Source organism: Halorussus rarus (assembly GCF_003369835.1).
GTDB classification, from domain to species: Archaea; Halobacteriota; Halobacteria; order Halobacteriales; family Haladaptataceae; genus Halorussus; species Halorussus rarus.
Genome location: NZ_QPMJ01000004.1, coordinates 281082 through 393514, shown reverse-complemented (window position 1 = coordinate 393514; position 112433 = coordinate 281082). Strand labels below are relative to the sequence as shown.

Below are 112433 nucleotides of genomic sequence, written 5' to 3'. Positions count from 1 at the left end.
CGGTCCGGCGCGACGTGGCCCGGCGGCCGAATCGGTCGCTCACTCCGACCCGCCCGCCCACCGCACCACCCGGAAGCGGTCGTAACCGCCGTAGGCGAGTTCGAGGGCGCCCATCCACCAGTTCCACTTCTCCGGGAGCGTGAGGTCGTCAGGCGCGTCCCGGAGGTTCTCGACGACGACCGAGACCGTCAGCTCCTGGTCCACGTCGGTCGCGAACTGTCCGCAGTCGGCCAGGTCGCGGGCCTGCCGCGCCACCACTCGTCGCGTTCCGGCGTCGCCGCCGAACTCCTCGTCCAGTCGTCGCTCGAATCGCTGCCCGATTTTCATTTCCATTGTCGTCTCCGCCACTGGTAGGGTAGCGTGGTCCCCTACGGTCGCTCAGTTGTAAAGTCCGATGGCCTTGATCTGCTCCTGGTACCGGTTGCGAATCGTCACTTCGGTGACCTGGGCGACGTCGGCGACCTCGCGCTGGGTCTTCTTCTCGTTGCAGAGCAGCGACGCCGCGTAGATCGCCGCGGCCGCGTAGCCCGTCGGGGACTTGCCCGAGAGCAGCCCCTTCTCGGCGGTCACGTCGATGATCTCGTTGGCCTTGCTCTCGACCTCCTCGGTCAGGTCGAGCTCCGAGCAGAACCGCGGGACGTACTTCTTCGGGTCGACCGGCTCCATCCCGAGCCCGAGCTCCTGGGAGATGTACCGATACGTCCTGCCGATCTCCTTGCGGTCGACCCGGGCCACCTCCGAGACCTCCTCCAGCGACCGCGGGATGCCCTCCTTCCGGCAGGCCGCGTAGAGCGCGCTGGTGGCGACGCCCTCGATGGACCGGCCCCGGATGAGGTCCTCCTTGAGCGCCCGTCGGTAGATGACCGACGCGACTTCCTGTACTGATCTGGGGACGCCGAGCGCCGACGCCATCCGGTTGAGCTCGCTGAGCGCGAACTGGAGGTTGCGCTCGCCCGCGTCCTTGGTCCGGATGCGCTCCTGCCACTTGCGCAGGCGGTGCATCTGGCTACGCTTCTCCGAGGAGAGCGACCGACCGTAGGCGTCCTTGTTCTTCCAGTCGATGGTGGTCGTCAACCCCTTGTCGTGCATCGTGTTGGTCGTGGGCGCCCCGACCCGGCTCTTGGACTGGCGCTCCTGGTGGTTGAACGCCCGCCACTCGGGCCCGCGGTCGACGTTGTTCTCCTCGACGACCAGGCCGCAGTCCTCGCACACCAGTTCGCTTCCGCCAGCGTCGGCGACTAACGACCCGCCCTCGCACTCGGGGCAGGTCTGAGAGTTCTCGGACTCCTCGTCTTGTACCGTCTCTTGCTCCCGCTCTCGCTGGCGGATCGGACCCGTCATGAGTCTGTAGGTAGGGCGGTACGGTAAATAAACCCTCCGCGGAGATTCGCCGTCGGTTCCGACCGGCGTTCGCCTTCGGAACGCAGGTCGACCGGGCGATTCGGCAACCGTTTCGGTCACGCCTCGCCGATTCGTCGAGCCGGCTACGCGCCGCCGTCTGCCCCGTCCCCGGTCGCGGCCCGGTACTGCTCCCGCGAGACGGTGTAGCGGTGGAGGTCCACCACCCCGTCGTCGGTCGCCGCGAAGTTGCGGAGCACACTGTCGTGCTGCCCGCCGAAGCGTGAGATGTACTTCTCGATGGCCCGCCGGGACTGCTCGTTGCCCGTCTGGTGGGTGACGGCCACCACTTCGAGGTCGAGGCGGTCGAACGCCACCTCCATCAGGGCCGCGGCGCGCTCCCCGGAGTACCCCCGGCCCCAGAACGCCTTCCGGAGCCAGATTCCCAGTTCTGCCGAGCGCCGCTCCCAGTCGAAGTCGAGGTTGGTCGTGCCCGCGAGTTCGCCCGCCTCCCCGGCGGACTCCTGGGTGTCTTCCTTGGACTCCTCACTACCTTCCCGCGGAACGACAGCGTAGGTGGCCTGCTCGCGGTCGTCCCACTGGCGCTCGATGTCGACGAGGTAGTCGCGGGTGTCTCTCGGCGTCTCGTGGGGCTCCCACATGGCGTACTCGCTGACCGCGTCCATGTTCGGCGCCCCCTCGCGCATGTGGCGGTAGAGCTCCGCCGTCGGGACATTCTCCCGGCAGAGCCGAACGAGTCGCAGTCGCCCGGTCTCGATCTCGTCGGGAAACACGCGTCGCACTCGGCGCCGGACGGGGTTGTGTGCTTCGGCCCGCCCCGGACCCGCGCGTCGCTGCGCGCGACCCGTCGAACGCACCGCAGAAGCGTCGAATCCAGTTTGGGGGTAGTGATGACGGGATACCAGCCCGGGATGACAGACACTGACTATCAGTCAGGCCTGCGTTAGTATCCCGTAGCTCCTAGGTTATTATTCTACGGATTCGCACGATACTGGCCAGCCCTGTTCGCCGGTGGTCGGCGCTGTCGCCGAGCGGGCTACTACTTTCAGTTTCACCGCGGTTGGCTCACCGCTTTAGTGGTGGCTCCCCAACGAAGTACTATGGCCAGTTCGGTCGCGTCCGCCGGGAGGACCGAGCGCTTCGACGAACTCTGCGAGGCGATCGCCCGCGAGCGCGGCGGCGCCGACGTCTACCTCCAGGCCGCCAACGTCCTGCGCCGGGAGAACGGCGCCTACTCGCTGGTCGGCCTGGAGGCCGGCGGCGAGCGCGCGGTCTACCACTACGAGGGCGTGTTCGCCTCCGCCATCCCGTTCGACGCGGAGTGCGTCCGCCAGCGCGAGGCCGAGACCCTCGCCCGCAACGAGCACGTCCGCGAGGCCCTCGCCGACGTCGAGTACGCGTGGGTCGCACCGGCGTACCGAGATCTAATCGACTGACCCTCGACCGACCGCCGGGGACGCCGAGACGTCTCGACCGACCGGTAGAACGGCGACGACCTGTCAGCCGTCCGGACGCCGGCGTACCCTACTCTTTTGGTCCCCCACTGTCAACCTCCGCGCATGACCGAGGAGACCATCCTCTGCCCCGACTGCGGGTGGACCGGCGTGAAATCCGACATGGACGAGACCGCGGGCGTCCACTCCTGTCCGATCTGCGACACCGACATCGAGTTCGTGGACTGACCCGTGACCCCGACCCCGACTGACTCGCGGTGCTGCCCGGCGCGACGGGCCGCGCAGCTCGCGGCTGGACCGACGCGATTTCGAACGACGGTATCGAGTTTCGACACCGAGGCGGCCCGCCCGAACCACCAACGACTAAGACCCCTCCCGCCAATCCGGCCTCCAATGAAACTCCAGAACTCGTTCATCGCCGCCGCCGGCGTGGGCGAGAAGACCGAGCGGGACCTCTGGCGACGGGGGGTCACCCACTGGGACGACTTCGAGGCCGACCTGCTCGGCCCGAAGACGGGGGCCAACGTCCGGGCGTTCATCGACGACGCCCGCGACCGACTCGACGCCGGCGACGCCGACTTCTTCGCCGACAGCCTCCCGAGCGGGAGCCTCTGGCGGGCGTACGGCAACTTCGCTGACGACGCCTGCTTCTTCGACATCGAGACCACCGGCCTCGACAGCGCGCGCCACGACGTGACCACGGTTAGCGTCCACCGCGGCGGCGACACCCGGACCTACGTGCAGGGCGAGGACCTCACGGCCGACGCGCTCGCCGAGGAGTTCGCCGAATCGAGCATACTGGTCTCGTTCAACGGCAAGCGGTTCGACCAGCCGTTCCTCGAGGACAGCTTCGACCTCGACGTCGAGACGCCCCACCTCGACCTGATGTACACCTGCAAGCAGATCGGGCTCTCGGGCGGTCTGAAGCGGGTCGAGCGAGCGGTGGGCATCGACCGCGACGACGAGGACGTCGACGGCCGCGAGGCGGTCCGGCTCTGGCGCCGCTACGACCGACAGGAGGACGACGCGGCGCTCGACCGGCTCGTCCGGTACAACCGCGAGGACGCCGAGAACCTGCGGTCGCTGCTCGACCACGTCCACGGACGCCTCCGCGCCGACGTGTTCGAGTCGCACCTGCCCTGACGCGGCGAATCGGCTTCTGTCGCCGGATCCTGTCCGACCCCCGCTCGCTACGTACTGCTCCTGGCAGGGTGGCGCAGGAGCGCGACCGCGGACGCCGCCAGGCCGACGACCGCGCCCCGCCACGCGCCGACCCCGAACTCCGCGGCGGCGTACGTCGCAAGGCAGGGCAGGAGGAGGTGGATTCCGAGCAGTTCGAAGTCGACGGGGACGCCGAGCACCTCGACGGCCCCTTCGGCGGACGTCGGTTCACGCCGGCCGTCGATAGCACCGCACGGTAGTCCCTTCGGTTTCGCCCCCGGCCCGTCCCCAGTCTGCAATCGACTGGTGGGAAATCGACTCGCCGGGGGCTCAACCCGGTCGTTATCGCTCGGTGATACGTCAGACGAGGTGTTGGTGCACTGTGGATTGACCGCGAGCGCAGTTCCGCCGACCGTGTGTCGCTGTCGCAATAAAGACTAAATACGTATTCGTTGCCAAATTGGTAGTGGCTCGAAAACGTCGTCTCCGTGCGGTCTTCGCGATTCTGCTCGCAGTCACGGCGCTCACGGTCGGGTCGGGCTACGCCATCAATTCGGCGGACGGGACGGTCGAGGACAACCTCGGCCCCGACGGTCCGGTCGACCCGAGCGCGCGGGTCGCCCCGCCCGCCGACGGCATCACCGTGGTCGCGACCGACTCGAACTCGTGGCTCGGGAGTCGCGGGGAGGGCCCGCGAGCGCGGGCCGAACTCGTCGCGTTCGCGCCGAACGGCTCCATCCTCTACTACAACGATTCGCACACTCGGTACTGGGACGTCGACCCGGTGGCCGGCACCAGGGCGACCGTCGAGTACGGTTACTCCGACCACCTCTCCGCGTCGGAGTGCCCCGACGAGTGGAACGTCTCGTCGTACGCCGTCGACCGCGAGACGTGGGACGAGTACATGGACGCCCAGGAGGACCTCTCGGTCTGCACCCGGAACGGCTACCAGCGCGTGAACCTCACGACCGGCGAGGTCACGCCCGTCTGGTCGCAGGTCACCCCCGGCAAGCCCGAGACCCGGTTCCACGACGTCGACCGTATCAACGACACCCACCTGCTGGTCGGCGACATCTACCTCGACCGGGTGTTCGTCGTGAACGCCGAGACCGGCGAGATCGGGTGGCGCTGGAACGCCTCCGACGCGTTCGACCCCGCCGAGACCGGCGGCCCCTACCCGGAGGACTGGACCCACATCAACGACGTGGAACTGCTCGACGACGGCCGGGTCATGGCGAGCCTGCGGAACCACGACCGGGTGGTGTTCCTCGACCGGGGCGGCGGCCTCATCGAGGACTGGACCCTCGGCGAGGAGGACAACTACTCCGTGCTGTACGAGCAGCACAACCCCGATTACATCAACGAGTCGATGGGCGGGCCGGCGGTCGTGGTCGGCGACTCGGAGAATAACCGGGTGGTCGAGTACCAGCGGCAGAACGGCACCTGGGTCGAGTCGTGGACGTACCGCGACGCCCGGATGCAGTGGCCCCGGGACGGCGACCGGCTGCCGAACGGCCACACCCTCGTCACCGACTCGAACGGCAACCGCGTCTTCGAGGTGAACGAGCGAGGCGAGGTCGTCTGGAGCGTCGACGTCTCGTTCCCCTACGAGTCCGAGCGGCTGAGCACCGGCGACGAGAGCACCGGTGGGCCGAGCGCCGCGAGCGCCGACCTCCCGGCCCGGACGCCGCCGCTCGACGAGCGGGTCTGGATCTTCCTGAAGAACCTGATCCCGGGCAAGTACCTCAACGGGCTGATGTACATCACCCCGACCTGGATGGGGTTCCCCGAACTGTTCGCTGCGGTCCTCTTCGGGGTCGTCGCCCTCCTGTGGCTGCTCACCGAGTCGGTCTGGCTGGTCGCGCCCCGCCTCCGGTCCGCGGTCGCGGAGTCGGACGTCGACGGTCGGGTCGAGGACGACTGACCCGCGTCGGCGCGGCTCGAACCACGCTCTCCGACCAAATCACCCCCGATTCGTCTCGGCCGACCGGACGGCCCGCTGACGGTTGAATCCCGTCTCCGAACGGGACGTAACGCCGACGAGGCGTCCGTACCGCTCCCCGGGTCTCCGGCGCGCTACGAGTACGCCGACCGGAGGTGGTCGAGCGCCTCGTCGACGATCTCGCCGTCGTAGGTCCAGAAGCCGGCGAACTCGCCGGGGTCGCGCTCCTCGGCGACGAGCGCGCAGTCCCGGCCGTCCGGAGCGTCGAACGACACGATCCACGAGCTCCGGATCTCGGCCGTGTCTTCGGCGTGGATAGTCAGCCACTCGGTTTCGGGCGGCCGCCAGTCGGGGACGCCGTAGGCGTGGATGTCGACGCCGCGTTCGGCGATGCGGGCGTAGAGGTCCCACTGCTCGCGGAACAGCGACAGGTCCTGAAATCCGGCGTGGAGCTCGCCCCCGCCGGTCCGCCAGGCTCGCTCCTCTATCTCCCGGGAGGCCAGAATCATCCGGCGCTTTTCGTAGGTGCTGAACGTGGTGTCGCTGACGTGCTTGAGCACGTCCGGGACCTGGGTCTCCTCGAAACTGGTCGCGTCGACGAGGCCGGTCTCGAAGGTGACCGTGCGGCGGAGTCGTTCGAGGTCGGCGGCCGCCAGGAACTGCCCGCCCTCCTGCAACACGACGAACGCCTCCGGGCCCTCGGAGACGGAGGCCTCGTTCACGTCGACGTTCTGGACCTCGAAGTGGCGCTCCAGGTCCGAGACCGCCTTCGAGTCCGGCGGGTCGTAGACCGTCAGCGTTCGGTCGGTCCCCGTCACGTCCTCGATGATGGACGAGAGTGTCATTCGGTGGTCTACATAATAAATTGCACTGAGAGTATTAAAAGTTATACGTCGCCGGACGAAGAGAGGCCGCCGTCAAGCGACAGCTATTACAGCGCACTGTCCTAACCCCCGAATATGACCACAGGAGTTGTCCTGCTCAACTTCGGCGAGCCGGCCGAACCGACGCGGGAGAACGTCGTGGCCTACCTCGAGCGCATCTTCCTGAACAACGCCTCGCTCGAGGAGGCCGACACCGAGGAGGAGGCCCGCGAGCGAGCCCGGCAGCTGGCCGAGCGCCGCGTCCCGGGGCTCATGGAGGAGTACGAGGAGATCGGGGGCTCCCCGCTGAACCCGCAGGCCGAGGCACAGGCCGACGCGCTGGCCGCCGAACTCGGCGACCGGGGCTACGACGTCGAGACGTACGTCGGCATGCAGTTCACCGAGCCCTTCGTCGGCGACGCGGTCGAGGCCGCCCGCGCCGACGGCGTCGACGAGCTGGTCGGCCTGCCGGTCTACCCGCTCTGCGGCGCCTCGACGACCGTCGCGGCGCTCGACGAGCTGAAGGAGGCCGCGGCCGAGCGCGACTGGGACGTCTCCATCGCCGAGATCACGGGGTGGCACCGCCACCCGCAGTACAACGCGCTCCGCGCGGACAACGTTCGCCGGTTCGCGGCGGCCCACGACGTCGACCTGACCGACGAGGCCACCGAGCTCGTCTACTCGGCCCACGGAACCCCGCAGCACTACCTCGACGAGGGCAGCCGGTACGACCTGTACGTCGAGGAGTTCTGCGAGGTCCTGGGCCGGAAGCTCGGCATCGATTCGTACTCGCTCGGCTACCAGAACCACGAGAACCGCGACATCCCGTGGACCGAGCCCGACGTCGAGGAGGTAATCGAGGAACTCGGCGACGACGACTCCGTCGAGCGGGTCGTGGTCGAGCCGGTCAGCTTCATGCACGAGCAGAGCGAGACCCTCTCGGAGCTCGACGACGAACTCCGGGAGGAGGCCGAGGACGAGGGCCTGGAGTTCTACCGCGTCCCGGTGCCCCACGACGACGACCGGTTCAAGGGCGTGCTCGCGGACCTCGCCGAGCCGTTCGTCGGCGACTTCGACCCCGGCTACTACCAGTACCGGCAGTGTCAGTGCTCGGACTCGCCGAACGCGATGTGCCTGAACGCGCCGGTCGAGCGGACATGAGCGGCCGAGCGGACGAACTGCAGGCGGACGAAGACCTCGGCCGGGTCGGCATCGTCGGCGGCGGCATCACGGGGCTCTCGCTGGCCCACTACCTCGCCGAGCGGGGCGTCGAGTTCACCCTGTTCGAGGCCGCGCCCGAGCCGGGCGGCGTCGTCCGGAGCGACCGCGTCGACGGCCACGTGGTCGAGCGCGGTCCCCAGCGCGTCCGGCGCACCGAGCGCGTCGACGGCCTGATTTCGGACCTCGATCTGGAGGACGAGGTCCGGACCGCCGACCCCGACCTCCCCATCTGCGTCTACGCCGGCGGCGACCTCCACCCCGCACCGTTCTCGGTCGAGGAGTTCGGCGAGACCGACCTGCTGTCGGCCGAGGCCAAGCGCGCGGTCCTGGGCGAACCCTTCACCGACCCCGCCGACCCCGAGGAGACCGCCGCGGACATGTTCACCCGGAAGTTCGGCGCCGAGACCTACCGGAAGCTGCTCGGCCCCCTGTTCGGCGGCATCTACGGCTCGGACCCCGCGGCGATGCCGGTCGGCCACGCCCTGTCGGGGCTGGTCGCGCTCGAACGCCGGGACGGCAGCCTGCTGAAGACCGCCATCAAGCGGACCGCAGGCGGCCGCGACCAGCCGCCTGCCATCTCGTTCGACGACGGCCTCGGGCGACTCCCGGAGGCGCTCGCGGAGGCCCACGTCGATTCGATCCGGCTCGGCGCGCCCGTGACGGCGGTGCGGCGCGTCGGGGACGGTGCTTCTCCCCCCTACACACTCGAAACGCCCGACGGGACGGCCGCCTTCGACCGCGTGGTTCTGACGACGCCCGCGGACCTCACCGCCGATCTCGTGGCCGACGTCGCGCCCGATTCGGCCGCGGCGCTCCGCGAGCTCAACTACAATCCGCTCGCGATGGTCTACCTGCGGGCCGACGTCGAAGCCGAGGGGGAGGTCGACCCCGCCGCGCTGGGCTACCAGGTCGGATTCGACGAGGACCTCCGCACGCTGGGCGTCTCGTGGAACGACAGCATGTTCGAACGCGGCGTCTACACCGCGTTCCTCGGCGGGATGCACGACCCCGACGTGCTCGACGAGAGCGAGGAGAAGATGGGCGAGATCGCCGCCGCGGAGTTCGAGGAGGTGACGGGCGCGCCGGCCGAGGTCGCGGACGTGAACGTGCTCCGACGGGGCTTTCCGGCCTACGACGACTCGTGGGACGCGGTCGAGCGCGTCGACCTGCCCGACGGCGTCCGGCTAGCGACCAACTACACCGCCCGGATGGGCGTCCCGAGCCGGCTCCGGGAGGCCGAGTCGGTGGCCGAGGAACTGGCGGGGGAGCTCTCGTAACCGGGCGAAACGACGCTTTTTGCGACTCTCCGGGCGAAATTCTCTCCTACCACTCCCACTCCTTCGCCGTCTCGACGAACGCCGTCGCGTTCTCCACGGGCGTCTCGCGGTCGATGCCGTGGCCCAGGTTCAGGATGTGACCCTCGGGGCCGGCCTTCTCGATGACCTCCGCGGTCCGCTCGCGCACGAACTCCTCGTCGCCGAGCAGGTATGAGGGGTCGAGGTTGCCCTGGACCGGCGTGTCGCCCAGCTGCTCGCGGGCCTCGGCCATGTCCACCGTCCAGTCGAGGCTCACCACGTCGGCGCCCGCGTCGGCCAGCAGGTCGAGCTTCCCGCCGGGGTTCCGGACGAAGACGACCGTGGGCACGTCGACCGCGTCCAGAATGCGCTGGTGGAGCGGCTGGAGGAACTCCCGGTAGTCGTCTGGCGTCAGCAGGCCGGCGTAGGTGTCGAACAGCTGGATCAGGTCGGCGCCGGCATCGACCTGGTACTCGACGTAGTCGACCACGACGTCGGCGAAGCGGTCGAGCAGCGCCCGGAACGCCTCGGGGTACTCCACGCGGAACCGCCGGACGGGCTTCTGCTTCTTGCCCGCAGGTCGGCCCGCGACCGCGTAGGCCGCGAGGGTGAACGGACCGCCGGTGAACCCGATGATGCTGGTCCGGTCGCCGACGCTCTCCTGGAGGCGTTCGAGCAACGCGCCGACGTAGTCGAGTTCCTCGCGCACGTCGGCGTGGCTCTCGGGAACTTCGTCGGGTCGGGTCACGGGGTTCTCGACGACCGGGCCGACCCCGCTCTCGATGCGGTAGTCGAGCCCGAGCGGCTCGAGCACCGTCAGGATGTCCGAGAACATCACCAGGCCGTCGGGCTCGAAGATGTCCCACGGCAGGAGGGTGATGCGCTCGGCCACCTCGGGGTTCGAGATGGCCTCGCGGAACGTGTAGTCCTCGCGGATCTCGCGGTACTCGGGGATGTACCGGCCGGCCTGCCGCATCAGCCAGACCGGCGGTCGCTCGGTTCGCTCGCCCCGCGCCGCTCGCACCAGCAGGTCGCTCATTACTCCGGGCTTGGGACGCTGCGGGCTAATGGTTTCGGAATCGCGACTGGGAACGGGACGAATCGCTGGATATGAAAGTAGGAGGTGACCAGCACCAGTCAGCGGGGCCGCCGTGAAGAACCTCTCGAAAGCCCCCGCCCGGTCGCGGTCGCTGACCGACATATCCTCGGCTCACCTTCGGTTCGCCTCGGATAGGGGTCGCTCAGACGACCAAGCGGTGCGCCGGGAGACGAACCGCGTCTCCCGCGGTCACGCTCGCTTCGCTCGCGTGACCGCGACCGGGCGGACCCTTTCATCCACTCGACGGTGGTTTTGTCGGCCGGGCGTCGCTCGGTGATCTGTCCGAACTGGCGCACGCTGGCGGACCATGAGGGTCCGCCACGCCGCGCGAGGGACGACTGAGTGAGCGACGCGAACGAGGGAGGAGGCTGGGGAGGCGTGAGGCTGTTGCGGTTGCGGTACTGTGCGGTCGCTGTAACATGGGTGTCGGCAGTAGCTAGCTTCTCTCTGCCGTTGACGTTCTTCTCGGGCTCGACTTACTTGTTCGTCGAGCACCGGCCGACAAGATAGACGTCCAGAACGGCCGAGACGTTCAAACTGCTCACCGCCGTTTTCACCCATGCGACCACAAGCGACCTCTCCACCATGCGCGTCCTCATCGTCCCCGAACTCTACCGGCCCGACGACCCGAGCGCGAACGGCACCCTCGGCGACGCCGCGACGTGGGTCGACGGGTGGCTCGATCGCGACCCGCACCTCCACGTCTACTGGCTGGTCCCGCCGCAGGTCCCCGACGAGCCGATTCTGGCCGACCGCGAGCAGGTCACCGCGATTCGTGCCGAGCCCTTCGGTCCGCACGGCGACGACTCCGAGCTGTCGGAAACGGATGCAGACGAACCCAGCGCCGACATCTTCACCGAGGGCGGCTACAGCTGGGCCGAACTCGCCGCGCTGAAGCGCGAGATCTACGACCGGGGCGCGTACCTCGACTGCGTGGTCGACCAGCGCCGGACCGGCCGGTTCGACCTCCACAAGTGGCTCTGCGAGCGGACCGACCGGTGGGCCGCCGACGTCGAGCCGTTCGACCTAATCGCCAACGTCCACGACCTCCAGGTGCCGTTCAAGTACCGCTACTGCTCGTACCGCGGGCCGTTCCAGAGCAGGATGGCGATGGCGGCGGCGGTCTTCGCCGACGGCATCTGGTTCAAGGCCGGCGTCGACGCCGACCGCCTCCGCGAGCGCGCGACCGACGTCCTCCGGCCCGAGGTGGTCGAGGCGGCCCTCGACGAGGCGGCCGAGACCGGCAGCCCCATCGACTTCTCGGGGTTCGAGGAGTCGTACGCCGACGAGCCCCGGTACCTCCACCTCGCGGGGTCGCTCTGGGAGAAGAAGCGCGCCGACAGGCTGCTCGCGGTCGGCGAACGCCTGCACGAGGAGTACGACATTCAGACTCTGTTGACCAGCATGGAGCACGTCCCCGACGAGTACGCCGACCTGTCGTGGGTCGAGGCCCACTCCGAGGCCGACCGCGAGACCTACGAGGCCGCGCTCCGGCGGGGCGACCTCGCGGTCTGCGCCAGCGAGTACGAGACCATGGCCCGGACCCCGTTCGAGCAGGCGGCCAGCGGGCAGGTGCTCGTCCTGCGCGACGAGCCGTGGATCTACGACTGCGTCCCCGAGGACTACCGACTCGCGGGCGACCCCGACGACCTCGGGAACCTCGCCGCCGAGGCGGTCGAGCACTGGGACGCGGCGGTCGGCGAGAACCGCCGGCTCGTCGACCGCGTCGAGCGCGTGCGGGACCCCGACCGGTCGGCACGGCGGACCCACGACGACCTCCGGGCACGCGTCGCGGCGAAGCGCGAAGCGTACGAACTGGATCCGACGGACGGGCCGGTCCGCGACGCGCTCGCGGACGCCGCGGACTCGGAGAATGCGCTGTCATCGCAGACGCGCTCCCGGGCGGCCAGCGCCTCGACAGCCGTCGCGGGCGAGACGGACGCGGATTCAGAAGTCGATACGGACACTTTCCCGCGGGCGGTCGATCTCGACGACCTCCGGGCGCGAACCGCCGATTACACCGACGACGGTCGACCCGTCACCGCCGACGCCGACTACGCGCTCGCGGACCTCGTCTACGCGCTCCGGTCGCTGGGATACCGGGACGCGGGGAATCCGGGAACGCCGGTGTTCCTGGAGAAAGACCGGTGATCACGACGAGGCCGACGCCGACTCGTCGCCGTCCTCCTCGCCGCTCTGGCCGAGGTCGCGCTCGCCGAGCGAGGGCGCTGCGTCCACGTCCGGCGTCAATTCGTCGCCGTGGATGAGGTCGGTCACGACGATGCGGACCGCCTGGATGACCAGCACGAAGAACAGCGGGAGCAGGAAGAACCCGTACCAGCCGAACAGCATCGGGCCCAGCAGGTACGCGAACATCATGATGCCCATGTGGATGTCGTTGCCCGAGATGTACGGCTGGAGGAACGTCTGGGGCAGGATGTCGAGCAGGAGGAACGAGACCACCAGCAGGCCGATGGGGTAAATCATCGTCACGCCGCCCTGCTGGGAGGCGATCCACGCGAGGTACCCGACGACGGGGACGTAGACGATCTTCCCGACGACGAGCGGGACGAGGCTCGCGACCCCGGTCAGCAGCGCGAGCAGGATGGGGAACGGGATGGTCAGCGCCGCCGGCGCGAGGAAGTTGAACCCGTAGTAGACGACCGCCGCGAGGATGGCCATCGTCAGCACGAACAGGACGTTCCCGTAGAAGACCGTCTCCAGTTCGTCGTCGACGGCGTGGGCGTAGGCGTGGCCAGTCGTCCCCTTGGCGGCCATCTCGTCGCGGAACCACGCCGCGATGCGGTCGTCGTCCCGGAGCAGGAAGAACGCGAGGCCGAACGACAGCGAGACGAGGACGAGTGCGCCCACGACCGCGCCGAGCGCGGCCATGGCGGCGCTCGCCACCTGTCGAAGCCGGCCGGTGTCGACCGACTGGAGCTGACCCGGGTTGTTCACCAGCATGTTCACGAGGTTCTGCTGGTTCGAGGTGAGGCTCTCGGCGTTGAAGAACGACGCTATCAGGCTGCTCCCGGGGAGCCCCGACAGCGACGCCACGTCGCGTAATCCCACGAGAACGACGTAGCCGATGATGAGCAGAATCGGCGTCACGATGCCCAGCAGCGTCAGCGCCGCCGCCGCGCCGTCGCTGTCGATGTACTCGTCGATCCGGTCGTAGATGGGTCGGGAGGCGTAGTAGAGGAACACGCCCAGCACGAACATCCCGACGAACGACCAGCCGATGTAGACCACACCCACCGCTAACGCGACGACGTAGAGCCACCATGCGATGCGATTCCGGTCGTAGTCGAGGAACTCGTTCCAGTTCACGGGTGACTACCCCCGAAGTGTCTCGGGTCGGTCAAATCGCGGTCGCCCCCGCGGCGACAGGGAGCGCGATGCCGGTGACGAACCGGGCGTCGTCGCTCGACAACCACATGAACGCCGCGCTCACGTCCTCCGGCTCGATTATCTCGCCGAGCACGTTGTCGGGGCCGGACTGTTCGGCGATTTCGGCCATCTCCTCGCCGATGGACTCGACGATGCCGCCGGTCATCGGGGTGTCGACCGCCGAGGGACAGACCGCGTTGACCGTCACGTCGTGCTGTGCCAGCTCCATCGCCAGGGTCTTCGTGAGCCCCAGCACGCCGTGTTTCGCGGCGGTGTAGTGACCCAGCCCCGGCGAGGCGACCATCCCGGCGGTCGAGGAGGTGTTGACGATGCGCCCGCCCTCGCCGCGGTCGACCATGTGTCCGCCGACGTGCTTGGCGCAGAGCCACATCCCCTTGAGGTTCACGTCGAGTGCGTGGTCCCAGGTCTCCTCGTCGAGGTCCATCAGCCCGGAGACCGGCGCGACCCCTGCGTTGTTCGCGAGGAAGTCGATGCGGCCGAACTCCGAGACGGCCTCCTCGACCCCGGCCTCGACCTCGGCCTCCTCGGAGACGTCCATCTGGACGCCGAGGGCCCGCTGGCCCCGCTCCTCGACCTCCCGGACGGTCTCGTCGAGTTCGGTCTCGTCGCCGAGCTCGTAGGTCGACTCGTCGGTCGTCTCGGCGATGTCGGCACACACCACGTCGGCGCCGTTCTCGGCGTACCGTAGCGCGTGCGAGCGGCCCTGCCCCCGGGCCGCCCCGGTCACGAACGCCACGCGTCCGTCGAAGTCGTACTCCGCCATAGTTCCCGGAGGAAGAACGGTAGCGAGGGGTAAAACGCTGTTCGCCGTCTGGAATGACCGCCGCGGTCGGCTCGCCTATTCGCTCGCGCACTCAGAACTGGACGCGAGACCCTACAGGGAGCGCGCAGACTTCGCGGCGCATGGTTCGTGAGCGACGGTCGTCGACGGAACGATCCGCTCGTCGGCAATCTCTACCGGGCCGATACGACGATTCGGAAACCGGCTCGGACACCCGTACGTATCAGGGTCTCTCGGCGCCAATTATCCCATCTGATACTCGCGCCCAAAGGTATAACTGAGGTAGTTAGGAAGACTCGTCGTAATGAGTACACGTTCGCCCCGCGAGTGGATCACGGGGAAGTACAGCCACCGCATCGGCGCGGCGCTGTTCGTCACCCTCGCGGTGACGATGGCGTTCGGCGTCCTGTTCGCGCTGGACGCGACCCGGACGGGCGGGAGTCCCGCCAGCGCGGTCGCCGCCACGCTGTTCGTCCTGGCGCTCCACGTCGGCCTGCTGGGAATCGTCCTCGGCGGGAGCGTCGGTGTCGAACTCCGGAATCTGACCGACGCCGCCCAGGCCATCGAGGAGGGCGACCTCGACGTCTCGCCCGAGAGCGACCGTGCCGACGAGTTCGGGACGCTGGCGTCGTCGTTCGACGCGATGCGCCGGTCGCTCGGCGCGGCGTTCGAGGAGTCCGAGGAGGCCCGCGAGGAGGCCGAGCAGGCCCGACAGCGCGCCGAACAGGCCCAGCGGGAGGCCGAGCGCCGGAACGACCGGCTCCGCGAGAGCGCGGACGAGATCGCCGACGCGATGTCGGCGGCGGCCGACGGCGACCTCTCTCACGAACTCGAGACCGACGCCGACATCGAGGCCATCGACCGCATCGGCGTCGCGTACGACCAGATGGCGGTCGGCCTGTCGGGCACCATCGAGGAGATCCGCGACTTCGCGGCCGACGTCGAGCGGGCGAGCGACGCGGTGGCCGAGGACGCCGCCGAGGTCGAGCGGTCCCACGAGGAGCTCGCCGACGACATCCGGGCGCTGGCCGACGACGTCACCGACCAGACCGACCAGCTCGCGAGCGCGGTCGAGGAGGCAAACGACCTCTCGGCGACCATCGAGGAGGTCGCCTCCACGACCGACCAGGTCGCCGGGCAGGCCACCGACGCGGCAGATGTCGGCCGGCAGGGAACCGAGCGCGCGACCGACGCGGTCGAGGCGATGGACGAGATCGCCGAGGCGGTCGCGGGGCTGGGCGAACTGGTCGACGACCTCGACGACCGGATGGACGACGTCGGGGCGACGACCGACCTGATCGACGACATCGCCGAGCAGACAAACATGCTCGCGCTCAACGCCAACATCGAGGCGGCCCACGCCGACGCGGAGGGTGACGGGTTCGCGGTGGTCGCCGACGAGGTCAAACAGCTCGCGACCGAGACCCAGGAGGCCATCGACGAGATCGAGGCCATCATCGAGGGCGCTCGGGCCGACGTCACCGAGGTCACCAGGGAGATGCAGGCCACCGAGTCCCAGCTCGACGTGAGCGTCGACATCGTGAACGCCACCGGCGAGACGCTCCAGGAGCTGACCACCACGGTCACCGACGTCGACGACGCGATGGCCGAGATCAATCGGGCGACCGACGACGGCGCGGCCGCGACCGAGGAGGTGGCGGCCGCGGTCGAGACCGTGCGGGAGTCGGCCATCGAGGTCGCCGACCGCTCGCACGAACTCGCGTCGACCGCCGACGAGACGGTCGAGACCATGCGGGACGTGCGGGAGCGCGCCGACGCGCTCGCCGACCGGACCGAGGACCTGCGCTCGATGCTGGCGGCGTTCGAGACCCGGAGCGTCGACCGCGACGTCGCCGGCGGGGTCGACCCCGACGCCGGGGATCCGGCGACCGGGACCGGTCGCTTCGACTTCGACGCGGTGGCGGGTGGTGACGATGATTAGCGCGTCGGTCCTCCACGGGGCTGCAGCGGGCGCCTACGGGGTCACCCTCGTCGTCCTGCTGGCGTGGCTCCGGCGGGTGCCGGAGCGTGCCCGGCGGTACTGCCACGTCATGATCGGCGTGGTCGGCGTCGGGCTCGCGACGGGGCTGCTCGCGGCCGGCGGCGTCGGCGCAGTCACGGTGAACGGCCGGGAGCTGCTCCTCCCGACGTTCGCCAACGACGTCGTCGCCTACTCGCTGCTGTGGGCGGTCACCGCGATGCTCGCGGACGTCCCGCGCCGCACGCTCGCGTTCGTCACCGGCCTGCCGGCCCTGCAGGTCGTGGCGTTCCAGTTCGGCGCCTCGGCCGGCGGACTGCTCGGCCTCGTCTCCATCGCGATCGTCATCGGGGGCCACTTCGTGCTCGCGTACCTGTTCCTGGGCTCCATCTGGCGGAGCGCCCAGGAGCTGCCCGACGAGCGCCGGCTGCTCCACTGGAAGTCGCGCAACCTCCTCCTCTTTCTCATCGGGATGCTCATCGCGTTCGCGTTCATCTCGCTGGCGGGCTGGTTCACCGAGTTCGGGACGACCGTCATCCAGCAGTACATCTCGGTGCTCATCCGGGTCGGGTTCGCCGGCTTCCTGTTCGCGAACGTCGATGCGCTCGACGCCGACGGGCGGGACGACGCGCCGACCACCGACAGTGCGCCGGCCGACTACGCGAGTCCGGCGCCGGACGCCGCGGACGACTGACGAAGAAATTCTTTCCTGCAGCGCTCGCCGAGTCGCGACTCACACTCCTCGCCTGCGCCGCCGCTAAACCCCTGCGACCCGTACGTCCGCCATGGTCAACGCCTTCTGGCTGGACCGCGACCTCGAGCAGACGGCGCGGTGGCTGGTCGACGCCCACGTCCTCTCGTCGGTGTTCGAGAACGCGATGGTGCTGACGACCGCGGTCCAGTTGAACGGCTACGCCGCGGACGACCCCGAGGCCCGCGAGGCGCTCTACTACACCCACGCCGACCACCCGCTGACCCGGTGGGCCGCCGCCGCGCTCGACAACTGGGAGTACCTCCGGGCGTACGCCGAGGCGGCCCACGAGGAGTGGCGCTACCGGTGGGACCACTCCCCGGAGAAGACCCACGGGAGCTGGGCCACCGTCGAGTCGCTGGACAGCGGGGCCGTCGCGGCCCTCGACTGGCCGGGCGAGCCGAGCGATCCGCCGCAGGTCACCGGCGAGTGGACCGCCGACGACTACGTGGAGGCCTACCGGCTCTACTACGCCAACGAGAAGCGCGACCTGTTCGAGTGGGCGAAGGACCGGACGGCGCCGCCGTGGCTCGACGACTACCGGCGCGAGTCCGCGTAGCGCCGGGCGACCTGAACGCGGTAGGCGGACCGAGCGGTGCCGGGAACCGTACTAGCCTCGCGTTTACGTAAACGCAAACGTATTCGGCTGTCACGAACGCCGATCTCGTTCCCCGGACGGCCAGAATCGCGGCGTCAGTCGATCTCCGCGATGTCGTCAGTCGTCAGCGGACGCGCCGTCGGCTGGACGGTCGTCGCCTGTCGAACCGGCGTCTCCGCCGCCGAGGCTCCCTTCGCCGAGCGTCCTGTATCCCGCTGCCACGGCGTAGATGCCGACGACGCCGAGGCCCGCACCGGCCAGCGCGCTCGCGACGACGGTCGTTAGAGGCGAGTGGCCGTAGCCGGTCGATGCGTCGAGCGCGGCGACCGCCATCGCGGCGACGAACCACGCGCCGGCGGGGACCGCGACGCGGGCGTTCTCGTAGAGGACGACGCGGACGTCGTCGGTCGCGAACCGGGGGACGTCGGGCGCGAGCGCGACGCCGCGGACGACGACGTAGAGGCCGGCCATCACGACCCCGGCGGTCCGGACCGGCCCGCCGACGTTCTGGATCTGGACGACGTGCGCGAGCAGGTTCCAGAACGCGAGTATCCCGGCGACTGGGACGGCTTCGGCAGCCAATCGCTTCGGAGGGAGGGTCATGGCCGAGTCGTCTCGGGCCGGCCACTTAAACGATGGTCTACGTCGGCCGAGAGCCCTTTGTCCGTCAGCGGCGTCGTTCCCCCATGCACCTCCTCGTCGCCGCCCACGACTTCTACCCTGACCCGGGCTCCGGCGGGACCGGTCGCTACGTCCACGAGACGACCCGGCGGCTCGCCGACCGGGGTCACGGCGTGTCGGTCCTCACGCGCCGCCGGGGCGACGTCCCCGCCCGCGAGACCGTGGCGGGCGTCCGGGTCGCACGCTGCGACCTCTCCGTCGCTGAGCAGTCGGCACCCGAAATCGCGGCCCAGGTTCCCGGCGCCGTCCGGCGCGTCCGCGACCACCTCGACTCGCTGCCCGACCCCGACCTCGTGAGCTTCCAGGGCACCGTCACCGACCCCATCGTCGACCTGCTCGTCGATGACGCGGTCCCGCGGAGCGCAACGTTCCACAGCCCGTGGGCCACCGAGTACCGAATCCGAGCGGGCCACGAGGACCGGCTCTCGGCCGCGCGTCGCCGGCTCAACGCCGAACTCCGCGAGCGAATCGAGCGGTCGGTGCTCGCCGACTGCGAGCAGGTGCTCGCGCTCAGTGAATTTATGGCCGGGAAGCTCCGGGCGGTCCACGGGCCGGTCGCAGCGCCCGAGATCGTTCCCGGCGGCGTCGACACCGAACGGTACCGCCTGGACGCCGGGACTTACGAGCCGATGGTCCCCGCCGGCGGTCGGGACGGGGCGGAGCGTGACGCGGAAGATGCGGACCGCGCGGCCGCAGTGACCCCCGACGGCGGCGCCGACGCCGAGACCGCCTTCCTGACGGTCCGGCGGCTCTCGCCGCGGATGGGCCACGGGATGCTCCTGCGGGCGTTCGCCCGGGTCGCTCGAACCCGTCCGGACGTCCACCTCTACGTCGCGGGGGACGGCCCGCTCCGGGGCGACTTGGAGGCGCGGGCGGCCGACCTCGGCCTGGCCGATCGAGTGACGTTCCTGGGGTACGTCCCCGACGAGGACCTGCCCCGCGCCTACGCGACCGCGGACTGCTTCGTGCTGCCGACCCGGCGACTGGAAGGGTTCGGCCTCGCCACGCTGGAGGCGCTGTCGTCGGGGACGCCTGTCGTCGCCACCCCGGTCGGCGGCACGACCGAGATACTGTCGGGACTCGACGACGACGACCCCCGGGTTCCGACCGACCTGGTCGTCGAGTCGGTCGGCGCGTCGGCGCTGGCCGACCGGATGGCCGCGTGGGCCGACCTCGACCCGGCCGAGCGGGCGGCCGCCGGGCGGGCCTGTCGAGCGCACGCGACCGAAAACTACCGATGGGAGCGGACCGCCGACGCGCTGGAAGCGCGATACGCGGAACTCGTCTGATCGCCCGGGAACCGCAGAACCAGAACCGCTAGTCCCCGCTCGCGGGGCGTTCGGTCCGCGCGTCGGTCGCGGCGCCGGGGACGCCGGCGGTCGGCCGGTCGAGCGCGTCGTCGACGATCCGCCGGATCTGGCGCTGGAACCGCTCGCGGCCGAACCGGCTGCGGATCGCGGTCGGTCCCATCGGCCGGCGGAGCTCGAGCTGGCGGTCGGGGTCGGCCGCGACCGCGGCGACCTTGTCTATCGCGTCCTCGACGCTCTCGTAGAGCAGCTCCTCGCGGTCGTTGACGATGGCGTGCTGGCCGCCGTCGTCGGGGACGAACGGGATGGCGCCGCCGGCCGCGAGCTCTGCCACCGCCATCCCGAAGTGCTCGTAGCGCTTGCCGTGGATGCCGTACCTGTGGTTGCAGATGCACTCGACCAGCTCCTCGCGGGGGAGCTCGCCCTCCAGGTCGACGTACTCCCGGCCGGCCGCCATCGCCTCGACCTCCTCGCGGTACTCCTCGTCGACCGTCGGGCCGACGACGTGGAGGTGGAGGTTCTGACCGCGCTCGCGGACGCCGGCCGTGATCTCTATCAGTTCCTTGATGCGTTTGCTGCGCTCGATGCGGCCCACCGTCACGATGCCGTCCTCGCGCTCGCTCCAGGGCCGGTCCTCGAACTCCCGGGTGTCGACCGGCGGGTGGACCACCTCGGGCCGGGTGTCGTACGCGTCCTCGACCACGTCGGCGGTCCAGTCGGAGTTGGCCAGCAGGGCGTTCTGCTGGATGTCGTCCCGGTCGACCCCCGCGACCCTGGTCGCGAGTCGCTCGTAGAGGGAGTCCTCTTCGACGGTGGGGTGGAAGATGTGCTCGCGCCGGTCGCAGCTCACGGTCCAGTCGAACGGGAAGTGGACGTACTGGACCGAGTCGGACTCCAGCCCGAGCTCGTTGATGGTGCTGACCAGCAGGTCGAACCCGTCGCTCCGGCGCCGGGCGTACCGTCCGAGCAGCGCATTCTGGAGCACGTAGTACTTGAGGCCGAACCGCTCGTTCATCCAGGGCGCGAGGTAGCCGGCCCGCTCGACGGTCAGGTCCCCGACGTCGACCTCCGTGTCGAAGTAGTCGTTGAGCTCGCGGAGGTCCGGATCGGTCAGCGTCAGGACCGTCACGTCGTGGTCGCCCTGGAGGGCCTCGAGGACGTTCATGGCGACCGCTTCGCCGCCCCCTTTCGACATCAGATCCATATGGATAACTGCAATTTCCCCCATCGTATCGCTCCCCTGTTAAAACCAGACGTCGGCCGAAGTTAGGCATTCTGGGCGGAGAGCGACACGTCACCGGCGGGGTAGAAGCGACTGTAAGCCGAAAACGTATTTTCGGAAAGTGACGCGACGACGAAGGCGGATTCTCCGTCGAGGTTACAGAGACGCTCCCACGATTCTACAGTCAATCGATAGATTTACATTGAAGAACTCCACCGCCGAGGGTATGGCACTGCGACTGGGCGCGATCGGGCTAGGTGGCCTCGGCAGCATCGAACTCGGACTCTACGACGAGATGGACGACGTCGAGATCGTCGCGGGCGCGGACGTCTCGGCGGGCGCCCGCGGGGCGTTCGCCGAGACGTACGACGCGCCGACCTACGAGGACCACGCGGCGATGCTGGCCGACCGGGACCTCGACGCGGTCAACATCGTCACGCCCCACACCCTCCACTACGAGCAGGCGATGGACTGCTTCGACGCCGGCGCGGACGTCTTCCTCGAGAAGCCGATGGTCACGGGCGTCGAGAACGCCGCGAATCTCGTCGACGCTGCCGACGAGCAGGGCCGGGTCCTGCAGGTGGGCTACCAGCGCCACTTCGACCCGCTGTTCCGTGAACTCAAGCGCGTGGTCGCCTCGGGGCGGATCGGCGACGTCCACGCCGCCAACGCCTACCTCGGCCAGGACTGGATCGAGCTCCAGCGCGGGTCGTGGCGGACCGACCCCGCGCTCTCGGGCGGCGGCCAGCTCTACGACTCGGGGAGCCACCTGCTCGACGCGCTGCTCTGGACGCTCGACGCGAAGCCCCGGCAAGTCGCAGCGCTCGTCGACGACCGCGGCGAGGACGTCGACGTCAACTCGGCGCTGGCGCTCTCGCTCACCCGGGAATCTCGGGACGGAACCGTCACCGCCAGCGTCGGCGTGGTCGGCGACGGCACGAACGGCGAACCCGACGAGGAACTGGTGGTCTGGGGGACCGAGGGGCACGTCCGGTACGCCGAAGACCGGCTCACGGTCTGCGAGGGCGGCGCGACCTACGATGGCGAGGTGACGGGCGACCGCGACTTCGAGACGCTCACGCGCCGGAAGCTCGCGGACTTCGTGCGGGCGGTCACCGAGGGGACCGAGCCCTCGGTGTCCGGAGCGTTCGGGCTCCGGGTGACCGCGCTCACCGAGGCGGCCTACGAGGCGGCCGAGACCGGCCGGACCGTCGACGTGACCGAGCGACTGGAGTGCGCGCGTGGCGGGGCGGTCCCGGCCGACGACTGAGCGGGCTGCCGAGCGGCTCCGTACCGTTTTCTGGTCCCGTTACTCGCCGATTCCGGTTCTCCGAACGTCCCCGCGACGTGACGAAAAGTGTTTCTATCGTGGACACACAATTGCGTTGATAATGCGAGAGCTCGACGAAACAGACCTCGAAATCCTGCAGTTGCTCGTCGCGGACGCCCGCCGCCCGTACAACGAGATCGCCGACGCGGTGGACCTCTCGCCGCCGACGGTTTCGGACCGCATCGACCGCCTGAAGGAACTCGGCGTCGTCCGGCGGTTCACCGCTGACCTCGACCGGTCGTTGCTCTCGGAGGGCGTCGCGGTGCTCGTCGACCTCCGCGTCGAACCCGGCCGGGTCTCGGAGGTCCGGAGCGGCGTCGAGGACATCGACGGGGTCGAGCACGTGTTCGTGACCGCGGGCGGGAACGTGGTGTTCCACGCCCGCCTGCGCGACGGCGCGGTCGAACCGCTGCTCGCCGACGCGCTCGACACCGACGCGATAAGCGAGTACGACGTCCGACTGCTCACCGACTCCGCCTGGCACCCCGAGCCCCGCGGCGTCGAGTTCGCGCTCGAGTGCGACGAGTGCGGCAACTCGGTCACCAACGAGGGCGAGTCCGCCCGCATCGACGGCGACCTCTACCAGTTCTGCTGCTCGTCGTGCCGAACCCGGTTCGAGGAGCAGTACGAGGAGCTCAAGGAAGCGGCCTGAGCCGGCCATCGCTGTGCCCGCCGCGCGGCGTCCGTGCAGTAGCCGTTCGACGTCGTCCGCAATCGAGCGCCCTCCGGCGTCGTCGTGCGCTCCGTATCTTATCCCACGTATCGAGTACGAAGGAAAACGTATCGGGAACACGAACATTTATGATGGCGCTTTCAGAACCCCCGTGTAAGACGCGCGCAAGACGACTCGTTTCGGCCGGTAACGGACCCGCGCCGGCGAGTCACCGCGGCGCGAGGTGCTATCGACGTGGAGGCACAACCGACTCACTCGACGAGGAATGGTCGCGGGCGCCGCGACCGGTCAGTTCGCGTCGGAGGTGACCGCCGGTGAGCGACGGCGACCGCGACTTCGGCCCGGCCGAGTACCTCTGCTACCGCCTGCTCGTGGAGCTGGAGGCGTCCCGGAGCTACCCGGTCTCGGGGTCGCGGTTCCACAAGCTCAGCTGCATCACCGACCGCCACCTCGCGTCGGAACGTGACCGCGACGTCCGGTTCCCGCGCCACTGGTACGTTTACGGCGAGGTGGTCGACGAGCGGTCGCTCGACGGCGACTTCTACATCGCGCCCTCGGCGAACCACTGGGCGGGCCGGCGCTACCTCCCGGTCGAGGACGTCCACGAATGGGAGTTCGACGTGGCCCCCGACGCGAAGGACGACATCGACGCGGCGGTCGACTGGACCGTCGACACCTTCGAGCGCACGAACGCCGAGGCGGTCGGGAAGTACCAGTACCGCCACCACGTCCCAAACGAGTTCATCCGGACGTACAGCGACCTCCGGACCCGACTGAAGTCGGTCGACCTGAACGAGCAGTACACCCTCGGTGACTTCCGGGTGACCGACCGCTCGACCAGGGGGTTCGTGGTCGACTCGCTGGACGCGATGGTCGACACCTACCCCCGGAACGACTACCCCGAGGCATACGAACTCTTCGTAGAGTGGTACGACACCGTCGAGCTGCTGCTCGAACCCGAGGACCCCGACTACGAGGCGGTCGAGGAGTTCCTCGACTCGTTCATCGCGATGCTCGCGCGGGTCGAGCTCCGGTTCCACCACCGTCGCCACATCCCCGACGCTCGCATCCGGGTCTGGGAAGACGAGCGGCTCGAGGCCAAGGAGACGTTCGCTCGGACGCTGGCCGAGAAGCGCGCCGACCTCCTCGACGAGCGCGGACCGGCGAGAACCGTCGACCCGGCCCGGCGCGGCGACGGGACGGCCTCGGCGCCGGTGTCGTTCTCCCGCCGGCTCGACTCGTTCGACTAGCGTCGAGACGGGTCCGGGTTCATTACAGTTCACAGACCCCGGAACGACGGTCCCCGAGCGGTCATCTGGAGGAAACCCGACCCGTAATAAGTGCTGTTACATATCCTGCCGCACGTTTATCCCCTCAGTATCAGAATCTCGATAGTAGTGAGGTCCGACTGATGCCGTCCGCCCAGACGACGTTCGCCGCGGCGGTCGCCTGCGCCAGCGTCTTCACCGCCGGCGCCGGCCTACTGTTCTGGCGACGGAACGAATCCGACGTGATGCGCACCCTCGCGGGGATACTCGGCGCCCACGCGGTGGTGGGTGGGTTCGTCCTCGGCCAGCTGTACGCGCCGACCCGGGCGCTCTCGCAGGCCGCGTTCCACGCTCACCAGGTGGTCGGCAACGGAATCCTGCTGCTCTGGTTCGTCTTCACGGTGCTGTACGTGGGCCGGTCGGAGTGGGTCGGCGGGCGGTTCCTCGGCGTCCTGGGAACCTACTACGTCGTCGAGGCCGCAGTGATCGCCACGAATCCGGTCCACGGGCTGGTCTGGCCGAGCTTCCGGCTCTTGACCGACCCCTTCCCCTACCTGACGGGCGTGACCGGAGTCGGATGGTTCGTCACGCTCCCGGGAGTGTTCCTGTATCTGGCCGGTCTCGGCCTCCTCGTCCAGCACCGCTTCTCGCGGTCCCGTCTCGGCCGCCGACGGACGGGACTGCTCGCGGCGGCCATGACCGTCCAGTTCCTGCTCCCGTTCGCGATCGCCTTCCAGCCGGTGGGCCCCGCCAACGGCGTCCTGGTGGTGGGGTCGGTCCTGGTTGGCCTGCTCGCGGGCTGGTCGGTGTTCTACGAGGAGACGTTCGACGTCACGCCGGTCGCCCGGATGACCGTCTTCGACCAGCTCGACGAGGGCGTCCTCGTCGTGGACCGCGAGCGCCGCGTCCTCGACTACAACCGCCGGGCCGAGCGGCTGTTCCCGGCGGTGGCCGACGGCGCGGGCGACCCGCTCGACGACGCGGCGCCCGAACTCGTGGGCGACGGCGGCGAGTTCGTCGACCGCGCGTTCTGCTACCGCGACGGGGAGCGCCGCGAGTTCACGGTCGACGACTCGACGCTCGCGACCCGCGGCTCGGTCCGGGGACACGTGCTCGTCGTCCAGGACGTCACCGAGCGAGAGCGCTACCTGCTCGAGCTCGAACAGCACGCCGACCAGCTCGAACGCTTCGCGAGCACGCTGTCCCACGACCTCCGCAATCCGCTGAACGTCGCCAAGGGGAACGTCGAGCTCGCGCTGGAGACCGGCGAACGCGACCGCCTGGAGGCGGCCGACGAGGCCCTCGACCGCATCGACCGCATCATCGAGGACCTGCTGACGCTCGCGCGCGAGGGCCGGACCATCGAGGAGCGCGAGGTGGTCCCGCTGGCCGCCCTCGCCGAGGACGCGTGGCGGACCACCGACACCGGCGACGCCGCGCTGGAACTCGACATCGACCCCGAGGTGGCCGTCTACGCCGACGAGACCCGACTCCGGAACGTCTTCGAGAACCTGTTTCGAAATTCCGTCGAGCACGGCGCCTCGACAGCGGACGGAGGCTCCGACGACGCCCCCGCGACGGTCCGGGTCGGCGCGCTCGGAGACGGCTTCTTCGTCGAGGACGACGGGCCGGGCGTCCCGCCCGAGGACCGCGAGCGGGTCTTCGAGTACGAGTACACCACCACCGCTACGGGAACCGGCCTCGGCCTCGCCATCGTCGAGACGATAGCCAACGCCCACGGCTGGCGCGTGTCGGCCGAGGCGGGGTCGGACGGGGGCGCCCGGTTCGCGTTCTCGGACGTCGACCTCGTCGACCCCGACCGGAGCGACGACGCCGGCGGGACGCCGGACGACCGCTCGGGCGACGCGGCGGACGAAGACGTACCGGTCTCCGCGTCCTGACGTCGGGGTTCCGGAGCTGCAAATATCTGATTTGTTACCAAAACTCGCTTCCGGGAACCGTTTTGTGGTACGCTCACAACTCTCGGGGTATGGCGACGAACGACTCTAACGACGCTGCCGACGACGCCTCGTTCGTGCGCGTGGCCGACGCCGACGACCTCCGCGAGGAGGGCCGCACGGTGGCGCGGGCCGACGGCCGGGCGCTCGCGCTGTTCCACCACGAGGGGGAGTTCCGCGCGGTGGACAACCGGTGTCCGCACATGGGGTTCCCGCTGGCGGATGGCACCGTCGACGACGGCATCCTGACCTGCCACTGGCACCACGCCCGGTTCGAGCTCTCGTGCGGCGACACCTTCGACCCGTGGGCCGACGACGTCCGGGCGTTCCCGGTCGAGGTCCGGGACGGCGAGGTGTACGTCGACCCGCACCCCAACCCCGACCTGCCGCCGGTCGAGCACTGGACGGACCGACTCCGGACCGGCCTGGAGGAGAGCCTGCGGCTCGTGCTCGCGAAGTCGGTCGTCGGGCTGGCCGACGAGGACGTCCCGTACACCGACCCGCTCCGTGAGGGGCTGACCTTCGGCGCGCAGTACCGCGAGGACGGCTGGAGCTCCGGGCTGACCGTCCTCTCGGCGATGGCGAACCTCCACGACGGGCTCCGGCCCGAGGACCGCAAGCGGGCGCTGTACACCGGGCTCTCGCGGGTCGCCGAGGACTGCCAGGGCGAACCGCCCGCGTTCGACCAGCCGTCGTTCTCGGCCCGGGACCTCTCGCGGGACCGGCTCGAGGACTGGTTCCGCGAGACCGTCGAGGTCCGGGACCGCGACGGCGCCGAGCGGTGCCTCCGGACCGCCGTCGCCGTTCTCGACTCCGAGGAGGTCGCGGACATCCTCTACCTGGCGGCGACCGACCACCTCTACATGGACGCGGGCCACACGTTCGACTTCATCAACAAGGCCTGCGAGGCGCTCGACCGCGTCGGCTGGGACCACGCCGACGAGGTGCTGCCGAGCGTGATTCCCCGGCTGACCCAGGCCGCGCGCTCCGAGGAGCAGTCGTCGTGGCGCCAGCCCGTCGACGTGGCCGAGTTGGTCTTCGACGCGTACGACGAACTCCCGGCGCTCGCCGAGGCGGGCGCCGACCGGGCCTGGGACGGTCCCGACGGCTTCGTCGACACGCTCCTCTCGGACGACCCCGAGGAGATCGTCACCGCGATGAAGGCCGCGGTCCAGAACGGCGCGACCCCCGCGGAGCTCGCGGGCTCGGTAGCCCGGGCCGCCGGCGTCCGGGTCGCGCAGTTCGGCACCTCGAACGAGTTCAACGACTGGGACACGGTCCACCACACCTACTCGTACGCCAACGCGGTCCACCGGGCCGCGCTCCGGACCGACTCGCTCGCGGGCTACCGCGGCGCGTTCGCCGGCGCGATGAGCGTCTACCTCGACCGGTTCCTCAACACCCCGCCGGCGCCGATCCCGGACGGGACCGAGGTCGACGCGCCCGACGACCTCCGCGCGGCGCTGCTCGACGTCTTCGACGAGGAGGGCGAGGTCGACAGGGCCGGGCAACTCGTGGCGGCGTACCTCTGGGAGGGAGGGGACCCCGCCGAGCTCAAGCGCGTCCTCGGCGAGGGCCTGCTCCGTGAGGACGCCGACTTCCACACGCTCCAGAACGTCGAGGCCGCCTTCCGCCAGTTCGACCTGACCGACGACCCGGCCGACGCCCGCGTCCACCTGGTCGCGACCGCGCGCTACCTCTCGGCCCACGTCCCGACCCGGCGGTCGGCCGAGCAGACCTACACCATCGCCGAGCGCCTCCACCGGGGCGAGCGGGTCCATGAGTCGTGACCCGGCCTCCGCGCTCCCAATCGCCGCCGGCGTCTCCTGGTTCGTCCGAGCGCAGTATTCGCGTGAAACGGTCCGAAACGGTCGACCAGGGGGCGTGCAACTGGCTATTCGGTCGTTACCCGGGTCCCAGCGGACTTACGCCCCGTCTACGCGCGTGAACGGTGTGAACCCGACCGAAAACGGTCGAAATCCGGCCAAACTGTCGCGTGGGTTTACCCTCGCGGCGAGACTACCTACGGGCGAGGAAGTAGAGACATGGGGCTTATCACCACCGTCAAGGAGACCGTTCTCGGTACGGGCGCCGAGGGGACCGACGACCCCGGCAGTCGGACCGCCGACACCGGGCGCGGCGGCCAGTCGGCGCGCGCGTCGGAGGCGGACTTCGTCGTCACCACCGGCCTGACGCGCGCGGAGGCGCTGCTCAAACTCGTCGAGGAGCGCGGCGGCCGGATGAAGCAGGCCGACCTGGTCAGGCGCACCGGGTGGTCGAAGTCGACGGTCAGCCGCCACCTCGGCAAGCTGGAGGAGGACGGCGAGGTCGACCGGATCCCCGTGGGTCGGTGCAAGGTCGTCCTGTTGCCCGGCGAATCGCCGTTCGGCGACCGATCGGACCCGGAGGGGGCGCGCTGAGAGCGGTCGCGTCTCGGCGGTACCTGCTCGTCGTTTTGGAACCGGGCGCTCCCAGGCGAACTCAGAAACAAAAATTGAGGTGTGAATTTTCTTGCCCTGAAAAGAATCTGGTGCCTATCGGGCTTCATTTGTAAGGGGAAACTCGCATCAATGTGGCTCCCCTACGTTACCACAAGGAGGCCACCATGGCGCGAACTGCACACCTCGACATCCGAGGCATGAGCTGCGCCAACTGCTCGGGGACGGTCGAAGACGCCCTGGGCGAGTTGGACGGCGTGGAGTCGGCGAACGTCAACTTCGCCACAGACGAGGGCACCGTCGAGTACGACCCGGAAGTCGTCTCGCTCGGCGAGATCTACGGCGCCGTCGAGGACGCGGGCTACGAGCCGGTGGCCCAGCAGGTCACGATCGGCATCTCCGGGATGTCCTGTGCGAACTGCTCGGAGGCCAACGAGACCGCCCTCGAGGACACTCCCGGCGTGGTCGACGCCGAGGTCAACTACGCCACCGACGAGGGGACGGTCCGGTACAACCCCGACGACGCCGACCTAGAGGACCTCTACGACGCCATCGAGTCGGCGGGCTACGAGCCGATTCGCGAGGACGACGCGGGCGAGGACGGCGAGACCGCGGGCGACCGGCGTGAGGACGCCCGCAAGGCCGAGATCCGCCGCCAGCGCAACCTCACCGTCTTCGGCGCGCTGCTGTCGGCGCCGCTGGTCTTCTTCCTGCTCGAGCACTTCCTCTTCGACGGGCTGCTCGCCGACGAACTGCTCGGGATTCCGCTCGGCTGGCTCATGTTCGGACTGGCGACGCCGGTCCAGTACTTCCTCGGCAAGGAGTTCTACGAGAACTCCTACACCGCGGTCGTGCGCAACCGGACCGCGAACATGGACGTGCTCATCGCGCTGGGGTCGTCGACCGCCTACCTCTACAGCGTCGCGGTGCTGTTCGACCTCATCGCGGGCAGCCTCTACTTCGACACCGCCGCGCTCATCCTGGTGTTCATCACGCTGGGTAACTACCTCGAAGCCCGCTCGAAGGGTCAGGCCAGCGAGGCGCTCCGGAGGCTCCTGGAGATGGAGGCCGACACCGCCACCGTGGTCCGCGACGACGAAGAAATCGAGATCCCCATCGAGGACGTCGAGGTCGGCGACCTGATGGTCGTCCGGCCCGGCGAGAAGATACCCACCGACGGCGTGGTCCGCGAGGGCGACAGCGCGGTCGACGAGTCGATGGTGACCGGCGAGTCGGTCCCGGTCGAGAAGTCGCCGGGCGACGAGGTCGTCGGCGCCACGGTCAACGAGAACGGCGTGCTCCGGGTCGAGGCCACCAAGGTCGGCTCGGAGACCGCGCTCCAGCAGATCGTCCAGCTGGTCAAGGAGGCCCAGAGCCGCCAGCCCGAGATCCAGCAGGTGGCCGACCGCATCTCGGCGTACTTCGTGCCCGCGGTCATCACCAACGCGCTGTTCTGGGGCGTCGCGTGGTTCCTCTTCCCCGAGGCGCTGGCGGGCTTCGTCCAGTCGCTCCCGCTCTGGGGGCTGGTGGCCGGCGGCCCGACGGTCGTCGGCGGCGGCGTCTCGGTGTTCGAGTTCGCGGTGGTCGTGTTCGCCTCTGCGGTGCTCATCGCCTGCCCCTGCGCGCTCGGCCTCGCCACCCCGGCCGCGACGATGGTCGGCACCTCCATCGGCGCGCAGAACGGCGTGCTGTTCAAGGGCGGCGACGTGCTCGAACGCGTCAAGGACGTCGACACGGTCGTCTTCGACAAGACCGGCACCCTGACCGAGGGCGAGATGCGGCTGACCGACGTGGTCGCGCTCGGCCCCCGAGCGGACGGAGGGGGCGACGCCGAACCGGCCGCGGACGGCGGCGCAGTCGAGGCCCCTGTGCCCGACCTCGACGAGGACGTCGTGCTCGAAGCCGCGGCGAGCGCCGAGAAGGGCAGCGAGCATCCCCTCGCCGAGGCCATCGTCGCGGGCGCCGAAGAGCGCGGCCTGGACGTCGAGAGCCCCGAGAGATTCGAGAACGTGCCCGGCCAGGGAATCGAGGCCACGACCTCCCACGGCGAGGTGCTGGTCGGCAACCGTCGGCTGCTGACCGACCGCGGCATCGACGTCTCGCCCGCCGAGGAGACGATGGAGCGGCTCGAACGCGAGGGCAAGACCGCGATGCTCGTCGCTATCGACCGCGAGGCGCAACGCGCCTCGGAACGAACGAGCGGTGACGAACCGCGGGGCTACGAACTCGCCGGCGTCGTCGCCGACGCCGACACCGTCAAGGAGAGCGCCGAGCGCGCGGTCGCCGACCTCCGCGAGTCGGGCCGGGATGTCATGATGATCACCGGCGACAACGAGCGCACGGCCCGCGCGGTCGCCGAGCAGGTCGGCATCGATCCCGACAACGTCCGGGCCGAAGTGCTGCCCGAGGACAAGGCCGACGCGGTCGAGGCCATCCAGGACGAGGGCCGTAACGCGATGATGGTCGGCGACGGCGTCAACGACGCGCCCGCGCTCGCGGCTGCATTCGTCGGCGCGGCCATCGGGTCGGGCACCGACGTCGCAATCGAGGCCGCCGACGTGACGCTGATGCGCGACGACCCCGCGGACGTGATGAAGGCCATCCGCGTCTCGGAGGGGACCCTGGCGAAGATCAAGCAGAACCTGTTCTGGGCGCTTGGCTACAACACCGCGATGATTCCGCTGGCCAGCCTCGGCCTGCTCCAGCCCGTCCTGGCCGCGGGCGCGATGGCGTTCTCCAGCGTGAGCGTCCTGACCAACAGCCTCCTCTTCCGCCGGTACACGCCCGACCACGACTACGAACTGCTCGGATTCCTGCGGTGAGCGCTCTCTCTTTCGGTTTGCTGTTCTGCCGTCTCATCGAGCGAAGCGGGGTGAGCATCGACACCGTGCGATGGCGTCCCAAAGTCGCAAAATACTGATACCGCGCGCCCCCGGAGGTCGAACCATGACCGAACACGGTCGGGGGAACCAGCGACTCTGGAACGAGTGGAGCGACGACTTCCAGGCCCTGTGGAACGCGAACACGGCGGACGGGGAGCTCCCGCCGGCCCCGTCCCCGTTCGCGCCGGACGCTCCGGGCGGCCGCCCCGCCGACGTGCTCCCCTCCGTCGAGGGCAAGGACTACGTCGAGTTGGGGTGCGGTGGAGGCCAGGGGAGCGTCGGCACGGCCGGACTGGGGGCCGAGACCGTCGTCGGGGTCGATTTCTCCGGCGAGCAGTTGCGCCACGCCAGGCGGTTACGGGACTTCTACGGCGCCGACGCCCAGTTCGTCGAGGGCGACGTGACGGAACTCCCGTTCCCCGACGACCGGTTCGACCTCGCGTCCTCCGAGGCGGTGTTCCAGATGGTCGAACGGCTCGACAGGGCGCTCCGCGAGGCCCGCCGCGTCCTCCGGGACGGCGGCGTCTTCGTGCTCAGCGTACCGCATCCGCTCTCCGAGAATCTCGACGACGACACGGGGACCGTCGAGGGCGACTATTTCGACCCCGGTCCGCGGGAGATCACGATCGACGACGGGTACGAATCGACGCTGACCGTCTTCGACCGGACGGTCGCCGACCTCCACAACGCCCTCGTCGACGTCGGGTTCGAGGTGCGCCGGCTCGTCGAGCACAGGCGCCACGAAGTCCGGGAGAACGACCCGTCGGAGAGCGACCTCCCAGAACCCCTGTGGCGGGTCCCCCAGAGCGTTCGATTCTGGTCGGTCGCGAAGTGACCGGAGTCGAACGGCACCGTCGGACGACCGGTCATCGACTGCGGCCTCAGACCGGAACACGGCGCGCGGCGGTCACCGATCAAACCAATTGTATGACGGCGGCGGTTGCATCTCGTCACCGCATCGCTCGCCTGACCGCCGTCGCCGTCAGCAGGACGTACAGTATCACCGGTAGCAGGGCCGTTTCGTGCGTACGTCCTATCGACTGACTGTTCTCATCGGTCGATACAGATCTAACTCCTCGGTCGCGACGTGCCGGGACGAAAACCTTGACGACCGTCGGGACCGAACGACGAGGTATGCCCCTTCTCCCCCTTCACGCCGGCCACGCCGGCGGCCTGGACCCGGTGGCTGTCCTGGTCGGCGCCGCGCTCGGCGTCGCCGTCTGGCAGGGAATCCGACTGCTCGCGACGCGCGACGACCGGGCGCGATGAGCGAGGTCCGGTGAACGGACCGCGGTGAGCGGGCCGCCCGCGAGACGGACCGACCGAACTCAGAACAGTCCCGTGACGAACCCCAGGCCCATGAGTATCAGCACGGCCGCCGAGAACGCCGGCAGGTAGTCGGTGTACCGCTCGACCCGCTCCTCGTAGCGCTGGTAGCCCGCGATGAGCAGGAGCGTGAGGGTCACGATGCCCACGACGACCGTCAGCGCGTAGGTTGTCATCAGCGAGAGGCAGTAGTTCGACCCGGCGCACATCGCGATGATCTCGAACTCCTCCTCGTGGGCGAACCCCAGGACGAACGCGAAGCCGGCGATGCCCCACAGTCCCCGCTCGGCCGCCTCTTCGGCCGACCCGTGGCCGTGCCCGCCGACGAAGGGGATAGCGAGTTTGAGTTTGCCGAGGAGGCCGCGGTCCTCGTCGTGATGGTCGTGCGGGTGCTCGCGACCGTGTTCACGTTCGTGGTCTTCGTGCGAGTGATTGTGGCCGTCGTGCGAATGGTCGTCGTGCGAGTGGTCGTGGCCGTGGTGGGCGTGCCCGTGCCCGTGGTCGTCGTGCGAGTGGTCGTGCGTGTGTCCCTCTCCGTCACCGTGTCCGTGCCCGTCGTCCCCGACGTGGGAGTGGCTGTGACCGTGGAAGTACTCCCGGATACCGAGCAGGATGAGGACTACGCCGGCGACGATGCCGACCGGCCCGCCGATCTGGACGCCGAGGAGTTCGATGGGGTCGTTGATCTGGGTGAACTCGAAGTAGCGCTTCGCGAGGAAGAAGACGACCACCATCGCGATGCTGCTGACCAGGTGGCCGATTCCGAGCAGTAGGCTGGCGGCGAAGCCGTAGAGCCACTTGTTCGACTGGTCGAGCGCGTAACTGGCTGCGACCGGCCAGCCGTGCCCGGGTTCGATGCCGTGGGCCGCGCCCAGCGCGACCGCCCCGACGAACAGTCCGACCGCGTCTCCCGGTATCATCCTCGCCGACGATAGGGAAAGGGAACCTAAACGGATTGTTATTACCGAATCGGGGCGGGCGTAATACCGGCGCGGGCGGCGACGCTCGGTCGGCGGTGGTCTCGACATCGGTTCCCCGATGGTCGGCACCCGGCTTCCCATCGGGCGACGCGACAACAAGTTTCATTTACGGGACCGAAGAACCGTCACTGGATGAGCGCCGACGACCTCGACGAAGTCGACCGAGGGATTCTCTATCTCCTGCAGCAGGACGCGCGGAACCTCACGCCGGTCGACATGGCCGACCACCTGCCCGTCTCGGAGGGAACGGTCCGCAATCGCATCGAGAAGATGGAGGATCGGGGCGTCATCCTGGGGTACGTGCCGAACATCGACTACGAGGCGGCGGGGTTCCCGCTCGAAGTCGTGTTCACCTGCACGGTCGCGGCCGACCGGCTCGCGGACGTCTCCGACGAACTGCTCGGGATTCACGGCGTCGTCAACGTCCGGGAACTGCTGGCCGGCCAGGGGAACCTCGAAGTCACCGGCATCGCCGCCGACCTCGCCGACGTGATGACCATCGCGGCCGAACTCACCGAGATGGACGTGACCGTCGAGAGCCAGCGGCTGACGCTCGACGAACACGTCCGGCCGTTCAACCACCTGGGCCAGGACGTCGCCGAGGACTGAGCCCGGCGCTGCCGGTTCCGACAGACTATTTACGTAATGTACAGTATTCTCCCTAAATATTGTGTCAGAGCCGAACGAAAACCCTAGATTTTTTGCCGGAGCACACCTCCTCCGCAACGAGAAATGACTGGCAAACTCGGCCACTCCTACAGTCTCGACGACGGCGAGACGATGCTGGAGGGCGTCACCAAGACCGTCGCTGCGGTGGTCGGCGAGGGCGTGCGGGACCTCCCGGCCCTCTACGACGTTGTGGATCCAGACTGCCTGGAGCGGCTCGTTGAGTCGGCGAGCGGCGACATCCGGGTCTCGTTCACCTACGCCGGCTGCGACGTCGTCGCGGACGGTCGAGGGTTGGTCGCCGCGGCACGGGTCGACGACGGGTCGGGCCGGTCGTTCGGCGAGTGCTCCCAGTGCGGTTCGGCGTTCGAACTCGACAGCGACTACCCGGTCGCGGTCCGACAGGCCGACGGCGACGTGACGTTCTTCGCCTTCTGCGACGCCGGGTGTCAGTCCGCGTGGGAGACCCGCCGACCGCCGACCGCCGACGACTAGCGCTCGCCCGTTCTACTCGTCGAACTTCGTCGCCCCAGTCTCCGTCGGAGGCCAGCTACTCGTCTCCGTTCTCCGACGATTCACCTACACCGCGTCGTCTTTCCTTCGGGCCGCCGCTGGTCGCGGCGCTACCCTTCGTGTCCCGCAGAAACGAAGAACCGTTCGGGCCGGACGATAGGCCCGGCGGCGGTACCGTCCTCCGAGGGCACCGGGATTCCCCGGCGCCGGTCGACGACGTTACTGGACGAGGGTGTCGTCCTCGAGGTAGTGGTCGATGACGTGGACGTGCTCTTCGAGGTGCTCCAGGTGCTCGCGGAGCATCTCGGCGGTGGCGTAGTCGCCGAGGTTCTCGGCGAGCTCGATGTGCTCGCGGTAGCTCTCGATGATGTCGCCGTACATCTCGACGTCGTTCTCGAAGGAGGTCCGGATGTCGTAGACGTCCTCGTCCTCGGGTTCGACCGTGGCGGCCTCCGAGAGGGTGGTCATGTTCGCGTGCGGGACCCCGCCGATGGCCTGGACGCGCTCGGCGAGCTCGTCGGCGGCCTCCTCGACCTCCTCGTAGGCCTCCTGGAGGAAGACGTGGATGTCGTTGTGCTCGGCGCCGGCGACGTTCCAGTGGTGCTTGTGCAGCTGGTGGTAGAGTACGTACGCGTCGGCGAGGTCGGTGTTCAGCGCGTCGATTATCTGCTCGGCCTTCTCCCGGTCGAGCCGCACCGGGTTCTCTTCGACGGTGCCTGCCTCCTGACGAACGGTCTTCTGGGTGCTCATTGCATCCGTAGATTCGACCGCCACCCACTTGAGCTTTTCCGTACGAGAATATATTTTGCCTTAACCAAAAATATAGTCCGCGACGGCGAAGTTTCCGTTTTCGGTTTCTGTCAATCGCTCGTAGTGTCCGTGTCCGCGGTTGCTGCTTGCTACCGGTTAGCATGTGCGGGCACCAGGCACGAATCGAGGAAGAATACGCAAGCAGTAACTATCGCTCACTCCGAACGTTCGTCGGTCGGCCCCCTTGGCCCGACGACAGCAGAAGGACGCCGGGGCCTCTTACTCCAGAACGTCGACGGTCACGTCGGTCGCTATCCAGCCGTCGGTGTTGCCCTCTTCGGTCAGTACGCGTCGTCCGGGTCGCGTCTCGAGCAGCGAGAGCGCGGGGGACTCCGCTTCGCGGTCCTCGTCGAGGGTTTCGTCGCGATTCGCCTCGGAACGTGCGGCCATACGCGAGCTTTAGGCAAACCTAAATCTTAAAGGTTCTGGTGTGGCGTCGCGGCGTCGGGGGACGGCACTCCCCGACCGCCGGGCCGGCGGTCGGAACCCGAAATACCCAACCGCACGGGGGAGCAAGCCGCGGACATGCGAACGAGTCTCAACGTTCCCAACGACGTGCTGGCGGCGTTCGACGAGACGTGGCAGGCCCAGGGCCTCGACTCGCGCTCCCGGGCGGTCCGGGAGGCGATGCGCGAGTACGTCGAGTCCCACGCCGAACTGGAGTCCACCGAGGGACCGGTGACCGCGGTGCTGGCCTACGACTACGAGCACGACGACGTGGTCCACGACCTCCACGCGGTCCAGCACGAGTTCGGCGAGGTCATCACCGCGACCAGCCACGTCCACCGCGGCGAGTGGTGCCTGGAGACCGCGTTCTGTCGGGGTCCGGCCGCGGAGGTCCGCGAACTGGTGTACCGCCTCCGGGACTTCGACTCGGTCGCGCGCGTGACGGTGATGACGCTGGGCGCAGACCGGGAGTGAAGCCGTCCTCCGAGGAGAAACTATCTCTCCGGGGAACGGTCCTCGAGAGGACACGAGAGCCAGCTCCGGAATCACTCCCGCTCGAACAGCACCGCGAAGCACAGCACCGCGACCAGCAGGAGCGCGACAGCGAGCCTGGCCCGCCAGGCCGCGGGCGACGGCGAGACCAGCCCCATGAGGACCGCGACCAGTCCGGCCAGGACGACGCCGGCGGCGCCGACCAGCAGCGTTCCGACCGCGTGGGCGGCCTCGCCCGCGCGGGTCTCGGCCTCCGAGCCGACCTGCGCTCCGAGGCCCACGGCGTTGGTCCCGAGGTCGTGGACGACGAGCGCACCGGCGACGCCGCCGAAGACCGCGAACGCCGACCCGCCGGCGTCGGCGACCGCGAGCGAGGCGACGACCAGCGCGGCCGCGGCCACGGTGAATCCGCCGGCCGAGTCGCGGGCGACCCACGGCGCGACCAGCACCGCGACCAGTCGGCGGGCGGCCGCGACCACGAACAGCACGGCCGCCACCGACCCGGCGACCGTCGCGGTCAGCCCGACCGACGCCACCGTCTCGGCCCAGTCGGCGCCGACGGAGCCGGCGAGTCCGCCGGCCGGGTCTGGGAGCGCGACCGCGAGCAGGCCGACCGCGACGAACGTCCCGACTCCGCCGGCGGCGTAGGCGACCGCCCGCGGCGGGTCGGTGCCGGCCCACCCGACGAACAGCACCTGGAGCCCCCGGGCGACCAGCACGGCCGCGAGCCCGACCAGCAGGACGGCCAGCGGGACGTGGAGGACGCCGGTCGCCAGCACCAGGCCGACCGCCCGGCCGAACACCGACATCGTCTCGAGGAACCCCGCGAACCAGGCCGGCCCCCACGAGGAGAGCGCGAGCAGGACCTGGAGCCCGAGCGCGGCCCAGTAGGCCCTGGGCACGTCCTCGAAGCGGACGTCGAACCGGTCGAGCGTCGCGGCCCGGACGTCTCGGTGCTCGGGCAGCCACCGGTCGAGCACCGGCACCGTCCAGTGGAGCAGTTCGACGACCGCCAGCAGCTCCAGCTGGAGCACGACCAGCATCGCGAGCAGGCTGGACGTGGCGACGTCGACGGCGCCGGCGGTGCCGACCCGGAGCACGGTCCCGAGCGCGCCCGAGTAAGTCAGTACCGCGACGACCGCCCCGATGGAGAGCACCGTGGCCGACCGCCAGAGGGCCTGTCCCGCCGGGCGCTCGACCCGCTCGTCGAACGCGACGGTCGCGTTGACGGCCGCCGCCGCGACCGCCGAGCCGACCAGCAGGGCGAGCCCGCCGCCGTCGAGCACCGCGACGCCCGCGAGTCCTGACACGCCGGCGACGATGCCGACGCTGCCGACGGCGCGGCGCGCGTTCGTCTCCGACTGGACGGCCCGGACGCCGAGCGCGACGACCACCGCGCCCGCCAGCCCGCCGAGCACCGGCCGCATGGTCCCGTTCGCGGCCCCGAGCGCGACGCCGGCGAGCACCGCGACCAGCACGGCGACCGTCCCGCCGAACGGGGTGGCCCGGCGCTCGGGGACCCGCCCGTTCTCGTCGTCGGACCGGGGCCACTCGCGCAGACTCATCCCGACCACCTCGCGGTGGCCTTCGAGACGGCGGTGCGGATCGGCTCGTCGGGCGACCAGTCGACGACCTGGAGGCCGGCCGACCGGACGGCGGCGAGCCGCTCGGACCGCTCGATGCGCTCGAGCGCGGCGCCGGGGGTGGCGCTCTCGCGGGTCGGCGTTTCTCGCGCGGCGTCCGCGGCCGACCGCACCTCGCTCGTGACGTCGGGGCTGACGACCGTCACGGCGTGGCCGTACGCCCGGAACCGCCGTGCGACCTCGACCGCGTAGTCGTCGGCCATCGGCGACAGGAAGACGACCTGGGCGCCGGCGGGCACGCGCTTGCGGAGCGTGTCGAACCGCGACTCGTTGGCCCGCTTCCGGCGCCGGTCGGAGAAGATGCCCACGTCCAGTTCGTCGGACGGGGTCGTGTCCTCGAGTTCGGCCCTGATGCGGGCGACCTGCTCGTCGCCGCCGGCGGGGTCGAGGTACCGCTCCTCCGGGCCGAACAGCGCGAGGCCAACCCGGTCGTTGCGCCGGACGAACGCCTCGACCAGTCGCTCGGCGGCGTACGTGCAGAGCTCCACAGCGTCTGGTTCGCCGTCGCGGCGCGCGACGTGGGCGAGCGTCCGGGTGTCGACGACCACCAGCACGGTCGCGGCCCGGGTCTCCCGGAAGTCGACCGTGGTGAGCTCGCGCGTCTTGGCGTAGCGCTTCCAGTCGATCCGGCTCATCGGGTCGGCGGGCTGGTACTCCCGGGTGGCGTAGAACTCCACGCCCTCGCCGCCCGAGTCGGTGGTGACCTGCCCGGGGTGCGAGGAGGTGTCGGCCGGCAGCGGGACGTCGTCGGCCCGGGTCCGGCAGGTGATGGTCGCGTCGTCGGCGTGCGCGTCGGGCGTCGCGGCCCGCCGGCTCGCGCGCCGCTCGGCGCTCCCGCCGACGTTCCGGGCCACGACGGTCGTCTCGCCGAACTCGTGGATGCCCCGCCGCGCCCGGACCGCGTACTCGAACGTCGCCTCCTCGCCCGGCCGGAGGCTGGTGCAGTGGCGGGGCGACCCGGAGACGACGCTCAACTGCTCGGGGACCGCGTCGACGACTCGGAGGTCCGGAAGCGGTTCGTCGCCCTCGTTGCGCACGGTCAGGGCGACCTCGACGTCCCTGCTCGGCAGCGGGGACCGGTCGGAGACGGTGCGCTCGACCGCCACGTCGAGCGACGGCGCTCGGGTGCCGTACCGGTAGGCCGCGAACGCGAAGCCGACGACCCCGGCGAGGAACATCGTCGTGTTCCGCGTCAGGATGCCGCCCGCGCCCGCGAGCAGGGCCACGGTCGTCCCCGGGTCCCACCGCGGGCCGACGCTGACCGCCGGCGGGCCGTCGTCGTCGGCCGACCCGTCGCCGGCTTCCGATCCGTCACCGGCCGCCGCTTCGCCCGGCCGGTCGGCCGCCTCCGCGTCCGAATCGTCGGCTTCGTCGCCGGAGTCGGACCCGCCCGGGTCGCGGTCGGTCGGGCCCGATTCGTTGCTCGCGACCCGGAACGCGGCGGCGTAGATGACCGCCAGCGCGCCCAGCAGGAGGAGGGTGGCGAGGACGCCGGGGTTCATCGCCCCGCCACCTCCTGCTCCGCGTCGGTCGCCTCGCCGTCGGCGGTCACGGCGGCGCTCTCGGCCGCTTCCCCGCTCTCGTCGGTCTCGGCACTTCCGACGGATTCACCCGTCTCGCCGGCTGTCGCGGCTTCGGCCGGTTCGCTCTTCTCGACGGGACTGTCGTTGATTCCCGGTCCCGGGACGTCCGCCGGGTCCTCGACGACCGGCTCCTCGTCGGTCTCGGTGACGGGCGACCGGTCGCGGGCGTCGATGCGCTCGCGGTCGCTCACGTCGTCGCGGTCGAGCGCCTCGATCTCGGCGACCGCGCGGTCGGCCCACCGCTCGAAGTGCTCGCCGCTGGCCCAGTCCCGGATGCGGATCCGGAGCGGCGCGTAGTTGCGCCTGCCGAGGAAGGCGGCCGCCCGCGGGTCGTCGGTCCACGCGCCCGACCCGACCAGGTCGGCGGCGGTATCGCGGTCGACGCCCTCGACGTCGGCGACGACTGAAATGGCGGTCTGCAGGATCCGCTTGTGCGCCTTCCGGCGGCCCGAGGCGAAGTTGTCGGCCTCGTCGGGCGCGACGTCGAACACCGCGTCGACGTCGTCACCGGCGGTCCGGTACTCGTCGTAGTAGGCCCGCTCGGGCGGTCTGGTCGGCGTCCAGCGGTCGGCCCGGTCGGCGTCGTCGACCGCGCCGGTCGCGGACGCGCGCACCGCCTGGACGCCGAGCAGGCCCGCCGCCGCGCCGAAGAGGAGGATGGCCGCCGGCGAGGCGACCAGCGCCGACAGCGGGCGGAACACCGCGGCCGGGAAGAGCCGCGGCAGGAAGGCGACGCCCAGCGCCAGCGCGAGCGCGCCCCCGCCGAGAATCCGGAGCGTGCGGGGCCGCTGGAGCCGCGCGACTGCGCGGCCGAGGAGCCGCGGAATCACTCGTCGTCACCCCAGTAGTCGCGGAGCCGGTCGAGCGCCGACCGGGCCGAGTCGGTCCGGGCGTCCCGGGGCAGGTCACCGTACCTGACCTCCCTGAAGGCGTCGGTGAGCCGTCGGACCGCCTCGTCGGGATAGCCCCGGCGCGCGGCGGCCCGGGCGACCTCGCCGGGCGTCCGGGCGCGGCGGTTCCGCACCGGTACCCGGTCGCGCAGCGCCTCCCAGGCCTCCTCGACGGTCGGCGGTCGGACGTCCTCGGGCTCGGCGGTCCGGCGGCCGCCGGCGGTTCCGGCGTCCGCGCTCTCGCTCCCGCCGCCGAAGCTCGGCACGCTGACGCTGCCGAGGCTGGCGAACAGGCCCCCGCCGGCGCCGAGGCCGGCGAGCGCGCGGGGGACCGCGGTGAACGTCGCGGCCAGGCCCCCGGCGCCGATCCGGAGGGCCTCCACGGTCCCGCGACCGGCGGCCCCCAGGACGCTGCCGAGGCCGCTGCCGACCGCCCCGGTCAGCGACGCGGCGTCGTCGAGCAGCCGCGGGACGGCGCCCGACAGCCCCACGACCAGCGACATCGTCCGGGTCGGGACGCCCCCGATCAGCGCGCCGATGGGAGTGCCGCCGACCGTGAGGGTGAACGGTATCGCTCCGCCGGCCGTGCCGAGCGCCAGCGTGCCGTTCCAGAACCCGACGACGGCGAGGCCGCCGACGAGACCGAGCGCGGCGAGGGCGGCGGCGCCCAGCAGGTCCTCGCCGCCGCCTCCGCCGACGTCACCTTCGCCGGCGGCGGCGGTCGTCGTCGTGGTGGTAGTGGTTGTCGTAGTCGTCGTGGTCTCGTCTCGACCGCTCGTCGTCGTGACCGTCGGCGGGGACGTTGCGGTGGTCGGCTGTCGCTCGACGTCGGTGCCGCCTCCGGCGCCGGGCGGTGCGTCGGGACCGCCGCCGCCGATGCCGACGCCAGCGGGCTGGCTCCCGAAACCGCTGGCGGGCAGGAGGGTGGCGGCGACGGCGACGGCGAAGACGCAGAGGGCGGCGAGGGCGGCGCGGCGGCGTTCGTGTGCCACGAACGAGAGGAAAACTTTCAGTCAGATATATCTTCCTCTCCGTCATAGGCCCAGTCAGCCCGCCCTCCATGTCCCGAGACTCCCCTCCGAACGACCGCCCGTCGGACCGCTCGGCCCTCGGCCGGCGCGTCGCGGCCACCCTGGCGCTCGTGCTGGCCGCCGACGCGCTGTTCGTGGGCGTCCTCGCGTACCTGCTCCGGCCGTGGCTCCTGCCGCTGGTCGGCGGGAGCCTGCCCGTCGGCGCGTGGGTCGCGCTCGTCGGGCTGGCCACGCTCGCGCTCGCGTGGGCCCAGCTCCGGTACACCTGCAACGAGGCGCTGGCGGCGGCCGACGCCCGCCCGGTCGACGAGTCGGCGTACCCCGACCTCCACGGCCGGCTCCGACGGCTGGCCCAGACCGCCGGCGTGACCCCACCGACCCTCGCGGTCGCCGAGACCGACGTCCCCAACAGCTTCACCGTCGGCGACCTCCGCGGCGGGACCGTCGTGGTCTCGACCGGGCTGCTCGACCGACTCGACGGCGACGAGCTCGACGCGGTGCTGGCCCACGAGCTCGCGCACCTCCGGAACCGCGACGCCGCGGTGATGACCCTGGCGACGTTCCTCCCCGCGCTGGCCAACGACGAGTACTCGCTGTTCTCCGGGGCCGCCGGCCCGGTCCGGACGGTCGCGCTCGGCCTCGCCGGCGTGGTCGGCTACGCGGTCAGCACCGCGCTGGTCGACGCGCCCCCGTTCGGCGCCGAGTCGCTGCTGGCGTTCGCCGGCCTGGTCGTGTTCACCGCGCTGTTCGGCGGGGTCGCGCTCGGCCTGCTGGCGCTCCCGGTCGTGGTCCTGAGCGGCCGGCTCTCGCGGTACCGGGAGTTCGCGGCCGACCGCGCCGGCGCGCTGCTCGCGGGCGACCCCGCGGCGATGGCGGCCGCGCTGGAGACGCTCGACGACGACGCGCCCGCGCCCCCGACCGAGGACGCCCGGGCCGGCGGCGTCCGGGAGCTCTGCTTCCTGCCCCACGGCATCGTCCGGACGGAGCCCGCCGAGGGCGAGGACCCGCTCGCCGGCCTCCCGGTCGACGTTGAGACCCACCCGCCGACCGTCGAGCGCGTGGCGAAGCTTCGGAATCTGGCCGCGGAGGGGCGGGACGGGTACCGGTAGGTCGCCGGTTCTCGGTCCGCAACTCCCGGCGGCTGCGGGCACTGGCCGCGGCATCGAGATGGTCGTTTTTCCGGGCGGACACTTATCACCGGCGCGACCGTTGGTCCCCGGCACGGCGATGGCTCCGCTCGAATGGCTGACGCCCGACCGGCTGATGGCGTGGCTCGAACGGTACGGCGCCCTCCTCTACTTCGTGCTCGGACTCGCGGCGGTCTACCTGGGTCTGACCCGACCGAGCGACATCGGGTTCTTCGGTGTCGATTGGTTCGTCTGGCTCGGGATTTCCTGGGTCCTGTTCGCCGTCTTCACGTGGGCCTCCGGGCGCTTCCGAGCGGATTCGACCGATCGTTCTTGAGTGGCTTTGTTGATACCCTCAGCACCTGGTCGGAATTGTGCTGAATTCAGAGGCTCTGTCGTTGGGACAGAGCATGAGCAGAGAGAACACTTCACGAGAATCACGGTGAGTCGGGGATTGAGGTATGATACAGAGAATTGAGAATAAGTCGTCAGATGCATCGAATCTAATCTTCGATACAATCCTCGCCGATCCGCGACACCTGTCGTCAGCAGTCTGTGCTCTCCGAGATAAAGAGCCTCGCCTTCCGCGAGTTCTCCGACTCTCGTTCACAACAAGAACGCGAATACCGGGTAGGAGGCAACAACCGACAGTGTCGGCGTCAACACCCACAGTACGACGATACGCTTGGCTGCCCTCGGGTCGAAAAGACTTTGCTCGTCGAGATCAGCCGGCCCTTCCGCGCCGATATCCGGCACGTCCGGCATCTCCTTCGGTTCGTCTACGGGTTCCTCGTGTCGGGCGATATCCCCGATCGTCGGGCTTGCAGGAGCCTCTTCGACGCGTGAGGTGACCAACGCTCCCGTCGAGACATCCAGATCCGGATTTTCGGGCGCGGGTGTCGCCAGTTCTGCCAGTGTCGCCGCTCGACTCGCCCGACCCCACCCGAGCCCGATAATCGTCGATGTCGTACTCACCGCCAGACTCGCGGGTATCCCCAAGTAGGAGAGGATCGTGATGACGGTGCCACCCACGATGGAAACGATCAGCGACGCGAGGATTGGGAGCTCCGTGATATCGTCTCCGACCGTCTCCAGCGTGCGGCGGGCGATGGTGAAACTGCCCAACCCGAAGGCGAACACCGCGAGCAGGACTCCCTGATTGACCGTCAGTGACCCTCCCTCGCCGACGAGGGGCGCCACGGCGTTCGCCGCGTTCGACGCACCCGCGGAGAACGCCATATAACAGGCGATGACGACCACCGAGAGCGATCCAGCGATGTCCTGCAGCGACGCGTTCGTGTTAAATCGCGGACGCGGAATCGATCCCGACCGGTCGAGTTGGATGAGGTGGAGATCGAACTTCGTGAACGCGACGTAACGATCGAGGTACGGATAGATGTAGCGCCCGACCACGACCCCGATGGTCAAACTCAATAGCGGCGCAATGATCCACGCCGAAACGATGGTGAACATGAGTGCCTGGTTGAGCGTTCCGGACGCGAGACCGAGTCCGACGATGGCGCCGACGGCCGTCATCGAGGTCGAGGCTGGAACGCCGTAGAGATTCGAGATGAGTAGCGACGCGCCGGTGAAAAACAAGACGGCGACGCTTGCGATGGGTGTGAACTGGGCTGCAGGTACGATGCTGCTACTCATTGTGGCGATGACGTTCCGACCGACGGTCCACGCGCCAAGAAGCGCGAAACCGACGAACAGGACCCCTGCCGTCGTCTTCCGAACGAGGCGCGAGCCGACTGCCGGACCGAATGACACGCCCGTCGACGACCCGCCAATGTTGAACCCGACGAACACGGCGACAACGACACCAGCTACGGCTAGTAGTGATACCATTGTGGCGTTCCCGACTCACAATGGTCTCTCTCTTGTATATAATTCCCAGCATCTGCTCAGGGTTGCGATAGAGCGTGGGCACACACTCGTGTCTCCAAGCACAGCGGATCTACTCTACTCGGAGCTACCCTGGCAGCCGAAGTTTTTGTTATCCGTACAAGTCACCGATGCACGTACTCTAGTGCTTCCAATATCCATCAGTCCGGGTACTTCATCTGATATTGCTCGGTCCCTGTCCGTGCTCGAGTGACCGATACGCGCTGTGTATTCAGCACGGTTACTGAAACATATCACCAATTGGGGATTTCAACGGAGCCTCTCGAGCCCGTTCGCGCCGCTCGGTCGCCGGTTCCCGGATCCTCTCCGGTCGGCGCGGCGCTATCGGGGGCGAACCCCGCCGAGATACAGACCGTTGAGCGCGACGAACGTCCCGATGGCCGCGTGCGCGACGCCGGAGCCGACCGACCCGCTCCGGAGCGCCCAGGCGAGTATCTGGAGGCCGACGAACGCGAGAACGAAGCCCAGTAACTGGCGGGCGAGGGAGGTCCCGACGATCCGAATCGGGCCGAGAACGCGGGATGAGCCGGCGGAGGAGTCGGTTTCGGGCATCACCGACGGTTCTCGACGGCGGACGATAAGTCCTTGCGTGGCCGAGAGATCGCGCGAGAAGAGCGGTCCGACGGTGAAACGAATGGAAGAAGCGCGTGAGAGACGGATACCGACCGCGATGACCGCTGTCGTCCGACCGCTACCGCTCCCCTCTGTCGGGGTCGCGCTTGAACAGCACCAGCGCGAAGGCCAGCGGCGAGAGCAGCCCCGCGAGCACGCTCCCGCCGATCGCGTACTCGTTCGCGCCCAGCGTCACGCCGCCGGTAGATTCGGCCGACGACGCGGCCTCGTCGCCGACCACGACCGCGCCCTTCATTCCCATCGCCTTGTGGGGTGTGCAGGCGTACTTCGTGATGCCAGTCTCGTCGAACGTCTGCTCGAAGGTGTGGCCGGTCGAGCCGGTCATCTCGCTCTCGAACGAGCCGTCCTCGGCCGCGACGTTGTGGCTGCCGCCCTTCCCGGTCCACTCCCAGACGACCGTCGTCCCGGGGTCCACGCGGATCGCGGCCGGCCCGAACGCGAAGTTGCCGTTGTTGCCCGCCGCGCCCACTTCGACTGTGACCTCCGACTGGCCCGTCTCGTCGACGATCCCGTCGTAGTTCGAGACGCCCTCGAACCACGACGAGAGGTCACCGCCGGACTGGGCCGCCGCGGGGCCGGCGAGTCCGGTCGCGCCGGCCGCCGCCGTCGCCGCTGCGCCGGCTTTGATTGCTTGCCGGCGAGTGTAGCCTCGCGTCATCGTCCTACCCCTGGTAGCCGGCGTACTCCATCAGCTGGGCGAAGATGTCGGTGTCCATCGCCGACTCGTAGACGACGCCGTTGAGCATCCCGCCGGGGTACGACCGGCCGTTCATCACGTGGTTGACCTTGTGGCAGTGCATCAGGTAGATGCCGGGGTCGGCGTCGGCGGTGAACTCGATGGTGTGGCGCTCGGCGGGCGCGATGTTGGTCACGTCCATGTCGTGGCGGGCGGCCTCCGGGATGACGCCGCCGTCCTTCTCGACGCGCTGGAACCGGTGGTTGTGGATGTGCATCGGGTGGGACATGTACCCGCCGTTGACCATGTGGAGTCGGACCGTCTCGCCCTGCTTGACGATGATAGGCGAGCCGTCTTCGGGGTGGAGCGTCCGGGGCGCGGACTTGCCGTTGATGGTGAACACGTCGGGGTTGCGCTTGCGCGGGTTGTAGCTCGCGCTTTCGCCGGCCATCATCCGCGAGAGCGAGGAGTCCCACTCCTTGAGGGTCATGAAGTACTCCCGGTCGGCGGGCTCGTACCCCTTCGGGTCGACCCGGAGGATGCCGAACATGCCCATCTCGATGTGCCGCGGCGTCTGGAAGTGGCAGTGGTAGAGGTGGGTGCCGGGCACGTTTGCGGGGATCTGGTAGGTGTGCTTCTCGCCGGGCTCGACGGTGATGCCGGTGGTCGTGGGCACGCCGTCGTTCTCCCACGTCTTCTGGACGCCGTGGAAGTGGAGCGTGTGGGGGCGCTTGCCCTCGGTGTTGTCCAGGGTGACCTCCATGTCCTCGCCCTCCGTCGTCCGGAGGATGGGACCGGGGACGCTGGGGTCGCGGTCGTCGGCCTGGAACGCCCACACCTGCGGGAGCTCGACGGGGCCGCCCATCGAGTCCAGGGGGTGGACCGCGTGCGTCGCGGGCGCGGACTTGAGCGTGACCTTACCGCCCTGTTCGTCGACGTTCACGATCTCGGGGGGGCTCGTGGATGGAAGTGAGGTCTGGGATTGCATGGCTCGCTGCTGGGTGGTCTGTTGGTCGCGGCCGGTCGGGGCGGTACAGCCGGCGGCGGCGGCCAGGCCGCCGGCGCCGGTCGCTTTCAGGAAGTCGCGTCGAGACGGGCCGTCTCCGGGGGCTCCGATGTCGGTCATTGGTACAGTTCCAGCTTTGATGGGCTACTTAAAGAGCGCCGACGGTGATTCCCAGCGACTGGGACGGCGCTCGAACGTGTTCGGTGTGTCGCGCGTTCTCTCGGACCAAGCGAACACGTGCGGTCGGGAGTCGCCGCCGGCGCCGCGGTCGCTGAAGTCGAACCAGTTATGTATTCCCTGTCGGAAATTGCGGACGGATGGTTCGAGACCCGGTCGGCGTGGAGGACGCGCCTGACCTCCAGGCGGTCCTCGACGCCCTCGACGACCCGGACTGCCGGGCCATCGTCAGACAACTCGACGAACCCATGACAGCGAGCGAGATCTCCGAGGCGGCCGACATCCCGCTCTCGACCGTCTACCGCAAGCTCGACGTACTGACCGAGGCGTCGCTCCTCTCGGAGCTGACCGAGGTCCGGAGCGACGGGCACCACACGACCCGGTACGACGTCGACTTCGAGGAGGTGTCGTTCGCGCTGACCGAGGACCGGGAGCTCGAGGTGAGCGTCTCTCGGCCGACCCGCTCGGCCGAGGAGCGGCTCGCGGACATGTGGTCGGAGGTGCGCAAGGAGACGTGACGGGGGAACTGCTCACGGTCACGCTGCTCGTGGTGGTGCTCAAGACGATCGCGCTCACCCTCGGCGGGCTCACCACCTTCTTCGCCTACAAGGCCTACCGCCGGACCGAATCGCCGGCGCTGGGGGCGCTCGCACTCGGCTTCGGCGTGGTCACGCTCGGCGCGTTCCTCGCCGGCATCGCCGACCAGGTCGTCGGCGTCGACCGGACCCTGGTCCTGATAATCGAGAGCGCGCTGACCGCGGCCGGCTTCGCCGTCATCACCTACTCGATGTACGTGGAGTAGCGCCCGCCCGCTCTCTTCACGCTCGTCGCTCCGACTCCGTGGCTTCACATTCTCCCGGACTCCCGGAGGAAGAGGTAGACCGAGAGTCCGAGGAAGGCGACGCTCATCGCGCCCGTCAGCAGCCCCGCGCTCCGGTACTCCATCCCGCCCAGCAGCCAGAGCACGCCCAGCGTGGCGACGTACACCGCCGCGACCAGGTAGACCATCGCGCGCCAGTAGCCCGTGAAGAAGAACAGGACGCCGACGACGAACAGCCCTGCCACGACGTAGAACCGGGGTTCGTCGGTCGTCGCCGCCAGGTAGGCGTGGATGGCCGCGAGACCGAGCGCGAGCAGCGCGGCCAGCCAGTCGAACGCCGTCTCGCGCTCCCCGTGGGTCGCCCGACCGATGCTCATGCCGGGTCGTAGGACGCGCCCGGTAATGTGTCTGTTTCCCGTTCGCGCGGACGCGCTCCGCCTCCGGTGTGGGTCGCGTCACCCCGATACAGTTCGGCCGGCGCCGGTTCACACCGTCGCGCTCCGGTCGGCCACCACGACCGAGTCGCCGCCCTTCACGGCGACGACGGTCACCGTCACCCGGTCGCCGTCCGAGAGCTTGGGCGACGAGAAGTGGCCAACGGCGCCCGTGCTCAGTGACACGCCCCGCTCGTCGACCTCGACGCGGTCGCCCACCCCGTCGAGTTCGACCGTCCGGCGCTCGTCGCCCACCAGGATCCTCACTTTCACCTTCTCGGCGCCGGCGGTCGCCAGCCACGTCACAGTCACCCGGTTCTCGCTCGTCGAGTAGTCGACGGTCGCGGTGGCGTACGCGCCCTGCTGACTGCCCGCGAGGCCGAACAGCTGGGTCCCCGCCGCCGTCGCCAGCACCACCGTGATGGCGACCATCAGGACCGCGCCGACGGCCGGCGAGGTGGCGCGGTCTGCGCGCAGTGCGTCGACGAGACGTGTTCGCGTCATGACGTCGTTCGGCGGACCGTCGCCCGGCCGACACTTTGTTATGCGCGGACTGTCCGTTCGCGACGGCGGCCGCTCCGGGTATAACGCGGGGCTTCCGGAGTTCCGACTCGGCCTGTCCGGGCGTACGCCTGCCGTAATCGTCCGGGCGCCGCCGTCGGGTGCACGGTGTCCCGCACGGTGCGAACGCACTCGGTTTCTCGACGGGCCGCCGTTGGTTCACCGAAACTCGGCGTTCGGTTTTCCCGCTGTTGGGTTTCTTTTTGGATAGTCGCGGCAAAACTCGCACCAACTGTTTCGGTTTTACCAAAAAGTGACCATCAAATCATAAATAATTAAATACATATGTCGCTCCGTGGTCCTTCTATTTGCATGTCCGAGAAATCCAACATGTCGCGCCGGTCCTTCCTCAAAGCGACCGGCGGGGCGGCATCGGCAGTCGCGATTTCGGGAACTGCGGCGGGTCAGGAGACGACCACGCAGCAGCAGGGGGGTGGCGGCGGCACGCTGAATCTCATCAACACCGGAACGATGAGCACGCTGGACCCCATCAAGGCGACCGACACCGCCTCCGGGACGGTGATCCAGAACGTGTTCGACGCCCTGATGAACTATCCGAACGGGGAGATCGAGGTCCAGACCCAGCTGGCGACCGGGTACGAGACCTCCGACGACTTCACCACGTACACGTTCAACCTCAAAGAGGGCGCGCAGTTCCACGGGGACTACGGCGAGGTCACGGCCCAGGACTTCGTCTACTCGTGGGAGCGACTCGCCGCCTCCGAGGAGTCCCGACGGGCGTACTTCATCCTCGACTCCATCGGCATCCAGCACGAGACGACCCAGCAGGACGGCCAGGAGGTGTACCAGTCCGGCTCGCTCGCGGTCGAGGCGGTCGACGACTACACCCTCCGGTTCTCCATGGACCAGCCGTTCCACGCGACGCTCCCGATGCTGGCGTACACGTCGTTCGCCGCGCTCCCGGAGGGCATCCTGGGCGACATCGAGGGGTACGACGGGGAGATGCCCTATCAGGAGTTCGCGACCAGCAACCCCATCGGCGCCGGTCCCTTCGAGTTCGAGACGTGGGCGCCCAACGACGAGGCCGAGGTGAGCGCGTTCGACAACTACCACGGCGAGGGCCCGAATCTGGACGCGGTCAACTGGCGCATCATCGAGGACGACAACGCCCAGTACACCTACTCGATGAACCAGAACGCCGACTACTTCCCGATTCCGACGACCTTCTTCGACCCGTCGAAGCTCACCGTCGAGCGGACCGACGACCTCGGTCGGGACGTCGGCACCTACGGGCCGGTCCGGAACGGCGAGACGCTGAACTACCTCGGGGTCTCGACCATCAGCGCCTACTACCTCGGCTTCAACACGAACCGGGTCGAGAAGCCCGCCCGGCAGGCGGTCGCCTACGCGATGAACCAGCAACAGCAGGTCGAGCAGGTGTTCAAGGGCCGCGGCACGGCGGCCTACCACTTCACGCCGCCGAACATCTACCCCGGCGGCCCCGACGCCTACGACCAGCACGCCAGCCAGAACTACCCGTACGGGTACAACCAGACCCAGCTCGACCAGGCCAGGCAGGTGATGGAGGATGCGGGCTACGGACCGAACAACCGGTACCAGTTTACCCTCACCATCTACGAGTCCAACGTCTGGCAGCAGGTGGCACAGCTGATGCGGGACAAGCTCGCCAGCGCGCACATCCAGCTGAACATCGAACGGGCGCCGTTCTCGACGCTGCTCCAGCGCGGGCGCGAGGGCAACCTGCAGGCGTACTCGCTGGGGTGGGTGATGGACTGGCCCGCGCCGGACAACTTCCTGCAGCTGCTGAACCCGCCGATGACCGACACGTCGATGGACGCACCCATCTCGTACACGAACTGGTCGGACACCCAGGCGGCCCAGCAGGCCACGCAGGCCTGGGAGCGGATACAGAACAACGCCGCGCCGACCGACCAGGCCCAGCAGGCGCGCAACGAGGCGTACGTCCAGATCGAGGAGGCCAACTGGGAGGACGTGACGTTCCTGCCGGTCTACCACCAGACCGACGAGCGGTTCTGGTATCAGAACGTCGATATCTCGAAGTTCGGTGCGGCGGGGCCGAGCCGGCAGATGTACAACACGACCGACATCCAGTAGCGAACCGCCTCGCTTCTCATTTTTCGGGGACGGGACGACTGCCGAGCGAACGCGATCTGCGGCCGATTCTCGGCGCGGGCGACTGTCGGCACCCCTTCAGAGCGGAGTCCACTCGGTCGTGATGTCGCGGGCCGGGACGTGCCATCGCTGCTGGGCGTTCCGGTCGCGGTCCGCGGGTTCGACGGCCCGGAGCTCGATGACGGCGTCCGCCTGCGAGGCCAGCGCCCGCACCGGGTCGGCGTCGCGGGCGACCGGGAGGACGTAGTGGGCCATCGCCCGGTAGTCCCGGACGCGCTCGCCGACCCCTTCGAGGCAGCGCCGGACGACGTCGACGCCGTAGTGGTCGAGCAGCGGCGCGAGCGAGTCGACCCCGACCCGGAGGTCGGCCGCCGAGAGGTGCTCGGCCGCATCGGCGGCGTCGTCGATGGCGTCGACCAGCGCCGCCTCGAGCCCCCGGAGCTCGGGGTCGGCGATGCGGGTCTCGCGGACGTCGGCGAGTTCGGGCGGGAGCTCGGCGTCGGCTGCGGCCGACCGCGGGACGCCCGCGTGGGTCACGAGCCGGGTCGTCTCGGCGATCGGTCGTGGCGCCTCCCCGGGGTCCGGGAGCCGATCCGCGACGATCCCGGGGGTCGCGTCGGTGACGGCGAGCACCCGGTGGCGCAGCACGTCGGCGTCGCCGAACAGCTGCGCGCTCGCGCGAGTGAACGCCTCGCGGGGCGCGTCCCCGACGACCAGCAGGTTGCAGCCGGTGGCCTTGAGCTCGTTCAGGAGGGTCAGGAACGCCGTGGTGTCGTCGGGCGGCAGGTCGTCCGGCGACCGCCGGGTGTGTCGGCCCGTCACCATATTGTTACTGTGTTTCCATCTTCCGCGTTATAAAATTTCCTCTCGGATATTAATTCATCTAACGCGGTCTTGTCGGGATTGCCACTCGGCTCACGCGGGCTCCGCACCGCAGATACTGCGGAAACCGCGGCGCACAGCGCCCCCGAGACTGCGCGGGCGCTTCAGAAGAAGCCGTCGTCGCCGGCACCGTCGTCGGTCCGCTGCAGTTCGACCGAGCCGGCGGGGACCCGGTACCGGCGCAGGAGCTCTCTGGACGCGTCGGGGGAGTCCCGGTCCACGTGGTAGGCCGAGTAGACCAGCCGGTCGGTCCGGACGTCGACGACCGCGTAGCCCCAGTGGCTGCTGTCGAACCACTCGACGTGGGGGTTGCCGGCCTTGAGCGCCCCGACCACCGTCTCGGTGCCGTTCTCGGGGAACTCCCCGAGCGCCACGAGGTTGTCGCTGCTGACCGCGGGCGCCATGAACTCGACACCGGTGCGCTCGCCGGGGCCGATGTCCGACAGGCCCTCATCCCCGCCGACCAGTTCGTAGTCGGTCAGCAGGTAGGCCGCGAGGTAGCTGTGCATGTCGCCGGTAAGCGCCACCAGGTTGTCGACCCCCGCCTTCTCCAGTCGGGTCAGGACCCGCTCGCGCTCGCTCCGGTAGCCGTCCCAGGCGTCGGCGTTGACAGTCACCTCGCCGCCGTCGACGAACCGGAAGGCGGCCGCCAGCACCTCGTTCCCCCAGAGCGTCCACGTCGCGTTCGAGGTCGTCATGCCGTCGAGCAGCCACTGCCGCTGGTCCTCGCCGAGCATCGTCCGCCCCGGCTCCTCGGCCGCGGTCTTCGCGGAGACGGCCGGATCGGAGTCGTCCGGTCCCGGCGGTGGCGACCGGTAGAGCCGCTCGTCGGTCATGAACAGGGCCGCGAGGTCGCCGAACCGGAACGACCGGTAGAGCCGGAAGTTGTCCTTGATGGCCTCCGGCGAGAGGCCCGACCCGTCGTCCGCGGGCGGGTCGTACTCCACGCGGGCGGGGACGTACTCGGTGTAGGCCCGGATGCCCGCGGTGTACAGCTCCCGCATGAACTCCGGGTCGTCGCCCCGCGGGTGCTTGTCGGTCTCGGGCGCCTCGGTCTCGTAGTTCCACCACCGGTCCTCGACGATCTCGTGGTCGTCCCACGTGTGGATCATGGTGTGGTTCCGGAGCGCACTCCGGAGGTCGTCGTCCGAGCGGTAGGTCCGGTAGAGGTGCCGGAAGTCGGCCAGGTCCTCGGCCTGGTCCTCGCCGCTCGGCAGGTCGATGGCCCGGTCGTCGGGCCCGTCCTCGCCGCCGTACTCGTAGATGAAGTCGCCGAGGTGGACCAGGAAGTCGACGTCGGTCTCGGCGATGTGACCGAACGCGCCGAAGTAGCCGTGGCGGTAGTCGTTACACGAGGCGACCGCGAGCCGGAGCGAGTCGGGGCTCGCGCCGGGCTCCGGTAGCGTCCGACACCGGCCGACCTCGCTGGCGTCGCCGTCGTGGACGAACCGGTAGAAGTAGCGGCTATCCGGTTCGAGCTCGCCGTCGACGTCCGCTATCGCGGTGTGGTCGCGCTCCGGGCCGAACCGGTCGGGGGGAACGAGTCCGTTGTAGACCGTGTCGTCGAACGCCTCGTCGCGGGCCACCTCGACCGCCAGCGGCGTCTCGTCGTCGTAGGCCTCGGGGTCGACCCGGGTCCAGAGCAGTGCGCCCCGCGGCGTGGGCCCGCCGCTCGCGACCGACTGGGGGAACACGGACGTCGCCGCCTCGCGGTCGACCGCGAAGGTCTCGGGGTCGGCGCCGTCGGGGGCGACTCGCGCGGCGACAGCGTCGGCGGCCGGGAGCGTCGACAGCGCGCCGCCCGCGGCGGCCCCACTCGTCACTCGCAGGACGTCTCTTCGAGAGGGCTGGTCGTCTGACACGGACGTTCCGACGCGACGGAGGCGTATAAGCGTAGGGGCGGCGCTCACGCCGGCTCGCGACCGATTTCCCCGGTTTCGGGCGCGGCCGTCGGTCGGGTAGTTTCCGCCGGCCGGCCGGCTGATCTCCTCGAGTCGTGCGCTTTATTAATGGTGACAGTTCATCAGCTATAACACATGGACCGAGCACTCGTAGTCGTCGACGCCGACGAGTCCACGAAGGAACTCGTCCGGGAGGCGGGCGAACTGGCGGCCGCCGTCGGCGCAGAACTGGTGTTGCTGCACGTCACGACCGACGAGGAGTACGAGGACAAGCGCCAGGCGATGGAGTCGATCCCCGACCGGTCGGTCGTCTACTCGGCGCCGGAGGCCCGCGAGGGCGCCGAGCAGTTCGCGGCCGACGTGGGCCGCGAGGCGCTCGACGGCGTCGACGTCTCGTGGGAGGCGGTCGGCGGGCTCGGCGACGAGCACGACCAGATCCTGCGCGCCGCCGAGGAACGCGACTGCGACCACCTGTTCGTCGCCGGCGAGAACCGCTCGCCGGCCGGCAAGGCGCTGTTCGGCGACCTCACCCAGTCGATCATCCTCAACTTCGACGGCCCGGTGACCGTCGTGACGGAGTAGTCTATGGACCGGTCGCCGGCGTGACCGAGCGGCCGACCGCCCCGACCCAACGACTTTCCCCGCCGCGCCCGTCCGGCCGGGTATGAGCCTCTACGAGCGGGTCGCGGACCTGCCGCTGACCGTCGAGTCGGTCGCGTACGACCGGCTGGAGCGCGAGACCTCGAAGTTCACCCGTGCGACGACCGTGGTGTCGCTGGCCGGCGACGGCGCGGTCGGGAAGGGCGAGGACGTGACCTACGACGCCGACCTCCACCCGATACCCGACCGGTTCGACCTCGCGGGCGAGTACACCGTCGACTCGTTCTCGGCGGCGCTGGCCGACCTGGACCTCTTCCCGGACGCCGACCCCGCCGCCCACTTCCCGCACTACCGCCGGTGGGCGTTCGAGAGCGCCGCGCTGGACCTCGCGCTCCGGCAGTGCGACGCCGACCTCGGCGACCGGCTCGACCGCGAGTACGACCCCGTGCGCTTCGTGGCGAGCCCGCCGCTGGGCGACCCGCCGCGCCCAGACGCGGTCGAGCGGTGGCGCGACCGCGACCCCGACCTGGAGTTCAAGCTCGACGCCGACGACGGCTGGACCGACGACCTCGTGGCCGACCTCGCCGGCGCGGGCGTCCGCGTGGTCGACTTCAAGGCGCTGTACGAGGACGCCGACGTGGCCGGGAGCGCCGACCCCGACCTCTACCGCCGGGTGGTCGAGTCGTTCCCCGACGCGATTCTGGAGGACCCGGCGTGGACCGACGCGACCGCGGACGCGCTCGACCCGGCCCGCGACCGGGTGTCGTGGGACTACCCGATCACCGGAGTCGAGAGCGTCCGCGAACTCCCGTTCGAGCCCGACTGGCTCAACGTCAAGCCCTCGCGGTTCGGGTCTGTCGAGTCGCTGCTCGACACCGTCGAGTACTGCGAGGACCGCGACATCGACATGTACGGCGGCGGCCAGTTCGAACTCGACGTCGGGCGGCGCCAGCTCCACCTGCTCGCCGCGCTGTTCTACCCCGACTCGCCCAACGACGTCGCGCCCAGCGCGTACAACGACCCCGACCCGCCGGCCGACCTCCCCGGTAGTCCGCTCTCGATCGGTGACGTCACCGGCTTCAGGTAGCCCTTCGGTGCCTGCGGCGGCGCTCGACTGCCGCCGTTCTCCGCGTCAGGTCGTCCGCACCTCGAAGCGAGCGCCGCCCGCCTCGCCGTCGGTGACGCCGACCTCCCATCCGTGGGCCTCCGCGATACTGCTGACTATCGCGAGCCCCAGTCCCGACCCGTCGTCGGCGGTGGTGTGGCCGTGCTCGAACACCTTCTCGCGCTCGTCCGGCGGGATGCCCTGCCCGTCGTCCTCGACGTAGAAGCCGCTCGGCGCGATTTCGGCGTCGCCCGCGTCCGGAGCAGAGGCGGTCAGCGGGCCGACGCGGACGGTGGCGGCGTCGCCGCCGTGTTCGACCGCGTCCCCGCGAGCCTGCGAGCGAGGGCTCGCGGAGCCGTGCTCCACGGCGTCCTCGCGAGCTTGCGAGTGAGGGCTGGTCGAGCCGTGCTCGACTGCGTTCCGGAACAGGTTCTCCAGCAGCTCCTGGAGCCGGCCGGCGTCGGCCTCGACCGCGGGAAGGTCGTCAGCCACCGCGAGGCTCGCGTCCCCCGTCGAGACGGACGACCAGGCCCGCCGGACCACCGCGTCGAGCGCCACCGACTCGGTGTCGCTGACGTCCTGGCCCTGGCGGGCGAGCGCGAGCAGGTCGTCGATGAGCGACTCCATCCGGCTCAGCGCCGACTCGGTCTTCTCGAAGTGGCGGTCCGCGCCGGTCCCGCGGGCGAGTTCGAGGTGGCCCTGCGCGACGTTCAGGGGGTTCCGGAGGTCGTGGCTGACGACGCTGGTGAACTCCTTGAGCCGCTCGTTCTTCCGCTCGAGCTTCCGCTTGCGCTTCCGGCGCTCGGTCACGTCGCGGGCCGACCCGAGGTGGGCCCGCTGGCCGTCGTACGTGATGGCCTGGACGCTGAGTTCGAGGTACCTGACCTCGCCCTCCCGCGACCGGATGCGGAGCTGGTAGTGGGGCGTCTGCCTGTCCGCCTTCCGGCGTTCGATCAGCTGTCGGACCCGGTCGACGTCGTCCTCGTGAACGACGTCCCACACCGGCATCCCGACGAGTTCGTCGCGGTCGTACCCGGTGAGCTCCGACACCCGGTCGTTGACGAACCGGAACCGCTCGTCGTCGTGGATGAAGATGGCGTCGTGGCTCCCCTCGACCAGCGTCCGGTACTTCTCCTCGCTCTCGCGCAGCGCCGTCTGGGAGTCGATGCGCGAGACGACCGCCGAGACGTGCGACAGCAGCAGCTCCGCGAGCTCGCGGTCGTCCTCGTCGAACGCGTCGGTCTCGCGGGACCCGGCCTGGAACACGCCGCGGTCGCCAACCGGGACGCTGAGGATGGACCGGTACTCCTGCTGGACGGGCTCGGCAACGTCCATCCGGCGCACGTCGTCGACGACGAACGACTCGCCGCTCTGGTAGGTGCGGCCGGCGATGCCCGCGTCGGCTTCGAGCGACTCGTACCCCTCGGTGGGCATCTCCGTGGAGGTGGCCACCGGGACCAGGTAGCCGTCCTCCTCGACGTCGATGCCGCAGATGTCGAACTCCAGGATCTCCTCGGCGGCGTCCACGCCGAGGCGGTAGACCTCCGCCTCGTCGTGGCAGCCCGCCATCTCGGAGGCGACCTCGTGGAGCTCCTCGATCTTCCGCTTCTCCTCTCGTAACTCCTCGCTCATGGTCGTGTTCGATTCCCCCTCTGATCTCGGCCTCCGCGTCCTCCGCGTTCGAGTCGGGCGGACGGCGTCCCGGCGGTCCGACCCCTGCTCCGGTCTCGCTCGGCCGGTAGGTCGGCACCGGGGGTAGAAGTAGATTTCCCCGGTACGACGGCCGGACGACCTGCCTCCCCGAACGCTGCCGGTCGCCGCTGCGCCGCCGCTCCGCGACCCCAGCGCGGCGTCGACTCCGGGCTCCGACCGGACGTCCAGCGGTTCGAGCGCATGCGAGTACGTCTCCGACCGAACGTTACGGAAAGCTGGTAAATACAGATTTCGTTCTATACTAAAAATCAAACACTTTCGGGCTCGCGAACGCTTTCGGCGACCGACCGAACCGTCTCGTACTCCTCGTCGGCGTACGCGACGAACCGGACGTCCGAGAGCGAGTCGGCCTCGTGGGCGGCGATCTCCCCGCAGACGATGCGGGCGCCCTCCCGGAGGTCGAACCCGGCGACGCCGCACCCCAGCGCGGGAATCACGAGCGACTCGGCGCCAAGCTCCTCGGCCACTTCCAGGCCGTTCCGGGTCGCGTGGCGGATGCTCTCGGCGGTCGCCTGCCCGTCGCCGTAGTGGGGCATCGCGGCCGCGTGGACGACGTGCTCGGCGTCCAGCCCGTAGGCGTCGGTGACTGCCACCTCGCCGAGGTCTACCGGGCCCTCGGCCATCGCCGCCTCGTTCAGCTCCTCGCCGGCCGCCCGGCGGAGCGCGCCCGCCACGCCGCTACCCATCCGGAGGCTGGTGCCCGCGGCGTTGACCAGCACGTCGGCCCGCTGCTCGGCGATGTCGCCCTGGATGACGCTGAACTCCATACGCGGTGGTCACGCCCACCGACGCCAAGGGACTGACGGTAGTGTCGAGCGAGTGGCGACGTGACGACGCTCGCAGCCGGGTTTCGAGTTGTCGTCTCCGATTAGTTGATACTGACTTCACCGGGAAAGAGGACAAAACCCATATATTCCGTCTGGCTGTATCGGGGTGTATGCCGAACGACTGGAAGGCGCGCCTCTCCAGGCCCTGGGTGGTCCGCGCCGTCGTGTTGCTGGTCATCGCGTCGCTACTCGTTCCCTCCGCGGTCTCCGCGCTCACGTACGAGCCCTCCCACACCGACCTCCAGAAGGGGACCATCGAGTCCCCGGCGGAGGGGACGACGGTCATCTCGATACAGGGATTCAAGTTCCAGGGGCAGTCCAGCGGGAAGAAGCCCGCCCGCGTCGTCGGGGTCGGCCCCCGCGGTGACGTGAAGTGGATCCACAACGGGAGCGACCTCGATGTCACCTGGTTCTACGACGTCGACCCCGTCAACGGGAGCAACATCCTCGTCAGCGGGACCCGCAAGGGCGGGACGACCGTCTACGAGTACGACCCCCAGAACGACGAGGTCGTCTGGCGTGAGCGGTTCGACGAGGTCCACGACACCCACGACGTCGACCTCATCAACGGCGACCAGCTGCTCGTCGCCAACATGCGGAACTACAACACCACCAGCGAGGTCAACGAGGACCGCGTCTTCATCTACGACCGCGGCAGCGACGAGGTCGTCTGGGAGTGGCAGTTCCGCAAGCACACCGACTGGACCAAGGAGCAGGGCGGCACGTACGCCGCCGAACCGCCGAAGAACGACTGGACCCACGTCAACGACGTCGACAAGATAGCCGAGGGGCAGTACCTGATCTCGCCGCGCAATATGGACCAGGTGATGGTCATCAACCGCTCCACGAAGGAGATCGACATGCGCCTCGGGAGCGATCAGAACTACGACGTGATGCACGAGCAGCACAATCCCCAGTACCTGGAGAGCAAGAGCGGCAACCCGACGATTCTGGTCGCCGACAGCGAGAACGACCGCATCGTCGAGTACGCCAAGCGCGGCGACGACTGGGAGCAGACGTGGCAGCTCGGGTCCTCCAAGAGCTTCAACTGGCCGCGGGACGCCGACCGGCTGCCGAACGGGAACACTATGGTGGTCGACTCGATGAACAACCGCGTGATGGAGGTCACCCCGCAGGGCGAGATCGTCTGGGAGTTCTACGCGCCGTGGGCGCCCTACGACGTCGAGCGCATCACCTACGGCGACGAGGCGGACGAGGCCGGGAACCTCTCGACCATCGCCGACATGAACGCCGCGGGCGAGTACGCCGTCTCCAACAGCGCGGGGCTGACGCCCGGCACGGGCGACCGGCTCACGTTCGCGCAGTGGATGTCGGCCGCGTTCGCGGGGACGCCAGTCGCCGAACCGGTCGACTCGTTCGCCGAACGGTGGGCCCACGTCACGCCGTGGATCCGTCCGGTCTGGATGGGGCCGTGGGACTTCGTCGGCGTCGTGTTCGCCGCGCTCCTGCTGGTCGGCTGGGCGCTCGGCGAACTCGTCTACAACCGCAAGCGCATCTCCAGCGGCGTCCGGCGAATCGCCTGATCGCCGCTCTCGCAACGCGACAACGGCGCAGTTTCCCAGTTCTCTTCGAGGTGTGAAATGGACGTCGGGTGCAGAGCGTGCATCTATCCGCCTCCTCAGCTCCGGATTTTTCGAAATCTCTCGAACTGTCACCTACACAGCAGTTATATATCGAACGAGCCAACGTTTCCGTATGACTGGCAATGGCCCCGACTCGAATAACCCATTGTCACCGTATTATCCGTCGGAAACTCCCAGTATACCGGGGAACGGTCGGAAATGGTTTGCCGTTCTCGTAGTTCTGACGTTCTTGATCGGTGCAGTGTATGAAATTCTCTCCCTCGTAGTCTCGTTGTGAGCTAGGAGCGGAGGAGTCCATTCCCCGTGTGAGACGAGCACCACGGAATACTCGCTGTAGTAAGGCCGTAAACCGGAAAGCGGGGAAGCAGTCGGGTTTCGGGCAGTCACCCGTGAATGCGGCAGTAGATTGCTGTCAGAGGCACTCGTGCTTGGAGGGGGCTGCCGCTATTACTACCTCCTCAGGGGTCGATAATAGTAGCTCTACCTAATTGATTAGGCCCAAAATATACGTGCGAGTCTCTCTCACGCACGATGGCCTCGAATACGGGTTCTATCTTCTCCGGCTCGCCGCGGCTCCGGTCACTCCCCCGTGTCGCGGTCGCGCTTCCACTGCTCGATGCAGTCCTCGCCGCAGAAGTGGTAGGTCCGCGCGACCACGTCGCCGACCTCCGAGACGCTCTCCTCGCGGAACATCGGGTGGGGCTCGAACAGGTCCAGGGTCGTCCCGCAGACGACGCAGCCGACGAACTGGCTGTCGGCCTCGTCCTCGTACTCGCCGTAGATTTCGGGCATGCCGGAGGGTACGCCGGCGACGGGGGTATGTGTACCGCCTCGCTGACGGGCCTCGGACAGCCGACTCCGTCCGCCGCGCTCGCCCGCCGACGGCCGATGCATTCAGTGGCTCCCCCGGCGTGTACGGGGCCATGAAGGCCGTCACGACGGCGGGCGACCGCATCGAGTGCGACCAGCTCGAGGAGGGACGGCACGGGGTGGTGCTGTACCACGCCGACCGAATCGTCGGCTACGTCCCCTACGAGCGGCTGGAACGGGTCGCCGAGACCCGGAGCCCGGTTGCGTCGAGCTCCATCCGGTCCATCGGCTACAGCGACGAGGACGAGACCCTGGAGATCGAGTTCGAGAGCGGGGGCGTCTACCGGTACGCCGACGTCGCCCGGGAGACCTACGAGGCGTTCCTGAGCGCGCGCTCCCACGGGTCGTACTTCCACGAGAACATCCGCGGGCAGTACGACTACCACCGCATCCGGTGAGCCGGTATCGGACCACCGCATCGAGGGGTCGGTGCGGCTGGCGGTGCGGACGGCGCTCCGGCCCGGCCGGCGGGTCGACTGACCGACGCTCCGCCGGAATCGGCCATCGCCGGTTAAACCCGGCGGGTCGTAGTCGGGAGGACCCGGCCATGTTCGACCGCATCGCGGTACCGACCGACGGGAGCGAGGGGGCCGAGCGCGCGGCGGGTCACGCCCGCGCGTTCGCGCTGACCGTCGGCGCGACGGTCCACGTCGTCAGCGTCGTGGACGAGCGCCGGCCCCGCACGGTCGACGACGGGACAGAAGTCGGCCGACCCCGACTCGGGACTCTCGGCGTGCGGGTCGTACTCGTCGCCGGCCGGGTGGACGTTGAGCTTCGCGCTCTCGAACGCCAGCGCGACCCGGCCGTCGCCGAACTCCTCGCGGTCGGCGACGTCGAGCGTCTCGGCGTAGAACTCGCAGGTCGCCTCGACGTCGGTCGCGTACAGGACCAGGTGGTCGATTCCGGTGACTGCCATACCGTCTCCTCGCGGGGAAGACCCGAAAGTCTGTGGTTCGGTAACATTCGACATTGCAGGGACCGCCCGGTTCACGTCAACTTTCAAGTCTCCCCTCCACGAACGTCAGCACAATGTCACTCATCGAGCGCCTGCTCGGCGACGACGGCGACGACGCGGAGGACCGGATCGAGACCGCCCGCGAAGCGGCCGACGACGCCCTCGAGCAGCGCGTCGCGGTCGACGCGCGCGGCATCGAGGACGCGGCCGTGACCGGCGTCGCGGTGGTCAACGAGGGCCCCGACGAGGAGCCCGTGACGGTTCCCATCGCGCGGTTCTCGCTCGGCGAGGACGTCGAGTCGCCCGACTTCGACCTCGTGTGGGACCTCGTCGGCGAGGCGATCGGCGCCCTGACACCCGCCTTCGCGGGCGAGGACGTGTTCGTCCGCCACTTCGACGTCCAGTTCACCTTCGACGGGGACGAACTGTTCGAGGCCGAGGAGTGTCGCCGGGTCGCGGTGCCGCCCGAGCTCGCGGACCGGTTCGTCTCGGAGACCGGGTTCGGCGTCGACGACCTCCGGGCCGCGGTTGAGGACGGTCACGACATCGACGACGAGATCGCGCCGGTCGCGTGGGGCGAGTGCAAGGACTACAGCCGCAACTCCGGGATGGCGGTGATCGCCGCGAGTTCGGCGGCGAGCGCCAGCGCCGCCAGCTGCGCCGGCGCGGGGAGCGCGGCCGCGGGCTGCGGCGGCGCCGGCGGCGTCTGAAGCGGCCGTCCGTCAGTTCTCTATCGGTTCGCCCCCGAGCGCGTCGGCCTTCGCCTCGGCGCGCTCGACGATGGACTGTCCGGCCTCGAACGCGACTCGAACCTCGTCGCCGCCGTAGGTCACGTCGCTCACGTCCGCCCGGTCGTAGAGCCACGACACGAGGCTCATCGCCTCGTCGCGGTTCGGCAGGACGAGTTCGACCGCTCGGCGGTCGGGCAGCGCCGCGGCGAGGCGCTCGCGGAGGGCGTCGAGGTTCCGCCCCGCGGCGGCGCTGACCGCGACCGGGTCCGAGACGAGCCCCCGAATCGCGTCCTCGCGCTCGGCGAGGGCGTCCTCGTCGAGCAGGTCGACCTTGTTGAGCACCGGGACGACCTCGCCCTCGGCGTCGGCGAGCAGGTCGAGCCCCGTCTCGATCTTCCGACGGAGCTCCCCGGGCGGGTCGCTCGCGTCGACGACCAGCGCGACGCAGTCGGCGTCGCCCGTCGCCGAGAGTGTGTCGTGGAACGACGCGACCGTCTCGTGGGGCAGGTCGTCGACGAACCCGACGGTGTCGGTCGCGAGCGTCCGGCGGCCCTCGATGGTGGCCCGGCGCGTCGTCGTGTCGAGCGTCTCGAACAGGCGGTCCCGAATCTCGGCGGTGCCGTCGAGGTCGGCGTGGTCGGGCTCGCGGGCCTCGAAGTCGAGGTCGTCGGCGAGCCGGTGGAGCAGGGTCGACTTCCCGGCGTTCGTGTAGCCCGCGAGCGCGACGAACTCGAACCCCTCCTCGCGCCTGCGCTCGCGGCGGGCCGCGGCGTCGTCGCCGCGCTCGGCGAGCTTCCGGTCGAGTTCGTCGATTCTTCGCTCGACGTCGCGGACGCGCTGGCCGCCCTGCTCGTCGTGCGCGAGGTCCTCGCCAGCTAGCTCGCGGGTGACCTGCTCGCGGACGCGGGGCAGGTCGTACGCGAGCCGGGCGCGCTCGACCTGGAGGGCGGCACGCTCGCCGCCGGCCCGCTCCGCGAAGATGTCGAGCACGAGCCGCTGCCTGTCGAGGACCGCGGTCCCCTCGGGGCACGCCTCGCCGAGTTCGTGGCTCTGGGTCGGTGAGAGGTCGTTGTCGACCACGACCGCGTCGGCGCCTGTCTCGGCCGCCGTTCCGGCCAGTTGCTCGACCTTGCCGGGACCGAGGTTCGTGGCCGGGTGCTCGGTCCGCGTCTGGGTCACCTCCGCGACGACCTCGTACTCCGCGGCCTCGGTCAGCCGCCGTATCTCGGTTGCGTCGGGCACGCCGGCGTCGGCGTCGTCCGGGTCGGCGCGCTTCGCGATGACTGCGTTCTGTGATTGCATGGATGGGTGGTTCGTGACTGCGGCGATTGCTCTGCGCTACCCCGACTCGATTCGGCGGTCCGAGGCGAAACGCGCCTCGCTGCGACTGTCTCGCGTACCCGAACCGGCCGACGCCCTGCGGCACAGTAGGCGACGACAGCGAAACTCGGCGCCACGGCGACGCGGTCGGCGCGACCGCTGAACTGCAGTGCACGCTGCGCGACCGCGGACGTTCGACCGGTCAGCGGCGGAGGAGAGAGGTCTTCATACGACCGTGTCTCGAAGTTGTCCGGAATCCGTTATAAAACTTCGGGATGCACGGGTCGGTGCGACGCGGCGCGGCCGCGAGTTCGGCAACCGGACCTATGGGTCGGGAGGTCGTACGCCGGATGTATGAACACCGCAGAAGTGCTCGTCGCGGGGCTGGAGTCGGAGGGCGTCGAGTACGTGTTCGGCCTGCCCGGCGAGGAGAACGAGGCGACCATGTTCGCGCTCCGGGACTCCGAGCTCACCTTCGTCCCGGTGCGCCACGAGCAGGGCGCGGCCTTCATGGCCGACGTGTGGGGCCGGCTCACCGGCGACGCGGGGGTGTGCCTCTCGACGCTCGGGCCGGGCGCGACCAACCTCCTGACCGGGGTGGCCGACGCCAACCTCGACAAGGCGCCGCTGGTGGCGATAACGGGCCAGGGCGGTCTCGAGAGCCTCCACAAGGAGAGCCACCAGACCCTCGACGTGGTCGACATGTTCGAGCCGGTGACCAAGTGGAACGCCCAGATCTCGGACCCGGGCATCGTCCACGAGTCGGTCCGGAAGGCGTTCAAGACCGCCGAGTACGAGAAGCCCGGCGCGACCCACCTCGAACTCCCCGAGGACGTCGCCTACGAGGACTGCGAGGTCCGACCGATGGAGGAGCGGAGCCGGGTCCGGCGGCCCGAACCCGACGTCCCGTCGCTCGACCGGGTCCGGGACCTGCTCGCGGACGCCGACCGCCCCATCGTCATCGCGGGCAACGGCGCGGTCCGGACCGACGCCAGCGACGAGCTCCGGGAGTTCGTCCGGGCGTACGACCTCCCGGTCGCGGCCACCTACATGGGCAAGGGTGCGGTCCCGGACGACGACGAGCACTCGCTGCTGACCCTCGACTCGGGCGAGCACGAGGAGGCCTCCGACGCCATCGACTCGGCCGACCTCGTGATAACCGTCGGCTACGACATCGCCGAGCACGACCCCGCCGACTGGAACCCCACCGGCGAGACCACCGTCGTCCACGTCGACAGCGAGCCCGCCGAGGTGTACGAGCACTACGACCCGGACGTGGAGGTGGTCTCGGACATCGCGGCGGCCGTCCGGGAGCTCGACGCCACCTGCGACGAGATCGGCGCGGCCTTCGAGACCGACTGGTACGACGACCTGCGCGAGCACATCCTCGCGGACGTGACGCCCGACCCCGACGAGGGCGACCCCTTCACCGTCAAGCGGGTGCTGCCCGCGCTCCGGGACGCGATGGACGCCGACGACGTGCTGCTCTCGGACGTGGGCAGCCACAAGATGGCCATCGCCCAGAACTTCGTGACCTACGAGCCCAACACCTGCATCATCTCCAACGGGCTGGCCTCGATGGGCATCTCGGTGCCCGGCGGGCTGGCGGCCGACCTCGCGGTCGACGCGAACGTCGTGGCCGCCACCGGCGACGGCGGGTTCATGATGAACGCGGCCGAACTCGAGACCGCGACCCGGCTGGGCTGTGGCTACACCGTCCTGCTGTTCCGCGACGACGAGTACGGGCTCATCACCGAGGAGCAGGTCGAGCACCGCGGCGAGCACTTCGGGACCGAGCTCGGCAATCCGGACTTCCAGACGTTCGCCGAGAGCTTCGGCATCGAGGCCTACCGGCCCGCCGATTGGCGCGAACTCGACGACGCGCTGGCTGCCGCGATTCCGAGCAACGAGATGTCACTGGTCGAAGTTGTCGTCGAGTAAGACGTTCGACCCCGTCGGGATTCGGGGCCCTCGGTGTCCGGGACGGTCGAACGCCGGCCGAAATTACGGAGTCGGTTCCAGTGGATTCTTAATCGATGCCCGCCTCCGGGTGTACCGTGCAGTCTCCGGGGGACTCAGACCCGGCGACGTCCGCTCCGTTCCGGGTGCTCGCGGTCGGAGAGCTCCCGCCCGGGGCGGACGAGGGGGTCGACGCGCTCGAATCGGACGCCGCGGACGTGACCGTCGAACGCGTTTCGACGGCCAGCGGCGCGCTCGACCGCCTCGAACGCGCCGAGGTGGCCTGCGTCGTCGCCGCGGCGTCGCTTCCCGACGCTGACGCGACCGCGTTCCTCGACGGCGTCCGCGCGGCGGCGCCGGACGCGCAGTTCGTCGCCGTGAGCGAGACGGACGACGCCGACCTGGCGGCGGCGGTGCTGGCCCGCGACGGCACCGACTTCGTCCACTGGCGGGGCGCGCCCTACCAGCGCCGCCAGCTGGTCCGACGGGTCGAGAACTGCGTCGGGCGCTACCGGGCCGAGCGCGCGCGGGCCCGAGCGACCGCGTCGTTCGACGCCGGCGCCGGTGACCCGGCCGAAATCGATCGCCGGGGATCCGAGGCCGACTCCGAGCTCGGGGACGACCTCGTCGGGGCCGCCCTGGACGCGCTCCCGGACGTCTTCTTCGTGCTCGACGCGCAGGGCCGGCTGGTCCGGTGGAACGACCGGGCCAACGCGGTGACCGGGTACGCCGACGACGAACTCGCGGGCCGCGACCCGACCGACTTCTTCGCCGACGGGGCCGCCGACCGGATCGCCGAGGCCATCGGGCGGGTGTTCGAGGAGGGCAGCGCCAGGGTGGAGGCGCCGCTCGCGACCGACGACGACGCCGAAATCCCCCACGAGTTCACCGGCGCCCTGATGACCGACGACGACGGCGCTCCGGTGGGTATCGCGGGCATCGGCCGGGACGTCACCGATCGAAGGCGCCGGGAGGCCGAGCTCGAGGCCTCGCGCGAGCAGTACCGGAAGCTGGTCGACACCGCGCCCGACGCCGTCTTCATCGTCGACGGCGACACCGGCGTTATCGTCGACACCAACGAGGCCGCCGAGGAGCTCCTCGGCAAGTCCCGCGAGGAGATCGTCGGGATGCACCAGACCGACCTCCACCCGGCCGACGAGGCCGACCGCTACCGGCGGCTGTTCGAGGAGCACGTCCGGGCCGGCGGCGTAGTGCGGGACGACGGGGAGAACTACGTCGTCGACGCCGAGGGACGCGAGATCCCGGTCGAAATCAGCGCGGGCATCACCGAGATCGGCGACCGGACGCTCAACCAGGCGGTGTTCCGGGACGTCACCGAGCGCCGGCGCCGCGAGGAGACGCTGGCGACGCTCCGGTCGGTCACCCGCGACCTGATGGCAGCCGAGACCAAGGCCGAGATCTGCGACGTGGCGGTCTCGACGGCCCGCGACATCCTCGGCCTCCGGGTCTGCGGGGTCCATCTGCTCGACCAGGCCGACCGCGCGCTGCGACCGATCGCCGCGACGACCGAGGCCGAGGAGCTGTTCGACGGTGTACCGAGCTTCCCGGAGGGCGAGGGGCTCGCCTGGCGGGTCTACGAGTCGGGAGCGCCCGAGCTCTACGAGTCGGTCGCCGACCGCGAGGGCGCCTACAACCCGGAGACGCCGATCGAGACCGAGATGATCCTCCCGCTGGGCCCCCACGGCGTGCTCACGGCCGGGTCGACCGTGAGCGAGCGGCTCACCGAGGCGGACCTCGACCTCGCGAAGATACTCGCGGCCAACACCGAGGCCGCGCTCGACCGGGCCGACCGCGAGCAGACCATCGAGCGCCAGCGCGACCAGCTCCAGGCCGAGCTCGACGAGGTGTTCGAGCGCATCGACGACGGGTTCGTCGCGCTCGACGACGAGTGGCGGTTCGTCCACGCCAACAAGCAGGCCCGGCGGCTGCTCGGCACGGACGGGACCGACCCGGTCGGCGACGTCGTCTGGGACGCGCTGCCGGAACTCCGGGAGTCGGAGGTGCGCGAGGCGTTCCGGCGGGCGGCCGAGTCCCAGGAGCCGGTTTCCCGCGAGGAGTACGTCGAGGCGTTCGAGGCGTGGTTCGAGTTCCACGCCTACCCCTCCGAGAGCGGGCTGTCGGTGTACTTCCGGGACATCTCCGACCGGAAGCGCCGGGAGACCCAGCTCGAGCGCCAGAACGAGCGGCTCGAATCGTTCGCCAGCATGCTGGCCCACGAGCTGCGCAACCCCCTCTCCATCGCCCAGATCTACGTCTCGAGCGCGGCCGACGGCGACGAGACCGCGTTCGAGCAGGTCGAGGACGCGCTCGACCGGATGGACGACATGATCGACATCCTGCTGGTCATGACGCGGGGGTCGGACGCGACCATCGACCGCGAACCGGTCGACCTCTCGGCGACCGCGACCGAGGTGTGGAGCGAACTCGCGACCGGCGACGCTCGGCTCCGGGTCGAGACCGACCGCGTCGTGGAGGCCGCGGGGAGCCACGTCCAGCACCTGCTGGAGAACCTGTTCAAGAACGCCGTCGAACACGGTTCGACAAACCGTCGGCCACAGGCCGACGACGTTCATCAGACGGAGTCTGATGCAGCCCATCAGAAATCGAAGATTTCTGAGGACGCCGTGGAACATGGTTCCACGAGCCCTCGTTCGCAGGCTCACGAGGACGCCGTCGAGCATAGCTCGACTGGTTCGGACTCCCCGAGTCAGGAGGAGAACGACCCCCTGACCGTCCGGGTCGGCGACCTGCCCTCGGGATTCTACGTCGAGGACGACGGCCCCGGCATCCCGGAGGCCGAGCGCGACCGCGTGTTCGAGGCGGGCTACACCACGAACGCCGCCGGAATCGGGCTCGGCCTGACGTTCATCTCCCAGCTCGCGGAGATCTACGACTGGGACTGCCGGCTCACCGAGAGCGAGGCGGGCGGCGCGCGCTTCGAGTTCCGCTCCGTGACGGTCTTGGAGTAGGGGCCGAACATGTTCGCGCGGATTACCGCGAGACGGGAACCGGAGGGGGTTTATAACGCCCACTGGCCGGAACCTCCAGGTACCGATGAACTCCGATACCTCGCGCTCCGGCGGCGCACTGGACCGACGAACGTTCCTGAAGGGCGCGGCGGGCGTGGCCGGCGCGGCTGCGGTCGGCGCCGGGGCCGCCACCCCCGCGGCGGCCCAGTCGGCCTTCGGCGGGTGGTTCGAGGGCGTCTCGAACTACGACGGGGTGGTCGACGAGACCGGCGAGTCCGAGGTCACCGTCGAGGTGGGCGCGGCCGGCAACAACGGCAACTTCGCGTTCGGGCCGGCGGCGGTCCGCGTCGACCCCGGGACGACGGTCGTCTGGAAGTGGACCGGGAAGGGCGGCAGTCACAACGTGGTCGCCGAGGACGGCTCGTTCGAGAGCCAGATGACCGGGAGCACGGATCACACCTTCGAGCAGAAATTCTCGGAGAAGGGCGTCGTCAAGTACGCCTGCACTCCCCACAAGGCGATGGGGATGAAGGGCGCGGTCGTGGTCGGAACCGAAGCGGCCGCCGCCGCGCCCACCTCCTCCGGGTCGTCGTCCGGGGAGTCCGCGTCCTCGGGCTCCGGCGACTCGGGCAGCGGGGACGTCGCGAGCGGCTTCGGTTCCTGGTTCGACGACGTCTCGAACTACGAGGGCGTCGTCGACGGGACCGGCCGGTCCGAAGTGACGATCACGGTCGGCGCGAAGGGAAACAACGGCAACTTCGCGTTCGGACCGGCGGCGGTCCGGGTCGACCCGGGCACGACGGTCGTCTGGAAGTGGACCGGGAAGGGCGGCAGCCACAACGTGGTCGCGGAGGACGGTTCGTTCGAGAGCGAGTCGTCGGGCAGCGCGGGCCACACCTTCGAGCAGACGTTCGACGAGGCCGGCATCAGGAAGTACGCCTGCACCCCGCACAAGGCGATGGGGATGAAGGGCGCGGTCGTGGTCGGCGACGAGGCCGCGTCCGACGAGCCGACGGCCGGGTCGCTCGGCGGTGGCGGCTCCGGCGGGTCGGACCTCGAGGACACCCTGACGGTCGGGCTGGGCGGCGCGCTGGTAGTCGGCCTGCTCGGCCTCCCGGTCGCCGAGATGCGCAAGCGCCGGCGGGACTCGAAGTAGGTTCGCCCCGAGCCTCGCAGCGGGCCTACTCTATCGTGACGTCGACGTTCTCCTCGCTCGCGTCGGCCTCCTGGACCCACATCGTTTTCTTGTTCACGAACTCCTCGATGCCGTGCTCGGCCAGCTCGCGGCCGTATCCTGAGTCCTTGACGCCGCCGAACGGGACCCGCGGGTCGGACTTCACGAGCTGGTTGACGAAGGTCATCCCCGCGTCGATGCGGTGGGCGACCCGCTCGCCCCGGTCGAGGTCGGTGGTCCAGACCGACGCGCCGAGCCCGAGGTGGGTGTCGTTGGCGACCTCGACGGCCTCCGCCTCGTCCTCGACCTCGAAGACGGCGGCGGCCGGGCCGAACACCTCCTCGCAGGCGGCCACCGAGTCCCTGGGCACGTCGGTCAGCACGGTCGGCGGGTAGTAGAACCCGTCTCGGTCGAGCGGTTCCCCGCCGAGTTCGAGGGTCGCCCCCTCGTCGACGGTCTGGCTGACCTGGTCGTGGAGGGTCTCCAGCAGGTCCTCGCGGGCCTGCGGCCCGAGGTCGGTGTCGTCGTCGGTCGGGTCGCCCACGGTCAGGTCGTCCATCTCCGCGACGAACTGCTCGACGAACTCGTCGTACACGTCGGCGTGGACGACGAAACGCTTGGCCGCGATGCACGACTGGCCGGCGTTGAGCGTCCGGGCCCGAGCGCCGACCCGGGCGGCCGCGTCGAGGTCGGCGTCGTCGAGCACCACGAACGGGTCCGAGCCGCCGAGTTCGAGCACCGACTTCTTGAGGTTCTGACCGGCGGTCTCGGCCACCGACCGACCCGCCCGGGCGCTCCCGGTCAGCGTGACCGCCTGGAGCCGGTCGTCCTCGACGACCTGCTCGGCCCGGTCGGAGTGGATGATGAGCGACTGGAAGACGTCCTCGGGGTAGCCCGCCTCCTTGAAGACGTCCTGTATGGCCTCGGCGCAGCCCGGCACGTTCGAGGCGTGCTTGAGCAGCCCGACGTTGCCCGCGGTGAGGTGGGGCGCCGCGAACCGGAACACCTGCCAGAACGGGAAGTTCCACGGCATGACCGCCAGGATGGGGCCCAGCGGCTCGTAGGAGACGTACGTCTCGGCGTGGGCCGGGCCCGGCCGGCGCTCGTCCTGGAGGTGCTCTGCCGCGTTCTCGGCGTAGTAGTCGCAGACCCACGCGCACTTCTCGACCTCCGAGCGGGCCGACGACAGGGGCTTGCCCATCTCCCGGGTCATCAGTTCGGCGTACTCGTCGGCGTTCTCCCGGAGCACGTCGCCGGCGTTGGCCAGCAACTGCTGGCGCTTCCGGATGGGCACGTCCTTCCATTCGTCGAAGGTCTCGACTGCTGCGTCGAGCGCCGCGTCGACGTCCTCCTCGGAGTCGTCCGGCACCGGTTCGAGCGCCTCGCCGGTCGCGGGATTGGTGCGGTCCATGACGTGCGCGCTACGTCGCCCAGGGGGTTGTAGCTTCGGGCGCAGCGGGTCGGCGGTCCTCCCATCCTCGCCGTTCCCGAGTCCGCTGTTCGTTCCGTCGACTCCGGACGTTCTCGCTGGCTGATGTGAACGCCGTGCCGTCCGTCCGACCCGGCAGATTGCGCCCCGTTCGCGGGGCTAGGCACTCTTTGTTCGCGGGCAAGCCCACCGTACCGTCACAAGATACTTATCGGATTTCGCCGAAGTCCCCACGAGACCCGCACGATTCGGGGGGAGACGACCGTGCGGGGGTGGGGAAATCCATGACACGAACACGTACGAGTGTACTTCTGACAGCACTGCTCGTCGTCAGCGCGACGGCGGCGGGCGTGACCGGCGCAGCGATGTCTAACTATCGGGCCCAGGACGACGGCCTCGACGAGGTGGCCGTCGACTCCGGCGAGACGTTCTGGCAGGGGCAGTTCCTCCAGTTCTCGGCCAACGAGACCAACGCGAGCGAGGTCTGGGAGATCCGCCGCGTGCAGGACGGCGAGATCGGCCCGCTCGCCACCCAGGTGCTGCTCGACGCCACCGGGTCGGCGACGTTCTCGACCGGGCCGCCGGGCGAGTACGTCATCGTCGACGCGAACGGCCGGCCCGTGGTCGTCCAGGACGGTTCGGTCCAGGGCGTCGGTAGCGTGAGCGAGGCCAGCTTCGAGGTGGCCCAGCAGACGCTCAACGCCACCTTCGCCGACGAGACCGTGGTCAACGACGACAGCGAGAACTCGCAGACCGACCTCCGGCTCCAATCGAACCGGGCGGACTACAACTTCTCGCTCCAGTCCGACCAGCTGAGCGCGTCCGAACTGGCCGAGATCTTCCCCGACGTCGAGGTCCAGAACGACCGCGCGGTCTCCACCCGGACCGCGAGCGACGACGGGCTCTTCGACGCCAGCTTCACCGACGTCGAGCCGGGCACCTACAACGTCACGGTGGTCGCGGCCGGCGGTAACACGCAGGACACCGCCACCGTCACCGTGGTCGAGCCGGTCGAGGGCACGGCGTCGCTCTCGAACGGGACCTTCACCGAACAGCGCGGCGACGTGGTCGAGTTCAACGTCACCTTCGACGGCGCCGAGCAGGCCACGGTCACCCTCGGTTCGCAGGACGTCGGCTACGAGTCGCGGTTCACCGTCGCCGACGTCGACGGCGACGGCGTCGCGACCGTTCGGTTCAACAGTTACCTGGCCGGCATCTCGCCCGACTCGCCGGGCATCTCGGTCGTCGGCGAGGACAACTACACCGACTTCGAGCTGCTGACCGACCCGACGCCCGGCCGGCTCGACGCCGCGACCTACCCGATCCAGGTGTCGGTGGGCCAGACCCGGACCGCCGTCGGGTCCATCGCGCTGAGCGAGCGCTCGACCGGCGGCATCCAGGTGTGGACCGCGCCCGACGCCGCCGACGTCGACAGCGTCTCCGGCCTGGCCGAGGTCGCCACGCAGGACCAGGACGTCGCCTACCAGGACTGGGCGGTCGTGGAGGTCCAGGCCTCGGGCCTGTACGGTTACGTCCAGAACATCTCGGACCTCGACAACAACGAGACCGGGGTCTCGATGAACGTGACCCGGCTCGGCGAGATCAACGTGCCCGACGAACAGGTGCCGCTCCAGCAGGGCCGGCTGTTCGTCGACGAGTCGGGCGACCGGTTCTTCTTCGTCGTCGACTCGAACGCGCTCGAAGCGAACGCGACCTACCACGCGACGTTCAACCTCACGGCGGCCAACCCCTACGTCGAACCCGGCAACGAGACGTCGCTGGAGACCAACTTCACCGTGGTTCCGCGGGACGCCTCGTTCGACCAACCGGTCGAGGTCCCGCCGTCGAGCGACGCGACCATCTCCGGTAACAGCACCCTCGCGCCCGGCTCGGAGCTGACCGTCGAGGCCGCGAACGTCGACGACAACCCGTTCCTCAAGCGCCAGACCGCGACTGTCTCCGAGGACGGGACGTGGGAGGCGACGTTCGACTTCTCGGACGTGCCCGCCGACACGAACTTCACGGCGTCCATCACCGAACTCGACGTCAACGCGACCGGTCAGGTGGTCGGCGAGGGCGCCGGCGCCGCGGCGGCTGAACAGACCACGACTGCGGCGGCCCAGCAGACCACCGCGGCCGAGGAGACCCCCGCAGCCGGCGACGAGGAGGAGACGACGGCCGCCGACGGCGGGGCGGAGACCACCGCGGCTGACGGCGCCGCGGCCGAGGAGACCGCGACCGAGATGGGTGCGGAGACGACCGCGGCCGCCGATGACGCTGCGGCCGAGGAGACGACCACGACGGTCGAGGCCAACGCGCCCGCGCCCGGCTTCGGGCCCGTGGCCGCACTGCTGGGTCTGGCCGTCCTGCTCGCGGGCGGCGCGCTCGCGACCCGGCGGCGCTGACCCCGGGGCTCGACCGCCCGCTGTCTGAGGACAGTATGCGGGCATGCGGCCGGAGACGGCCGCTCCGCGGCTCGAGAAGTCACTTCTCTGCGCTCGTAATCCGGCCTTACCGCCGGGACGACTCGCGTTTCCGGCTGAACGCACGGCCCGTTTTTTGGCCTGCGGGGTCCCAACCCGCGCCATGACGACGACCGCCGACATCGCCGACTTCGCGCTCGGCCTCGAGTACGAGGACCTGCGCGAGGAGACGGTCGACGAACTCCAAAAGCGCGTGCTCGACTCGGTCGGCATCGCGGTCGCCGCGATGGACGAGGAACCGGTCGGCGTCGTGGGCGACACCGTCGCGGAGTTCGGCGGCGAGGGGTGCTCGCTGTGGGGCGGCGGCAGTTCGCAAGACTCCGAACCCGCCCCGGCCGCCGCGACCGCGTCGCCGCCCGACGCGACGATGTACAACACTGCCCTCGTGCGCTACCTCGACTACATGGACTCGTTCCTCGCGCCGGGCGAGACGCCCCACCCGAGCGACAACATCGCCGCGATTGTGGCGTGCGGCGAGTACCGGGACGCCTCGGGTGCCGACCTGCTCGCGGCGATCGGCGTCGCCTACGAGGTCCAGGCCGCGCTGGCGTGGAACGCGCCGGTCCGGGACCGCGGCTGGGACCACGTGACCCACACCGTGATTTCCGCTGCTACCGGCGCCGGGAAGATGCTGGAACTCGACCGCGAACAGCTCCGGTCGGCCATCGGTATCGCGGGCACCGCGCACAACGCGCTCCGGGTGACCCGGACCGAGGGGATCTCCGAGTGGAAGGGCGTCGCGTCGGCCAACGCCGCCCGGAACGCGGTGTACTCGGCGTTCCTCGCCAAGAACGGGATGGCGGGGCCGACGAACCTCTTCGAGGGCCGGAAGGGGTGGAAGCAGACCGTCTCGGGCGAGTTCCGGGCCGAGTTCACGCCGGCCGAGCGGGTCCACGACGTGATGACCAAGAAGTACGTCGCCGAGACCTACGCCCAGTCGGCGGTCGAGGGCATCATCGAAATCGCCGAGCGCGAGGCCATCGACCCCGACGAGATCGAGAAGATCCGGCTCGACACCTTCGCGGGCGCGAAGCTCATCATCGGCGGCGGCGAGGGGAGCCGCTACGAGGTCGAGACCAAGGCCCAGGCCGACCACTCGCTGCCGTACATGCTGGCGGCCGCGCTGGTCGACCGCGAACTCACCAACGCCCAGTACGCCCCCGAGCGCATCCGGGGCGACGACGTCCAGGAGCTCCTCCGGAAGGTGGAGGTCTCGGAGGACGACGAGCTCACGGCCAGGTTCGAGGAGGGCGAGATGCCCGCGGTCGTCGCGGTCGAGACGGCCGACGGGACGACCTACCTGGTCGAGAAGGACCAGTTCGAGGGCCACCCGAACGACCCGATGTCCTGGGACGAGATCGAGCGCAAGTTCCACGAGACCGCCGGGACGCGCTACGACGCGAACCGCCGCGACGAGATAATCGGGGCGGTGCGCTCGCTGGACGAGCGCGACGTGTCGGACCTGGTCGGCCTGCTGGACTGATGGCGGGCGGCACTCGGGCGACCCGGACGTCCGACCCGAACACGTTCGGGACAACCCCTTCTCGGGAGTCCGGCCTCCTTTCGAACATGGAGACCACAAGCGACGACCGCGAGCACGACGCGGACCTGGACAGCGACGTCGAGCCCATCACCGACCGCGTCCACGACAACTCCTGGTCGGCGAACCTGGAGCAACCCCACCACGCCGAGAGTCGAGACCTCGTGGTCCGGCAGGCCGGGACCGCGGTCGAGCACACGACCGCCGGCAACCACGTCAACCTCGTCACCCACGGCGACCACGGCCACCCGGAGACGTACCTCTACGACGCGCTCCGGGAGGCGTTCGGCGACGACGTCTCGTGGGAGTACGTCGAGCAGTGCGGCTGCGGCGGCCACGTCACCCGGGTCCACGTCGAGTAGCGCCCTCGTTCACCGGGAGCGGTTCTGCCCCCGTCGCTCACTGCCGGACGTACAGCATCGCGATGCCCACCACGAGGAACAGGATTCCCCACCACATGGAGTCCCACGGGAGGACCTTCAGCAGGAGCGTGACGATGCCGGACGTGACGAGCGACCAGCCCAGCGTGGTCTGATAGGTCATGGGAGACGTACGGCGCACGGACAGTTAGGCTCGTGGGTAGCCGCGGTCCGGCGGTCGGTGTGATTCTCCGGTCACTCCATCTCGTCGCCCAGCGCCTTCGCCGCCAGCAGCACCGGGTCCCAGACCGGGCCGAACGGCGGCGCGTACCCGAAGTCGAGGCGGCCGACCTCCTCGACCGTCAGGCCGGCGTGGAGCGCCGTCGCGGCAGAGTTGATGCGGTGGGCCGCGCCCTCCGCGCCGACCATGCTCGCGCCGAGCAGCCGACCCGAACCGGCGTCAGCGGTGGCGTGGACGACGATGCGCGACCAGCCGGGGTAGTAGTGGGCCCGCGTGATGGTCGTGATGGTCGTCGACACCGGCTCGAACCCGGCGTCGCGAGCCTGCTCGTCGTCGAGCCCGGTCCGCGCCACTTCGAGGTCGAACGCCTTCATCACGCCCGTCCCGACGATGCCGCCCGTGGGCGTGGGTCTGCCCGCGACCGTGCGCCCGACCGCGCGACCGGCGCGGTTGGCCGCGAGCGCGTACGGCCAGCGCACCCGCTCGCCGGTGAGCAGGTGGCGCTTCTCTGCGCAGTCGCCCGCGGCGTATATCCGGTCGTCGCCGGTCCGGCCGTACTCGTCGGTCCGTATCGCGCCGGTCTCGCCCAGCTCGACGCCCGCGGACGCCGCGAGGTCGGCGTTGGGCTCCACGCCCACGTCGCAGAGCACGGCGGCCACCTCGATGCGCTCGTCGCCGGTCTCGACCGCCTCGACCCGACCGCCCTCCCCCGCCAGTCGCTCCACGGACGCGTCGAGGTGGAGCTGAACGCCCTGCTCGCGCAGGTGGTCGGTCACCGTCTCGGCAACGTCCGGCCCGAACGCCGGCAGCACCCGGGGCCCTTGCTCGACCAAGTGGACCTCGAACCCCTGCGAGGAGAACGCCTCGGCCATCTCGACGCCGATCTTGTTCGCGCCGACGACCGCGACGACCTCGGCGTCGGTCTCGCGCAGGTGCGAGCGCAGTTTCTCGCCGTAGCCGGACCCCTCGGTCGGATTCGCGGGGGTATCGGCGTCCCCCTCGTGGAGGACGTAGCTCCGGAGCGCTCGGCCGGCTTCGAGGTTCCGGACCGCGAACACGCCGTCGAGGTCGGTGCCGGGCGCGTCGGGGAGCGCGGCCCGGCCGCCGGTCGCGAGCAGCAGGTCGTCGTACGACGCCTCGTAGCGCTCCGCGCCGCGCTCGACCGTGACGGTCCGGGCGTCGGGGTCCACGTCGACGACCTCCTCGTGTCTGCGGAGGTCGATGCCCCGTTCCTCGACGAACTTCCGGGGTTCGACCACCTGGAGGTCCTCGACGTCGGCGATCTCGCCCTTGACGTAGTAGAGGATGCCGCAGGCGCCGTAGGACACCCAGTCGCCGCGCTCGAACACCACGACCTCCCGGTCGGGGTCGTCGCGCTTGGCCTTCCCCGCCGCGCTCATCCCCGCCGCGTCGCCCCCGACCACGAGAAATCGGTCGCTCATCTGTCGACTGTGGTTCTACGGCGCGACACAAAGCGGTTGGGTCGACCGGAGGACCGACCGGAGACGGAGTCGCGGCCGCAGTTTCGAAAGCCCTGCCCGGTCGCGGCCGTAACAGGGACACCGCCGAAACCCGTTCTCCCGGTGTGTTCGGAAGCGGACGCGGCGTCGGCGTCACCGACGCGCTGCACGGGTACGCGGAGTGGCCGGTCATCCTGCTGTTCGCGCTGACCACCCAACTGGGCGACGTCTGGTTCATCTTCCTGCTCGGCGGCGGGCTCTACGTGGCGGGCGACGAGTTCCCCCGCTGGGGAATCGACCGCCGGCGGGGGCTGTTCGTGGTCGGGCTGGTGCTCACCTACGTCGCTCTCATCGGGGTGCTCAAGCACATCTTCCTGCTGCCGCGTCCGCCGGGGGCCGGCGAACCGCCCGCAATCGCGTGGCTCCCGACGGGCCTCTCCCTGCTGCTCGAGAGCACCGCGACCGCCGACGGTCCGGGCTTCCCGAGCGGTCACGCGCTCGGAACGACGATGTTCTGGGGCGGGCTCGCGCTCGTCGTCGAACACTGGACTGCCTGGAAGCGGTTCGGCGCCGCCGCGGCCATCGTCGCGCTCGTCTCGCTCTCGCGGCTCGTGCTCGGCGTTCACTACCTCGTGGACGTCGTCGTTGGCGCCGCGCTCGGCGCAGTCGTGCTCGGCGCGCTCTACCTGCTGGCCGACCGCGGGACCGACCCCGTACGGGTGCTCCACGTCGCGGTCGCGGTCGGGGTGGCGGGCCTGCTCGTCGGCGTCACCTTCGACAGCGTGGCGGCCGTCGGCGGCGCGACCGGCGGCTGGCTCGTGTGGCGGGGCGTCGCCGACTCGACGCCGGCACACCCGACGAACAGGCGAGAAGTGGTCGCCGGGTTCGTCGCGCTCGTCGTCTCGGGCGCGCTCTTCGGCGCCGTCTACGCGCTCACCGCCTCGCACCTGATCACGTTCGTCGGCACCGCCGTCGCCGTCGGGGGCGCCGTCGCGGCACCGCTTCTGGGCGAGCGACTGGTCTGACCGCCGCCGGATCGGCGCGCCCCTACTGACTCGCCAGTCCGGCGCCGATGGCGATGCCGAGTAGTCAGCACCACTATTGCGCTCGCGGTCGAACCTCGATTCCATGCGCGCCGCAGCCTTCACCGAGCTGACCGGCCCGGACGGGGTATCGCTCGTCGAACAACCGACGCCGCAGCCCGGCCCCGGCGAGGCGGTCGTCGACGTCGAGGCGTGCGCCATCAACCGCCACGACCTCTGGATCCTCGAGGGCGACTCCGCGATGGTCGACGCCGACGACCTGCCCTTCGTCAGCGGCCTCGACGCGGCGGGTGAGGTCCGGGCCGTGGGCGAGGACGTGACCGCGGTCGACCCCGGCGACAGGGTCGTCCTGTGTCCGAACGAGACCTGCGGCACCTGTCGGTTCTGCCGCGAGGGGCCGGAGAACCGCTGCGAGAACTTCTCGCTCTACCACGGCGGGCTCGCGGAGGCCGCTCGCGTCGAGGCCGACCGGCTCGTCGCGCTCCCCGAGTCGGTCGACGCGACGACCGCCGCGGCCCTCCCGACCGCCTACATGACGGCGTTCCACATGCTCCGGCGGGCGGAGGTCGGCCCCGGCGACCTCGTCTTCGTCCCGGGCGCGACCGGGGGCGTCGGCGTCGCGGGCGTCCAGCTCGCCGACGTGTTCGGCGCCGAGACCGTGGGGACCTCCTCGTCGGCCGACAAGCTCGACCAGGTCGAGGCGCTTGGTCTCGATCATCCGATTCGGGGCACCGAGCCCGACGAGCTCCGCCCCGCGGTGCGGGACGTCGGAACGCCCGACGCGGTCCTGAATCACCTCGGCGGCCCCTACACGGAACTCGGTCTCGACGTGCTCCGCCGGGGCGGGCGGATGGTCGTCTGCGGTCGGACCGCGGGCGGTCGATCGGAGATAGACATCCCCGACCTGTTCCTGGGGCACAAACGGGTCGAGGGCAGCACGATGGGGACGCAGGCCGACCTCGAGACGCTGGTCGACCTGGTCGCCTCAGGGGAGCTGACCCCCGAAATCGAAGAGACGTACTCGCTCGACGAGACCGGCGAGGCGTTCGCGGCGATGCGGGACCGCGAGAGCGTCGGCAAGCTCGTCGTGACGAACTGACAGGTCGTCCGACCGCGCGGGGAAAGTCCCATATCCTCGGCATCCGTTGATAGTGGTATGAGTTCTACCGACAGGCCGACCGTCGAGGACGTGATGTCGACCCCGCTGGAGACGATTTCGAAGGACGCGACGGTCGAGGAGGCCGCCAAGCGGATGCGGGAGAAGGACATCAGCGCGCTCGTCGTTCCGACCACGCCGCGCGCGATCGTCAGCAGCACGGACGTGCTCGACGCCGTCGCCGACGGCCGTGACACCTCCGAACTGACGGTGTCCGACGTGATGACGTCCGACGTCGAGACCGCCACGCCCGACCTCTACATGGAGGAGGTCGCCGCGATGATGACCACCTACGGCATCAAGCACCTCCCGGTCGTCGACGACGACTACGTCGGGATGGTCTCCTCGACCGACGTCACCGCCCACCTCTCGTAGCCGGGACGGCTGTCGCCGGTTCGTCGCTCGCCACCCGGGAGCGTCCCGAACTCCGCTCGCGGCCAGACTAATCAAGGCGCGCCTCGTGGTGGGGACGAACACGGATGTCTCAGGCCGAGAAACTCAGAGTCGGCGTCATCGGCGGCGGCTACATCGGAACGACGGTCGGACGGCTGTTCAACCAGGACCCGCGCTCGACGGTGACCGCGCTGGCGGACGTCAGCGAGGAGACCCGCCGGACCGCCGGCGAGACCCTCTACGTCGGCGACGGCTCGCAGTACGAGGACTACCGCGAGATGCTCGACGCGGAGGGACTCGACGCCGTGCTCGTCGGGACGCCCCACACCCTCCACCACGAGATGGTGACCGCGGCGCTCGACCGCGACCTCCACGTCTTCTGCGACAAGCCCCTCACCACCGACCTCGAGGAGGCTCGCGACCTCGCCGAGCGCGCCGAGTCGAGCGACAGGGTGCTGATGGTGGGCTACCAGCGACACCTCAACCCGGCGTTCCAGACCGCCCGCGAGCGCTGGCAGGGCGAGGAGGGCGACGGACCGAACCCCGAACCGGACTACCTGAGCGCCGAGATAACCCAGGACTGGATCTCGCGGTTCGAGGACACGTGGCGGACCGACCCCGACCTCTCGGGCGGGGGCAACCTCTACGACACCGGGAGCCACCTCATCGACGGAGTGCTGTGGACCACCGGTCTCGTGCCGGAGCAGGTCAGCGCCGAGATGGTGTTCGCCGACGACGAGGGCCGGGTCGACCAGCGCGCCATCCTCACGGTCGAGTTCGCCAACGGCGCCCACGGCACCATCTCGGTCCACAGCGACGCTCCCTGCGTCCGCGAGCATATCCACGTCTGGGACGACGAGGGCGCGGTCTACCTCGAAGGTCGCCAGTGGGAGGAGCGCGAGTTAGAGCGCATCGACGAGGACAGCACGACGGTCGTCCCGTACATCGACCGGAGCAAGCAGCGCGACAAGGCCGAGGCGTTCGTCGACTGCATCGAGACCGGCGAGGAGCCCCCGGCCACCGCCCGGGACGCGCTGGCGGTGACCGCGCTCACCGAGGCGGCCTACGAGTCGGCCCGGAGCGGGGAGCGGGTCGCGGTGGAGTTGGACTAGTCGCCGGCCAACTCCCCGGCCACGTCCCGCACCGCCCGCTTCGCCTCGACCTTCCCGTCGTACCGCGCGCGCTCGGCGCCGACGTCGACCACGTCGTCGCGGACCTCGCCGTCCATCTCCTCGGGCACCGGCACGTCGAGCAGCGAGCACGCCGTGGGGGCGAAGTCGACCAGGTCGACCGTGACCCCGGTCTCGCTCTCGACCGGGCCGCCCCAGGCGTAGAAGACCCCGTGCATCTCGTTCATCGAGGTGTGCGACCCGGTCTTGGGCGGGTCTGCGAAGATGCGCTTGGTCTTCATCGTCTGGGGATACTGTATCTGGTAGCCCGGCGCGGGCATGCAGACCAGGTCCGGCCGCGTGTCGGCGTACTCGTCGCCGTAGACGTCCTCGCCGTACAGCACCGAGTCGATGACGCGGTCGCCGCGCTCGGGGTGCTCGATGGCGAGCAGTTCCTCGCGGAGTCGCTCGCGGACCTCGTCGTACTTATGGGGCGGAATCGCGCCCTCGTCGTGGTCGTCGGTGTTGAGGTAGACCTGGCCCCCGCTGGCGACCGTGAACGCCGCGGTGTCGCTCCAGTCGATGTCCTTCCGCGAGATGGTGAGCAGTTCCGCGAGGTCCGGGCCCGACCCGCCCCCGCTGGTCCGGGCGACGCCCATCTTGAGCTTCGAGAACAGGTTGAGCTCGCTCATCACCGTCTCGACCGCGTCGTAGACGTGGTTGTAGCCGAACTGCTTGAGCCGGGTCCACGGCCGGGACTTCAGGTCGAGGTATCCCGCGTCGTAGAGCCAGGAGTTGAGGTTGATTGTCTGGTACACCGGGCCGTGGCCGTGGTCCGACAGCAACAGCATGGTGTCCTCGTCGTCCATCCGCTCCATCACCCACCCGAGGAACTCGTCGTACAGTTCGAGCAGCTGGAGGGGTTTGTCCTCGTACCGGGCCGCCACCTCGGGGTCGTGCTTCGGGTGGGTCTCGTCGAGGACGTGGCCGAGCACGTGGAGGATGTTGTCCGGGCCGGAGAACACCAGCGAGTAGAAGTCGCAGGGGTACTCCTCGACCAGCAACTTGGCGACCTCGATGCGGTTGCGCTCGATGTCGAAGAAGTTCGTCAGCAGGTCGTGGAGGTTGCCCTCGTCGCTGCCGTCGTCGTACCCCTCGTAGGGGTCGACGTCGTACTCGCCGACGCGCTCCTCGATGTCCTGTTGGAGCTCGTCGGGAAAGGCGAACGACCCGGAGGGCGGCGTCGTGATGTTGTCCGAGATGTGGAAGCCGTCGGTCCGGGAGGGCGGGTAGCCCGGCATGACGTTCATCACGCCCGACCGCCGGCCCTCGGCGTCGAGGTACTCCCAGACCGGCACCGACTGGTCGCGGAGCGTCTCGGCGTTGACGAAGTCGGTGGCGTAGCCGCCCTCCTCCTTGAGCATGAAGTTGTAGACGCCGTGGTTGCCGGGGTTGCGCCCGGTGGCGAACGAGCTCCACGCGATCATCGAGAGCGGCGGCACCGTCGAGCGCGTGGTGCCGTCGGTGCCCTCGGCGCGCATCCGCTCGAAGGTCGGGAGCCGGCCGGCGTCGATGCCCCTGTCGACCAGTTCGGGCGGGACGCCGTCCAGCCCTAACACGTAGACTGAGCCGTCGCTCATCGTCACTTCTCGAGGTACCCCAGCTGTTCGAGCCGGTCCTCGACCACGTCGTCGTCGGCGCTGTCGGCGCCGGCGTCGGCCGCGTCGCCGCGCTCGATCTCGGCCGCGGTCGATTCGAGCACGTACGCGGCGAGGTCGGCGGCGTCGTCGAAGCCGTCGAGTCGGTCGGCGAGCAGTTCGTAGCGGTCGTCGAGGTCCGTGGGGAGTTGTATCGTGGACATAGTTCTATTGATTGCGCGAGCGCGAGGGGGTCGGTCGGCGGCGCTTCAGGAGTCGGACCAGGAAGAGCATGACCGCCAGCCCGTGCTTGACGGGGTTGTGGGTCTGGCCTTCGAGGTCGTCGTACCGGGCGTCGATGGCCCGCTCGGTGATGGTCAGTTCCTCGGTGGTCGCGGAGTCGATCATCTCGCTCTCGACGCCCATCCCGTCGGTGGTGATCGAGAGGCGTTCGAGGCACTCGGGCGAGAACGCCCGGTAGCCGCTCTGGGTGTCCGTGAGGTCCGAGCCGGTCACCCGGGAGGTGCAGTAGTCGAGGACCAGCTGACCGAACCGGCGGTAGATGGGCGTCTCGTCGAGGGCGTCGCCCGAGAGGTACCGGCTGCCGATGACCATGTCGGCGTCGCCCTCGACCACCGGCTCGGCCAGCGCGGGGACGTCGGCCGGGTCGTGCTGGCCGTCGGCGTCGAGCATGACCAGCGCGTCGCACTCGGTGCGGCGCGCGTGGGCGAAGAGGGTGCGCACGGCGGCTCCCTTCCCCCGGTTGGTATCGTGGCGAAGGACGGTCACGTCGGCCTCGGCCAGCAGCGCGGGAGTCCGGTCGGTGCTCCCGTCGTCGACGACCACCACCTCGTCGGCCCACCGCTTGACGCCGAGGACGGTGCTGCCGATGGCGCTCTCCTCGTTGTAGGCGGGGATGCCGGCGACGACGTGAGCGCTGCCGAGCGACTCCGCGACGGACTGGGCGGTTCGCCCGCCCTCGGCGACCTGTAAGCTCATGGTTCCTTCGGCGTATCCATCCGTTTCTCGCCACTTTGTTCTCCAGCGCCTAAATCGGAATAGCGGTCGTTTGCCCCGGTATAAGTCGTTCGTACGGCGATTGGCGGCGTTACGAAGCGGTACCCTGAACCTAGACGTCGGTAAAGTGAGTGTTTACCCGCCGGAGATGGCGTCGCTTACGCACGCCGCGAGACCGCGAAAAGAAGCGTAGGTGGTTCCACCCCAGGTTCAGGCCGCGTCAGACCACCGAGTCGTAGACTCCCTCGATGCGCTCGGCCATCCGGTCGAGCCCGATGTCCCGGACCGCCTCCCGGCCGTCGCAGGGCCGGGGGTCTTCGAGCACGTCGGCGAGGCCGGCGACGAGCTCGTCGTCGTCGTCCGAGACGCATGAGGGCGAGACGCCGTCGAGGCGGTCGGCCACGTCGCCCACGTCGGTCGAGACGATCGGGAGGTTACAGGAGAGCGCCTCCTTGACCGAGTTGGGCGACCCCTCGCGCTTCGAGGTGAGCACCAGCGCGTCGGCCGCGTTCATGTAGGTCGCCACCTCGGCGTGGGGGACGCCGTAGACGACCTGGAGCTCCACGTCGGCGTCGACCCGGTCGCTCGCCCGGTCGACGACGTGCCGGGCGCGCGGGTGGTCCTTCACGTCCTGCGAGGGCGGGTACGGGAACAGGACGTGGCGCTTGTCGTCGTCCCAGCCGAGATCCGCGCGGGCTTCCGACTTCGGCCGGGGCGCGAACCGGTCCATGTCGATGCCGTGGGGGATTACGTGGCACGGCTGGTCGAGCTCGTCGGCCATGTCCTCGGACATCACGATGACGGCGTCGCAGTAGCGGGCGCACTGCTTGGAGAGCCAGCCGTACTCGCCCATCAGATCGGTGCCCCACAGCGACAGTACCACCGGGAGCCGGACCTGCGCGAGCGCGGCGGGCGCGGTCAGCCCGTAGTTGGCGTGGACCGCGTCGTAGCCCTCCAGCGACTCGTTGATGACCTGCGGGACGAACCGGAGGTAGTCGCCGACCGACCGCTCGGTCACGTCCTCGCGAGCCACGTGGTCGCCGGGCGGCTTCATCGTCGCGCAGTTCACCCCGCGGCGCTCCAGCACCTTCGTCTGCTGCTGGAAGAACCGGGCGTCCTCGTTCGAGACGAGATTGAGGACGTTCACCGTCTCCCTCCGCCGTTTCGGGTCTCACTCTCGACCTCGCCGCCTCGGCCGCCGTCGCTCCGGACTGTCTCGGTCCCCAGCGCGACCGCCCGGTCCCTGCCGTCCCCGCGCGGCGAGAGGCCCGAGACCCCGCCGATGCTGCCGGACGAGTCCCCGCCGCTCGCGCCGACCGTCTCGGCGACGTCGACGACCACCTCGGTCAGGTTCACCTTGTCCTCGATGAAGTCGTCGCGGAGGTTGCGCCAGCGCTCGTCGGCGCCGTCGTCGGCCAGGATGTCGGTCGCGGCGTCGAGCACCGCGTCGAACTCCCGGAGGTTGTAGATGAGTCCCGCCCGTTCGAGGTCGACGAAGTTGCCCATGTCGTCGTCGCCGACGAAGGAGTTCGAGCGGATCGCCGGCGTCCCCAGCAGTGCGGCCTCGGTCACCATCGTCTGTGTGTCGGCCACCAGCAGTGAGGCTTCGGCGAGCGCGTCGTGGAGCAGCGCCGGGTGGAGGTCGAACGGCCGGGCCGGCGCCTCGTCCAAGTTCATGTCGCCGCCCTCGTCGGAGACGAAGACGGTGGCGCGCTCGGCGAGCCGGTCGACCAGTTCCCGGCGCTTCTCGGGGGTGAAGCCGGCCTGGCCGACGTCGTGGTGCGAGCCGAACGCGTTCAACCGGACGACGGCGAACTCCTCGTCCGGCCCGACGTCCAGCTCCTCGCGGATGTCGGTCTGAGGCTCCCACTCCTCCGGGTGGAGATAGGCGCATTCTTTGAACCCCCGGAACTCGTAATGTTTCTCTCCGAGGTCCTTCTCGAAGGTGTGGGGCGTCAGCACCGCGTCGGCCAGCGGGACCGAGATCGCGTGGTCGAGGTCGGTGTTGCCCGAGTCGTCGACCAGCACGACGGGGACCCGTGTCACGGTACCCGCGAGCGCGGCGTACGCGCCACGGCCGAACACGCAGTCGGGGTCGTACGACAGCGCCCGCCGGACGATGTTGACCGCGTGGCTCGGCAGTTCGCGGACCAGCGAGAACTTCTCGGTGTCGCACCGGCCGTACAGCTCGTACGGGGTGTCGTAGTAGTCGAGCAGCGCCTCGGTGCAGCCGTAGTCGCGGGCGAGGACGAGCGTCTCGTGGCCGCGGTCGGCCAACTGCGCGACTGCGCGCCTGTACTGGTGGACCTGCGCCGGCGTGTTGGCGAAGAACAGATACTTCATGGTGGTGTCAGCCGGCCGGCACCCGCGCGGGGTCCGGCGGTCGGTGACCGGCAGTTCCGCCCGAACGGCCATTGTTATACGGCGCCTGAAGCCCCTCCCGGTCCGGGGACGCGGTCCCGTCGGGCGAGTCGCCGGTCGCCCGGACCGGCGGCCGCGATCTCCGCACAAAAGACGCGTTTCCGATCGAATGATGATTTTACTGGCCGCCAGACTTATAATTATACGCGAGCTATCGACTATCCGTAACTCATGCACGACCTGACTGGTTTCCAGCGGGACCTGCTGTACGTCATCGCGGGAAAGGACGAACCGCACGGCCTCGCCATCAAGGAGGAGCTCGAGACGTACTACGAGAAGGAGATCCACCACGGCCGGCTCTACCCGAACCTCGACACCCTCGTCGACAAGGGGCTGGTCGAGAAGGGCCAGCGCGACCGCCGCACCAACTACTACGCGCTGACCGACCGCGGCAGCCGCGAGATCGAGGCTCGCCGGGAGTGGGAGACGGGCCACCTCGACGAGACGTCGTCGATCACCGCGTAGTCCCGCGACCGCACGAACGCGAATCTCCCCCGTCGTTCGATTCTCCACCCGCGCGCGGCGGTCCCGCACGCCGTCCCGGCGCCGTCAGGTGCCCTCCCGTGACGTTCCGAAACCCAGCGACAGCGTTCCCCGCGTCCGCTCAGGCCGGTCGGATGTCGGATTCGTCGACGACGTCGGGCTCAGGCGCACCGGGGTTCGGCCCGCGGTAGGCCCCGCGCAGCGAGAGCGCCAGCGCACCCAGGCCGAGCAGGAGTGCGAGCGATGCGACTACCAGTCGAGTTCGCGCTACAGTCGTACCGGTAGCTACGCCGGGAGGTGGCTCAAAGTAGTCGCGGGACGGCGTGGCACGCCGGACGGAGCCCCACGGAGAACGCCCGTCGTCTCCGGAGACCGACGCGAACCGGTTCCGCGCACCGGTCCCGACCTCACACGCCGAGCCGCCCCCGGAGGTACGACGCGCCGGTCCGGAGCCGCGAGGGGCGCTCGATCCGGGCCATCTCGGCGTCCGTCAGCTCGAAGTCGAACACCGCGAGGTTCTCCCGGAGGTGTCGCTCGCTCGTGGACTTCGGGATGGCGACGACGCCGTCCTGCTGGACGACCCACCGGAGCGCGACCTGGGCCGGCGACTTGCCGTACGCGGCGCCGAGTTCCCGGAGGACGTCGTCCCGGAGGATGCCGCCGTGCGCCAGCGGGCTGTACGCGGTCAACAGCACGTCGTGGGCCCGGCAGTAGGCCCGGAGGTCCCGCTGGGGCCGGTAGGGGTGGAACTGGATCTGGTCGGTGAAAACCGGCGCCTCCGAGGCGGCCCGGGCGGTCCGGAGCCGGTCGACGCCGAAGTTGCTCACGCCGATGTGGCGCGCGAAGCCCTCTCGCCGGCAGTCGTTCAGGCCGGCCATCACCTCGCCGACGGGCGCCAGCGGATGGGGCCAGTGGATGAGCAGCAGGTCGACGTACTCGGTGTCGAGTTTCACCAGGCTCGACGCCACCGAGTCCCTGACGGACTCCCGGTCGGTGTTGCCGGGCCAGACCTTCGTGGTCAGGAACACGTCCCCGCGGTCGACCGACGACTCGGCGATCGCCCGGCCGACCGCTCGCTCGTTACCGTACGCCTGCGCGGTGTCGACGTGGCGGTAGCCCAGGTCCAGCGCGGTCCGCACCGCGCGCCGGCAGGTCGCTCCCTCCATCCGCCACGTCCCGAGCCCCATCTTCGGGATCCGCTCTCCCTCGACCGTCTCGTACTCCATGCCGCCGGATTGGGTGCGAACGGGCAAAGTCGTGTGGGCGGTTGCGACGCATTCCCGACGAACTCTGGGGGTACAAGGCGCCGAATCCGCCACCGTCCCGCACTCGGCAACAACGCACTTCCCGGCGGCGGCCCTTCACCCGACATGGCAACCATCGTGGGCATCGAGGTGGACGGCGACGCCGTGCTCGCGGGCGACCGACGGCTCACCGAGGGCGGCACCGTGTCGAGCGACTCCAAGCGCCACGTCTTCGACCTCGACGGGGTCGGCGCGGCCGCTGTCGGTCCCGGTGGCGACGTCGACGAGTTCCGGCGACGGCTCGACGCCGAGGTGGGGTCCTACGAGACCGAGCACGGCGACCCGATGGGCATCGACCGGCTCGCCAGCGTCGCCGGCGACATCGCGGCCGAGGAGGGCGTCGAGGCCGTCGTCGCGGCCCGTGACGGCGACGACGCACCTCGCATTCGGGGAATCGACAGCGACGGCGGCGTCATCGGCGACGACGCGGTCGCCTTCGGGTCGGGCGCCCAACTGGCGCTCGGCGTCCTCGACGGCCGGGAACACAGCATCAGCCCCGACGACGCCGAGGAACTGGCCCGGGACGCCGTCGACGCCGCTGCCGACCGCGACACCGACACCGGCGGCGAGGTCGACGTGTACCGGCTCGACGGCGACTCCGACCTGGCGTGAAACGGCTGGCCGTGACGCTGTAGCCGCGCGGCCGTGGACCGGCCGCGTTCTGGGTTCTCACATTCCTTTAAGGACGTTCGGACCCTACGTGCGAACGACCATGACGCGAGTCGAAATCGAGTTCTGCGTCCCCTGCGGGATGCTCGACCGAGCACAGGACGTCCAGCACGCGCTGCTCTCCGAGTACGGCGAGCGACTCGAGTCGGTGGCGCTGGTGACCGGCGATAGCGGCGTATTCAAGGTGCGCGTCGACGGCGACCAGGTGTTCGACAAGGACGAGGACGAGTACGACGTCGACGCCATCGTCGAGTTAGTCGGCGAGCACGTCTCCGCGGCCGCGTAGGTCGGCGCCCCCGTCGGCGGTCACGCCGTCGTCGTTTCGGTCGCGTTAGCCACCGCCTGTCCGTACCAGTCGGGCCGCTCGACCGTGGTGTTGCCGACCGCGGTCACCTGCACGGTCCGGGAGACGACGGCGGGCCGGTCGCGGAACGTGGTGCGGTAGCGCTGCTGGAAGCTGCGGACGACGCCGTCGGCGTCGACCACGGCCACGAACCCGTACCGCGAGCGGTGGTGGTGGGCCGACGGCGACCCGGACCGGCCGGTCGAGGCCACCTGGAACAGCGTCGTCTCGCCGCGCTCGAACCGCTGGACGACCGCGGTGTCGGTCGTGCCGACTGCGCTGTACAGCAGTTCCCACTGGCGGTCTACTTGGAACGGCGCGCGGTCGCGCGTCGTTCGCCGGTAGGTCGGGTCGCCGTCGCCGTCCTGCCGGGCCGTCACCGCCACCGTCTCGTTGGCCCACACCGCGATGTCGTAGCCGGCGAGGCCCGGCGTCCGGGACTCGTTCGACCGCGAGGCCGACAAGACCGCGTAGTACGACGACCCGCCGGGCGCGACTCGGGTCGCGGTCACGGTGTGGGTGATTACCGTCCCGTTGGGGCGTTGCATCGTGTAGGTCGCGGTCACTGTGTACGAGGTGTTCCGGAGGGTCGCCCGGTGGGCGTCCGCGAAAGCCAGCGGGTCTGTCACCCCCTCGGCCGACAGCCCCGGCGGGTACTCGGTCGCGTTCTCCTGTGCGGTCGTCGTCCCTTGCGGTGCCGACGCCACTGGGGAGTCGGGTGTCATCGACCCGGTCGTCGACCCGGACGAGACCGGGGCCACCCACGCGGTCGACACCGCGCCGCTCGCTCCCAGGGCGACGAGCAGGACGAGGAGGGTGCGCTTCATGGCTCCGTCTCCACCGACGTTCTTGATGAATTTCTAACTACTCCTTTGGCTCACCCTGCGCCCGCCTAAGTTGTGCCTCCCGATGGCTGGAAACGGCTCGGTACTCCTCCTTCGAGGCCGAAGCGGGGGAATTCGGCTGTCGACCGGTTCTCGAAGCGTTACGCGCGCCCTGACGCGGCGACGTCTCGCTCAGAAGATAAAACCGTACTGAGGATTTATGACCGTCCCCGTGGTCCACCCCGCAGGGGGTTACGGAATGTCTCACAACCAGTACGGGGGCGACTTCGGAGTTACAGGTGCCGCCGACGCCGACGACAGGCACCGATTGACCGGCGCGAGGGGGTGGTCGGCGTGAAGCTCGCGATGATCGGCTTCGGCCAGGCCGGCGGCAAGATCGTCGACAAGTTCATCGAGTACGACCGCCGGACCGGCGGCGAGGCCGTGCGGTCGGCGGTGGCGGTCAACACCGCGAAGGCCGACCTCGTCGGCCTCGACCACGTGCCCGAGGAGAACCAGGTGCTCATCGGCCAGGCCCGCGTGAAGGGCCACGGCGTGGGCGCGGACAACGAACTCGGCGCGGAGATCGCCGAGGAGGACATCGACGAGATCCAGGGAGCTGTCGACAACGTCCCTATTCACGACGTCGACGCGTTCCTCATCGTCGCGGGGATGGGCGGCGGCACCGGGTCGGGCGGCGCGCCCGTGCTCGCGAAGTACCTCAAGCGCATCTACACCGAACCCGTCTACGGGCTGGGCGTGCTGCCGGGTCGCGACGAGGGCGGCATCTACACGCTGAACGCCGCGCGATCGTTCCAGACGTTCGTCCGCGAGGTCGACAACCTCCTCGTGTTCGACAACGACGCCTGGCGCGAGGCCGGCGAGAGCGTCGGCTCGGGCTACGACCGCATCAACGAGGAGATCGTCGAGCGGTTCGGGGTGCTGTTCGGGGCGGGCGAGGTCTCGCGGGGCGACGAGGTGGGCGAGAGCGTGGTCGACTCCAGCGAGATCATCAACACGCTCGCCACCGGCGGGGTCTCGACCATCGGCTACGCGGCCGAGGCGGTCGAGAACCCCTCGGGCGGCCTGCTCTCGCGGTTCAAGAGCGACGGGACCGGAGAGGTCGACTCGACCCACGCGACCAACCGCATCACCAGCCTGGTCCGGAAGGCCGCGCTGGGTCGGCTCACGCTGCCCTGCGAGATCGACAGCGCCGAGCGGTCGCTGCTGGTCGCCAGCGGCCCGCCGGAGTACCTCAACCGGAAGGGCGTCGAGAAGGGCCGCAAGTGGCTCGAGGAGCAGACCGGCTCGATGGAGGTCCGGGGCGGCGACTACCCGGTCGACGGCGCCGACCGGGTCGCCGGCGTCGTGCTGCTGTCGGGCGTCTCGGAGGTGCCCCGGGTCGATGAGCTCCAGGACGTGGCGGTCGAGACCCAGGACAACATCGACGAGATCCGCGAGGAGAGCGACCGGAACACGACGGACCTCATCGAGGACGACGACGGCGAACTCGACCCGCTGTTCTGAGCGGCCGGTCGCGTTCGCCGTCGGCTATCGCCGACCGCTATTTGCTCGGGCTCTGCTCGCCCGATTCCTGTCCGCTTCCCGACTGGCCGCCCGACGCCCGCTCGTCGCCCAGCACCTCGAAGATGATGACGCCGTCGTTCTCGTAGACCGTCCGGTACTTCGGCGAGAGGTGCATCGACATCGCCAGCTTGCTGGTGCGGTGGTCCTGCATCCCGCGGACGGTGAACTCCCCCTTCGGCAGGTAGATGTAGTCGGGTTCGACGTTCTCCTCCGCCAGCGTCTTCGACATGCAGTGGGCGCTGTTGCACCAGGAGATGTCCTGGAACAGCCCGAGCTGCCGGCTGTACGGCTCGTGGCCCTTCCACTCGACGCCCCACGGGCCGACAAGCATCGTCCGGTGGGTCTGCTGGGGGAACCACTCGGCGGCGTCGCCCTGGACGACGAACGTGGCGCTCCGGTCCGTGTTGTCCTGGACCCACTCCATCGCCTGGACGTCGTCGTGGGTGATGAACTGGGGGAGCGACGGGCTGCCGGCGTGGGCGTCGGCCGCGCCGGTCGCGTACATCGCGCCGCCGGCGAGGCCGACGGTCGCGATGAACACGAGCGCGGCCGTGACGACGCCCCGGCGGCCCACGCTGAACGGCGACTCGCGCTTGAGCCATGGGCCGACCGCCTCCAGCAGGACCACGGCGATGATGAGCGCGCCCACGGTGATCGACAGCCGCGCCTTGCCGAACGCGAGCACCACCGCGACGAACCAGACCGGGAGGAAGTACCGCTTCTCCTTCAGGAGGTACGCGATGCCGAGCAGCGGCACGACGGCCCATATCTGTTCGACCAGCGTCCCGTGGATGTTGAGGTTGACGACCGCCTGGAGCGTCTTGAGGCCGCCGCCGATGCCGCCGTGGGTGCCCGCGGCCCCGGTGAACACGTCCACCCCGTGGTGGGCCATCACCTGCGCCCACCACGGCGCGGCCAGCAGGATGCCGCCGACGCCGACGACCGCGCCCCGGACGAGCCCCCACAGCGTGCGGTCGAACCCGAGGAACAGCAGGAAGTACGACAGCGCGAAGAAGGCGGTGTAGAGGGGATGGGTGAGGACGGTGAGCGTGAACAGCGCGAGCGAGGGGACGACCCACCGCTGGTCGCGGTCGCGGTAGAGCCGCACGCCGGCGTAGATGCCCGCCAGCGCGAACAGGAAGGCGGGCGCCCGGACGATGCCGCCGGCCGAGATGTGCCACTGGAGCACGGGCGGGCTGACGGCGACCACGAGGCTCGCAAGGGCCGCTTCGGGCCGGGAGTCGAGCAGGTCGCGCGCGAGGAGGTACATCGGCACGAGGTAGAGGATGCTCACGATGCCGGGCAGGAACCGCGAGATGGTGATGGGGTCGACGCCGGTCAGGTCCCGGATGACCGCCACCGCGTAGAACATCAGCGGCGGGTACGCAAACGGAACGCCGTCGCTCGTGTAGTAGGGTATCGTCTCGGGCAGCGCGTAGCCCACTTCGGAGATGCGCTCGGCGATGAGGAGGTAGAGCCCGGCCCCGAACGAGGGGTAGGGGTGCGAGCGGAGGTAGAAGTAGACCAGCAACGTCGTCGCCAGGAGCGCGGGCGCGAGCCAGACGAACTCCCGTTTCCAGCCCTGCTCACGTACGTTCGTCTTCTGTGCGAGGTTCTGTTCAGTCATTGGAGGAGTCTCCGCGTCCAAACGGACGCGCTCGGTCTCGTCGGTGGCTTCACGACGGGGCTCCTTTGTTATCCAGTGGCTATTCCGGAACTCGACGTCGGTCGCGCGCGGCCCGGCGTCGTTACTCCGGAGCGGCCGGGGTTCAAGGCCGGATTTCGTGCAGAACGGTTCGAAACGAACCGCCGGATTCGGCCGCGTGCGGCCGTCTCGTCCGGCGCCACGGGACCGACTCGCACGGACGACGCGCCGCTCGTCGGCGCGTCCGGAACTCGGTTCTCGGTCCGCCACGAAGAGTTCAGATAACTAACAACTTCCGTCAGGCGGCGTCTACGCGCCCCGCGCTTGCGACGCCATCTCGTACGTAACCCGGCGAACGGAGACGGCCGAGCCGGCCGGTCGCTCCGCGGGGCCGCCCGACGACCCCGGTCACTCGTAGCGGAGCGCGTCGATGGGGTCGGTGTGGGCGGCGTCCCAGGCCGGGTAGAGCCCGGCGAGCACCCCGACCACGACGCCGACCCCGACCGCCGCCACGAACCAGATGGGCTGGAACGCCAGCGGGAGCCCGATGGCCTCCGCGCCCGCGTACCCGCCGGCGACGCCGACCACCGCGCCGAGCGCGGACCCGAGCACGCCGAGCATCACCGCCTCGACGAGGAACAGCTGGAGGACGTCGCGGTTCTGTGCGCCGACCGCCTTCATGATGCCGATCTCGCGGGTGCGCTCGGTCACGCTCACCAGCATGATGTTGGCGATGCCGATGGAGCCGACGACGAGCGAGATGACCGCGATACCCGAGATGTAGGCGGTGAACGTGCTGGTCAGCTGCTTCACCTGGCCGACGATCTGGTCCTGGGTCGTGACCTCGAACTGGTAGGACTGGGACTTGAGCTGGCGGGCGTCGGACCGCTCGCCCAGGTAGTTGTACACCCGGCCCTGGACCGCGTCGACCCGGCTCGGCGACTGTGCCTTGACGAGCAGCCGCCCGTAGACCAGCTGGCGGGTCTGGAGCGAGGGGCTCGTCACCGTCCGCTCGTAGTAGGGCCGGGCCGGCGCGTAGATGGCGGGCTGGGCGCTGCCCTGGCTGAAGCCGAGGATGTCGCCGCCGCTCTTCGGCCTGACGATGCCGGCCACGGTGGCGTTCAGCGTCTCGCCGTTGGCCGCCCGGGTGAACGAGACGTTCTCGCCGACGGTGACGTTGTCGGCGAACATCCGGGCCGCGGGCCGGTTCAACACCACCTCGCGCTGGCCCGTCCGGAACGGTCGTCCCGACTGGAACGTAATGTTGCGCGCCCGGAAGTAGCCGGGCGAGGACACCGTTATCCACTGTCTGCCCACCGACGAGTTGTTGTGGGTCACCGACGTGGCCGCGATGCCGCTCTCCGGTGCGATGACCTCGACCCCATCGAGTTCGCGTATCTGCTCGACGTCGTGCTGGGTGAAGACGACCGACCCGCCCGCGCTCCCGAGCGACGGCACCCTGCCGTCGCCGGGCGACTGGGCGGTCACGTACATCGTGGCGGCGTTGCCGCCGGCCACGGTCCTGATGATGTCCGCCTGGAGGCTGGCTCCCAGCGTGACGAACGTGATGACCGCCGCGACGCCGATGATGACCCCGAGCGTCGTCAGCGTCGACCGAAGCTTGTGTTCCCGGATGTTGCGCCAACTGATTCTTGCCCCTTCGATGACGTTCATCGTTCCCCCGACCCCGCGTGACCGCTGTGGGTGGACCGAGTACGGGACCGAACGACAAAAACCCCCGAACCGAAACCCGGCGTTACCGGACCCGTCACCGGGACCCGCCGGGGATATCCCTCCCGTACCGCGATCAGTTCGCCAGCGTCGTGAACCGGTTGACGCCCTCGTCGGGGCCGGCGACGACGACGGCGTCGCCGCGCTGGAACCGGAAATCCGGGCCGACCTCGGTCAACACGTCGCCGTCGCGCTCGACGGCCACGACCGTGCAGCCGGTCCGGGCCCGGACGTCGGCCTCGGCGAGAGTCTGGCCGACGAACCCCTCGGCGGTCGTCCTGACGATCTCGACCTGCTTGTCCATCGAGATGACCTCCTCGCGCTCCAGGATGGTCGAGGCCAGCATCCGACCCGAGACGGTCGCCAGCGCGAGGACGTAGTCGGCGCCGGCGCGGTAGAGCTTCTGGACGTTCCCGGTCTCCTCGGCCCGGGTCAGCACCTCGACGTCGGGGTTGAGGTCTCGCGCGACCAGCGTCCCGAACCCGGTCAGGGTGTCGTCGGCGATGGTGAACACCACGGTCCGGGCCTGTTCGATGCCCGCCTCCTCGAGCGTCTCGGGGTCGGTCGTGTCGCCCACCACGTCGACGCCCGGCTTGTCCTCGATGTCGACCACCGTGTAGGAGATGTTGGCCGACGCGAGCGCGTCGGTGACCGTCGACCCGACCTCGCCGTGGCCGACGACGAGCACCGTTCCCTGCCGGGGCCGGTGGGCCTTCGAGCTCGTGAACTCCTTGAGCCGTTCGAGCTGGGACTGGCGGCCCGAGACGAGCAGTACCGTCCCGGCGTCGAGTTCGAGGTCGGGGGAGGGCGGCGTCTCGAACTCGCCGCGGACCCACGCGCCGATGACGTTCGCCCCCGACCGCTCGCGGATGCCGCTCTCGGCCAGCGTGTGGTCCGCGATCTCGCTCCCGCGCTGGACCGGGAGCTCGGCGATCTCGAAGTCGGCGCCGATCTCGACCGCGTCGCCCAGCTCGGTCGAGACCGCGGTGGTCACCTTGTCGGCCAGGCTCTCGCCGACCAGTTGCCGGGGCGAGAGCACCTCGTCGACGCCGGCGAGCTCGTGGTAGGTCCGCTGGTCGGGGTCCTCCACCACGCTGACGACCCGGACGTCCTCGGCGGCCTCGTGGGCGGTCAGCACGATGCTCACGTCGACCTCGTCGCTGGCGTCGGCGACGAGCGCGGTGGCCGCGCCGAGGTTCGCCGCCTCCAGGGTCTCGACAGACTCGGGGTCGCCGTGGATGACCGAGTAGCCCGACTCGTAGAGGCCCATCGCCCGGTCGCGGTCGGGCTCGACGATGACGTACTCGACGTCCCACGACTCCAGTTCGGAGATGAGCGTCTCGGCCCGCGGCGAGTAGGTGCAGATGACCACGTGGTCCGCCATGTGGTCGACCGCGGTGGGGAGCGTGGTCGAGAGCGCGTCCTCGAACAGCGGGACGACGAACACCGGCAGCGCCATGAAGATGAGGATGACCCCGGTCAGGTCCATGATCATCACCAGCACGTTCATCTCCGGGGTCGCCCACGGCGCGTCGGAGCCGTACCCCGTGGTCGTGAACGTCTCCACGACGACCTGCAGCGAGTGGTAGAACGGCTGGGGCCGCCCCTCGTAGACGGTCATCCCGTAGTCGTAGACCAGCGCGTAGACGACGAAGACGACCGCGAGCGTCGAGACGTAGTAGAGAGTCCGCCGCTTCCAGGAGGCCATTGGGTGGTCGTTTTCGGGGGAGGATATAAGGGATTGGGGTCGGGCGGCCCCGACCGTTCGGAAGCAGTTCCCGGGTCGGCCACCGGACCTACTCGCCCGACCGGAGCCGTCGGAGCACGCCCGCGATCCTGTCGAGCGACGAGCCCGTCAGGACGGTCACCGCCGTGTCGGCCTTCTCGTAGAGTCCCTGCAGCCTCTCGACCTTCTCGAGGTCGCGCCGGGCGCGCTCGGAGTCGGCCGCCCGGAGCGTCTCGGCCGCGTCGTCGAGCGCCCGGTTCATGATGCGGATCTCGCTGCGGACCTCCTGGGTGAGGAACTGCTGGCAGACGTGCCAGAGGTCGGTCTCGGCCTCGAAGTAGGCCCGCTTGCCCTCGCCGGGGATCGACCGGCGGTGGACGAAGTGGTACCGCTCCAGCGCGGTCATCGCGGTGCTGACCGTCGACTTGGCGTAGTCGCTCCTGTCGACGAGGTCGTCGAGCGACAGCGGTTCCTCGGCGAAGAACAGCAGGCCGTAGAGCCGGCCGTAACTCGGCTTGATGCCGTAGACGTCCGCGGCCCGCGCCAGCGCCTCGACGACCTCCTCGCGGGCCTCCCGGACGGCGTCCTCGTCGGTCCCGCTCTCGTCGCCGGGGGCGGAGTCAGCTTCGACGTCTGGCTGGGAGTCGGTGTTCGGGTCGGTCATTCGGTGTCGAGCGGAGGTAGGGCACCGAAACTAATAAATCATGTTCTACGGAATATTCGGTATATGGTGAATATAGAGAACGGCCTTCGCGACGCGGACGTCGCGACCGGCGAGGACGACGGCGAAACGAAAGCACAGAATCTCGACGACGGTCTCGTCGTCCGCGGGCGCGGCTTGACGAAGACGTACGACTCGCCGCTTCCCTTCGCCAGGACCGTCGAGGTGCTCCGGGGGGCGGACCTCGACGTCCGCGCGGGCGAGATCGTCGGCATCGTCGGGGAGAACGGGTCGGGCAAGTCCACCCTGATGAAGCTCCTCGTCGGCGCGCTCGAACCCGACGACGGCGAGGTGGTCGTCGACGGCGTCGCGGGGTGGTGCCCCCAGGACCCGCTGCTGTACGACCGGCTCACCGTCGCCGAGACGTTCCGGCTGTTCGGGACCGCCTACGGGATGAGCGACGACGCGATCCGCGAGGCCCGCGACCGACTGGCCGAGCGGCTCGGCTTCGAGGAGTTCCTCGACTACCGGGTCGACCAGCTCAGCGGCGGCAACCGCCAGAAGGTCAACCTGAGCGTCGCGGTGATGGCCGACCCCGACGTCCTCTTCCTCGACGAACCGTACACCGGGTTCGACTGGCAGACCTACCTCGCGTTCTGGGAGCTGACCGAGGAGCTGACCGACCGCGGGGTCGCCATCGCGGTCATCTCGCACTTCGTCAGCGAGCGCGAGCGGTTCGACCGCATCCTCGAACTCCGCGACGGCCGACTCGCGGACGTGACCGACGCCGACCCGGCGGACCGGCCCGGGGAGGACCCCCGGGACCCGGACGCCGGCCGCGACGCCGGCGGTGCGAACGCGACCGGCCGAGCCGACGACGCCGCGCCGGAGGCCGAGACGGATGCCTGAGAGCGCGAGCGGAGCGAACGAGGCCGGCGGGCCGAGCGGCGCCCGGGCGCCGACGAGCGGGACCGCCGAGAGCCGCCTCCGGCGCCTCCGGGTCGGCGTGGGCTCCCACGTCCGGGCGTTCGTGCGCACCCCGCTGAACGTCGCACTGCTCGTCATCTTCCCGGTGGTCGTGGTTGAAGGGTACGGCGCCGCGATGGCGGCGTTCCCCCGGTTCCCCGGGCTCGCCGTCGAGTCGATGGCCGAGATGGGCCGGGTCAACGGCGCCGTCTACGCCGCCGCGTTCCTCGCCGGGATACTGGGATTGTTCCAGAGCATCGGCGCGGTCCAGGCCGACGAGCGCCTCCGGGTCTGCGGCTACGACCGCGCCGAACTGTTCGCCTCGCGGCTGGCGGCGGTCGGGCTCGGCGCCGCGCTCGTCGCGGCCGTCTCGACCGCCGTCCTCCAGTGGCGGGTCGAGCCCGCGGCGCCGATGGCGGCGTTCGGGGCACTGACGCTCGCGGCGCTGCTCTACGGCCTCGTCGGGATGCTCGTGGGCGCGGTGCTGCCGCGTGCGCTCGAGGGCTCGCTGGTCCTGGTCTTCCTCGTCGACTTCGACGACTTCCTCTCCAGCGGGCTGGTCGACGTCGACTCGCCGGCGCTGAAGCTGCTCCCGCTGCACTACCCCCACGACCTGTTCCGGGCGGCGGTGTTCGACGGGGCGGTCGCGACGAGCGACGCGCTGGCCGGCACCGCGTACCTCGCCGCGCTGTTCGTCGCGGCGCTGGCCGTCTACGTCGGCGTGACCGGCCAGGGAGGTGTACTGTCGTGAGCCGCGTCGAACGCGATGCGCGAGAGGCGACCGGAAGCGGCGGCGGGCACGGTGGCTCCGGCGGTCCCGGCGAGACCGGATTCGCGCGCCGGGTCGCCGCGGCGTTCGCGATGGGGCTGCGCGAGTACGCCCGGACGCCGGTGCTGCTCGCGCTGCTCGTCTTCCTCCCGGCGTACTTCGTGGGGCTGCTCGTCTACCTGCTGCCGGAGTCGTCGGTCCCGATCGAGGCCGCAGGAGCGGAGACGGTCGTGGTCCAGTCCGCGGAGCTGTACGGCATCCTGCTCGTTCCCCTGACGAGCGCGCTGGTCGGCGGCATCGCGGGGCTGTTCCTGATGCTGAACGCCCGGGACGCCGACGGCCGACTGGTCGTCGCGGGCTACCGGCCGAGTCAGTTGCTCCTCGCGCGGGTCGGCCTCCTGGCGGTCGCCGCCGGGGTCGCGGTCGGCGTCTCGCTCGTCGTCCTCTCGGTCGAGGTGGTGCCCGAGCGCCTCGGCTGGTTCGTCGCCGCGTCGGTGCTCGCGGGGCTGACCTACGGACTCTTCGGCGCGCTCGCCGGCCTCGCGCTCTCGCGGCTCGCCGGGGTCTACTTCCTGCTGTTCGCGCCGATGGTCGACGTGTTCTTCTTCCAGAACCCGATGGTCAGCGACGCTCACTGGCTGGCCGCGTGCCTCCCGGGCCGCTTCGTCACGGAGGCGGCGGTCGACGCCGGGTTCTCCGCGAGCGTGTCGCTCGAACCCCTGGGCTGGGCAGTGGCATATCTCGTCGGCGTCGGCGTCGTCACCGGTGTCGCTTACTACCGGTCGATGCGGCTGGGATAGCGCGGACCGACTGACCACTAGTTTTATTATCCAGTGGTACAACCTAGTAATTCATGACGCAGCTACAGCGCGCCCGCGAGGGCACGGTCACCGACGCGATGGCGCGAGTCGCCGAGCGCGAGCGCGTCGACCCCGAGTTCGTCCGCGAGCAGGTCGCCGAGGGACGGGCGGTCATCCCCGCGAACGTCCAGCACGGCCGGCTCGACCCGATGATAATCGGCCGGGAGTTCGCGACCAAGGTCAACGCCAACATCGGCAACAGCGAGACCGAGAGCGGCGTCGAGGAGGAGCTACGGAAACTCCACACCGCGGTCCACTACGGCGCCGACACCGTGATGGACCTCAGCACCGGCGGGGACTTGGACCGCATCCGGGAGGCCAACGTCGAGCACTCGCCGGTCCCGGTCGGCACCGTTCCCATCTACGAGGCGGTCAAGCGCGTGGACGACGTCGCGGACATCACCCACGAACTCCTGCTCGACGTCATCGAGAAGCAGGCCGAGCAGGGCGTCGACTACATGACTATCCACGCGGGCGTGCTGATGGAACACCTCCCCCTGACCGACGGCCGCAAGACCGGCATCGTCTCGCGCGGGGGTTCCATCCTCGCACAGTGGATGGAGGAGAACGGGATGCAGAACCCCCTGTACGCGAAGTTCGAGGACATCTGCGACGTCTTCGCCGAGTACGACGTGACGTTCAGCCTCGGCGACGGGCTCCGACCTGGCTGCCTGGCGGACGCGGGCGACGACGCCCAGTTCGCGGAACTCGACACGCTCGGGGAACTGACCGCGATGGCACGGGACCGGGGCGTCCAGGTGATGGTCGAGGGGCCGGGCCACGTCCCGATGGACCGGGTCGCCGACAACGTCGAGCGCCAGCAGGCGGTCTGCGACGGTGCGCCGTTCTACGTGCTCGGGCCGCTGGTCACGGACGTCGCGCCGGGGTACGATCACATCACCAGCGCCATCGGCGCGACCGAGGCGGCCCGCGCCGGCGCCGCCATGCTCTGCTACGTCACGCCCAAGGAGCACCTCGGGCTCCCCGACGCCGAGGACGTTCGCGACGGCCTCGCGGCCTACCGCATCGCAGCCCACGCCGCCGACGTGGCGACCGGCCGCGAGGGCGCGCGCGACTGGGACGACGCCCTCTCGGAGGCCAGGTACGAGTTCGACTGGCGCCGGCAGTTCGAGCTCGCGCTCGACCCCGAGCGAGCACGGTCCTACCACGACCAGACGCTCCCCGGCGACAACTACAAGGAGGCCCGCTTCTGCTCGATGTGCGGCGCGGAGTTCTGCTCGATGCGCATCGACCAGGACGTTCGAGAATCGCGGCGCGATTCTCGAAGCAGTCAGACTTCGTCTGACCCGCCGCGGGACGCCGACGGCGAGATGAGCGAGATCGACGACGAGACCGACGTCGAGGCGTCGTCCGCGGCCGAGGTCAACCGACCGCCGGTCGGGACCCACGAGGTGTCGGGCGAGCCGACGCTGGACGACGTGGACCTCGCGCGCGAGTACCCGACCACGGACGACTGACCGCGAGGGGGTTCACGGTCCGTCGAACCGGTCGCCGTCACTCCACGCGCTCGAGGACGACACCCTCCTCGAACCGGCCGCGCTCGGCGGCCTTCTCCTCGCGGAGCCGATCCAGTTCGGTCTCGTCGATACCCTCCGCGTCGCGTATCGCCGCAATCACTTCCAGCACGTCGGCGAGTTCGTCAGGGTCGGCGCTCTCGCGGAACTCCGCGGCCTCCTCGCAGAGCTTCTCGCGGAGCCGGCGGCGATACTCCTCGTCGTCTGCGGTGTGGGTCACGGGCGTCTCGTCGCTCTCGCGGATTACCGCGGGAATCCCGTCTCGGACCAGCTTGTCGTACTCGGTCACGGCCGAACGTCTCGGGGGCGGAAGGAAGCAGTTTCGGACTCTTCGGAACGCGGCGTGCCGGTTTCGCGCTTCTCCGTTCTCCACCGCAGCGCCGCGACCGTCGGCGCGGAATCAGACCGCTTCGGCGCTCTCGGCCCCGCTCTCGCCGGCCTGGAGGCACTCCTGGACCGAGTCGGTGAGCGCGTACAGCTGCTTGCGAGCGTCCGGAATGTAGACGCGCTCGTCGATGACGCTCTGGTCCTTGAGGCGCTTGATGGAGCTCCGGACGGTCCGTGGCGAGAGCCGGGTCCGGTCGCTTATCTGCTGCTGGGTCAGCGGGTCGTCGCTGTACTCGAGTACCTTCACGACCAGCTTCGCGCTCGGCGGGGCGTCGTCGTCGAGGCAGTCGGACATCGTGTTTCGAGCGTGGGTCGCCAGGGAATTATACGTTTCCTAACCCCCGTGAAAGGAGGTTACCGACCGGTAACCACCACGGGGCGCCGACCGGGGCAGACTCTCGAGCGGGGCCGGACTCCGGCGCGTTCATCTTGGGGCTTGCCGGGAAAGGACTTTACTCGCTCGCCCCCGGCCTATCGGTATGTACCTCGCCGACCGGACCTGGCCGGAGTTGAGCGACTACGTTGCCGAGGAGTCGCTGGCAGTCGTCCCGCTGGGGTCGACCGAACAGCACGGACCTCACCTTCCGCTGTCGACCGACCACATGATCGCGGAGGGGCTGGCCCGCGAGGCGGCCGACCGGACGGGCTACCTCTGCACCCCGACCGTGAACGTCGGCGTCAGCGTCCACCACAAGCAGTTCCACGGCACGATGTGGGCCGACGCGCCCGCGTTCCGCGACTACGTCGAGAGCTTCTCGCGCAACCTCGCGTACCACGGTATCGACCGCATCGTGTTCGTCAACGCCCACGGCGGCAATCAGACCCACCTCCGGGAGGTCGGTCGACGGCTCCGCGAGGACGAGGTGGCCTACGCGGTCGAGTGGATGTGGGACGAGTCCATCCCGGACCTGGTCGACGACCTCTTCGCGGTGAACGGCCCCCACGGCGGTCCGAAGGAGACCGCGATGATGATGCACCTCGACCCCGAGAACGTCCGGACCGAGAAGCTGGAGGACGCCCGCGACGGCGGGCTGGTCGACTGGGGCGGGGACACCGACGCCTACGTCCACGGCGCGCGCAACTTCTACGACTCCATCGACAACACCGACAACGGCGTCCTGGGCGACCAGACCGACGCCACACCGGAGAAGGGCGAGCGACTGTTCGAGGCCGCGACCGAGCAGCTGTCGAAGCTGGCGGAGTGGCTGGACGACCAGCAGTTCGACGACCTGATGGCGAAACCCCACGTCGATCCCCAGCCCGGCAGCCGGCAGGGTGAACGATAGGGTGTTCCAGGGTTCGACCGGAGCGGTTCACCGGGTGGCCGTGGGGCGAAGAAGGTAGCGTGGCAGTCACGTGGCCACAGCCCCTAACCGCGTGAGAGCCGAACTCTCCGGTATGCCGAACGACCCGTACACCGACGACGAGTACGACGACAGCTACGAGGAGCTCCACGGGGACGAACCCGCCCGCGACCAGTACACCGACGAGACGACCGACGACACGTTCTTCCCCTCGGGCGTCGGCAGTTCGTCGCTGTACCCGTCCGGCTGGGGGCTCTGGCCCTCGGGCGACGCCGTGGACGCCGAGCAAGACGCGTACGGTGACGAGAATCTCGAGTCCGCGGAGACAGACGATGACGACGGGTCGTGGCTCGACGAGGGCCTCATCGGTACTTTCATCGTCGTCGGCGCTATCCTGTTCTTCTTCCCCGAACCCACCACGTCCGCGGTGGGCGTCGCCATGCTCGCGATGGGCGTGATGGGCTGGATCGTCGACTGGGCGATGTCGTGAGGCGGGCGACGAGCGGCCGTTTCGGAAGCCGACGCCGTTACGGGCCGGCGCCGCTTTGACCCACACGGAATGGCAACGCTGAATCCCGACTTCTCCGACTCCACCGTCGTCGTCACGGGCGCGGCCGCCGGCATCGGCCGGGCGGTCGCGCTGGCGTTCGGCGACGCCGGCGCGACCGTCCTGGTCGCGGACGTGCGCGAGGAACCGAAGGCCGCCGACGAGGCGGCGCCGACCCACGAGCGCATCCGCGACGCCGGCGGGACGGCCGAGTACGTCGAGACCGACGTCTCGGACCCCGACCAGATACGCACCGTGGTCGAGGCCGCCCGCGAGTTCGGCGGCGTCGACGTGATGGTGAACAACGCCGGCGTCTACACCAAGCGGCGCTTCCGCGAGGTCACGCCCGAGGAGTTCGAGGAGGTCCACGCCGTCAACGCCCGCGGCACCTTCTTCGGGACCCAGATCGCCGCCAACGACATGATCGACCGGGGCGACCCCGGCGTCGTGGTCAACACCTCCTCGGACACCCAGGGAAGGGCGGCGTGGGACCACTCCCACTACGCCGCGACCAAGGGCGCCGTCCGGATGATCACCCGGAGCGCCGCGCTCGAACTCGCGTCCGAGGACGTGCGGGTCAACGCGGTCGCGCCCGGCCCGGTCGCCACGGAGATCCGCGAGGGCTGGGCCGAGGAGGCCGAGGCGATGGCGCCCGAGGGCGAGACCCCCGACCTCCCGCTCCGAGCCGCCGATCCGGCGGAACTGGCCGGCGCGTACCTCTTCCTGGCGAGCGACGACGCCTCCTTCGTCACCGGCGAGACGGTCTGGGTCGACGGCGGCGGCCACGTCTGTTGAGGGCGGCGAGGGAGCGCCGCCGAAGGGAACGACAGTATCGAAAGTAACGGAAATACCTTCACCGTCTATCGACCGCCACCTGCGGTCATGGTCGAGTGGTCGGACGTCGTCGGTCGCGCAGTTCCGTCGGTATCTCCTCACACGCGCGCCGCGCTGGAAGCCCTGTTCGTCACGTTCCTCTGGTCGTCGTCGTACGTGCTCATCCACGTCGGCCTCGACGACATCCCCGCGCTGACGTTCGCGGGCCTGCGGTACGGCCTCGCCGCGGTCGTCCTCGTGCCGTCGTTCGTCCGCCGGGGCCACCACCGGGCGGTCCGGCGGGCCGACCGGTCGGAGTGGGCGCTGCTGGTCGCGCTCGGACTGCTGCTGTACGCGGTGACACAGGGCGCGCAGTTCGTCGCGCTCGGTCACCTCCGGTCGGCCACGGTGAGCCTGGTGCTGACGTTCACGCCGGTCGCGGTCGCGCTCGCCGGGGTTTCGGTGGCCGCCGAGCGACCGACCGGCCGCCAGTGGGTCGGCCTGGCGGCGCTGCTCGGCGGCGCCGGGCTCTACTTCCGCCCGTGGGCCGGCCCGCTCGGCTCCGGGTTCGGGCTGGCGGTGATGAGCGTCGGACTGGCCGGGAACGCCGCCGGGTCGCTCGTCGGCCGCCGGGTCAACCGCGATGGGCCGCTCTCGCCGGTGGCGGTAACGACGGTTAGCATGGGCATCGGGGCCGGAGTGCTGTTGGCGGTCGGCGTCGCGGTGCAGGGTCTTCCGGCGCTCCCGATTCGGGCCTGGGGAATCGTCGCGTGGCTCGCGGTCGTCAACACGGCCGGCGCGTTCACCCTCTGGAACAGGACGCTGCGGACGCTCTCGGCGGTGGAGTCGAGCGCGATCAACAACACGATGCTCGTCCAGGTCGCCGTGCTCGGGTGGCTGTTCCTCGGCGAGCAGATCCGGGTCCACGAGGCCGGCGGTATCCTCGCCGTCGCCGCCGGCGCGTTGCTCGTCCAACTGGGCTCGGGCGACCGGTGAGCGAGTATCGACGACGCGGCCGGAATGCGGACGAAACGTCCAGGCGGAGACACGGTCGGGACCGTAACGGTGTTCCCGTACTATTTTTACCGATGTCGCGGGAGTGGGGACCATGAACGAGGACCCACCCGTCGCCGAGCGCGTGCAGGTGGTGCCGCTGGGGTTCGAGTACGAGCGACTCCGACGGCCGATATTCGAGTGGAAGGCGGACAAGGTGGTCGCGGTCGCTTACGACGACAGCGAGGCAGCGGTGCCGTATCTCGACCGACTTCTCGCGGAGCTGGAGGCCAACGAGCGGATCGAACTCGAACTGCGGGCATGCGACATCTTCGACCTCTACGACACCCTCGGGACGGTCGCGGCCGCCATCGACGACCACGGGGACGACGACGTGTACGTCAACCTCTCGGGCGGCAGCAAGATAACCGCCATCGCCGGGATGATCGCCTGCATGGCGACCGGCGCGACGCCCGTCTACGCCCGGCCCGACTACGGTCCGGCGGCCGAGCGAGTCCCGCCGGAGCCGCTCCACGACGCGGTCGAACGCATCTTCTCGCTGCCGACCTACCCTATCGAGAGCCCCTCCGCGATGCACGTCGCCGTCCTCCGGTTCATCGCCGACCGCGAGCGCGACGCCGGGGGTGACGGGGCGGGGGTTGACGGCGAGCCAGGCGGTGACGCCGGCGCCCGGGGTCGGTACCGCGGCGCGAACAAGAAGGAACTCGTCGCGTTCGCCCGGGAGGAGCAGTTCCGGTTCGTCGCCGAGTCGTCGGCCGAGACCGAGAAGGGGCTGTACCGGTTGCTCGACCGCCACGTCGTCGACCCTCTCGAATCGAAGGGGTACGTCGAGACGGCGAAGGTCGGCCGCCGGAAGTACCTCTCGCTCACCGAGGCCGGCCGCAACACCCTCCGGGCCTATCGCCACCTCGCCTGACGGTCGGGGCTCCGCCACGAACTGACCGACGTCGGGGTTTTCCGGACTGCGGTCGCACTCATCTGACAGTTCCGAAATCACTAATCCTGCGGGGGTCGACGTCTCCGCCACCCGTGACTCAGGAGTTAGGTCCCCTCGCACGGCGGCTCGCGTTGCCCTACTACGACGACGCCCTCCCGGCCCACGACGCGTTCCACGCCGAACGCGTCCGCGACGTGGCGATTCGACTTGCGGACGAGTCCGACCGCACCGTCGACAGAGGTGTGCTCGCCGCCGCGGCGTGGTTGCACGACATCGGTCGCCCGCTGGAACGGACGGGGGAGATCGCCGACCACGACGAGTGGGCCGCGCGCGAGGCCGCGGACCGCCTCGCGGCCGAAGGGGTGTCGACCGACCGGGTCGACGCCGTCGAACACTGCATCCGGGCCCACAGCATCCGGTCGAGTTCGCCGGAACCCGAGACTCCCGAAGCCAAGTTCCTCTTCGACGCGGACAAGCTCGACGCCGCCGGGGCGCGGGGCATCGTCCGGCTGGCCTGCATCGTCGGGGAGCGGTCCGGACGTTCGGGCGAGTCCTACGCGGTCATCGACGACGAGTCAGCCGCCGGCGTGGACGCGCCGGACGCCCCCGACGTCGGGCTCCTCCGGGAGTGGACGCGCGAGCGGCTCGACGCGCTGCACACGACGCCCGGCCGCCGCCTCGGCGAGTCCCGCTGGCAGTTCGTGGCGGAGTTCTTCGCGCAGTTCGACGCGGAAGCGGGAGTCGACGGGGCGCGATAGGTCGTTCCTCCCGAACCGGGCGACTCGTCGCATCGCAAGCGGGCGATTTCGGTTCTCGTTCCGGTGCGGCGTCGGTCTCGGTCTACGCTTCCGTCCGGTGACTCACCGCGATGCCCTCGCCGAGGGGAATCGCGACCGTCTCGAACGCCGGGTCGTCCCGGACCGCCAGCAGGTAGTCGGCGATGCCGCGGGTCTCCTCGTCGGCGTCGCCCGACTCGTTCCCTTCCAGAATCGACAGGATGGCATCGAAGTCCTGGGCGCCGCTCACCATCGCGTTGTCCGCGATGACCACGCCGCCCGGGGCGACCTTCTCGCTGACCGCGTCGAAGGCGTCGGGGTAGGCGCGCTTCTGGCAGTCGATCAGTACCACGTCGAAGGGGCCGTCGTAGCGCTCGACGGTTTCGAGGGCGTCGCCGTCCTCGAAGGTCGCCAGGTCGTCGTAGCCGCCGCGCGCGAGGTACTCCCGGGCCCGGTCGAGCTCGTCGGCGTCGTGTTCGGTCAGGACGATCTCCCCGTCGTCGGGCAGCGCCGCGGCGAACCAGTAGGCCGAGTAGCCGAACCCCGACCCGAACTCGAAGATCCGGTCGGCGTCGACCATCCGGGCCGCGAGTCGCAGGAAGCCGCCGACCTCGGGGCCGACCGTCGGGAAGCCGATCTCCTCGCCGTGGGCCTCCATCTCCCGGAGGGTGTCGTCGCGGTCGGGCACCATCGCGCTGACGAATCGCTCGGTCTCCTCGGGTAGTATTTCCATGGTCACACCGTCGCGCGTCGGAGAGTTAACTGTTCGCGGACTCGCGTCGTGCGCCCGTCGACGCTCGGCGGGACTCCGGCGTCGGTCGGCGCTGGGGTCCTCGGCCCGCGTTCAGCTTCACTTTCGCTCCCCACTATACGCTCGCTTATCTCCTCGCGGCGCCAACACCGGTCGATGGCAGCCACAGAGAAACTCGACACGCTCCCGGGAGTCGGACCGGCGACCGCGGAGAAGCTCGGCGACGCGGGGTACGACTCGTTCGTCTCCGTCGCGGTGGCGAGCCCGGGCGAGCTCTCGAACACCGCCGACGTCGGCGAGTCCAACGCCGCGGACATCATCCGCGCGGCCCGCGAGCGGGCCGACGTGGGCGGGTTCGAGACCGGGACAGAGGTACTGGCCCACCGCGACCGGGTCGGCAAGCTCCGGTGGAACGTTCCGGCGGTCGACGGGATGCTCGGGGGCGGGGTCGAGACCCAGTCGATCACCGAGGTGTACGGCCAGTTCGGCACGGGCAAGTCCCAGGTCACCCACCAGCTCGCGGTCAACGTCCAGCTCCCCCGAGAACACGGCGGCCTCGAGGGGTCCGCGCTGTTCGTCGACTCCGAGGACACGTTCCGTCCGGAGCGCATCGACGACATGGTCCGGGGGCTCGACGACGAGGTCAAGCATGCCGCGATGGGCCTCCACCAGGTCCGCTCGGAGGACGACCAGGTCGAATCGGTCCTCGACGGCATCCACGTCGCCAAGGCGTTCAACTCCAACCACCAGATGCTCCTCGCGGAGAAGGCCGAGGAACTGATCAGGGACAACCAGAACACCGAGTGGCCCGTCAGGCTGGTCTGCGTCGACTCGCTGACGGCCCACTTCCGCGCGGAGTACGTCGGCCGGGGCGAGCTCGCCGAGCGCCAGCAGAAGCTCAACAAGCACCTCCACGACCTCGTCCGACTCGGCAGCCTCCACAACGCCGCGGTGCTCGTCACTAACCAGGTCCAGTCGAACCCCGACTCGTTCTTCGGCGACCCCACCAAGCCCGTCGGCGGCAACATCCTGGGCCACGCCTCGACGTTCCGCATCTACCTCCGGCAGTCGAAGGGCGACAAGCGGGTCGTCCGGCTCGTCGACGCGCCGAACCTCGCCGACGGCGAGGCCGTCATGCGCGTCGAAGGCGCCGGGCTGAAACCCGAGTGACGGCCTCCCGGTAACCCACTTCGAGTCAGAGTCTCCTACGCACCCGCCAGGTCCGCCAGCGCCCCCGCCAGCACCCGGGTCGCGGTCGCGCAGTCCTCCCAGTCGGTCCACTCCCGGGGGTTGTGCGAGACGCCGTCCCGGGAGGGTGCGAACAGCAGCCCGGCGTCGGTGACTCCGGCGACGTGCATCGTGTCGTGGGCCGCACCGGAGTGGAGGTCCAGCGTCTCGATGCCGGCTGCCGCGGCTGCCTTCTTGGCGGCGCCCTGCACTCGCTCGCTCATGGGCGTGGGGTGAAGGTCGAAGGGTCGTCGGAACTCGGTCTCGACCCCCCGCTCGCGTTCCAGTCGGGCGAGACTCCGACGCGCCCGCCGGACGAGTTCCTCCATCGCGTCGCGGTCGACGTCGCGGATGTCGACCCCGGCCTCGACCGCACCGGGCACGACGTTTGTCGCGTTCGGGGAGACGTCGAGGCTGCCGACGGTGCCGACCGCGGTGTCGCTCCCCGCGGCGACGACCTCGGTGGCGGCCCGCTCGACGTCGAGGACGAACTCGCTCGCCGCCGCGAGGGCGTCGGTCCGGTCGCCCATCGGGGTCGCGCCGGCGTGGTCGGCCTCGCCGCGGATCGACGCCTCGCAGTGGGTGATGCCCGTGATCGCGGTGACGACGCCGACCGGGACGTCCGCCGCCTCCAGGCGCTCGCTCTGCTCGACGTGGAGTTCGAGCCACGCGTCCCACGCGCCGGCGTCGAGGCGACCCTCTCCCCGGAATCCGATTTCGTCGAGCGCGTCACCGAGCGTCGTTCCGTCGGGGGATTCCAGCGCGAGGGCGTCATCGACCGACCGCTCGCCCGCCGCCACCGACGACCCGAGCAGTCCCGAGGCGAACCGCTGGCCCTCCTCCTCGGTGAACGAGACGACCTCGACCGGTCGGGCCGGGTCGACGCCGGCGTCCTGCACGGTCCGGACCGCTTCGAGAGCGGCGTAGACGCCGAGCGGCCCGTCGAAGATGCCGCCCTCCGGCACGGAGTCCAGGTGACTTCCGGCCGCGACCGGGGCGGCGTCGGGGTCGGCGCTCTTGGGGGTCCACCGGCCCGCAACGTTACCCACCGCATCGGTTCGCACGTCGAGTCCGGCGTCGTCCAGTCGCTCGACGAGGTACTCGCGGGCCCGTCGGTTCGCCGCTGTGCCGGTCAGTACGGTGCGACCCCGGCCGGTGTCGGTCTCGATCTCACCGAACGCGGCGTTTCGCTCGATGTCCTCGCGAAGTCGGTCGCGGTTCACGTCCATGCCCGACCGGTCGGTCGCGGGAGTATTCAGTCGTGGGTTCGGGGCAGCACTGCGGAGCGGGTGACCGATGGCGCGGGCGGCGACCCCCCCGCGTCGAACTCCGGTCGGCGCCTCACTCGGCGGGTTCGAGGCCGAAGAGGCCGCTCGGGTGGACCGTCACGCGGTACCCCTCGTACGTGAACGAGACCTGGCCGTCCACGTCGGGGAGCGCGCCCGCGGCGACGAACTCGTCGAGTACGTCGGGGTCGACCGTTCGGAACAGCGGGTCGAGCTCGAGGGGGTCCACGCCGGCGGCGTCGGCGACCGCCCTGACGAGCAGTTCGCTCGGTCGATCGGTGGCGTCCGGGTCGTAACGGACGTGGCGTCGCTCCGTGCGCCGGTCGGCGTCGTCTCGGGATTCGTCGGTGTCTCTCATGCTTCGGTACTCGGCCCCGGTAGAACGCAGTGCGGAACCGGACACTCCCTCCCCGGGCCCCTCGCGGTCTGGACCGTTCGGTCCCTCGTGACGGGTGGCGGATTGGACCCGGACCCGCATATACTTACCGGCTTCACCGCTCGATTTTATCCCCTCGGTGCGGGCTGGACGCGTCAGCGGTTCTCCGACGCTTCGAGAAGGTCGAGCACCGTGGCCACCCGGACGTCGCCCCAGTACCGGAGGGTCCGCGACCGCGGGTCGTAGTCGAGAACCGCGACGGCGTCGAGCTTGGGGAGGTGGTTGTGGTGGAGCGCGACCGCGACGCGGTGGCAGTGCCGCTCGACGTCGACCCCCGAGCCGGCGTCGTCTCCCGACCCTTGACCGACGCTGTCGTCACTGGGGTTCGACTCGGTTTCCCGCTCGGCCGCTCGCTCGCGCTGCGCGACGTACTCCGCGACGTCTTCGAGGTCGACCACGTCCACCGAGAGCGATTCGAGGTGCGCGAGGACGTACCGGGCGCGCCGGTCCGACACGGTCTCGAAGAGGTCGCCGATGGGTCGCCCCGAACCCTCGGCGGAGTCGGCGTCGAACGGCGCCGGCGTCTCCTCGTCACCCCCGTCTGAGGTGTCGTCGGGCACGTTAACTGGTGACAGTAGAACGGTAGGCTTAGGTCTGTCGGGCGAACGCGACGACGGTGATAAATTCAAACCCGAAATCGGTAAGCGTTTACGTAAACGTAAACGAACCGGTTAACGAATGTTCAGTTCGTTCGAACGCCGACCACCGACAGCCGCGTCCACGAGTGACCAGATTCGGCGACCGGCCGCCGTCGCCGACCGCTCCCGTCCAGAACTGTCGCGCAAGCAATACGTTCCCGGGCGCCCACCTCCCGGACATGCGAGCGTACAAGTCGAAGATGGTCTCGCCGATCCGGCTCCCCGACCGCGACGAGCGCGAGGCGAACCTGGAGCGGGCGGGCTACAACGTGTTCAATCTCGACTCCGAGTCCGTGTTCGTGGATCTGCTGACAGATAGCGGAACCGGCACGATGAGCGAGGACCAGTGGGCCGCCATGCTGACCGGCGACGAGGCCTACGCCGGCAGCGAGAGCTTCGACCGGCTTCAGGGCGCGGTCGCCGACGTGATGGGCTTCGAGCGCATCATCCCGGCCCACCAGGGCCGTGGTGCCGAGAACGTCCTCTACGGCGCGCTGGTCGAGGACGGCGACTACGTCCCGAACAACACCCACTTCGACACGACCCGGGCCCACATCGCGAACAACGGCGGCGAACCGGTCGACTGCCCCCGCGAGGGCGCGCTCGACGACGACCGGCCGTTCGCGGGCGACCTCGACGTCGAGGCGGTCCGGGACCTCGCCGACGAGGTGGGCCCGGAGAACGTCCCCGCGGTCCTGCTGACCGTCACGAACAACTCCCTGGCGGGCCAGCCCGTCAGCGTCGAGAACGTCCGGGCGGCCCGCGAGGTCGCCGACGAACTCGAC

107 protein-coding genes and 3 pseudogenes (1 of these 110 only partly in view) are annotated in these 112433 nt (G+C 69.7%); 60 read left to right on the top strand and 50 right to left on the bottom strand.

Features of this window, described 5'->3' with window-relative positions:
• Positions 1-39: 39 nt before the first annotated feature.
• The 3 genes from DVR07_RS20495 to DVR07_RS20485 all read right to left on the bottom strand — a co-directional run bounded on the left by DVR07_RS20495 (position 40) and on the right by DVR07_RS20485 (position 2132).
• Positions 40-333, bottom strand: a complete 294-nt coding sequence (locus tag DVR07_RS20495) for a hypothetical protein (protein ID WP_394338823.1) — start codon at positions 331-333, stop codon at positions 40-42.
• Positions 334-378: 45 nt separating this feature from the next.
• Positions 379-1341 carry a transcription initiation factor IIB gene (locus DVR07_RS20490; RefSeq protein WP_115799172.1) on the bottom strand — a complete coding sequence of 321 codons (963 nt, stop codon included), beginning with the start codon at positions 1339-1341 and terminating at the stop codon, positions 379-381.
• 143 nt (positions 1342-1484) lie between these two features.
• Positions 1485-2132, bottom strand: coding sequence for a GNAT family N-acetyltransferase (locus DVR07_RS20485; RefSeq protein WP_115799171.1), 648 nt, complete (start codon positions 2130-2132; stop codon positions 1485-1487).
• Positions 2133-2459: 327 nt separating this feature from the next.
• Between DVR07_RS20485 and DVR07_RS20480 the strand changes: the two genes are divergently transcribed.
• The 3 genes from DVR07_RS20480 to DVR07_RS20475 all read left to right on the top strand — a co-directional run bounded on the left by DVR07_RS20480 (position 2460) and on the right by DVR07_RS20475 (position 3956).
• Positions 2460-2795, top strand: a complete 336-nt coding sequence (locus tag DVR07_RS20480; protein WP_115799170.1) for a hypothetical protein — start codon at positions 2460-2462, stop codon at positions 2793-2795.
• Positions 2796-2918: 123 nt separating this feature from the next.
• Positions 2919-3041: a hypothetical protein gene (locus DVR07_RS22570; RefSeq protein WP_255457664.1), complete on the top strand. Its 123-nt coding sequence runs from the start codon at positions 2919-2921 to the stop codon at positions 3039-3041.
• Positions 3042-3206: 165 nt separating this feature from the next.
• The gene (locus DVR07_RS20475) at positions 3207-3956 is read left to right on the top strand and encodes a ribonuclease H-like domain-containing protein (RefSeq protein WP_115799169.1); all 750 of its coding nucleotides are present in this window, start codon (positions 3207-3209) and stop codon (positions 3954-3956) included.
• A gap of 47 nt (positions 3957-4003) precedes the next feature.
• On the opposite strand, the gene DVR07_RS21895 is transcribed toward DVR07_RS20475, so the two are convergent.
• Positions 4004-4174, bottom strand: a complete 171-nt coding sequence (locus DVR07_RS21895; protein WP_162829654.1) for a hypothetical protein — start codon at positions 4172-4174, stop codon at positions 4004-4006.
• A 266-nt stretch (positions 4175-4440) separates the two neighbouring features.
• On the opposite strand from DVR07_RS21895, the gene DVR07_RS20465 reads away from it, so the two are divergent.
• A complete protein-coding gene (locus tag DVR07_RS20465) occupies positions 4441-5898 on the top strand; it encodes an arylsulfotransferase family protein (protein WP_115799167.1) in 1458 nt (485 codons plus the stop codon).
• A 152-nt stretch (positions 5899-6050) separates the two neighbouring features.
• On the opposite strand, the gene DVR07_RS20460 is transcribed toward DVR07_RS20465, so the two are convergent.
• Positions 6051-6761 (bottom strand): DICT sensory domain-containing protein, encoded by a 711-nt coding sequence (locus DVR07_RS20460; RefSeq protein WP_115799166.1) that lies wholly within the window; start codon positions 6759-6761, stop codon positions 6051-6053.
• Positions 6762-6875: 114 nt separating this feature from the next.
• Here DVR07_RS20460 and hemH point away from each other — a divergent pair, with 114 nt between their 5' ends.
• Both hemH and hemG read left to right on the top strand, forming a co-directional pair.
• Positions 6876-7940, top strand: coding sequence for a ferrochelatase (gene hemH, locus DVR07_RS20455; RefSeq protein WP_115799165.1), 1065 nt, complete (start codon positions 6876-6878; stop codon positions 7938-7940).
• Positions 7937-9277 (top strand): protoporphyrinogen oxidase, encoded by a 1341-nt coding sequence (gene hemG, locus DVR07_RS20450; RefSeq protein WP_115799164.1) that lies wholly within the window; start codon positions 7937-7939, stop codon positions 9275-9277. Before hemH ends, hemG begins: the two co-directional genes overlap by 4 nt.
• Before the next feature lie 46 nt (positions 9278-9323).
• On the opposite strand, the gene hemE is transcribed toward hemG, so the two are convergent.
• Entirely contained in the window at positions 9324-10334 is a 1011-nt protein-coding gene (hemE, locus tag DVR07_RS20445; protein ID WP_115799163.1) for a uroporphyrinogen decarboxylase, read from the bottom strand.
• Positions 10335-10979: 645 nt separating this feature from the next.
• Between hemE and DVR07_RS20440 the strand changes: the two genes are divergently transcribed.
• A complete protein-coding gene (locus tag DVR07_RS20440) occupies positions 10980-12545 on the top strand; it encodes a glycosyltransferase (protein ID WP_115799162.1) in 1566 nt (521 codons plus the stop codon).
• Here the strand turns inward: DVR07_RS20440 and DVR07_RS20435 are convergent, their stop codons facing one another.
• Together DVR07_RS20435 and DVR07_RS20430 are read right to left on the bottom strand one after the other, a co-directional pair.
• On the bottom strand, positions 12546-13724 hold the full coding sequence (locus DVR07_RS20435) for an AI-2E family transporter (protein WP_115799161.1): 1179 nt from the start codon (positions 13722-13724) through the stop codon (positions 12546-12548).
• A gap of 31 nt (positions 13725-13755) precedes the next feature.
• Positions 13756-14568, bottom strand: coding sequence for a mycofactocin-coupled SDR family oxidoreductase (locus DVR07_RS20430; protein ID WP_115799160.1), 813 nt, complete (start codon positions 14566-14568; stop codon positions 13756-13758).
• Positions 14569-14890: 322 nt separating this feature from the next.
• Between DVR07_RS20430 and DVR07_RS20425 the strand changes: the two genes are divergently transcribed.
• The 3 genes from DVR07_RS20425 to DVR07_RS20415 all read left to right on the top strand — a co-directional run bounded on the left by DVR07_RS20425 (position 14891) and on the right by DVR07_RS20415 (position 17874).
• Positions 14891-16528 (top strand): methyl-accepting chemotaxis protein, encoded by a 1638-nt coding sequence (locus tag DVR07_RS20425; protein ID WP_115799159.1) that lies wholly within the window; start codon positions 14891-14893, stop codon positions 16526-16528.
• Positions 16521-17258, top strand: a complete 738-nt coding sequence (locus tag DVR07_RS20420; protein ID WP_115799158.1) for a bacteriorhodopsin — start codon at positions 16521-16523, stop codon at positions 17256-17258. Before DVR07_RS20425 ends, DVR07_RS20420 begins: the two co-directional genes overlap by 8 nt.
• A gap of 91 nt (positions 17259-17349) precedes the next feature.
• The gene (locus DVR07_RS20415; RefSeq protein ID WP_115799157.1) at positions 17350-17874 is read left to right on the top strand and encodes a hypothetical protein; all 525 of its coding nucleotides are present in this window, start codon (positions 17350-17352) and stop codon (positions 17872-17874) included.
• A gap of 156 nt (positions 17875-18030) precedes the next feature.
• Here the strand turns inward: DVR07_RS20415 and DVR07_RS20410 are convergent, their stop codons facing one another.
• Positions 18031-18516 carry a hypothetical protein gene (locus tag DVR07_RS20410; RefSeq protein WP_115799156.1) on the bottom strand — a complete coding sequence of 162 codons (486 nt, stop codon included), beginning with the start codon at positions 18514-18516 and terminating at the stop codon, positions 18031-18033.
• 83 nt (positions 18517-18599) lie between these two features.
• Between DVR07_RS20410 and DVR07_RS20405 the strand changes: the two genes are divergently transcribed.
• The gene (locus tag DVR07_RS20405) at positions 18600-19883 is read left to right on the top strand and encodes a glycosyltransferase family 4 protein (RefSeq protein ID WP_162829653.1); all 1284 of its coding nucleotides are present in this window, start codon (positions 18600-18602) and stop codon (positions 19881-19883) included.
• Between the two features lie 28 nt (positions 19884-19911).
• Here DVR07_RS20405 and DVR07_RS20400 read toward each other — a convergent pair whose 3' ends face one another.
• A complete protein-coding gene (locus DVR07_RS20400; RefSeq protein WP_162829652.1) occupies positions 19912-21105 on the bottom strand; it encodes a glycosyltransferase family 4 protein in 1194 nt (397 codons plus the stop codon).
• 244 nt (positions 21106-21349) lie between these two features.
• Here DVR07_RS20400 and DVR07_RS20395 point away from each other — a divergent pair, with 244 nt between their 5' ends.
• From DVR07_RS20395 to DVR07_RS22440, 9 genes are all read left to right on the top strand, one after another.
• Positions 21350-22393, top strand: a complete 1044-nt coding sequence (locus DVR07_RS20395; RefSeq protein ID WP_115799153.1) for a Gfo/Idh/MocA family protein — start codon at positions 21350-21352, stop codon at positions 22391-22393.
• A 121-nt stretch (positions 22394-22514) separates the two neighbouring features.
• Complete coding sequence (locus DVR07_RS20390; protein WP_115799152.1) at positions 22515-23105, top strand: AsnC family transcriptional regulator; 591 nt, start codon at positions 22515-22517, stop codon at positions 23103-23105.
• Positions 23106-23440: 335 nt separating this feature from the next.
• A complete protein-coding gene (locus DVR07_RS20385) occupies positions 23441-24376 on the top strand; it encodes a hypothetical protein (protein WP_115799151.1) in 936 nt (311 codons plus the stop codon).
• A gap of 161 nt (positions 24377-24537) precedes the next feature.
• The gene (locus DVR07_RS20380; RefSeq protein WP_115799150.1) at positions 24538-26295 is read left to right on the top strand and encodes a sensor histidine kinase; all 1758 of its coding nucleotides are present in this window, start codon (positions 24538-24540) and stop codon (positions 26293-26295) included.
• Positions 26296-26384: 89 nt separating this feature from the next.
• Positions 26385-28142, top strand: a complete 1758-nt coding sequence (locus DVR07_RS20375) for a Rieske (2Fe-2S) protein (RefSeq protein WP_115799149.1) — start codon at positions 26385-26387, stop codon at positions 28140-28142.
• 255 nt (positions 28143-28397) lie between these two features.
• Complete coding sequence (locus DVR07_RS20370) at positions 28398-28772, top strand: helix-turn-helix transcriptional regulator (RefSeq protein ID WP_115799148.1); 375 nt, start codon at positions 28398-28400, stop codon at positions 28770-28772.
• A gap of 185 nt (positions 28773-28957) precedes the next feature.
• Positions 28958-31612 carry a heavy metal translocating P-type ATPase gene (locus DVR07_RS20365; protein WP_115799147.1) on the top strand — a complete coding sequence of 885 codons (2655 nt, stop codon included), beginning with the start codon at positions 28958-28960 and terminating at the stop codon, positions 31610-31612.
• A gap of 124 nt (positions 31613-31736) precedes the next feature.
• Entirely contained in the window at positions 31737-32507 is a 771-nt protein-coding gene (locus DVR07_RS20360) for a class I SAM-dependent methyltransferase (RefSeq protein ID WP_115799146.1), read from the top strand.
• A 299-nt stretch (positions 32508-32806) separates the two neighbouring features.
• On the top strand, positions 32807-32941 hold the full coding sequence (locus DVR07_RS22440) for an NDUFA4 family protein (protein WP_240147639.1): 135 nt from the start codon (positions 32807-32809) through the stop codon (positions 32939-32941).
• Between the two features lie 59 nt (positions 32942-33000).
• Here DVR07_RS22440 and DVR07_RS20355 read toward each other — a convergent pair whose 3' ends face one another.
• Positions 33001-33918, bottom strand: a complete 918-nt coding sequence (locus tag DVR07_RS20355) for a hypothetical protein (protein WP_115799145.1) — start codon at positions 33916-33918, stop codon at positions 33001-33003.
• Positions 33919-34110: 192 nt separating this feature from the next.
• On the opposite strand from DVR07_RS20355, the gene DVR07_RS20350 reads away from it, so the two are divergent.
• Both DVR07_RS20350 and DVR07_RS20345 read left to right on the top strand, forming a co-directional pair.
• Positions 34111-34587 carry an Lrp/AsnC family transcriptional regulator gene (locus tag DVR07_RS20350; protein WP_115799144.1) on the top strand — a complete coding sequence of 159 codons (477 nt, stop codon included), beginning with the start codon at positions 34111-34113 and terminating at the stop codon, positions 34585-34587.
• A 123-nt stretch (positions 34588-34710) separates the two neighbouring features.
• A complete protein-coding gene (locus DVR07_RS20345; RefSeq protein WP_115799143.1) occupies positions 34711-35139 on the top strand; it encodes a DUF7576 family protein in 429 nt (142 codons plus the stop codon).
• Positions 35140-35376: 237 nt separating this feature from the next.
• Here DVR07_RS20345 and dpsA read toward each other — a convergent pair whose 3' ends face one another.
• Entirely contained in the window at positions 35377-35907 is a 531-nt protein-coding gene (dpsA, locus tag DVR07_RS20340; RefSeq protein ID WP_115799142.1) for a DNA starvation/stationary phase protection protein DpsA, read from the bottom strand.
• 279 nt (positions 35908-36186) lie between these two features.
• A complete protein-coding gene (locus tag DVR07_RS22270) occupies positions 36187-36357 on the bottom strand; it encodes a hypothetical protein (RefSeq protein ID WP_165881778.1) in 171 nt (56 codons plus the stop codon).
• A gap of 135 nt (positions 36358-36492) precedes the next feature.
• Between DVR07_RS22270 and DVR07_RS20335 the strand changes: the two genes are divergently transcribed.
• Positions 36493-36888: a CopG family ribbon-helix-helix protein gene (locus DVR07_RS20335; RefSeq protein WP_115799141.1), complete on the top strand. Its 396-nt coding sequence runs from the start codon at positions 36493-36495 to the stop codon at positions 36886-36888.
• Positions 36889-36959: 71 nt separating this feature from the next.
• Here DVR07_RS20335 and DVR07_RS20330 read toward each other — a convergent pair whose 3' ends face one another.
• Genes DVR07_RS20330 through DVR07_RS20315 form a run of 4 tightly spaced genes read right to left on the bottom strand, consistent with a single transcriptional unit; the run spans position 36960 to position 42014 of the window.
• Entirely contained in the window at positions 36960-38471 is a 1512-nt protein-coding gene (locus tag DVR07_RS20330; RefSeq protein ID WP_115799140.1) for a DUF7519 family protein, read from the bottom strand.
• Positions 38468-40051 (bottom strand): DUF58 domain-containing protein, encoded by a 1584-nt coding sequence (locus tag DVR07_RS20325; protein ID WP_240147638.1) that lies wholly within the window; start codon positions 40049-40051, stop codon positions 38468-38470. Before DVR07_RS20325 ends, DVR07_RS20330 begins: the two co-directional genes overlap by 4 nt.
• Positions 40048-40962, bottom strand: coding sequence for a DUF7269 family protein (locus tag DVR07_RS20320; RefSeq protein WP_115799139.1), 915 nt, complete (start codon positions 40960-40962; stop codon positions 40048-40050). The genes DVR07_RS20325 and DVR07_RS20320 overlap by 4 nt, the downstream gene beginning before the upstream one ends.
• Positions 40959-42014: a DUF4129 domain-containing protein gene (locus DVR07_RS20315; protein ID WP_115799138.1), complete on the bottom strand. Its 1056-nt coding sequence runs from the start codon at positions 42012-42014 to the stop codon at positions 40959-40961. Before DVR07_RS20315 ends, DVR07_RS20320 begins: the two co-directional genes overlap by 4 nt.
• Positions 42015-42082: 68 nt before the next feature.
• Here DVR07_RS20315 and DVR07_RS20310 point away from each other — a divergent pair, with 68 nt between their 5' ends.
• Complete coding sequence (locus DVR07_RS20310) at positions 42083-43162, top strand: M48 family metalloprotease (protein WP_115799137.1); 1080 nt, start codon at positions 42083-42085, stop codon at positions 43160-43162.
• A gap of 118 nt (positions 43163-43280) precedes the next feature.
• A complete protein-coding gene (locus DVR07_RS20305) occupies positions 43281-43517 on the top strand; it encodes a hypothetical protein (RefSeq protein ID WP_115799136.1) in 237 nt (78 codons plus the stop codon).
• 269 nt (positions 43518-43786) lie between these two features.
• Here the strand turns inward: DVR07_RS20305 and DVR07_RS20300 are convergent, their stop codons facing one another.
• The 4 genes and pseudogenes from DVR07_RS20300 to DVR07_RS20285 form a co-directional block, all read right to left on the bottom strand.
• The gene (locus DVR07_RS20300; protein ID WP_115799135.1) at positions 43787-45031 is read right to left on the bottom strand and encodes an inorganic phosphate transporter; all 1245 of its coding nucleotides are present in this window, start codon (positions 45029-45031) and stop codon (positions 43787-43789) included.
• A gap of 378 nt (positions 45032-45409) precedes the next feature.
• Positions 45410-45640 (bottom strand): hypothetical protein, encoded by a 231-nt coding sequence (locus DVR07_RS20295; RefSeq protein WP_115799134.1) that lies wholly within the window; start codon positions 45638-45640, stop codon positions 45410-45412.
• A gap of 259 nt (positions 45641-45899) precedes the next feature.
• Positions 45900-46379 (bottom strand): annotated as a pseudogene (locus DVR07_RS20290) (halocyanin domain-containing protein); the annotation flags it as partial.
• A gap of 4 nt (positions 46380-46383) precedes the next feature.
• A complete protein-coding gene (locus DVR07_RS20285) occupies positions 46384-47523 on the bottom strand; it encodes a multicopper oxidase domain-containing protein (RefSeq protein WP_115799132.1) in 1140 nt (379 codons plus the stop codon).
• 197 nt (positions 47524-47720) lie between these two features.
• Here DVR07_RS20285 and DVR07_RS20280 point away from each other — a divergent pair, with 197 nt between their 5' ends.
• Together DVR07_RS20280 and DVR07_RS20275 are read left to right on the top strand one after the other, a co-directional pair.
• Positions 47721-48098: a winged helix-turn-helix domain-containing protein gene (locus tag DVR07_RS20280; RefSeq protein WP_115799131.1), complete on the top strand. Its 378-nt coding sequence runs from the start codon at positions 47721-47723 to the stop codon at positions 48096-48098.
• On the top strand, positions 48095-48382 hold the full coding sequence (locus tag DVR07_RS20275) for a DUF7521 family protein (RefSeq protein ID WP_240318911.1): 288 nt from the start codon (positions 48095-48097) through the stop codon (positions 48380-48382). Before DVR07_RS20280 ends, DVR07_RS20275 begins: the two co-directional genes overlap by 4 nt.
• A 44-nt stretch (positions 48383-48426) precedes the next feature.
• Here DVR07_RS20275 and DVR07_RS20270 read toward each other — a convergent pair whose 3' ends face one another.
• Together DVR07_RS20270 and DVR07_RS20265 are read right to left on the bottom strand one after the other, a co-directional pair.
• Positions 48427-48777, bottom strand: coding sequence for a hypothetical protein (locus DVR07_RS20270; protein ID WP_115799130.1), 351 nt, complete (start codon positions 48775-48777; stop codon positions 48427-48429).
• Positions 48778-48885: 108 nt separating this feature from the next.
• Positions 48886-49338 (bottom strand): type IV pilin, encoded by a 453-nt coding sequence (locus DVR07_RS20265; RefSeq protein ID WP_115799129.1) that lies wholly within the window; start codon positions 49336-49338, stop codon positions 48886-48888.
• 369 nt (positions 49339-49707) lie between these two features.
• Between DVR07_RS20265 and DVR07_RS20260 the strand changes: the two genes are divergently transcribed.
• Entirely contained in the window at positions 49708-51492 is a 1785-nt protein-coding gene (locus tag DVR07_RS20260; RefSeq protein WP_115799128.1) for an ABC transporter substrate-binding protein, read from the top strand.
• A gap of 96 nt (positions 51493-51588) precedes the next feature.
• Here DVR07_RS20260 and DVR07_RS20255 read toward each other — a convergent pair whose 3' ends face one another.
• Both DVR07_RS20255 and DVR07_RS20250 read right to left on the bottom strand, forming a co-directional pair.
• The gene (locus DVR07_RS20255; RefSeq protein WP_115799127.1) at positions 51589-52335 is read right to left on the bottom strand and encodes a DUF7504 family protein; all 747 of its coding nucleotides are present in this window, start codon (positions 52333-52335) and stop codon (positions 51589-51591) included.
• A 161-nt stretch (positions 52336-52496) separates the two neighbouring features.
• Positions 52497-54254: an alkaline phosphatase D family protein gene (locus tag DVR07_RS20250; protein ID WP_205254580.1), complete on the bottom strand. Its 1758-nt coding sequence runs from the start codon at positions 54252-54254 to the stop codon at positions 52497-52499.
• Between the two features lie 174 nt (positions 54255-54428).
• Here DVR07_RS20250 and DVR07_RS20245 point away from each other — a divergent pair, with 174 nt between their 5' ends.
• Complete coding sequence (locus DVR07_RS20245) at positions 54429-54875, top strand: universal stress protein (protein ID WP_115799126.1); 447 nt, start codon at positions 54429-54431, stop codon at positions 54873-54875.
• An 82-nt stretch (positions 54876-54957) separates the two neighbouring features.
• On the top strand, positions 54958-55980 hold the full coding sequence (locus DVR07_RS20240) for a hypothetical protein (protein ID WP_115799125.1): 1023 nt from the start codon (positions 54958-54960) through the stop codon (positions 55978-55980).
• Between the two features lie 45 nt (positions 55981-56025).
• Here the strand turns inward: DVR07_RS20240 and DVR07_RS20235 are convergent, their stop codons facing one another.
• Complete coding sequence (locus DVR07_RS20235) at positions 56026-57630, bottom strand: PAS domain S-box protein (RefSeq protein WP_115799124.1); 1605 nt, start codon at positions 57628-57630, stop codon at positions 56026-56028.
• Positions 57631-57959: 329 nt separating this feature from the next.
• Complete coding sequence (locus DVR07_RS20230) at positions 57960-58478, bottom strand: macro domain-containing protein (RefSeq protein WP_115799123.1); 519 nt, start codon at positions 58476-58478, stop codon at positions 57960-57962.
• A 170-nt stretch (positions 58479-58648) separates the two neighbouring features.
• Between DVR07_RS20230 and DVR07_RS20225 the strand changes: the two genes are divergently transcribed.
• A complete protein-coding gene (locus tag DVR07_RS20225; protein WP_115799122.1) occupies positions 58649-60082 on the top strand; it encodes an aryl-sulfate sulfotransferase in 1434 nt (477 codons plus the stop codon).
• A gap of 639 nt (positions 60083-60721) precedes the next feature.
• On the opposite strand, the gene DVR07_RS20220 is transcribed toward DVR07_RS20225, so the two are convergent.
• On the bottom strand, positions 60722-60934 hold the full coding sequence (locus tag DVR07_RS20220; RefSeq protein WP_115799121.1) for a DUF7576 family protein: 213 nt from the start codon (positions 60932-60934) through the stop codon (positions 60722-60724).
• Positions 60935-61065: 131 nt separating this feature from the next.
• On the opposite strand from DVR07_RS20220, the gene DVR07_RS20215 reads away from it, so the two are divergent.
• Both DVR07_RS20215 and DVR07_RS22765 read left to right on the top strand, forming a co-directional pair.
• Positions 61066-61410: a KTSC domain-containing protein gene (locus DVR07_RS20215; RefSeq protein WP_115799120.1), complete on the top strand. Its 345-nt coding sequence runs from the start codon at positions 61066-61068 to the stop codon at positions 61408-61410.
• 149 nt (positions 61411-61559) lie between these two features.
• Positions 61560-61817 (top strand): annotated as a pseudogene (locus DVR07_RS22765) (universal stress protein); the annotation flags it as partial.
• Here DVR07_RS22765 and DVR07_RS22760 read toward each other — a convergent pair.
• Positions 61704-61982 (bottom strand): annotated as a pseudogene (locus DVR07_RS22760) (VOC family protein); the annotation flags it as partial. The pseudogenes DVR07_RS22765 and DVR07_RS22760 sit on opposite strands and share 114 nt — an antisense overlap.
• Positions 61983-62041: 59 nt before the next feature.
• On the opposite strand from DVR07_RS22760, the gene DVR07_RS20205 reads away from it, so the two are divergent.
• Positions 62042-62677: a hypothetical protein gene (locus DVR07_RS20205; protein ID WP_115799119.1), complete on the top strand. Its 636-nt coding sequence runs from the start codon at positions 62042-62044 to the stop codon at positions 62675-62677.
• Positions 62678-62689: 12 nt separating this feature from the next.
• On the opposite strand, the gene hflX is transcribed toward DVR07_RS20205, so the two are convergent.
• Positions 62690-64000, bottom strand: a complete 1311-nt coding sequence (gene hflX / locus DVR07_RS20200) for a GTPase HflX (protein WP_115799118.1) — start codon at positions 63998-64000, stop codon at positions 62690-62692.
• A 372-nt stretch (positions 64001-64372) separates the two neighbouring features.
• On the opposite strand from hflX, the gene DVR07_RS20195 reads away from it, so the two are divergent.
• The 3 genes from DVR07_RS20195 (at position 64373) to DVR07_RS20185 (ending at position 70123) form a co-directional block, all read left to right on the top strand.
• Complete coding sequence (locus tag DVR07_RS20195) at positions 64373-65959, top strand: acetolactate synthase large subunit (protein ID WP_115799117.1); 1587 nt, start codon at positions 64373-64375, stop codon at positions 65957-65959.
• A gap of 116 nt (positions 65960-66075) precedes the next feature.
• Positions 66076-68967, top strand: coding sequence for a PAS domain S-box protein (locus DVR07_RS20190; RefSeq protein ID WP_162829651.1), 2892 nt, complete (start codon positions 66076-66078; stop codon positions 68965-68967).
• 85 nt (positions 68968-69052) lie between these two features.
• Positions 69053-70123: a halocyanin domain-containing protein gene (locus tag DVR07_RS20185; protein WP_115799115.1), complete on the top strand. Its 1071-nt coding sequence runs from the start codon at positions 69053-69055 to the stop codon at positions 70121-70123.
• Positions 70124-70148: 25 nt separating this feature from the next.
• Here DVR07_RS20185 and DVR07_RS20180 read toward each other — a convergent pair whose 3' ends face one another.
• Positions 70149-71552 carry an NAD-dependent succinate-semialdehyde dehydrogenase gene (locus DVR07_RS20180; protein ID WP_115799114.1) on the bottom strand — a complete coding sequence of 468 codons (1404 nt, stop codon included), beginning with the start codon at positions 71550-71552 and terminating at the stop codon, positions 70149-70151.
• Positions 71553-71854: 302 nt separating this feature from the next.
• On the opposite strand from DVR07_RS20180, the gene DVR07_RS20175 reads away from it, so the two are divergent.
• The 3 genes from DVR07_RS20175 to DVR07_RS20165 all read left to right on the top strand — a co-directional run bounded on the left by DVR07_RS20175 (position 71855) and on the right by DVR07_RS20165 (position 75955).
• Complete coding sequence (locus tag DVR07_RS20175; RefSeq protein WP_162829650.1) at positions 71855-73975, top strand: DUF7827 domain-containing protein; 2121 nt, start codon at positions 71855-71857, stop codon at positions 73973-73975.
• Positions 73976-74156: 181 nt separating this feature from the next.
• Positions 74157-75536 carry an MmgE/PrpD family protein gene (locus tag DVR07_RS20170; RefSeq protein WP_115799112.1) on the top strand — a complete coding sequence of 460 codons (1380 nt, stop codon included), beginning with the start codon at positions 74157-74159 and terminating at the stop codon, positions 75534-75536.
• A gap of 86 nt (positions 75537-75622) precedes the next feature.
• Complete coding sequence (locus tag DVR07_RS20165) at positions 75623-75955, top strand: CGCGG family putative rSAM-modified RiPP protein (RefSeq protein WP_115799111.1); 333 nt, start codon at positions 75623-75625, stop codon at positions 75953-75955.
• 37 nt (positions 75956-75992) lie between these two features.
• Here the strand turns inward: DVR07_RS20165 and DVR07_RS22260 are convergent, their stop codons facing one another.
• Positions 75993-76136 carry a hypothetical protein gene (locus tag DVR07_RS22260; protein WP_165881777.1) on the bottom strand — a complete coding sequence of 48 codons (144 nt, stop codon included), beginning with the start codon at positions 76134-76136 and terminating at the stop codon, positions 75993-75995.
• 71 nt (positions 76137-76207) lie between these two features.
• Positions 76208-77635 (bottom strand): FAD-dependent oxidoreductase, encoded by a 1428-nt coding sequence (locus DVR07_RS20160; protein WP_115799110.1) that lies wholly within the window; start codon positions 77633-77635, stop codon positions 76208-76210.
• A 143-nt stretch (positions 77636-77778) separates the two neighbouring features.
• Between DVR07_RS20160 and DVR07_RS20155 the strand changes: the two genes are divergently transcribed.
• The 4 genes from DVR07_RS20155 (at position 77779) to DVR07_RS20140 (ending at position 81357) form a co-directional block, all read left to right on the top strand.
• The gene (locus DVR07_RS20155; RefSeq protein ID WP_115799109.1) at positions 77779-78678 is read left to right on the top strand and encodes a phosphatase PAP2 family protein; all 900 of its coding nucleotides are present in this window, start codon (positions 77779-77781) and stop codon (positions 78676-78678) included.
• A 103-nt stretch (positions 78679-78781) separates the two neighbouring features.
• Entirely contained in the window at positions 78782-79795 is a 1014-nt protein-coding gene (locus DVR07_RS20150) for an alcohol dehydrogenase catalytic domain-containing protein (RefSeq protein WP_115799108.1), read from the top strand.
• Between the two features lie 57 nt (positions 79796-79852).
• Positions 79853-80227 carry a CBS domain-containing protein gene (locus DVR07_RS20145; RefSeq protein WP_115799107.1) on the top strand — a complete coding sequence of 125 codons (375 nt, stop codon included), beginning with the start codon at positions 79853-79855 and terminating at the stop codon, positions 80225-80227.
• Positions 80228-80331: 104 nt separating this feature from the next.
• A complete protein-coding gene (locus DVR07_RS20140) occupies positions 80332-81357 on the top strand; it encodes a Gfo/Idh/MocA family protein (protein ID WP_115799106.1) in 1026 nt (341 codons plus the stop codon).
• On the opposite strand, the gene DVR07_RS20135 is transcribed toward DVR07_RS20140, so the two are convergent.
• The 5 genes from DVR07_RS20135 to DVR07_RS20115 form a co-directional block, all read right to left on the bottom strand.
• Positions 81354-82994, bottom strand: coding sequence for an alkaline phosphatase family protein (locus tag DVR07_RS20135; RefSeq protein ID WP_115799105.1), 1641 nt, complete (start codon positions 82992-82994; stop codon positions 81354-81356). The genes DVR07_RS20140 and DVR07_RS20135 overlap by 4 nt on opposite strands.
• Positions 82995-82996: 2 nt before the next feature.
• Positions 82997-83215 carry a hypothetical protein gene (locus DVR07_RS20130; RefSeq protein WP_115799104.1) on the bottom strand — a complete coding sequence of 73 codons (219 nt, stop codon included), beginning with the start codon at positions 83213-83215 and terminating at the stop codon, positions 82997-82999.
• Positions 83216-83219: 4 nt separating this feature from the next.
• Positions 83220-83990, bottom strand: coding sequence for a glycosyltransferase family 2 protein (locus DVR07_RS20125; protein WP_115799103.1), 771 nt, complete (start codon positions 83988-83990; stop codon positions 83220-83222).
• Between the two features lie 238 nt (positions 83991-84228).
• A complete protein-coding gene (locus DVR07_RS20120; RefSeq protein ID WP_240318910.1) occupies positions 84229-85155 on the bottom strand; it encodes a glycosyltransferase family 4 protein in 927 nt (308 codons plus the stop codon).
• Entirely contained in the window at positions 85152-86351 is a 1200-nt protein-coding gene (locus tag DVR07_RS20115; protein ID WP_115799192.1) for a DUF354 domain-containing protein, read from the bottom strand. Before DVR07_RS20115 ends, DVR07_RS20120 begins: the two co-directional genes overlap by 4 nt.
• A 249-nt stretch (positions 86352-86600) precedes the next feature.
• Here DVR07_RS20115 and DVR07_RS20110 point away from each other — a divergent pair, with 249 nt between their 5' ends.
• Positions 86601-86894, top strand: a complete 294-nt coding sequence (locus DVR07_RS20110; protein WP_115799102.1) for a PadR family transcriptional regulator — start codon at positions 86601-86603, stop codon at positions 86892-86894.
• 425 nt (positions 86895-87319) lie between these two features.
• Here DVR07_RS20110 and DVR07_RS20105 read toward each other — a convergent pair whose 3' ends face one another.
• Positions 87320-88138, bottom strand: a complete 819-nt coding sequence (locus DVR07_RS20105; protein ID WP_115799101.1) for an aldo/keto reductase — start codon at positions 88136-88138, stop codon at positions 87320-87322.
• A gap of 144 nt (positions 88139-88282) precedes the next feature.
• Here DVR07_RS20105 and DVR07_RS20100 point away from each other — a divergent pair, with 144 nt between their 5' ends.
• Positions 88283-88828 (top strand): 20S proteasome subunit A/B, encoded by a 546-nt coding sequence (locus DVR07_RS20100; protein WP_115799100.1) that lies wholly within the window; start codon positions 88283-88285, stop codon positions 88826-88828.
• Between the two features lie 100 nt (positions 88829-88928).
• On the top strand, positions 88929-89171 hold the full coding sequence (locus DVR07_RS20095; protein WP_115799099.1) for a SelT/SelW/SelH family protein: 243 nt from the start codon (positions 88929-88931) through the stop codon (positions 89169-89171).
• A gap of 20 nt (positions 89172-89191) precedes the next feature.
• Here DVR07_RS20095 and DVR07_RS20090 read toward each other — a convergent pair whose 3' ends face one another.
• Positions 89192-90055, bottom strand: coding sequence for a hypothetical protein (locus tag DVR07_RS20090; protein WP_115799098.1), 864 nt, complete (start codon positions 90053-90055; stop codon positions 89192-89194).
• A gap of 351 nt (positions 90056-90406) precedes the next feature.
• Between DVR07_RS20090 and DVR07_RS20085 the strand changes: the two genes are divergently transcribed.
• Positions 90407-91579, top strand: a complete 1173-nt coding sequence (locus tag DVR07_RS20085; protein ID WP_205411006.1) for a tubulin/FtsZ family protein — start codon at positions 90407-90409, stop codon at positions 91577-91579.
• 37 nt (positions 91580-91616) lie between these two features.
• Here DVR07_RS20085 and DVR07_RS20080 read toward each other — a convergent pair whose 3' ends face one another.
• From DVR07_RS20080 to DVR07_RS20065, 4 genes are all read right to left on the bottom strand, one after another.
• The gene (locus DVR07_RS20080; protein ID WP_115799097.1) at positions 91617-93266 is read right to left on the bottom strand and encodes an ArnT family glycosyltransferase; all 1650 of its coding nucleotides are present in this window, start codon (positions 93264-93266) and stop codon (positions 91617-91619) included.
• 426 nt (positions 93267-93692) lie between these two features.
• Positions 93693-94958 carry an ABC transporter permease gene (locus DVR07_RS20075; RefSeq protein WP_115799096.1) on the bottom strand — a complete coding sequence of 422 codons (1266 nt, stop codon included), beginning with the start codon at positions 94956-94958 and terminating at the stop codon, positions 93693-93695.
• Between the two features lie 133 nt (positions 94959-95091).
• On the bottom strand, positions 95092-96723 hold the full coding sequence (locus DVR07_RS20070) for a potassium channel family protein (protein ID WP_115799095.1): 1632 nt from the start codon (positions 96721-96723) through the stop codon (positions 95092-95094).
• Positions 96724-96811: 88 nt separating this feature from the next.
• Positions 96812-97405, bottom strand: a complete 594-nt coding sequence (locus tag DVR07_RS20065; protein WP_205254579.1) for a GbsR/MarR family transcriptional regulator — start codon at positions 97403-97405, stop codon at positions 96812-96814.
• A 63-nt stretch (positions 97406-97468) separates the two neighbouring features.
• On the opposite strand from DVR07_RS20065, the gene DVR07_RS20060 reads away from it, so the two are divergent.
• From DVR07_RS20060 to thiC, 4 genes are read left to right on the top strand one after another with little or no spacing between them, the layout of a single operon-like run.
• Positions 97469-98311: an ABC transporter ATP-binding protein gene (locus tag DVR07_RS20060; protein ID WP_115799094.1), complete on the top strand. Its 843-nt coding sequence runs from the start codon at positions 97469-97471 to the stop codon at positions 98309-98311.
• Positions 98304-99119, top strand: a complete 816-nt coding sequence (locus DVR07_RS20055; RefSeq protein ID WP_115799093.1) for a hypothetical protein — start codon at positions 98304-98306, stop codon at positions 99117-99119. Before DVR07_RS20060 ends, DVR07_RS20055 begins: the two co-directional genes overlap by 8 nt.
• Positions 99116-99937, top strand: coding sequence for an ABC transporter permease (locus DVR07_RS20050; RefSeq protein WP_115799092.1), 822 nt, complete (start codon positions 99116-99118; stop codon positions 99935-99937). The genes DVR07_RS20055 and DVR07_RS20050 overlap by 4 nt, the downstream gene beginning before the upstream one ends.
• A gap of 53 nt (positions 99938-99990) precedes the next feature.
• Positions 99991-101475 carry a phosphomethylpyrimidine synthase ThiC gene (thiC, locus tag DVR07_RS20045; RefSeq protein WP_115799091.1) on the top strand — a complete coding sequence of 495 codons (1485 nt, stop codon included), beginning with the start codon at positions 99991-99993 and terminating at the stop codon, positions 101473-101475.
• A 37-nt stretch (positions 101476-101512) separates the two neighbouring features.
• Here thiC and DVR07_RS20040 read toward each other — a convergent pair whose 3' ends face one another.
• Together DVR07_RS20040 and DVR07_RS20035 are read right to left on the bottom strand one after the other, a co-directional pair.
• Entirely contained in the window at positions 101513-101821 is a 309-nt protein-coding gene (locus DVR07_RS20040; RefSeq protein ID WP_115799090.1) for a nucleoside triphosphate pyrophosphohydrolase, read from the bottom strand.
• Between the two features lie 111 nt (positions 101822-101932).
• On the bottom strand, positions 101933-102214 hold the full coding sequence (locus DVR07_RS20035) for a winged helix-turn-helix transcriptional regulator (protein ID WP_115799089.1): 282 nt from the start codon (positions 102212-102214) through the stop codon (positions 101933-101935).
• Positions 102215-102398: 184 nt separating this feature from the next.
• Between DVR07_RS20035 and DVR07_RS20030 the strand changes: the two genes are divergently transcribed.
• The 6 genes from DVR07_RS20030 to DVR07_RS20005 all read left to right on the top strand — a co-directional run bounded on the left by DVR07_RS20030 (position 102399) and on the right by DVR07_RS20005 (position 107292).
• Positions 102399-103205 (top strand): creatininase family protein, encoded by an 807-nt coding sequence (locus tag DVR07_RS20030; protein WP_115799088.1) that lies wholly within the window; start codon positions 102399-102401, stop codon positions 103203-103205.
• 112 nt (positions 103206-103317) lie between these two features.
• A complete protein-coding gene (locus DVR07_RS20025; protein ID WP_115799087.1) occupies positions 103318-103713 on the top strand; it encodes a DUF308 domain-containing protein in 396 nt (131 codons plus the stop codon).
• Between the two features lie 69 nt (positions 103714-103782).
• Positions 103783-104565, top strand: a complete 783-nt coding sequence (locus DVR07_RS20020) for an SDR family NAD(P)-dependent oxidoreductase (protein ID WP_115799086.1) — start codon at positions 103783-103785, stop codon at positions 104563-104565.
• An 87-nt stretch (positions 104566-104652) separates the two neighbouring features.
• On the top strand, positions 104653-105579 hold the full coding sequence (locus DVR07_RS20015; RefSeq protein ID WP_115799085.1) for a DMT family transporter: 927 nt from the start codon (positions 104653-104655) through the stop codon (positions 105577-105579).
• A 112-nt stretch (positions 105580-105691) separates the two neighbouring features.
• The gene (locus tag DVR07_RS20010; RefSeq protein WP_115799084.1) at positions 105692-106513 is read left to right on the top strand and encodes an HFX_2341 family transcriptional regulator domain-containing protein; all 822 of its coding nucleotides are present in this window, start codon (positions 105692-105694) and stop codon (positions 106511-106513) included.
• A gap of 113 nt (positions 106514-106626) precedes the next feature.
• Positions 106627-107292, top strand: coding sequence for an HD domain-containing protein (locus DVR07_RS20005; RefSeq protein WP_115799083.1), 666 nt, complete (start codon positions 106627-106629; stop codon positions 107290-107292).
• Positions 107293-107374: 82 nt separating this feature from the next.
• On the opposite strand, the gene DVR07_RS20000 is transcribed toward DVR07_RS20005, so the two are convergent.
• Positions 107375-108043, bottom strand: coding sequence for an O-methyltransferase (locus DVR07_RS20000; protein WP_115799082.1), 669 nt, complete (start codon positions 108041-108043; stop codon positions 107375-107377).
• A gap of 174 nt (positions 108044-108217) precedes the next feature.
• Here DVR07_RS20000 and radA point away from each other — a divergent pair, with 174 nt between their 5' ends.
• Positions 108218-109231, top strand: a complete 1014-nt coding sequence (gene radA / locus DVR07_RS19995; RefSeq protein ID WP_115799081.1) for a DNA repair and recombination protein RadA — start codon at positions 108218-108220, stop codon at positions 109229-109231.
• Between the two features lie 35 nt (positions 109232-109266).
• Here the strand turns inward: radA and DVR07_RS19990 are convergent, their stop codons facing one another.
• The 3 genes from DVR07_RS19990 to DVR07_RS19980 all read right to left on the bottom strand — a co-directional run bounded on the left by DVR07_RS19990 (position 109267) and on the right by DVR07_RS19980 (position 111570).
• Complete coding sequence (locus DVR07_RS19990) at positions 109267-110517, bottom strand: Zn-dependent hydrolase (protein ID WP_115799080.1); 1251 nt, start codon at positions 110515-110517, stop codon at positions 109267-109269.
• A gap of 112 nt (positions 110518-110629) precedes the next feature.
• The gene (locus DVR07_RS19985) at positions 110630-110932 is read right to left on the bottom strand and encodes a HalOD1 output domain-containing protein (protein ID WP_115799079.1); all 303 of its coding nucleotides are present in this window, start codon (positions 110930-110932) and stop codon (positions 110630-110632) included.
• A 173-nt stretch (positions 110933-111105) separates the two neighbouring features.
• Entirely contained in the window at positions 111106-111570 is a 465-nt protein-coding gene (locus DVR07_RS19980) for a DUF7344 domain-containing protein (RefSeq protein WP_115799078.1), read from the bottom strand.
• A 257-nt stretch (positions 111571-111827) separates the two neighbouring features.
• Between DVR07_RS19980 and DVR07_RS19975 the strand changes: the two genes are divergently transcribed.
• Positions 111828-112433, top strand: the start of a protein-coding gene (locus tag DVR07_RS19975; protein WP_115799077.1) for a tryptophanase. Its footprint extends 774 nt past the window's final position; the window shows 606 of its 1380 coding nt (coding positions 1-606); its start codon is at positions 111828-111830; its stop codon lies beyond the right edge, outside the window.

What these genes read in the sequence shown, in the direction of transcription:
- DVR07_RS20495 (WP_394338823.1), bottom strand. Translation starts at nt 333, where the DNA reads ATGGAAATGAAAATCGGGCAGCGATTCGAGCGACGACTGGACGAGGAG.
- DVR07_RS20490 (WP_115799172.1), bottom strand. Translation starts at nt 1,341, where the DNA reads ATGACGGGTCCGATCCGCCAGCGAGAGCGGGAGCAAGAGACGGTACAA.
- DVR07_RS20480 (WP_115799170.1), top strand. Translation starts at nt 2,460, where the DNA reads ATGGCCAGTTCGGTCGCGTCCGCCGGGAGGACCGAGCGCTTCGACGAA.
- DVR07_RS22570 (WP_255457664.1), top strand. Translation starts at nt 2,919, where the DNA reads ATGACCGAGGAGACCATCCTCTGCCCCGACTGCGGGTGGACCGGCGTG.
- DVR07_RS20475 (WP_115799169.1), top strand. Translation starts at nt 3,207, where the DNA reads ATGAAACTCCAGAACTCGTTCATCGCCGCCGCCGGCGTGGGCGAGAAG.
- DVR07_RS20460 (WP_115799166.1), bottom strand. Translation starts at nt 6,761, where the DNA reads ATGACACTCTCGTCCATCATCGAGGACGTGACGGGGACCGACCGAACG.
- hemH (WP_115799165.1), top strand. Translation starts at nt 6,876, where the DNA reads ATGACCACAGGAGTTGTCCTGCTCAACTTCGGCGAGCCGGCCGAACCG.
- hemG (WP_115799164.1), top strand. Translation starts at nt 7,937, where the DNA reads ATGAGCGGCCGAGCGGACGAACTGCAGGCGGACGAAGACCTCGGCCGG.
- hemE (WP_115799163.1), bottom strand. Translation starts at nt 10,334, where the DNA reads ATGAGCGACCTGCTGGTGCGAGCGGCGCGGGGCGAGCGAACCGAGCGA.
- DVR07_RS20440 (WP_115799162.1), top strand. Translation starts at nt 10,980, where the DNA reads ATGCGCGTCCTCATCGTCCCCGAACTCTACCGGCCCGACGACCCGAGC.
- DVR07_RS20430 (WP_115799160.1), bottom strand. Translation starts at nt 14,568, where the DNA reads ATGGCGGAGTACGACTTCGACGGACGCGTGGCGTTCGTGACCGGGGCG.
- DVR07_RS20425 (WP_115799159.1), top strand. Translation starts at nt 14,891, where the DNA reads ATGAGTACACGTTCGCCCCGCGAGTGGATCACGGGGAAGTACAGCCAC.
- DVR07_RS20420 (WP_115799158.1), top strand. Translation starts at nt 16,521, where the DNA reads ATGATTAGCGCGTCGGTCCTCCACGGGGCTGCAGCGGGCGCCTACGGG.
- DVR07_RS20415 (WP_115799157.1), top strand. Translation starts at nt 17,350, where the DNA reads ATGGTCAACGCCTTCTGGCTGGACCGCGACCTCGAGCAGACGGCGCGG.
- DVR07_RS20410 (WP_115799156.1), bottom strand. Translation starts at nt 18,516, where the DNA reads ATGACCCTCCCTCCGAAGCGATTGGCTGCCGAAGCCGTCCCAGTCGCC.
- DVR07_RS20405 (WP_162829653.1), top strand. Translation starts at nt 18,600, where the DNA reads ATGCACCTCCTCGTCGCCGCCCACGACTTCTACCCTGACCCGGGCTCC.
- DVR07_RS20400 (WP_162829652.1), bottom strand. Translation starts at nt 21,105, where the DNA reads ATGGATCTGATGTCGAAAGGGGGCGGCGAAGCGGTCGCCATGAACGTC.
- DVR07_RS20395 (WP_115799153.1), top strand. Translation starts at nt 21,350, where the DNA reads ATGGCACTGCGACTGGGCGCGATCGGGCTAGGTGGCCTCGGCAGCATC.
- DVR07_RS20390 (WP_115799152.1), top strand. Translation starts at nt 22,515, where the DNA reads ATGCGAGAGCTCGACGAAACAGACCTCGAAATCCTGCAGTTGCTCGTC.
- DVR07_RS20380 (WP_115799150.1), top strand. Translation starts at nt 24,538, where the DNA reads ATGCCGTCCGCCCAGACGACGTTCGCCGCGGCGGTCGCCTGCGCCAGC.
- DVR07_RS20375 (WP_115799149.1), top strand. Translation starts at nt 26,385, where the DNA reads ATGGCGACGAACGACTCTAACGACGCTGCCGACGACGCCTCGTTCGTG.
- DVR07_RS20370 (WP_115799148.1), top strand. Translation starts at nt 28,398, where the DNA reads ATGGGGCTTATCACCACCGTCAAGGAGACCGTTCTCGGTACGGGCGCC.
- DVR07_RS20365 (WP_115799147.1), top strand. Translation starts at nt 28,958, where the DNA reads ATGGCGCGAACTGCACACCTCGACATCCGAGGCATGAGCTGCGCCAAC.
- DVR07_RS20360 (WP_115799146.1), top strand. Translation starts at nt 31,737, where the DNA reads ATGACCGAACACGGTCGGGGGAACCAGCGACTCTGGAACGAGTGGAGC.
- DVR07_RS22440 (WP_240147639.1), top strand. Translation starts at nt 32,807, where the DNA reads ATGCCCCTTCTCCCCCTTCACGCCGGCCACGCCGGCGGCCTGGACCCG.
- DVR07_RS20355 (WP_115799145.1), bottom strand. Translation starts at nt 33,918, where the DNA reads ATGATACCGGGAGACGCGGTCGGACTGTTCGTCGGGGCGGTCGCGCTG.
- DVR07_RS20350 (WP_115799144.1), top strand. Translation starts at nt 34,111, where the DNA reads ATGAGCGCCGACGACCTCGACGAAGTCGACCGAGGGATTCTCTATCTC.
- DVR07_RS20345 (WP_115799143.1), top strand. Translation starts at nt 34,711, where the DNA reads ATGACTGGCAAACTCGGCCACTCCTACAGTCTCGACGACGGCGAGACG.
- dpsA (WP_115799142.1), bottom strand. Translation starts at nt 35,907, where the DNA reads ATGAGCACCCAGAAGACCGTTCGTCAGGAGGCAGGCACCGTCGAAGAG.
- DVR07_RS22270 (WP_165881778.1), bottom strand. Translation starts at nt 36,357, where the DNA reads ATGGCCGCACGTTCCGAGGCGAATCGCGACGAAACCCTCGACGAGGAC.
- DVR07_RS20335 (WP_115799141.1), top strand. Translation starts at nt 36,493, where the DNA reads ATGCGAACGAGTCTCAACGTTCCCAACGACGTGCTGGCGGCGTTCGAC.
- DVR07_RS20330 (WP_115799140.1), bottom strand. Translation starts at nt 38,471, where the DNA reads ATGAGTCTGCGCGAGTGGCCCCGGTCCGACGACGAGAACGGGCGGGTC.
- DVR07_RS20325 (WP_240147638.1), bottom strand. Translation starts at nt 40,051, where the DNA reads ATGAACCCCGGCGTCCTCGCCACCCTCCTCCTGCTGGGCGCGCTGGCG.
- DVR07_RS20310 (WP_115799137.1), top strand. Translation starts at nt 42,083, where the DNA reads ATGTCCCGAGACTCCCCTCCGAACGACCGCCCGTCGGACCGCTCGGCC.
- DVR07_RS20305 (WP_115799136.1), top strand. Translation starts at nt 43,281, where the DNA reads ATGGCTCCGCTCGAATGGCTGACGCCCGACCGGCTGATGGCGTGGCTC.
- DVR07_RS20300 (WP_115799135.1), bottom strand. Translation starts at nt 45,031, where the DNA reads ATGGTATCACTACTAGCCGTAGCTGGTGTCGTTGTCGCCGTGTTCGTC.
- DVR07_RS20295 (WP_115799134.1), bottom strand. Translation starts at nt 45,640, where the DNA reads ATGCCCGAAACCGACTCCTCCGCCGGCTCATCCCGCGTTCTCGGCCCG.
- DVR07_RS20285 (WP_115799132.1), bottom strand. Translation starts at nt 47,523, where the DNA reads ATGACCGACATCGGAGCCCCCGGAGACGGCCCGTCTCGACGCGACTTC.
- DVR07_RS20280 (WP_115799131.1), top strand. Translation starts at nt 47,721, where the DNA reads ATGGTTCGAGACCCGGTCGGCGTGGAGGACGCGCCTGACCTCCAGGCG.
- DVR07_RS20270 (WP_115799130.1), bottom strand. Translation starts at nt 48,777, where the DNA reads ATGAGCATCGGTCGGGCGACCCACGGGGAGCGCGAGACGGCGTTCGAC.
- DVR07_RS20265 (WP_115799129.1), bottom strand. Translation starts at nt 49,338, where the DNA reads ATGACGCGAACACGTCTCGTCGACGCACTGCGCGCAGACCGCGCCACC.
- DVR07_RS20260 (WP_115799128.1), top strand. Translation starts at nt 49,708, where the DNA reads ATGTCCGAGAAATCCAACATGTCGCGCCGGTCCTTCCTCAAAGCGACC.
- DVR07_RS20255 (WP_115799127.1), bottom strand. Translation starts at nt 52,335, where the DNA reads ATGGTGACGGGCCGACACACCCGGCGGTCGCCGGACGACCTGCCGCCC.
- DVR07_RS20245 (WP_115799126.1), top strand. Translation starts at nt 54,429, where the DNA reads ATGGACCGAGCACTCGTAGTCGTCGACGCCGACGAGTCCACGAAGGAA.
- DVR07_RS20240 (WP_115799125.1), top strand. Translation starts at nt 54,958, where the DNA reads ATGAGCCTCTACGAGCGGGTCGCGGACCTGCCGCTGACCGTCGAGTCG.
- DVR07_RS20235 (WP_115799124.1), bottom strand. Translation starts at nt 57,630, where the DNA reads ATGAGCGAGGAGTTACGAGAGGAGAAGCGGAAGATCGAGGAGCTCCAC.
- DVR07_RS20230 (WP_115799123.1), bottom strand. Translation starts at nt 58,478, where the DNA reads ATGGAGTTCAGCGTCATCCAGGGCGACATCGCCGAGCAGCGGGCCGAC.
- DVR07_RS20225 (WP_115799122.1), top strand. Translation starts at nt 58,649, where the DNA reads ATGCCGAACGACTGGAAGGCGCGCCTCTCCAGGCCCTGGGTGGTCCGC.
- DVR07_RS20220 (WP_115799121.1), bottom strand. Translation starts at nt 60,934, where the DNA reads ATGCCCGAAATCTACGGCGAGTACGAGGACGAGGCCGACAGCCAGTTC.
- DVR07_RS20215 (WP_115799120.1), top strand. Translation starts at nt 61,066, where the DNA reads ATGAAGGCCGTCACGACGGCGGGCGACCGCATCGAGTGCGACCAGCTC.
- DVR07_RS20205 (WP_115799119.1), top strand. Translation starts at nt 62,042, where the DNA reads ATGTCACTCATCGAGCGCCTGCTCGGCGACGACGGCGACGACGCGGAG.
- hflX (WP_115799118.1), bottom strand. Translation starts at nt 64,000, where the DNA reads ATGCAATCACAGAACGCAGTCATCGCGAAGCGCGCCGACCCGGACGAC.
- DVR07_RS20195 (WP_115799117.1), top strand. Translation starts at nt 64,373, where the DNA reads ATGAACACCGCAGAAGTGCTCGTCGCGGGGCTGGAGTCGGAGGGCGTC.
- DVR07_RS20185 (WP_115799115.1), top strand. Translation starts at nt 69,053, where the DNA reads ATGAACTCCGATACCTCGCGCTCCGGCGGCGCACTGGACCGACGAACG.
- DVR07_RS20180 (WP_115799114.1), bottom strand. Translation starts at nt 71,552, where the DNA reads ATGGACCGCACCAATCCCGCGACCGGCGAGGCGCTCGAACCGGTGCCG.
- DVR07_RS20175 (WP_162829650.1), top strand. Translation starts at nt 71,855, where the DNA reads ATGACACGAACACGTACGAGTGTACTTCTGACAGCACTGCTCGTCGTC.
- DVR07_RS20170 (WP_115799112.1), top strand. Translation starts at nt 74,157, where the DNA reads ATGACGACGACCGCCGACATCGCCGACTTCGCGCTCGGCCTCGAGTAC.
- DVR07_RS20165 (WP_115799111.1), top strand. Translation starts at nt 75,623, where the DNA reads ATGGAGACCACAAGCGACGACCGCGAGCACGACGCGGACCTGGACAGC.
- DVR07_RS22260 (WP_165881777.1), bottom strand. Translation starts at nt 76,136, where the DNA reads ATGACCTATCAGACCACGCTGGGCTGGTCGCTCGTCACGTCCGGCATC.
- DVR07_RS20160 (WP_115799110.1), bottom strand. Translation starts at nt 77,635, where the DNA reads ATGAGCGACCGATTTCTCGTGGTCGGGGGCGACGCGGCGGGGATGAGC.
- DVR07_RS20150 (WP_115799108.1), top strand. Translation starts at nt 78,782, where the DNA reads ATGCGCGCCGCAGCCTTCACCGAGCTGACCGGCCCGGACGGGGTATCG.
- DVR07_RS20145 (WP_115799107.1), top strand. Translation starts at nt 79,853, where the DNA reads ATGAGTTCTACCGACAGGCCGACCGTCGAGGACGTGATGTCGACCCCG.
- DVR07_RS20140 (WP_115799106.1), top strand. Translation starts at nt 80,332, where the DNA reads ATGTCTCAGGCCGAGAAACTCAGAGTCGGCGTCATCGGCGGCGGCTAC.
- DVR07_RS20135 (WP_115799105.1), bottom strand. Translation starts at nt 82,994, where the DNA reads ATGAGCGACGGCTCAGTCTACGTGTTAGGGCTGGACGGCGTCCCGCCC.
- DVR07_RS20130 (WP_115799104.1), bottom strand. Translation starts at nt 83,215, where the DNA reads ATGTCCACGATACAACTCCCCACGGACCTCGACGACCGCTACGAACTG.
- DVR07_RS20125 (WP_115799103.1), bottom strand. Translation starts at nt 83,990, where the DNA reads ATGAGCTTACAGGTCGCCGAGGGCGGGCGAACCGCCCAGTCCGTCGCG.
- DVR07_RS20115 (WP_115799192.1), bottom strand. Translation starts at nt 86,351, where the DNA reads ATGAAGTATCTGTTCTTCGCCAACACGCCGGCGCAGGTCCACCAGTAC.
- DVR07_RS20110 (WP_115799102.1), top strand. Translation starts at nt 86,601, where the DNA reads ATGCACGACCTGACTGGTTTCCAGCGGGACCTGCTGTACGTCATCGCG.
- DVR07_RS20105 (WP_115799101.1), bottom strand. Translation starts at nt 88,138, where the DNA reads ATGGAGTACGAGACGGTCGAGGGAGAGCGGATCCCGAAGATGGGGCTC.
- DVR07_RS20100 (WP_115799100.1), top strand. Translation starts at nt 88,283, where the DNA reads ATGGCAACCATCGTGGGCATCGAGGTGGACGGCGACGCCGTGCTCGCG.
- DVR07_RS20095 (WP_115799099.1), top strand. Translation starts at nt 88,929, where the DNA reads ATGACGCGAGTCGAAATCGAGTTCTGCGTCCCCTGCGGGATGCTCGAC.
- DVR07_RS20090 (WP_115799098.1), bottom strand. Translation starts at nt 90,055, where the DNA reads ATGAAGCGCACCCTCCTCGTCCTGCTCGTCGCCCTGGGAGCGAGCGGC.
- DVR07_RS20080 (WP_115799097.1), bottom strand. Translation starts at nt 93,266, where the DNA reads ATGACTGAACAGAACCTCGCACAGAAGACGAACGTACGTGAGCAGGGC.
- DVR07_RS20075 (WP_115799096.1), bottom strand. Translation starts at nt 94,958, where the DNA reads ATGAACGTCATCGAAGGGGCAAGAATCAGTTGGCGCAACATCCGGGAA.
- DVR07_RS20070 (WP_115799095.1), bottom strand. Translation starts at nt 96,723, where the DNA reads ATGGCCTCCTGGAAGCGGCGGACTCTCTACTACGTCTCGACGCTCGCG.
- DVR07_RS20065 (WP_205254579.1), bottom strand. Translation starts at nt 97,405, where the DNA reads ATGACCGACCCGAACACCGACTCCCAGCCAGACGTCGAAGCTGACTCC.
- DVR07_RS20060 (WP_115799094.1), top strand. Translation starts at nt 97,469, where the DNA reads ATGGTGAATATAGAGAACGGCCTTCGCGACGCGGACGTCGCGACCGGC.
- DVR07_RS20055 (WP_115799093.1), top strand. Translation starts at nt 98,304, where the DNA reads ATGCCTGAGAGCGCGAGCGGAGCGAACGAGGCCGGCGGGCCGAGCGGC.
- thiC (WP_115799091.1), top strand. Translation starts at nt 99,991, where the DNA reads ATGACGCAGCTACAGCGCGCCCGCGAGGGCACGGTCACCGACGCGATG.
- DVR07_RS20035 (WP_115799089.1), bottom strand. Translation starts at nt 102,214, where the DNA reads ATGTCCGACTGCCTCGACGACGACGCCCCGCCGAGCGCGAAGCTGGTC.
- DVR07_RS20030 (WP_115799088.1), top strand. Translation starts at nt 102,399, where the DNA reads ATGTACCTCGCCGACCGGACCTGGCCGGAGTTGAGCGACTACGTTGCC.
- DVR07_RS20025 (WP_115799087.1), top strand. Translation starts at nt 103,318, where the DNA reads ATGCCGAACGACCCGTACACCGACGACGAGTACGACGACAGCTACGAG.
- DVR07_RS20020 (WP_115799086.1), top strand. Translation starts at nt 103,783, where the DNA reads ATGGCAACGCTGAATCCCGACTTCTCCGACTCCACCGTCGTCGTCACG.
- DVR07_RS20015 (WP_115799085.1), top strand. Translation starts at nt 104,653, where the DNA reads ATGGTCGAGTGGTCGGACGTCGTCGGTCGCGCAGTTCCGTCGGTATCT.
- DVR07_RS20010 (WP_115799084.1), top strand. Translation starts at nt 105,692, where the DNA reads ATGAACGAGGACCCACCCGTCGCCGAGCGCGTGCAGGTGGTGCCGCTG.
- DVR07_RS20000 (WP_115799082.1), bottom strand. Translation starts at nt 108,043, where the DNA reads ATGGAAATACTACCCGAGGAGACCGAGCGATTCGTCAGCGCGATGGTG.
- radA (WP_115799081.1), top strand. Translation starts at nt 108,218, where the DNA reads ATGGCAGCCACAGAGAAACTCGACACGCTCCCGGGAGTCGGACCGGCG.
- DVR07_RS19990 (WP_115799080.1), bottom strand. Translation starts at nt 110,517, where the DNA reads ATGGACGTGAACCGCGACCGACTTCGCGAGGACATCGAGCGAAACGCC.
- DVR07_RS19985 (WP_115799079.1), bottom strand. Translation starts at nt 110,932, where the DNA reads ATGAGAGACACCGACGAATCCCGAGACGACGCCGACCGGCGCACGGAG.